The organism is Paenibacillus sp. FSL P4-0127, from assembly GCF_038007325.1.
Lineage (GTDB): Bacteria > Bacillota > Bacilli > Paenibacillales > Paenibacillaceae > Fontibacillus > Fontibacillus macerans.
This window is the reverse complement of sequence record NZ_JBBOWY010000002.1, coordinates 288,356-403,698: the sequence shown is the minus strand read 5'-3', so window position 1 is coordinate 403,698 and position 115,343 is coordinate 288,356. Positions and strand designations below refer to the sequence as shown.

The 115,343-nt window shown below is 54.2% G+C and carries 91 protein-coding genes, 3 rRNA genes and 2 riboswitches (2 of these 96 running past the window's edge); of the genes, 31 read left to right on the top strand and 63 right to left on the bottom strand.

The features are described from left to right. Positions 1-179 carry the 3' end of a thymidine kinase gene (locus NYE74_RS28315; RefSeq protein ID WP_036625929.1) on the top strand. The gene continues 391 nt to the left of window position 1, outside the view, so 179 of the gene's 570 nt are visible here — the last part of the coding sequence; its start codon lies beyond the left edge, outside the window; its stop codon occupies positions 177-179. Positions 180-642: 463 nt separating this feature from the next. On the opposite strand, the gene NYE74_RS28310 is transcribed toward NYE74_RS28315, so the two are convergent. From NYE74_RS28310 to NYE74_RS28290, 5 genes are all read right to left on the bottom strand, one after another. Further along, positions 643-1,557, bottom strand: coding sequence for a transposase (locus tag NYE74_RS28310; RefSeq protein ID WP_115311242.1), 915 nt, complete (start codon positions 1,555-1,557; stop codon positions 643-645). A gap of 566 nt (positions 1,558-2,123) precedes the next feature. Beyond that, positions 2,124-2,846 carry a class I SAM-dependent methyltransferase gene (locus NYE74_RS28305; protein ID WP_051985691.1) on the bottom strand — a complete coding sequence of 241 codons (723 nt, stop codon included), beginning with the start codon at positions 2,844-2,846 and terminating at the stop codon, positions 2,124-2,126. Between the two features lie 14 nt (positions 2,847-2,860). Beyond that, entirely contained in the window at positions 2,861-3,619 is a 759-nt protein-coding gene (locus NYE74_RS28300; protein WP_036625931.1) for a DUF364 domain-containing protein, read from the bottom strand. Between the two features lie 42 nt (positions 3,620-3,661). Next, on the bottom strand, positions 3,662-4,672 hold the full coding sequence (locus NYE74_RS28295; RefSeq protein ID WP_036628780.1) for an ATP-binding cassette domain-containing protein: 1,011 nt from the start codon (positions 4,670-4,672) through the stop codon (positions 3,662-3,664). A gap of 9 nt (positions 4,673-4,681) precedes the next feature. After that, the gene (locus NYE74_RS28290) at positions 4,682-5,365 is read right to left on the bottom strand and encodes a GTP-binding protein (RefSeq protein ID WP_036625932.1); all 684 of its coding nucleotides are present in this window, start codon (positions 5,363-5,365) and stop codon (positions 4,682-4,684) included. 191 nt (positions 5,366-5,556) lie between these two features. Here NYE74_RS28290 and NYE74_RS28285 point away from each other — a divergent pair, with 191 nt between their 5' ends. The 3 genes from NYE74_RS28285 to NYE74_RS28275 all read left to right on the top strand — a co-directional run bounded on the left by NYE74_RS28285 (position 5,557) and on the right by NYE74_RS28275 (position 8,582). Further along, entirely contained in the window at positions 5,557-6,567 is a 1,011-nt protein-coding gene (locus tag NYE74_RS28285; protein WP_341005371.1) for a FecCD family ABC transporter permease, read from the top strand. Further along, positions 6,564-7,349, top strand: coding sequence for an ABC transporter ATP-binding protein (locus tag NYE74_RS28280; RefSeq protein ID WP_036625933.1), 786 nt, complete (start codon positions 6,564-6,566; stop codon positions 7,347-7,349). The genes NYE74_RS28285 and NYE74_RS28280 overlap by 4 nt, the downstream gene beginning before the upstream one ends. A gap of 72 nt (positions 7,350-7,421) precedes the next feature. After that, positions 7,422-8,582, top strand: coding sequence for an ABC transporter substrate-binding protein (locus NYE74_RS28275; RefSeq protein ID WP_036625934.1), 1,161 nt, complete (start codon positions 7,422-7,424; stop codon positions 8,580-8,582). A 5-nt stretch (positions 8,583-8,587) separates the two neighbouring features. Here NYE74_RS28275 and NYE74_RS28270 read toward each other — a convergent pair whose 3' ends face one another. From NYE74_RS28270 to NYE74_RS28260, 3 genes are all read right to left on the bottom strand, one after another. After that, complete coding sequence (locus NYE74_RS28270; protein WP_036625935.1) at positions 8,588-9,997, bottom strand: deoxyguanosinetriphosphate triphosphohydrolase family protein; 1,410 nt, start codon at positions 9,995-9,997, stop codon at positions 8,588-8,590. 84 nt (positions 9,998-10,081) lie between these two features. Then, entirely contained in the window at positions 10,082-10,726 is a 645-nt protein-coding gene (locus tag NYE74_RS28265; protein WP_124333569.1) for a hypothetical protein, read from the bottom strand. Between the two features lie 15 nt (positions 10,727-10,741). After that, complete coding sequence (locus NYE74_RS28260; protein ID WP_036625936.1) at positions 10,742-11,194, bottom strand: flavodoxin; 453 nt, start codon at positions 11,192-11,194, stop codon at positions 10,742-10,744. A 179-nt stretch (positions 11,195-11,373) separates the two neighbouring features. Between NYE74_RS28260 and NYE74_RS28255 the strand changes: the two genes are divergently transcribed. Continuing rightward, positions 11,374-11,595, top strand: a complete 222-nt coding sequence (locus NYE74_RS28255) for a PhzF family phenazine biosynthesis protein (protein WP_051985694.1) — start codon at positions 11,374-11,376, stop codon at positions 11,593-11,595. Between the two features lie 293 nt (positions 11,596-11,888). Continuing rightward, positions 11,889-13,418 (top strand): MFS transporter, encoded by a 1,530-nt coding sequence (locus tag NYE74_RS28250; protein WP_240752391.1) that lies wholly within the window; start codon positions 11,889-11,891, stop codon positions 13,416-13,418. 501 nt (positions 13,419-13,919) lie between these two features. Here NYE74_RS28250 and NYE74_RS28245 read toward each other — a convergent pair. Next, the gene (locus NYE74_RS28245; RefSeq protein ID WP_036625937.1) at positions 13,920-14,684 is read right to left on the bottom strand and encodes an exodeoxyribonuclease III; all 765 of its coding nucleotides are present in this window, start codon (positions 14,682-14,684) and stop codon (positions 13,920-13,922) included. Positions 14,685-14,749: 65 nt separating this feature from the next. Then, the gene (locus NYE74_RS28240; RefSeq protein WP_036625938.1) at positions 14,750-15,085 is read right to left on the bottom strand and encodes an antibiotic biosynthesis monooxygenase; all 336 of its coding nucleotides are present in this window, start codon (positions 15,083-15,085) and stop codon (positions 14,750-14,752) included. 201 nt (positions 15,086-15,286) lie between these two features. Between NYE74_RS28240 and NYE74_RS28235 the strand changes: the two genes are divergently transcribed. Beyond that, a complete protein-coding gene (locus tag NYE74_RS28235; RefSeq protein WP_036625940.1) occupies positions 15,287-15,613 on the top strand; it encodes an ArsR/SmtB family transcription factor in 327 nt (108 codons plus the stop codon). Between the two features lie 112 nt (positions 15,614-15,725). Further along, positions 15,726-17,534, top strand: coding sequence for a SulP family inorganic anion transporter (locus NYE74_RS28230; protein ID WP_036626029.1), 1,809 nt, complete (start codon positions 15,726-15,728; stop codon positions 17,532-17,534). Between the two features lie 91 nt (positions 17,535-17,625). On the opposite strand, the gene NYE74_RS28225 is transcribed toward NYE74_RS28230, so the two are convergent. Beyond that, positions 17,626-17,883 carry a hypothetical protein gene (locus NYE74_RS28225; RefSeq protein ID WP_124333567.1) on the bottom strand — a complete coding sequence of 86 codons (258 nt, stop codon included), beginning with the start codon at positions 17,881-17,883 and terminating at the stop codon, positions 17,626-17,628. 266 nt (positions 17,884-18,149) lie between these two features. Here NYE74_RS28225 and NYE74_RS28220 point away from each other — a divergent pair, with 266 nt between their 5' ends. The 4 genes from NYE74_RS28220 to NYE74_RS28205 all read left to right on the top strand — a co-directional run bounded on the left by NYE74_RS28220 (position 18,150) and on the right by NYE74_RS28205 (position 23,662). Further along, a complete protein-coding gene (locus NYE74_RS28220; protein ID WP_341005370.1) occupies positions 18,150-18,863 on the top strand; it encodes a polyphosphate polymerase domain-containing protein in 714 nt (237 codons plus the stop codon). Positions 18,864-18,866: 3 nt separating this feature from the next. Next, the gene (locus NYE74_RS28215; protein WP_036626036.1) at positions 18,867-19,565 is read left to right on the top strand and encodes a DUF4956 domain-containing protein; all 699 of its coding nucleotides are present in this window, start codon (positions 18,867-18,869) and stop codon (positions 19,563-19,565) included. Between the two features lie 22 nt (positions 19,566-19,587). Further along, the gene (locus NYE74_RS28210; RefSeq protein ID WP_115311244.1) at positions 19,588-21,945 is read left to right on the top strand and encodes a CotH kinase family protein; all 2,358 of its coding nucleotides are present in this window, start codon (positions 19,588-19,590) and stop codon (positions 21,943-21,945) included. 541 nt (positions 21,946-22,486) lie between these two features. Beyond that, on the top strand, positions 22,487-23,662 hold the full coding sequence (locus tag NYE74_RS28205; protein WP_316561863.1) for an IS256 family transposase: 1,176 nt from the start codon (positions 22,487-22,489) through the stop codon (positions 23,660-23,662). 446 nt (positions 23,663-24,108) lie between these two features. Here the strand turns inward: NYE74_RS28205 and NYE74_RS28200 are convergent, their stop codons facing one another. From NYE74_RS28200 to NYE74_RS28170, 7 genes are all read right to left on the bottom strand, one after another. After that, entirely contained in the window at positions 24,109-25,716 is a 1,608-nt protein-coding gene (locus NYE74_RS28200) for a response regulator (RefSeq protein ID WP_227872970.1), read from the bottom strand. Between the two features lie 5 nt (positions 25,717-25,721). Then, a complete protein-coding gene (locus NYE74_RS28195; protein WP_036626038.1) occupies positions 25,722-27,086 on the bottom strand; it encodes an ABC transporter substrate-binding protein in 1,365 nt (454 codons plus the stop codon). Between the two features lie 38 nt (positions 27,087-27,124). Then, complete coding sequence (locus tag NYE74_RS28190; protein ID WP_036626039.1) at positions 27,125-28,846, bottom strand: cache domain-containing sensor histidine kinase; 1,722 nt, start codon at positions 28,844-28,846, stop codon at positions 27,125-27,127. Between the two features lie 86 nt (positions 28,847-28,932). Further along, complete coding sequence (locus NYE74_RS28185) at positions 28,933-29,796, bottom strand: carbohydrate ABC transporter permease (protein ID WP_036626041.1); 864 nt, start codon at positions 29,794-29,796, stop codon at positions 28,933-28,935. Then, positions 29,793-30,755, bottom strand: a complete 963-nt coding sequence (locus NYE74_RS28180) for a carbohydrate ABC transporter permease (RefSeq protein ID WP_036626043.1) — start codon at positions 30,753-30,755, stop codon at positions 29,793-29,795. Before NYE74_RS28180 ends, NYE74_RS28185 begins: the two co-directional genes overlap by 4 nt. Positions 30,756-30,867: 112 nt before the next feature. Continuing rightward, on the bottom strand, positions 30,868-32,223 hold the full coding sequence (locus tag NYE74_RS28175) for an ABC transporter substrate-binding protein (RefSeq protein WP_036626046.1): 1,356 nt from the start codon (positions 32,221-32,223) through the stop codon (positions 30,868-30,870). 184 nt (positions 32,224-32,407) lie between these two features. After that, positions 32,408-33,589 carry a GNAT family N-acetyltransferase gene (locus NYE74_RS28170; RefSeq protein WP_326045691.1) on the bottom strand — a complete coding sequence of 394 codons (1,182 nt, stop codon included), beginning with the start codon at positions 33,587-33,589 and terminating at the stop codon, positions 32,408-32,410. Between the two features lie 227 nt (positions 33,590-33,816). Between NYE74_RS28170 and NYE74_RS28165 the strand changes: the two genes are divergently transcribed. After that, entirely contained in the window at positions 33,817-34,419 is a 603-nt protein-coding gene (locus NYE74_RS28165; RefSeq protein ID WP_155621522.1) for a hypothetical protein, read from the top strand. A gap of 252 nt (positions 34,420-34,671) precedes the next feature. Here NYE74_RS28165 and rrf read toward each other — a convergent pair. The 6 genes from rrf to NYE74_RS28135 all read right to left on the bottom strand — a co-directional run bounded on the left by rrf (position 34,672) and on the right by NYE74_RS28135 (position 43,622). Beyond that, positions 34,672-34,788 (bottom strand): 5S ribosomal RNA (gene rrf, locus NYE74_RS28160). Positions 34,789-34,984: 196 nt separating this feature from the next. Then, positions 34,985-38,043: ribosomal RNA gene (locus NYE74_RS28155) — 23S ribosomal RNA — on the bottom strand. A gap of 305 nt (positions 38,044-38,348) precedes the next feature. After that, positions 38,349-39,914, bottom strand: a 16S ribosomal RNA gene (locus tag NYE74_RS28150). The 16S, 23S and 5S rRNA genes sit together here, the layout of an rRNA operon. Before the next feature lie 484 nt (positions 39,915-40,398). Next, positions 40,399-41,478, bottom strand: a complete 1,080-nt coding sequence (locus NYE74_RS28145; RefSeq protein ID WP_227872935.1) for a glycosyl hydrolase family 18 protein — start codon at positions 41,476-41,478, stop codon at positions 40,399-40,401. A gap of 30 nt (positions 41,479-41,508) precedes the next feature. Beyond that, positions 41,509-42,909 carry a sensor histidine kinase gene (locus NYE74_RS28140; protein ID WP_036626054.1) on the bottom strand — a complete coding sequence of 467 codons (1,401 nt, stop codon included), beginning with the start codon at positions 42,907-42,909 and terminating at the stop codon, positions 41,509-41,511. Continuing rightward, positions 42,909-43,622, bottom strand: coding sequence for a response regulator transcription factor (locus tag NYE74_RS28135; protein WP_036626056.1), 714 nt, complete (start codon positions 43,620-43,622; stop codon positions 42,909-42,911). Before NYE74_RS28135 ends, NYE74_RS28140 begins: the two co-directional genes overlap by 1 nt. A 153-nt stretch (positions 43,623-43,775) precedes the next feature. Here NYE74_RS28135 and NYE74_RS28130 point away from each other — a divergent pair, with 153 nt between their 5' ends. Genes NYE74_RS28130 through NYE74_RS28120 form a run of 3 tightly spaced genes read left to right on the top strand, consistent with a single transcriptional unit; the run spans position 43,776 to position 46,194 of the window. Continuing rightward, positions 43,776-44,693: an ABC transporter ATP-binding protein gene (locus NYE74_RS28130; protein WP_036626057.1), complete on the top strand. Its 918-nt coding sequence runs from the start codon at positions 43,776-43,778 to the stop codon at positions 44,691-44,693. Continuing rightward, complete coding sequence (locus NYE74_RS28125) at positions 44,693-45,448, top strand: ABC transporter permease (protein WP_124333235.1); 756 nt, start codon at positions 44,693-44,695, stop codon at positions 45,446-45,448. Before NYE74_RS28130 ends, NYE74_RS28125 begins: the two co-directional genes overlap by 1 nt. A gap of 11 nt (positions 45,449-45,459) precedes the next feature. Beyond that, the gene (locus NYE74_RS28120) at positions 45,460-46,194 is read left to right on the top strand and encodes an ABC transporter permease (protein ID WP_036626060.1); all 735 of its coding nucleotides are present in this window, start codon (positions 45,460-45,462) and stop codon (positions 46,192-46,194) included. A 43-nt stretch (positions 46,195-46,237) separates the two neighbouring features. Here NYE74_RS28120 and NYE74_RS28115 read toward each other — a convergent pair whose 3' ends face one another. The 15 genes from NYE74_RS28115 to NYE74_RS28045 all read right to left on the bottom strand — a co-directional run bounded on the left by NYE74_RS28115 (position 46,238) and on the right by NYE74_RS28045 (position 66,459). Continuing rightward, the gene (locus NYE74_RS28115; protein WP_341005368.1) at positions 46,238-47,932 is read right to left on the bottom strand and encodes a polysaccharide deacetylase; all 1,695 of its coding nucleotides are present in this window, start codon (positions 47,930-47,932) and stop codon (positions 46,238-46,240) included. 2 nt (positions 47,933-47,934) lie between these two features. Beyond that, entirely contained in the window at positions 47,935-49,890 is a 1,956-nt protein-coding gene (locus NYE74_RS28110; protein ID WP_051985702.1) for a glycosyltransferase family 2 protein, read from the bottom strand. A gap of 27 nt (positions 49,891-49,917) precedes the next feature. Then, on the bottom strand, positions 49,918-51,240 hold the full coding sequence (locus NYE74_RS28105) for a nucleotide sugar dehydrogenase (RefSeq protein ID WP_036626063.1): 1,323 nt from the start codon (positions 51,238-51,240) through the stop codon (positions 49,918-49,920). A gap of 60 nt (positions 51,241-51,300) precedes the next feature. Further along, a complete protein-coding gene (locus NYE74_RS28100) occupies positions 51,301-52,797 on the bottom strand; it encodes a polysaccharide deacetylase family protein (RefSeq protein WP_036626066.1) in 1,497 nt (498 codons plus the stop codon). A gap of 72 nt (positions 52,798-52,869) precedes the next feature. After that, a riboswitch (cyclic di-GMP riboswitch) is annotated at positions 52,870-52,985 on the bottom strand. 513 nt (positions 52,986-53,498) lie between these two features. Then, positions 53,499-54,869, bottom strand: a complete 1,371-nt coding sequence (locus tag NYE74_RS28095) for an NCS2 family permease (RefSeq protein WP_036626068.1) — start codon at positions 54,867-54,869, stop codon at positions 53,499-53,501. 150 nt (positions 54,870-55,019) lie between these two features. Further along, positions 55,020-55,120: riboswitch (purine riboswitch) on the bottom strand. Positions 55,121-55,270: 150 nt separating this feature from the next. Next, complete coding sequence (gene cydC, locus NYE74_RS28090) at positions 55,271-56,926, bottom strand: thiol reductant ABC exporter subunit CydC (protein WP_278737960.1); 1,656 nt, start codon at positions 56,924-56,926, stop codon at positions 55,271-55,273. Continuing rightward, entirely contained in the window at positions 56,919-58,655 is a 1,737-nt protein-coding gene (locus NYE74_RS28085; RefSeq protein WP_124333238.1) for an ABC transporter ATP-binding protein/permease, read from the bottom strand. The genes cydC and NYE74_RS28085 overlap by 8 nt, the downstream gene beginning before the upstream one ends. After that, complete coding sequence (locus NYE74_RS28080; RefSeq protein WP_036626075.1) at positions 58,652-59,038, bottom strand: YbaN family protein; 387 nt, start codon at positions 59,036-59,038, stop codon at positions 58,652-58,654. Before NYE74_RS28080 ends, NYE74_RS28085 begins: the two co-directional genes overlap by 4 nt. Position 59,039: 1 nt before the next feature. Continuing rightward, a complete protein-coding gene (gene srtB / locus NYE74_RS28075; RefSeq protein WP_341005539.1) occupies positions 59,040-59,828 on the bottom strand; it encodes a class B sortase in 789 nt (262 codons plus the stop codon). A gap of 1 nt (position 59,829) precedes the next feature. Then, positions 59,830-60,600: an ABC transporter ATP-binding protein gene (locus NYE74_RS28070; RefSeq protein WP_213510805.1), complete on the bottom strand. Its 771-nt coding sequence runs from the start codon at positions 60,598-60,600 to the stop codon at positions 59,830-59,832. Beyond that, the gene (locus NYE74_RS28065; RefSeq protein WP_341005366.1) at positions 60,590-61,582 is read right to left on the bottom strand and encodes a FecCD family ABC transporter permease; all 993 of its coding nucleotides are present in this window, start codon (positions 61,580-61,582) and stop codon (positions 60,590-60,592) included. The genes NYE74_RS28070 and NYE74_RS28065 overlap by 11 nt, the downstream gene beginning before the upstream one ends. A 44-nt stretch (positions 61,583-61,626) precedes the next feature. Continuing rightward, the gene (isdE, locus tag NYE74_RS28060) at positions 61,627-62,532 is read right to left on the bottom strand and encodes a heme ABC transporter substrate-binding protein IsdE (protein WP_124333242.1); all 906 of its coding nucleotides are present in this window, start codon (positions 62,530-62,532) and stop codon (positions 61,627-61,629) included. A 176-nt stretch (positions 62,533-62,708) separates the two neighbouring features. After that, positions 62,709-65,153: an NEAT domain-containing protein gene (locus NYE74_RS28055; protein ID WP_124333243.1), complete on the bottom strand. Its 2,445-nt coding sequence runs from the start codon at positions 65,151-65,153 to the stop codon at positions 62,709-62,711. A gap of 36 nt (positions 65,154-65,189) precedes the next feature. Then, positions 65,190-65,963, bottom strand: a complete 774-nt coding sequence (gene isdC, locus NYE74_RS28050; RefSeq protein WP_036626090.1) for a heme uptake protein IsdC — start codon at positions 65,961-65,963, stop codon at positions 65,190-65,192. A gap of 34 nt (positions 65,964-65,997) precedes the next feature. Beyond that, complete coding sequence (locus NYE74_RS28045) at positions 65,998-66,459, bottom strand: NEAT domain-containing protein (RefSeq protein WP_051985703.1); 462 nt, start codon at positions 66,457-66,459, stop codon at positions 65,998-66,000. 386 nt (positions 66,460-66,845) lie between these two features. Between NYE74_RS28045 and NYE74_RS28040 the strand changes: the two genes are divergently transcribed. The 5 genes from NYE74_RS28040 (at position 66,846) to NYE74_RS28020 (ending at position 71,303) form a co-directional block, all read left to right on the top strand. Next, positions 66,846-67,802 carry an ABC transporter substrate-binding protein gene (locus NYE74_RS28040; protein WP_124333280.1) on the top strand — a complete coding sequence of 319 codons (957 nt, stop codon included), beginning with the start codon at positions 66,846-66,848 and terminating at the stop codon, positions 67,800-67,802. Beyond that, positions 67,802-68,797, top strand: coding sequence for a FecCD family ABC transporter permease (locus NYE74_RS28035; RefSeq protein ID WP_213510801.1), 996 nt, complete (start codon positions 67,802-67,804; stop codon positions 68,795-68,797). The genes NYE74_RS28040 and NYE74_RS28035 overlap by 1 nt, the downstream gene beginning before the upstream one ends. After that, positions 68,797-69,597, top strand: a complete 801-nt coding sequence (locus tag NYE74_RS28030; RefSeq protein WP_213510799.1) for an ABC transporter ATP-binding protein — start codon at positions 68,797-68,799, stop codon at positions 69,595-69,597. Before NYE74_RS28035 ends, NYE74_RS28030 begins: the two co-directional genes overlap by 1 nt. Further along, positions 69,594-69,914, top strand: coding sequence for a heme oxygenase (gene isdG / locus NYE74_RS28025; RefSeq protein ID WP_036626099.1), 321 nt, complete (start codon positions 69,594-69,596; stop codon positions 69,912-69,914). Before NYE74_RS28030 ends, isdG begins: the two co-directional genes overlap by 4 nt. A 96-nt stretch (positions 69,915-70,010) precedes the next feature. Beyond that, positions 70,011-71,303, top strand: coding sequence for a vWA domain-containing protein (locus NYE74_RS28020; RefSeq protein WP_341005365.1), 1,293 nt, complete (start codon positions 70,011-70,013; stop codon positions 71,301-71,303). Between the two features lie 79 nt (positions 71,304-71,382). Here the strand turns inward: NYE74_RS28020 and NYE74_RS28015 are convergent, their stop codons facing one another. Continuing rightward, a complete protein-coding gene (locus NYE74_RS28015) occupies positions 71,383-72,228 on the bottom strand; it encodes a hypothetical protein (RefSeq protein WP_341005364.1) in 846 nt (281 codons plus the stop codon). Then, the gene (locus NYE74_RS28010; RefSeq protein ID WP_341005363.1) at positions 72,225-72,800 is read right to left on the bottom strand and encodes a sigma-70 family RNA polymerase sigma factor; all 576 of its coding nucleotides are present in this window, start codon (positions 72,798-72,800) and stop codon (positions 72,225-72,227) included. The genes NYE74_RS28015 and NYE74_RS28010 overlap by 4 nt, the downstream gene beginning before the upstream one ends. 239 nt (positions 72,801-73,039) lie before the next feature. Between NYE74_RS28010 and NYE74_RS28005 the strand changes: the two genes are divergently transcribed. The 3 genes from NYE74_RS28005 to NYE74_RS27995 all read left to right on the top strand — a co-directional run bounded on the left by NYE74_RS28005 (position 73,040) and on the right by NYE74_RS27995 (position 74,596). Beyond that, the gene (locus NYE74_RS28005) at positions 73,040-73,435 is read left to right on the top strand and encodes a hypothetical protein (protein ID WP_155620823.1); all 396 of its coding nucleotides are present in this window, start codon (positions 73,040-73,042) and stop codon (positions 73,433-73,435) included. 2 nt (positions 73,436-73,437) lie between these two features. Then, positions 73,438-73,641, top strand: coding sequence for a hypothetical protein (locus tag NYE74_RS28000; protein ID WP_155620824.1), 204 nt, complete (start codon positions 73,438-73,440; stop codon positions 73,639-73,641). Positions 73,642-73,807: 166 nt separating this feature from the next. Further along, positions 73,808-74,596 carry a metallophosphoesterase gene (locus NYE74_RS27995; RefSeq protein ID WP_326045413.1) on the top strand — a complete coding sequence of 263 codons (789 nt, stop codon included), beginning with the start codon at positions 73,808-73,810 and terminating at the stop codon, positions 74,594-74,596. A gap of 91 nt (positions 74,597-74,687) precedes the next feature. Here the strand turns inward: NYE74_RS27995 and guaA are convergent, their stop codons facing one another. From guaA to bcp, 6 genes are all read right to left on the bottom strand, one after another. Continuing rightward, positions 74,688-76,226, bottom strand: coding sequence for a glutamine-hydrolyzing GMP synthase (guaA, locus tag NYE74_RS27990; RefSeq protein WP_036626113.1), 1,539 nt, complete (start codon positions 76,224-76,226; stop codon positions 74,688-74,690). 77 nt (positions 76,227-76,303) lie between these two features. Then, positions 76,304-78,688 carry a DUF4129 domain-containing transglutaminase family protein gene (locus tag NYE74_RS27985; protein ID WP_124333251.1) on the bottom strand — a complete coding sequence of 795 codons (2,385 nt, stop codon included), beginning with the start codon at positions 78,686-78,688 and terminating at the stop codon, positions 76,304-76,306. Further along, a complete protein-coding gene (locus NYE74_RS27980) occupies positions 78,675-79,982 on the bottom strand; it encodes a DUF58 domain-containing protein (RefSeq protein ID WP_036626116.1) in 1,308 nt (435 codons plus the stop codon). Before NYE74_RS27980 ends, NYE74_RS27985 begins: the two co-directional genes overlap by 14 nt. Then, positions 79,979-80,947, bottom strand: coding sequence for an AAA family ATPase (locus tag NYE74_RS27975; protein ID WP_341005362.1), 969 nt, complete (start codon positions 80,945-80,947; stop codon positions 79,979-79,981). Before NYE74_RS27975 ends, NYE74_RS27980 begins: the two co-directional genes overlap by 4 nt. Before the next feature lie 133 nt (positions 80,948-81,080). Next, positions 81,081-82,613 (bottom strand): polysaccharide deacetylase, encoded by a 1,533-nt coding sequence (locus NYE74_RS27970; protein WP_227872937.1) that lies wholly within the window; start codon positions 82,611-82,613, stop codon positions 81,081-81,083. A gap of 700 nt (positions 82,614-83,313) precedes the next feature. Next, on the bottom strand, positions 83,314-83,802 hold the full coding sequence (gene bcp, locus NYE74_RS27965; protein ID WP_036626120.1) for a thioredoxin-dependent thiol peroxidase: 489 nt from the start codon (positions 83,800-83,802) through the stop codon (positions 83,314-83,316). A gap of 130 nt (positions 83,803-83,932) precedes the next feature. Between bcp and NYE74_RS27960 the strand changes: the two genes are divergently transcribed. The 4 genes from NYE74_RS27960 (at position 83,933) to NYE74_RS27945 (ending at position 90,274) form a co-directional block, all read left to right on the top strand. Continuing rightward, positions 83,933-85,057 carry an LCP family protein gene (locus NYE74_RS27960; protein ID WP_155620825.1) on the top strand — a complete coding sequence of 375 codons (1,125 nt, stop codon included), beginning with the start codon at positions 83,933-83,935 and terminating at the stop codon, positions 85,055-85,057. Between the two features lie 594 nt (positions 85,058-85,651). Continuing rightward, positions 85,652-86,965, top strand: coding sequence for a glutamate-1-semialdehyde 2,1-aminomutase (locus tag NYE74_RS27955; RefSeq protein WP_036626126.1), 1,314 nt, complete (start codon positions 85,652-85,654; stop codon positions 86,963-86,965). Between the two features lie 525 nt (positions 86,966-87,490). Further along, positions 87,491-88,459: a bile acid:sodium symporter family protein gene (locus NYE74_RS27950; protein ID WP_036628812.1), complete on the top strand. Its 969-nt coding sequence runs from the start codon at positions 87,491-87,493 to the stop codon at positions 88,457-88,459. A gap of 693 nt (positions 88,460-89,152) precedes the next feature. Then, positions 89,153-90,274, top strand: coding sequence for a 5-methyltetrahydropteroyltriglutamate--homocysteine S-methyltransferase (locus NYE74_RS27945; protein WP_036626128.1), 1,122 nt, complete (start codon positions 89,153-89,155; stop codon positions 90,272-90,274). A 153-nt stretch (positions 90,275-90,427) separates the two neighbouring features. Here NYE74_RS27945 and NYE74_RS27940 read toward each other — a convergent pair whose 3' ends face one another. The 5 genes from NYE74_RS27940 to NYE74_RS27920 form a co-directional block, all read right to left on the bottom strand. Beyond that, positions 90,428-91,885 carry an ABC transporter substrate-binding protein gene (locus tag NYE74_RS27940; RefSeq protein ID WP_124333253.1) on the bottom strand — a complete coding sequence of 486 codons (1,458 nt, stop codon included), beginning with the start codon at positions 91,883-91,885 and terminating at the stop codon, positions 90,428-90,430. A 141-nt stretch (positions 91,886-92,026) separates the two neighbouring features. Further along, the gene (locus NYE74_RS27935; protein ID WP_036626133.1) at positions 92,027-92,893 is read right to left on the bottom strand and encodes a carbohydrate ABC transporter permease; all 867 of its coding nucleotides are present in this window, start codon (positions 92,891-92,893) and stop codon (positions 92,027-92,029) included. A gap of 1 nt (position 92,894) precedes the next feature. Beyond that, entirely contained in the window at positions 92,895-93,734 is an 840-nt protein-coding gene (locus tag NYE74_RS27930) for a carbohydrate ABC transporter permease (RefSeq protein ID WP_227872941.1), read from the bottom strand. 205 nt (positions 93,735-93,939) lie between these two features. Continuing rightward, the gene (locus tag NYE74_RS27925) at positions 93,940-95,265 is read right to left on the bottom strand and encodes a response regulator transcription factor (protein WP_036626138.1); all 1,326 of its coding nucleotides are present in this window, start codon (positions 95,263-95,265) and stop codon (positions 93,940-93,942) included. A gap of 20 nt (positions 95,266-95,285) precedes the next feature. Then, positions 95,286-97,130 carry a sensor histidine kinase gene (locus NYE74_RS27920; protein ID WP_036626141.1) on the bottom strand — a complete coding sequence of 615 codons (1,845 nt, stop codon included), beginning with the start codon at positions 97,128-97,130 and terminating at the stop codon, positions 95,286-95,288. Between the two features lie 918 nt (positions 97,131-98,048). Here NYE74_RS27920 and NYE74_RS27915 point away from each other — a divergent pair. Next, positions 98,049-99,182 (top strand): asparaginase, encoded by a 1,134-nt coding sequence (locus tag NYE74_RS27915; protein WP_341005361.1) that lies wholly within the window; start codon positions 98,049-98,051, stop codon positions 99,180-99,182. Between the two features lie 96 nt (positions 99,183-99,278). Here NYE74_RS27915 and pgmB read toward each other — a convergent pair whose 3' ends face one another. Genes pgmB through NYE74_RS27900 form a run of 3 tightly spaced genes read right to left on the bottom strand, consistent with a single transcriptional unit; the run spans position 99,279 to position 104,757 of the window. Then, positions 99,279-99,914: a beta-phosphoglucomutase gene (gene pgmB, locus NYE74_RS27910; protein WP_341005360.1), complete on the bottom strand. Its 636-nt coding sequence runs from the start codon at positions 99,912-99,914 to the stop codon at positions 99,279-99,281. A 47-nt stretch (positions 99,915-99,961) separates the two neighbouring features. Further along, positions 99,962-102,454 (bottom strand): glycoside hydrolase family 65 protein, encoded by a 2,493-nt coding sequence (locus NYE74_RS27905; protein ID WP_341005359.1) that lies wholly within the window; start codon positions 102,452-102,454, stop codon positions 99,962-99,964. Continuing rightward, on the bottom strand, positions 102,451-104,757 hold the full coding sequence (locus NYE74_RS27900) for a glycoside hydrolase family 65 protein (RefSeq protein WP_341005358.1): 2,307 nt from the start codon (positions 104,755-104,757) through the stop codon (positions 102,451-102,453). Before NYE74_RS27900 ends, NYE74_RS27905 begins: the two co-directional genes overlap by 4 nt. A gap of 217 nt (positions 104,758-104,974) precedes the next feature. Here NYE74_RS27900 and NYE74_RS27895 point away from each other — a divergent pair, with 217 nt between their 5' ends. Continuing rightward, entirely contained in the window at positions 104,975-105,559 is a 585-nt protein-coding gene (locus NYE74_RS27895) for a hypothetical protein (protein ID WP_270619568.1), read from the top strand. Between the two features lie 10 nt (positions 105,560-105,569). Here NYE74_RS27895 and NYE74_RS27890 read toward each other — a convergent pair whose 3' ends face one another. The 8 genes from NYE74_RS27890 to NYE74_RS27855 form a co-directional block, all read right to left on the bottom strand. After that, positions 105,570-107,147, bottom strand: a complete 1,578-nt coding sequence (locus NYE74_RS27890; RefSeq protein WP_341005356.1) for a stalk domain-containing protein — start codon at positions 107,145-107,147, stop codon at positions 105,570-105,572. A 642-nt stretch (positions 107,148-107,789) separates the two neighbouring features. Next, positions 107,790-108,038, bottom strand: a complete 249-nt coding sequence (locus NYE74_RS27885; protein WP_124333255.1) for a hypothetical protein — start codon at positions 108,036-108,038, stop codon at positions 107,790-107,792. A 157-nt stretch (positions 108,039-108,195) separates the two neighbouring features. Further along, a complete protein-coding gene (locus NYE74_RS27880) occupies positions 108,196-109,065 on the bottom strand; it encodes an inositol monophosphatase family protein (protein WP_124333256.1) in 870 nt (289 codons plus the stop codon). A 211-nt stretch (positions 109,066-109,276) separates the two neighbouring features. Then, positions 109,277-110,047 carry an enoyl-ACP reductase FabI gene (gene fabI, locus NYE74_RS27875; protein ID WP_036626160.1) on the bottom strand — a complete coding sequence of 257 codons (771 nt, stop codon included), beginning with the start codon at positions 110,045-110,047 and terminating at the stop codon, positions 109,277-109,279. A gap of 94 nt (positions 110,048-110,141) precedes the next feature. Then, the gene (uvsE, locus tag NYE74_RS27870; protein WP_124333257.1) at positions 110,142-111,143 is read right to left on the bottom strand and encodes a UV DNA damage repair endonuclease UvsE; all 1,002 of its coding nucleotides are present in this window, start codon (positions 111,141-111,143) and stop codon (positions 110,142-110,144) included. Beyond that, positions 111,140-111,463 (bottom strand): hypothetical protein, encoded by a 324-nt coding sequence (locus NYE74_RS27865; protein WP_124333258.1) that lies wholly within the window; start codon positions 111,461-111,463, stop codon positions 111,140-111,142. The genes uvsE and NYE74_RS27865 overlap by 4 nt, the downstream gene beginning before the upstream one ends. 251 nt (positions 111,464-111,714) lie before the next feature. Beyond that, positions 111,715-112,812, bottom strand: a complete 1,098-nt coding sequence (locus tag NYE74_RS27860; protein WP_036626167.1) for a D-alanine--D-alanine ligase — start codon at positions 112,810-112,812, stop codon at positions 111,715-111,717. Positions 112,813-112,882: 70 nt separating this feature from the next. After that, complete coding sequence (locus NYE74_RS27855) at positions 112,883-113,884, bottom strand: amidase domain-containing protein (RefSeq protein ID WP_341005355.1); 1,002 nt, start codon at positions 113,882-113,884, stop codon at positions 112,883-112,885. A 222-nt stretch (positions 113,885-114,106) separates the two neighbouring features. Here NYE74_RS27855 and acnA point away from each other — a divergent pair, with 222 nt between their 5' ends. Then, on the top strand, positions 114,107-115,343 hold the 5' end (the start) of the coding sequence (gene acnA, locus NYE74_RS27850) for an aconitate hydratase AcnA (protein ID WP_213510793.1). 1,481 nt of this gene lie beyond the right edge of the window; only the first 1,237 of its 2,718 coding nucleotides appear in the window; its start codon is at positions 114,107-114,109; its stop codon lies off the right edge, out of view.

Genomic DNA, 115,343 nt, shown 5'->3' with positions numbered 1-115,343 from the left:
TCTACGCCGACAAAATCGAAGAAATGAAGACGATTTGCTGGTTCTGCGCGCGCAAGGCGACGATGAACCTGCGGGTGGAAAACGGCAAACCCGTCTACACGGGCGAGCAGATCCAAATCGGCGGCAATGAATCGTATTATCCGGTCTGCCGCAAATGCCACGCAAATCCGCCGTTGTAATTGTAGGGGATTTTGCAAACCTCTGTTTTTCGAAAATAACGGCTCTGGTGTCCCATAGGCAGCTTGCAAAATAGAAAAACACTGCTTCGTTTGGTTAAGCGAGAGTGACGAGCTTCTACGGCAGATCAACATTCGCTGTCCGTGCGCTTTGCACGATTATCCCGTTTGATCAGGTAGCAGAGAAACAGGCAAGCTCGGGAGAAGAAATTATTTGGTGGAGAAGCAGATAGGTTTGAGATAATTTAGACGGGCTTAGGAAAAGGAACCAGGTTTAGGGGAGGTGAAACAGACCGGACGGGAGATCAAGACAGGGGTTAAGGACAAGACGCGCGGGAAACGAAAAGACCGTGATTTTGCTGTAGCCTGAACCCTTCCATCTGGAGCAACGCTCGCACTCTTCATGCTAACCCACATCAATCAAATTGATCCGCATTAAGCTACCCCTTCCGTTCCAGGTCCACGATCAGGCCGCAGCCGCAAGGGGCTGATTGGGTTGGCGCGCGATCAGCTTGCGGTAAGGGATCGCCGGAATCGCCACACACATCTGCAGCAACTTCTGCCGCATCGTTTCTTCCGCTCCGGGCAGTCCTCCGGGCAGGCGCAACCGGCGGCGTCCGGTGTATTCGTTCAGGTACGCCTGCAGATGTTTCAGTCCCAAGGCTCCATACGTACTCTTCAGCGATTCCCACGCCTCTCTCACCACTTTCCGCAAGGGCGCATACAGCCGAAAGGCCTGAGGGAACAACTGTACCGCCGATGTACGGACATCCACATGCCCGCTAATAAACGCGGTTAGATCGTGACGGTTTGCCCTCTTTTCGCCTCCCCGCTTATTTGGCACCAGGCGGATTTTGACCTGTTCCGGCTCGCCCGAATCCTTGACCGTGCAGCCGGCCACGACCGCCGAGGCGTACGGATGCGAAAGCTGACACTGGGACGGATTACGCCCATACTGATCGCTGTTCACCTTCACGTCTCCAGAGAGCAGCTCCCGGGCATCGAACTCCCCTACGGAATGACGTATTTTGTGCAGCATTGACCAGGCGGTCTTGTAGGTGACCCGGATCACCTTGCTCAGCCGCAGCGCCGAGATGCCGTCAGGGAGCAGGAACAACTCCAGAGCGTGAAACCACTTCACCAGGGGGAGATGCGTTCCTTCAAAAATCGTGCCGACCAAAGGCGATGTTTGATGCTTGCATTTCCCGCACTCGAACAAAGGGATATGCCGGGAGGTCAGACGGCTGCACCGGGTGTGAGCGCAGCGCGGGCAGACAAAGCCGTTTGGCCACTTCATCGCGATTAGCGCTTCCATGCAGTCCTGCTCGCTGTTAAAACGGCTGCTGAATGGCTGATGTTCCGTTCCCGTATTGATCTCCATGTTTACTCGCCCCCGAATCAAGAATATACGAACGTAAGTTCCATTTATTTCATTATACCAAACATGCGTTCCCTTATCAAGCCGAAAATCTCACCTGAACCGCCTCATTTTTTTCCTTATCTTTTTTGTTTGTTTTTTCTTCTCTTTTTTTGGAACCCATGACTTGCTTTAGCCCCACCCCCTGCTCCATGAACGAAAGGGATAATCGTGCAAAGGCAGGCAGCAGGCAGGAACACCAAGACACGAACCCTTTAGACAGTCCCTTTAAACAGCCCCCTCACCTGGCGTCGATTTGTGACACGGCTCGAAACGGCTACGGTGCAAAAGGTAGATACACTGACCCTGCCGGATCGTGACGCCCTCTTCATCGTTGACGCTTCCATGCTTCCTTGTTTAAACGAAATAGCAGCAAAGCGGTCGAGTTGCTTGCCCGATTTAGAGATCATGCCACCGGCACGTTTTACAAGGGATCTCCTATGCTCTTGATCAACGAAGTAGCCCAAAAAGCCGGGAAGACACTGTCCGCCTCAGATTCAGCGAATTCTAAAAGGTAAAAAAGGCGAGGGTTAGTTATCCCCGGCTTTTTGCGTTGATCGCTCCCCCTCAATCACGAATACCCCCATCCTTTTTAGATAAGGCAGATAAAACCGGTAGGGCGGCCGGTTTACGGGGACGATCCGATTCAGGAACGCTTCCGCTCCCGCAGGGAAACGCGAACCGTGCTGCCCGTAGAAGTCGGCCGCGTCCTCGCGGGATACAAAAGGCTGGCCAAATTCCAGCGCCGTCTCTTTCAGGGAATAGCGGACTCCACTTTCGCTTAGACGCTCCTCAAGCTTGCCCGCCGTGAGCCGCACCCGGCCCGCCCCGGCCCCGCTTCGTCCCGTCAAGTTGCTGCCTTCATCCCAATCGGCAATTACAATCAGCTTGCGGCAATACGGCAAAAAGCGTTCGGCCGACAGGCTGCCGAAATAGGACAGCAAGATGACGTCGCACCATGGCTCGCTGTCAAAGGCATCGTTAAGCCGCACTTCGATATTGCCGATTTGCTTGGCGGCTATATCTTCGGTCAGCGAAGCCAAGGCGGCTTCGTTGATATCCACGCACACGATTTTGCCCACGCTGTCACGCCATTGCTGCGACAGGAGCCCGAGGCCGCAGCCGATATCAAACAAAGTTTCGCTGCCCGCAATGACGGGGCGCAGCCGCTCCGCCAGCTTTTCGTGAAATCCGGTGTAGGCGCTGGCCGCCTTAAACCAGCCGACCGTATTCGCATTCCAAGTAAACTGCATCGTTATCCCCCTATTCATGATTGAAACCTCAGGCTGGTTTTCTGAGCCGAGGCGTAAATTTTGCCGCTTTCCTGGCCGCAGCAGATACGCCGGGCCCGCTCGCCGTCCTTGATCGTGATCCCGGACAGATCGGAGACGCCAAACTGCTCAAGCACCGGCGCCATAGGCGTCGAGGGACCGACGATGACTACCTTGGCCCCCCGTGACAACCCCAAAAGCCGCGGCATTGCTTTATTGGTCAGCGCGGCGCTGGTGATGACAACAAATTCGGCCTCCGGCAAAATATATTCGGCGGCGGTATACGGAAAATCGCCCTCCTTCGGCTCGAATTCGAGAACCGACAGGTCGCACACCGGCCGGAACAGCTGATCCAGATAATGAAAATGCCCCACCACCGCCACTTTTTTGTCCCGGATGGCCGCTTGGTAGGAAATGAACGGATCATATATCCGGTCCTCCGTAAAACGGGCGTCGGAAACGGGAACGCCATTGGCCTTGGCGACGGGCAAGGCATTGTAATAGGCGTTGATCGCCGCCTGGCCGACGCCGGCTTCCTGCAGATTCCACGACTTCACGCATGCGGCAAGATCCCGCAGCTTCATGCCCGGATTTTTCTGTCTAAGAACGGTCGGTCTAGTCCTTCCCGCCGGCACTCCGCTAAAGCCGCAGCCCAAATTGCTGCGTACGAAGGCCGTGCCGGGCCCGCACACCAAATCCTCCACCGTGCAGGAATCGTCAATCCCTTCAATTAACGCGTCGTATAATTCCCACATATTCATCTCTCCCCTCAACTAAAGAGGTAGTTCAATCCCCACTTAAAGTGCCGGGGCGATAATCAGCTCTCCCTGGCGCAGCCGGCGGCGCACCTCCATCAGCGCCTCGTCAAGCGCTTCGATCCGAACCTGGCTCTCCCGCTCTTCAGCCGTCTTTTCGATCACTTTATGGATGCCGCCGCCCCGGATCACGATCCGTTTGTCCGCGCTAAGCGCCAGCAGCGGATCATGGGTGGAGATCAGCACGATTTTATCCTTGCTGGCCAGCAGATTCACCGCCTGTTTCCGGTCAATGCCGGCGTTCTCGATCTCATCGATCAAAACGATCGGCGAAGCGCTCATATAAGCCGTATCGGCAATCATCAAAGCGCGCGATTGGCCGCCGGAAAGCTGGGTTACCTTCGTGTTCAGGCCAAACTTCTCTCCCGCCAGCCGGTTGGCGCAGTCGAAGCACTGCTGAATCACCGCTTCTTTGTCCGCGCATAGGCGGCTTTGGGCGTGCATGTCCAGGAACTCCCCGACACTAAGGTCTACCACAAAGTTCATATTCTGCGAAAGCTGGGCCACCAGCTTCCCCTCCATCCCAAACCGCTCCTCGTCCTCCAGCGGCCTGTCATTGACCAGAATTCGCCTCCGCGTAGGCGTATCGCCCTGGGCAACGCATTCGATGTCGGCAAGCAGCCGGCTTTTGCCCGAGCCCGTAGGCCCTACGATACCGATGATCTCCCCGGTGCGGATCGTCAGGCTGATTTGCTCGGGATTGCCGCTTTTATCCCGGCCCCCAAGCAGCGTAATCGAACGGATTTCATTTTCAAGCGTTTCGCTCTCCAGCATCGTCTCCAAAAAAGCGGCAAACTGAAACGGGGCTTCCGCACGAGTGCAGCCAAACTCCAGCAGGCGTTCCTCATTCACCTGTTCCAACGCTGCGAGCAGCGTCCGTTCCCAAGGCAGGTCATCCAGGCCGAAATTAAGCAAAAAATCGCGCGCAATGGGATACAGCTCCACAATTTCAGCGATTGGGCTTGTTTCGATCAGCCGTTGAAATTTCATCATCATCAACCATCACCTGAACTCCATTTTTTTCATCATACCCATCTGGTAGCTCTCGCCAATGCGCATTTCTCCCGTACAGTAAGAGCATACCGAGGCCGGGGTCGTAAACCGCAGCCGCGCGTCCCTTAACGTCGTTGTTTCGGCAGCCTTGGCTACGTGCTTGCCAAGCATAAAAGCGCCCTGGCCGGTAATCCCGTTGACAAACAGAATCGCGGCCCGGCCGTTCACCTGGCGAACATTGAAACGGAACACTTCGCGCTCCGCCTGCGAGACGATGTCTCCCTTCGTGATCACGATCACATCCGCCAGTTTGAGCATGCCGATTTTGCGCGGTGTCTGCACGCCCGACAAACAGTCGATGACGCAAACCGCCAAAACGCCGCGGATATAAGGGGAACAGCGATTGCACAAACCGGCGCTCTCCGTAATCAGCACATCTAGCCCGCTTCCTCTCCCCCACTCCACGCCGTCCTCGATGTTGCTGACGAAAAAATGATCGGGGCAAACTTTGCCGGAGTACCCTACCTGTACGGGCAGTCCCGCTTCCTTGTACCGAAGCTGGTCGAAGGTAGTAAGACAGTCGAATTTAATGACGCCGAGCGTTTGCTGCTGCTCCCGCAGACTTTCGGCCAACTGCAAGATCACGGATGTTTTCCCCGATGAAGGCGGGCCCGCCACAGTAACCAACTTCATGCTTCATCCTCCGCAAAAATTTATTATTTTTAAATTTACTGAAAAAAACAGCGAATCGGCAGTATCATTTATCACTAATTATAACTAAATATATTTATTTATATCTAATTATAATTTTCAATTGACAACTTATGCAGCCGATTGCTACAATGAGCGACAAAAATGAGCGTTAACGGAGGTGGGGAAAACGATTGAATAGTTTACGATATCGATGGACGCTGCCGGCGCTGGTGTTGCTGCTGCTCATCATCATCCTGATTTCCTTGAACCTGGGCCGATATCCGATTACGCCCGGCGAGGTGCTGAAGCTGATATTAGCGGCGGTTCATCCCGCTGAGGGCAACGTCGATGCACAGCAGCAAGCGATATTTTACAATGTCAGACTTCCGCGCATCATCCTGGCCTGCCTCGTCGGCTGCTGCCTTGCCGCGGCGGGAGCCGCCTATCAAGGGATCTTTCAAAACCCGATGGCCGCTCCGGACGTGCTTGGCGCCTCGGCTGGGGCCGCTTTCGGAGCGGCGCTGGCTATTCTGCTCGGAGGCGGCAAGCGGGAGATTACAATTAGCGCGTTTATGTTCAGCATCCTTTGCGTGCTTCTTGTGCTTGCCATAAGCAGAAGGACGAAGAGCAGGCAGGTGCTTGGCCTGATTTTATCCGGCATCATGGTTGGCTCGCTGTTTTCCGCCTGCACCTCCTTTATTAATATGGTAGCGGACCCCAACGAACAGCTTCCGGCTATTACATACTGGCTTATGGGGAGTCTTGCGGGCACGAAAAAAGAGGAGGTCCTCTTCATTGTCATTCCCATGGCTTTGGGACTGGTGCCGCTGTTGCTGCTGCGCTGGCGCGTCAATGTGCTGACCCTGGGGGATGCCGAGGCCCGCACGATGGGCGTTAATGCTGGAGCTGTCCGGCTTGCCGTCATCGTATGCGCCACGCTCCTTACAGCCTCCAGCGTGGCGGTCAGCGGCATGATCGGCTGGGTCGGCCTCGTGATTCCGCACCTCACCCGCTTCCTGGTCGGCAACAACTATCAGCGCCTGCTGCCCGCCTCCATGCTGGCCGGAGCGGTGTTTCTCCTGATCGTGGACAACTTTTCCCGCAATTTGTGGACTAGCGAAGTACCGATCGGCATCCTTACCGCGATTATCGGCGCTCCGTTCTTCATCAGCCTGATTCTGAAGGCGGGTGATTCCGCTTGAGTCTTTGCGTGGAACGGCTTTGCTTCTCCTATAAAAAGGAGCGGGTGCTGGACAATGTCACTTTCACCCAACAGGGGAGCAGCCTCTTATGCCTGCTCGGGCCCAACGGTGTGGGCAAAAGCACGTTATTCCGCTGCATCCTTGGCTTGCTTCCCGGTTATACCGGGGAAATCGTCATCGACGGCAAAAACGCCCGAACCCTGCCGCCGCGTGAACTGGCCCGTCATATCGCCTTTGTCCCCCAATCCCACGCCCCTGTCTTTAACTATTCGGTGATGGATATGGTGCTGATGGGAACGTCGGCCAGTTTTTCGGTATTTTCCGTCCCCGGCAAACAAGAACGGCTGATCGCGGAGCAAGCCCTGGAGCAAGTGGGGATCTCCCGGCTGGGCGGCAGAGCGTTCATGGAGCTAAGCGGCGGAGAACGGCAGCTCGTGCTGATCGCGAGAGCTTTGGCGCAGCAGGCCCGCATCCTGCTGATGGATGAGCCTACGGCCAATCTAGATTACGGCAATCAACTGCGGGTGTTAAGCAAAGTTAAGCAGTTGACGCAAGCGGGTTACACGGTGGTTCAGTCCACCCATAACCCCGATCAGGCCCTGCTGTTTGCCGATACGGTGATGACGCTGCAAGAGGGACGGGTGACCGCCTTTGGTCCCCCGCGCGGCGTGCTGGACGAAGAAAGGCTCCATTCGCTTTACGGCGTGGACATTAACCTGGCCCGCCTGTATGACGGGAAAATCTCCGTTTGCGTCCCCCGGTTTGCGATTTCCGATACATAAAGCCCAGGCGAAAGCGGGATATCGTTCGTTTTGGAAATTTGAAAAATGGTTTGAGAGAGGATGGTGTTTCGCTTGAAAAGAAAATGGTTTAGTTTATCGAAAATCTCAATTGCGTTGTTGGCAACAGTTATGTTGCTGGCTGCCTGCGGGTCCGCAGGGGAGCAGCCATCGCCGCCGGCCGCCCCGGCACAGGCCGCGCCCGGCGCTGCGGAATCGGCGGTAGGCGGGCAAGATGCGAATCCGTCGCCGGATGGTACGGAAACCGTAGTGTTCACCGATTCGGCGGGACGAGAGGTGGAAATTCCGAAAAATATCGAGCGGATCGCCCCTTCGGGTTCACTGGCGCAAATCGTGCTTTTCTCCCTGGCCCCGGATAAGCTCGTGGGCTTGTCCGGCAAATGGAGCGACGAAGCCGGCGCTTACCTCGCTGACAAGTATTTGCAATTGCCCGTATTCGGCCAATTTTACGGTTCGGGCGATTTGAACATGGAGGCGCTGGCCGCCGCCAAGCCGCAGCTGATCATCGATATCGGCGAGAAAAAGGACGGCATCGCGGAAGATCTCGACGCCCTTCAGGAACAGCTTGGCATTCCGGTGATTTTCGTGGAGGCAACGCTTAAAACGATGGCCGGCAGCTACAACACGCTGGGCGAGGTGCTCGGCATGCCGGATGAAGCCAAAGTCCTGGCGGATTATTGCGACGAGGTTTATACCAACACCGTGAAAACGATGGAAAAGATCGGCGATCATAAAGTGAAAGTGCTGTATAGTTTAGGCGACACCGGTACCAATATCATTTCCAAGGGTTCTTTTCACGCCGAAATTCTCGATCTGCTCGGGGACAATGTGGCCGTCCTGGACAACCCGTCCAGCAAAGGCAGCGGCAATGAAGTTTCGCTGGAACAAATTGTCCAATGGGACCCCGACGTGATTTTCTTCGCTCCGCTGAGTATTTACGGCAGTGTGGCCTCCGACGGGACGTGGAAGCAAATGAAGGCGATTCGTGACGGCAATTACTTTGAGGTGCCCGGAGCGCCGTACAGCTGGATGGGCTCTCCGCCTTCCGTTAACCGTTATATCGGGATGATCTGGTTATCCCAAACACTGTATCCGGATGTTTTCAAATACGATCTCCGGGCCGAAGTGAACCGTTTCTACAAGCTGTTCTACCACAGCGGCGATTTGACGGATGAGCAATACAAAGCGTTGACGCAAAATGCGGTAAAATCCTAAATGCGTTAATCCATATCGTAAATCGTGCCGACCTTTAGCCCGTAAAGCTCATTGTAGATTTTCTCCGCGTAAGCGTCCGTCATCCCGGCGATATAATCGATGATCATATGCTCCCAGGTCCAGATTGGCCGCGTCTTTTGCTGATCCCGGTCAAATCGGCGCAGCCAGTCGCCTGGGATGATCGACTTGGACGTCTGCGGATCGACGAAGGCGTCCCACAGCCGTTTGATGACCCAGGCGCTGCGTTTCTGGAGACGCTGTACCCGCAGATCGCGAATCATCGTCACCCAGGCGAAGCTTTTCAGCACGCTCACCGTACGCAGCATGTCTTCGTCTTCCCGGCCCTCCTTGACGAACGTCACCTTTTTCCAGTTTCCGTCGTCGATCACGCCGAGGCTGCCCACGAACAGGCTGACCCAATAGGCCTTGACCTCCCGGCGCGTCCGGGAATAATCGTGATCGCAGACCGGCATCTTCGTATTCCAGATCGTCAGGAACGAACTGAGCACTTCCTTCACCTTGATCAAAATGTTGTCCGGCGTCCAGCCGGCCCAGAAAAAGTCGTCAAGGGTCATGATTTTTTCCACAATCAGCCGCTCGATATGCGAATCTTTCAGAAAATGCTCGTGCACTTCGATTTTGCCGGCCTTGATGCCGTCCTCCAAATCGTGGGCCGAATAGGCGATGTCGTCGCATAGGTCCATCAACTGCGCTTCAAACGTCTTTTTGCCTTCGGGAATCCCCCAGCGGTCCCGGATGTAGGAAATGTACTCCCACTCATGCAGGTACAGCCCTTTTTTGTTCACGGTGCCGGGGTAAGGATATTTGTTCGTACCGAGCAGAACGGCGTCGGATAAATTCAGGCCGTCGATATTTTCGCGTTTCTCCAAAAACATCATCAGCCGGAAATTGTGGGCATTGCCTTCAAAATGCTCATATTTTCGCCGCATCGCCTCCCGCGTATGCTGCTCCTCTTCGGGAGCGGCGTTCCGTTCCCCCAGCGCCTGCTTCACTTTATCCTCCACCAGTTTCTCAAGGATGCCGTCCAGCACCTCTTCTCCCTTATGACCAAACGGCGGATGCCCGAAATCGTGGCAAATCGCGGCGCACTCCACCACCTCGGGATCGATGATCAGCCCCGGATGCTCCGCCTTGTCCGCAGCCACCTCCGGGTACGCCCGCAGCAGCGCGCGCGCCGCTTCCCGGGCGATCTGCGCCACCTCCAGCGAATGCGTCAGCCGCGTGCGGTAATAATCGCCCGTGCCCGCGCCGAACACTTGGGATTTGCCTTGAAGCCGGCGGAAGGTCGGGGAATGAATCAGCCGCGAATAATCGCGTTCAAACGTCGCGCGGCTTGTTTCTTGTCCGATATTATCCGGGTACTGCCGGTGTTCTCTTAACTCCTGGATGTTCATGTTCTCGCACTCCTTAAATCTCTTTTTCGCTTGATGTTATTGTAGCCGCGGAAGTACGGAACTTAAAGTCCATTCGGAAATAATTTATGCTTGGGCGGCAAAAAAAGGCCGCTCCCCGGCCGTTTCCGCCAGCAAATACACGTAGTCGAGCGATTGGTTCAAATCCAGCCTCTCCTTCGTAATCGTATATTTGCGGTCGTCCAGCAGAGCGAATATTTCGATTTGATCCGGCGGCCCGCCAAAAGCGCTGTTCCAAAATACGTTGGCCATGTGCGTAAACGCTTTGACGAGTTCCGGGTGGTCCTCCACCAAAAACTTCTGTACGGTGATCCACGGTTTTTGGTCCTTTGACCGCTGCCAGACGGTTTGAAAAATGACGGATAAATGCAAATCAAGCTCGGCAACCTGGGTATCCCATTTTTCGTATAACGCTATTGGATGCTCGTAAATATCCGGCTCCGAGATCCGGATCAGTTGCCCTACGATGTCGTTGTATACTTTCCAATAATGCAGCGGATCGGGAAAATCGTCCTTGTTCCGCGGCCAACGCCGATTGAGGAGCACCTGAATCGGCGTATGTAAGCGAACTGCGGGTTCCAGCGTATAATAGTCGTTGATCGCGTAACTTACGGCGTATTGAACGCGATTCTGCCAAGTTAATTTGGGGCATTCGGGACAACCCGGCGCCTTTTGCGACCGCAGCCACTCCTCCAGCTCATAATCCAACACGCAGCGGGCCATGGCTTAGGTAACGGCGCTCAGGCTTTTGGCGAAATTGGCGCCAAATTCCCGGCACAACGCCTTCTCCTCTTGACTTGGACCATACTCCACCTTCAGGCTTTCCTGAGGGATAACCGCGCCCCATTCCTTCAGCTTCTCCTCCAGCAGATCCACGGCTCCGCAGTACAGCCGATAGCTCGTATCGCCGCTGCCGAATACCGCCGCGGTGCTCCCCCGAAGGTCCAACTCCTTCATTTCGTCCACGAAATCCTCAAACTCATCCGGCAGTTCCCCGTCTCCCCAAGTATATGCCCCGAGCATATAGCCGTCATATTCCAGCAACTGAACGGCGCTGCAGTCCTCCACCATTTTCAAATCCGCCGCCGCTCCGGCGCTGCGAACCCCTTCGGCGATCAGCTCGGCCATCTCCTCCGTGTTGCCGGTCAAACTGGCATAAACGATGATGATTTTGCTCATGCCTATCCTCCTTAATTCTATGGCTTGATATTACGAAGTATAATTGATAATGATTATCATTGTCAATTGATAAGCGATCTATTGCTGCCTTACGTTGACCGTTAGGAGAATATCAAGTAGCACGGGTAGAAGCATTACTTATGTTGCCGGCACCACTTCTAAAGAAATGAGGAGTCCATTTGGAAATCGAAGTCTCCAACGGAGCGCCGGCATGTTACTTGTATAAGAACGGAAAGCTTCCGGACAATTGGGCAGGGGATTTGATTTTTAAACAGGGTTATACGATGAACCGCCCCTCGGAGATCAAAGCTAAATTGACCGTCAATATGAATCGGGAAATCGAAAAAATTCAAGTTGGCGGTACGGCGGCAAACACCGAACTCAAAAAAGTAAATATCTAAATCGATTTCTCCATCGCTCAGTCCTATGCGTCGTTGAAGTATCCGCGCTCTCCCCCAATTTTCATCAACTCGATCTCATTCCCGAGACCGAGTTTTATTTCATTCCCGGGGACCTTTGGAGGATACCCGAATTTTACTATGATAAGAAGCGACCGAGACAAGGGAACGCTTCGAGCCCCCCTGCCCGGCTTGGCGCCGTTTGACTCGCTGTTTGATTTGCCGTTTAAATTCAGTTTAAAAATCCGTACTACGATAACTGCACAAAGAACTAAGGAATGGAGAGAAAGTTGAAAATGACATTAGTGAAAAACAACAGAAGCCTCGTCCTGCTCGGCCTGCTCATCGGCTTGATCTTCGCCGAGTTGGACGAAACCGTCGTCTCGACGGCGATGCCAACCATTATCCGCGAGCTGCACGGACTGTCGCTCTACGGCTGGGTGGCCGGCGTATACATGCTTGCGGTCACGCTGTTTATGCCCATTCTCGGCAAATTGGCCGACTTATACGGACGCAAGCGCGTCTATCTCAGCTGTATGGGACTGTTCATTCTCGGATCGATCGTCAGCGGGATCGCCCCTTCGATGGCCGTGCTGCTGCTGGGCCGCGGCATCCAGGGCATCGGCGCCGGCGGACTGATGCCGATCGCGCTCGTCATTATCGGCGACGCCTACCCGCTGGAGCAGCGGGCCAAAATCCAGAGCCTGATCGGGCCGCTGATGATCCTGCCCCAACTGCTCGGGCCGACGGTCGGCGGGTATTTGGTGGGGCACGTTAACTGGCACTGGGTATTTTTGATCAACATTCCCGTCGGTTTGCTCGCGGCGGCAGTACTTTCCATCGGCATGCGCGAGTCCCGGGGAACCGAAAGCAAAAAAATCGATTGGGCGGGCGCAGTTACGCTTGTACTTGCCCTGCTGTCGCTGCTGCTCGCTCCGGTGCTGATCGACAATCAAGGTTTGTCGTGGTCGTCGCCGGTCATTATTGGTCTGCTCGTAATGTCCGGGCTGTTGATCGCGCTGCTCATCCGCATCGAATCAAGGGTGAAGGAACCGATCATTCCGCTGCATCTGTTCCGGAACCGCAATATCGTCGTTTTGTCGCTGATCGTCTTTATTTTGATGCTTGGTGTGATGGGCGGAACCTCGGCATTCCCGTTTTTTGCGCAAAATGTGATGGGATTGACCCCGACGGCGGCCGGTTATCTGATGATGGCTTTTATGGCCGGCGCGGTTCCTTCCAGTATCGTCAACGGGTTCCTGATCACCAAGGTGCCTTACCGCTCCTTGTTTATCGTCTGCTTCACGCTGCCGATCATCGGATTTTTCCTGCTGTCGAGAATCGGCATTGACACCACCGTGCTGTACGTGGTCGTTACGTTTTTCATCCTCGGTTTGGGGCTCGGCGCATTGTTTGGCGGCGACAATCTGATCGTGCAGGAATCGGTCGACAAGGAGCACAGCGGCGTGGCCCTCGGGACGGTGCAGCTGTTCCAATCGCTTGGGGCCACGATCGGCCTTAGCGTTTTCGGCAGCCTGCTCGCCCGCCATATCTCGGACGGGGTTTCCGGGCTGGCCGACCAACTCCCGGCCGGCACGGCAAGCCATATCGCCACCGGGGGAATTCCCCAGGGATTAGCTCCCGACCTGCTGGTCAAAGTACAGACCGTGTTTGCCGGCGCTTTTCAGAACATTTTTACGATTTCGCTCGGATTTGTCATCGCCGCCTATTTTATCTGCTGGTTCTTGAAGAAAGAAGTTCTATCGAAAAAAGAACCGGAATCGGCCGCCGCTGCAGCGGAGCCGGTTTTGGAGGCACGGCCTTAAGAGGGAAAGCTGATATCAACAGGGATAGCGATATAATGCGAGAAGGTGCAGGAAAGGTGCAGTTCGCGGCGGCCATGTAAGGGCAGCCATCCGAAGGCAATAGTGCAAGGGCAGGAATACGGGGTAACTGTGTAAGAGGCAGTTTGAAGATAGTAATGTGAGGACAGTAGTGTCATTGTAGTAAAGAGTAGTAATGCGATTGGCAATGTGAAATGCGAAGTGGAGGCGGTGAGAGAGCCCAAAGTGGAGGCGAAGTGAGCTCCAGGACCCCACGAAATGCAAAAGTGCATGCGATTTTCGTCGAACCCTCCCGAATTGGGTGGATCAAATGCAAAAGTGCAGTCCATTTTAGCTCAAAAAACAAATTTTTATAAAATGGGCTCGAATCAACTGCACTTTTGCATGCGAGTGGCCTTGGAGAGGGGGATTAGCGGAAAATTAAATGCGCTTTTGCAGTTGGTCCGCAAAGGAAGCCAACAAGCCCGGCTTGCTAACCCCCGACTACTTCGTTATCTCCGACACTTCCAGCGTTACCGGGCAATGGTCGCTGCCCATGATGTGGCAGTCGATGCCGGCGCCCACCAAATGCGGTTCCAGCCGTGAAGATGCCAGGAAATAGTCGATCCGCCAGCCGATGTTGCGCTCGCGCACCTTCGGCATGTACGACCACCAGCTGTACACCCCTTCGCGGTCGGGATAAAAATAACGGAACGTGTCCGTAAATCCCGCCGCCAGCAGGTCGGTCATTTTGCCGCGTTCTTCGGGGGTAAAACCGGAGTTGCCTTCGTTCGACTTCGCGTTTTTGATGTCGATTTCCTTATGAGCCACGTTCATGTCGCCGCAAACGATGACCGGCTTGACCGCGTCAAGCCGCTTCAGGTATGCGCGGAACCGGTCCTCCCACTCCACCCGGTACCCGAGGCGGGAAAGATCCCTTTTCGCATTCGGCGTATACACCGTAACGAGATAAAAGCCCTCAAATTCCAGCGTAATGATCCGCCCCTCCGGCTCGTAATCCTCCTCCATGCCGTAACGCACCGACAGCGGCTTGATCCGCGTGAACACGGCGGTGCCGGAGTACCCTTTTTTCTCCGCGTAGTTCCAATACTGTTCGTAATCGCCGCCGAGATCAAGCTCGATCTGCCCATCTTGCAGCTTCGTCTCCTGAAGGCAGAAAATATCCGCGTCCGCCTCGTTAAAATAGTCCAAAAACCCTTTATTCACGCAGGCTCTCAAACCGTTGACGTTCCACGATACAAGTTTCATACCCATCTCCTTGATGTATAAACTGTTATAGCAACTCTATTAAACCTTCTATCTTCAGTCTACCATTAACCGTTCAAAAACGCCTTTCCTTTCTTCACCACCTGGGTGTCATAAAGGTTCACCGTCGTGCTGACAATATAGGCCGGCGGCTGCTGGCCTTTGCTGTTCCGGTGCCCCTGAATATGCGCGTCGCTTTTCTCCCAGTTTTTCCAAGCCTCTTCGGACTCCCAGCGGATCACGACCACCACCTCTTCATGCTCCTCCCGGCTTTTCCGGTTGACCATGACGCTGATATCGACCAGGCCGTCCATTTGGTCCATCGGCCCTTCCTTGCTGAAACGCTCCACCACTTTATCGCTGTTCCCTTTCTCAACGACTATCGTTCTTGTCATCACGAACAAATTAACCGCCTCCTTCTATATTGGAAAATCTATTAAATGGTCCCACTTAATGATAATGATTCTCAATTAAATATACCATGTTCCGCTCCAGTTCACAAACGCTTCAACATTGCCCATTGTCAAAATGAATTCCTATGCTATCATAATAAATATGCAAAGATTCAGAGATATGAATATTCAAAATTTAAGGAGTTTATTTCGATGGACGTGAACCTGCAGCAGTTTAAAGCCGAATTTTTCAAAGCTCTCGCCCATCCGATGCGAATCCGTATTTTGGAGGTGCTGAGCGAAGGCGAACGGAACGTCAATGAATTGCAAACGATCCTCGGCTCGGAGGGCTCCGCCGTGTCGCAGCAATTAGCCGTTTTGCGCGCCAAAAATCTGGTCAACACGGTCAAGGAAGGCACGACGGTGATTTATTCGCTGCGCGATCCGCTGATCAAGGATTTGCTCGCGGTCGCCCGGCAAATTTTCGATAACCACTTGGTGGAATCGATCTCCTTGCTGAAAGGAATCCGCAAACAATAATAATACGGCCCCATGCAAGCTTCCCCGCCGGACCGCGGGGGCTCTTTTTTGTGTCCGGGAATGCGCGGGTCTGGGGCAGCAGAAAGATCATCAGAAAAGAAGGGTTATAGGGATGAAGTGGACAGGACGTTTTAAAAATTACGGGATGGCGGCTTTGCGCAAAGATTTGATCTCGGGGTGCATCGTCGGCATTGTGGCGATCCCGCTGGGCATGGCGTTTGCGATCGCTTCGGGGGTGAAGCCGGAATACGGCCTTTACACCACGATTGTGGCGGGGATTCTAATCTCCCTGCTTGGGGGCTCCCGGTTTCAAATCGGCGGACCGACGGGAGCGTTTATCCCGATTTTGCTGGCGATCGTCATGCAATACGGTTACGAAAACCTGCTGATCGCCGGCTTTCTCGCCGGGGTTTTTCTCGTGTTGATGGGGCTGCTGCGGCTCGGAGCGCTGATCAAATTTATTCCGCGGCCGGTGACGATCGGGTTTACGGCCGGCATCGCGGTGACGATTTTTAGCGGCCAAATCGGGAATTTCCTTGGTCTTCGCGGGGTAGAGCGGCATGAATATTTCTATGAAAATATGAAAGAGATCGTCCTGCGGCTGCCTAGCTTAAATATTTACAGCGTGCTGACGGCCGGCATCTGCCTCGCCGCCCTGCTGCTTACGCCCAAGTATTTGCCGAAAGTGCCGGGTTCGCTGGTCGGCATCATCATATCCACGCTGGCGGCGGCCTGGCTGTTCCCCGGCAAGGTGACGACGATCGGCTCCGCCTACGGTCCCATTCCCGGCGGCTTGCCGGGCTTTCACCCGATATCGCTCGCCTGGGACAGCGTCCGGCCGATGCTGCAGCCGGCCTTGATCATCGCCCTGCTCGGCAGCATCGAATCGCTGCTCTCGGCCGTGGTCGCCGACGGCATGACCGGCACCCGCCACAACAGCAATCGCGAGCTGATCGGGCAGGGCATCGCCAACATCGCCGCGCCGCTGTTCGGCGGCATACCGGCAACGGGGGCGATCGCGCGCACGGCGACGAACATCAAAAACGGGGCGGTTTCCCCTTTTTCCGGGGTCATTCACGGCGTGGTCGTCCTGCTGATCGTCGCCTTGTTCGCCCCTTACGCCTCCAACATTCCGCTCGCCAGCATGGCGCCGATCCTGATGCTGGTGGCGTGGAATATGAGCGAGCGCAAAGCTTTTGCCCATATGCTCAAAACGCGGACGGGAGACTCCCTCGTCCTGCTCGTCACCTTCTTGCTGACGGTGTTCACGACGCTGACGACGGCCGTCGAGGTCGGCCTGATCCTCGCGGTCGTGCTGTTCGTCAAAAGAATGAGCGAGCTATTGACCGTGGACAAAGTGCTGCCCGATCCTTCCTCCGCCAACGCAAAGGTCAAAGCGCATGTGGTAACGGAGGATCACGACTGCCCGCAGGTGTCCATATTTACCGTGGACGGGCCGCTGTTTTTTGGCGCATCGCAGGCGTTTGACCGGTTCGCTTCGCAAATCGAGGACGGTCTGCAGCGGGTTGTGCTGATTCGGATGAGCAAGGTTCCGTTTATGGATACGACCGGCGAAGCCAACTTCGCGAGCCTGGTCAAGCGGCTGCGCGGCGCGGAAATCACGGTGCTCGTCTCCGGCCTGCGTTCTCAGCCGCGCAAGCTGCTGGCCAAAACCGGATGCTTGTATAGGATGGGGGAAGAGCACTTTTTTGAAAATACCGGAGATGCACTGAATTACGCGCTAGGCCTAATCAATAACGAAAAATGCCGCGGTTGCAAACACTTCGCTTTCCGGGAATGCGCCGGGCTGTGCGGAACGGCGGAAGGCGCCGGGTCCCAGGCCACGCCGCCGGCGGCTGCGCGGCACGTGCTTCCGGAACGGCCGGGAGCGCTTGTTCGGGAAGGCAAGGCTACGGTTTAGGCGGACTATTTGTCCGCTCCGCGCCGGAAATACTAGCGCGTAAGCACGGCTTCGTCCAGCTTCTTGCCGTCGGCGTCATAAGTTTTGTAGCTCAGCGAACGCTCGCTGACGATGATTCCGGCGAACATCCGTTTATTATTTTGAAAATGAACCGCATGAACTCGTTAAGTTTGGGACCGGCGGTGTTGGCCACGACATACACGGTCCCTTCCCCTGCGGGGACGTTTTTTCCGCTCCGCAATTCCTCGAACACCTTGATCCAAACCTCCGCTTTCGTACTGGTTGCCTCCACAGGCCGGGCCGGGCGGTGCATCGCCACGATTGCCCATGGCTTATCGTTCTTTTGCAAACCGATCGTTGCCTCCGCCAACAGTAAACCCTACGATAAACAGTCCGCGCCACATCTCCACACCTCGCATGCAAATGACTCCTTCCGATTCCCCTAAAGATAAAGCCACCTTCGCCGCTGTCAAAAATGCAATTCCCTAATTTTCACATTTATTAACGCTGTGTAAAAACATTCAGTTGATTTTCAGGTTTCCTTAAGTCAATTATCAGCCACTGCTGGTAGGATAAGTCAAGTAACAAGCGTCACATGAAAACGAGGTGCAGTTTATGAAGCAAAAGCTGATATTCCGCCACGAACTAAAATTCATGGTCAACCGCCACCAATATTTTGTGATTCGCCAAAGGTTAAGGGGTTTGGCGCAGCATGACGAGCATGCGGGCAGAAGCGGCGAATACCATATCCGCAGCCTTTATTTTGACGATATCGACAATTCGGCGCTTCACGAGAAATTGGGCGGCGTCCATGGCCGGCGCAAATACCGGATCCGCATCTACAATGGCCGGGACAACCTGATCCATTTCGAGAAAAAAATCAAGCAAGGCGACTTCATCGCCAAGGTGAAGGAGCCTTTAACCCGGGAGATGTACGACGAGGTCATGGCGGGCCGGATCGAGACGCTGCGCAACCCTGATAAACCGCTGTTGATGGAGCTGTATCATGAGATGAAGGATCGTCTCCTCGCCCCCAAGGTCATCGTCGATTACGTGCGCGAGCCGTTCGTCTGCCGTAACGGCAACGTGCGGATCACGTTTGACAAGGAGCTTAGGACAGGCCTGAGCGCCCTTGATATTTTTGACGCGGACCTGCGGGCCGTACCGGCGATCGACGACAACTTGATCATCCTCGAGGTGAAATACGACGGATACATCCCGGAATACCTCCGGGCGGCCCTGCAGCTGGAAGGGCTGCGTCAGCAATCGGCGTCCAAATACGTCATTTGCCGCAAATATTCGAAAACCAACGCATGGGAGGATTATTGATTTATGAATACAAACAATACGGGAACAACCAATTTTAGCGACATCGTTAAAAAATCGATTCTGGACAATTTCGCTTCGGACATCAGCATCTCCAAAATCATCATTACGCTGGGCGTTTCATTTCTGATCGGCTTGTTCATTTACATTTTGTACAGGCGGGTGTTCAGCGGGGTGTTGTACTCAAAAAGCTTTAACGTCTCGCTGATCGGTATGACGATGGTGACCGCGATGGTGATCATCGCCGTTAACTCCAACCTGGTGCTGTCTCTCGGGATGGTCGGCGCGCTGTCGATCGTTCGTTTCAGAACTCCGATCAAGGACCCGACCGATCTGATTTTCCTGTTCTGGGCCGCTGCGGCCGGGATCGTCGCCGGGGCCGGATTTTACACGCTGGCGGCGCTCGGTTCGGCAATCGTCGGCTTGATCCTGTTCCTGTTTATTAAGAGCAGTTCGCTGGAAACGCCGTATTTGCTGGTGGTCAATTGCGAAAACGACGAAAGCGAGCAGCTCATCCACACGCAGATGGGCAATCTGGTGAAACGGTACAATGTGAAGCAAAAAAACGTGACTCCCGGCAACATCGAAATCACGTTGGAGGTGCGCCTGCGCGACCAGGAAGGGAAGTTCATCAACCGGATCTCCGAGCTTGGCGGGGTCAAAAATGCCGTCTTAATCAGCTATAACGGCGACTACGTGGCGTAGGCGGAAAGCGGAGGTGAAGAGGATGAAGCGCAAAGGGACCCGGCTTCTGGCTTGGATCGGCGCCGCACTTCTGTTCTTCGGCCTGATCGCGGGCGAGGCCGTTTACAACGCCGGTGTATTCGCGAGCGGTTCCGGCGGCCTGGCCGGCAGCGGGAAGACGGCGGTTCCTGTGGTCTCGGTGGAGGAGCAGAAGCTGGATGAAGAAGTGTTTCCGAAAGACAAGGTCGTCGATGTGAAGATTACGATCGATGAGGACGATTTTCAGGATATGCTGGACAACGCCAGCGCCGAAGAGTTCAAAACGGCATCCGTCGACTACAACGGGCTGCATTTCGATAATGTCGGGATTCGCACCAAAGGCAATTTGAGCTTGCGCAGCGTCGTGCAAATGGACGATTCCGACCGGTACAGCTTTAAGCTTTCTTTTGACGAATATGTCAAACAAACGCTGGATGGCATTCAAAAAATCAATCTGAACAACAACTACAGCGACGCCTCCTATATGCGGGAGTTTCTGACCTATGAGCTGGCCGAGGAGATGGGGCTGCCGACGCCAAAGCATTCGTTCGTGAACATCTATATCAACGGCAAGCTGTGGGGATTTTACCTGGCTGTGGAGCAGGTCGGCGACGCTTACCTTGAGCGAAATTTCGGGAACTCTTACGGCGCCCTGTATAAAGGGGTAATGACCGGCAGCGGCAGCGATCTGCTATGGCTCGGCGACGATCCGGACGCCTACACCGGGCTTGAGCGGAAGTCGAAAACGACGAACGGCGACATTCTGATCAAAATGCTGGACGAGCTGAATAACGGCAGCAATTACGAAAAATACATCGATGTGCAGGAAGCTTTGGGCTACATCGCGCTGAATGTGCTGACGAACAATATGGACAGCTATATCGGCGGAAACAAACAAAACTACTATTTGTACGAAGATGACGGCGTCTTCTCCGTTCTGCCTTGGGACTATAACATGGCGTTTGGAGGAATGGGCGGCGGCATGGGCCGCGGTATGGGCCGCCCTGGCGGCAGAGCGGGCGGCGGGGATGACGCTGCAAATGCTCAGGCCGGCGGGGATGGCGCGGCGAATGCGCCGGCGGGTGCAGACGGTGCGAACGGCACAGCTTCCGGCAAGGACGGCGCCGCTGACGCCGAGGGAAGCGGCGGTGCCGGAGGCGCGGCTGCGGCGGGCGATGCTGCCGCAGGCGGCGCGACGGGCGGTGCTGCGCCGGGTGAAACTGCCGCAAGCGGGGCGGCAGATGGAGTTGCCGCAGACGGCGCGGCGGGCAGCAGCGGAGGCACGGCTGCCGAAGGAGGCAAACCAGCCCAAGCAGGGGCCGGGACTAACCGGAGCAGAAGCAGCCTGTTGATCGATGAGCCGACGCAAGGCGCCGTTTCCGAACGGCCCCTGGTAGCAAAGCTTCTTGCGGTCGATGAGTATAAGGCCTATTACCATGAAATTCTCCAGCAGGCGGTAGACGGCTTTTTGGCCAACAAAGCATTTAGCCAGCGCGTAGCGGCACTGTCCGAAATGATTGCGTCATATGTCAAAGCCGATCCTACGGCGTTCTACACATTTGAAGAATTCGGACAGGCCGTCACGCAATTAATCGCCACGAATGCCAGTCAAATAGAGAACATTTCGCAGCAGCTTGCCGGAACGATCCCCTCGTCCGGAGATGGCTCCGGCAGCGGCGGCGGCATGGGCGGTATGGGTGGCATGGGCGGTATGCCCCCTATGGGTGACGGCGGCATGCCCGAGGCGGGCGGTAATCCCGAAGCTGACCAAAATGTGCCGGGCAACAGAAACGCACAGGATGACCAGCAGAGCGATCAGCAGGGTGATCAGCAGGGCCAAACTCAAAGCGGACAAGGTGAACAAAGCAAAACCGGTGCATTCTCAGCCGCTCTGAGCGGCAAATACGGCTCTAACGCTCAGGGCTGGCAAAACGTCGAGCTCGCAGCAGCCAGCACGCAGAGCGGGCAAACCGCCGATACCTCTGCCCCCGATGCGCTGACGGATGGACAACCGGGGCAAAACGCTCAGGTTGGAGCCCCGCAGCAAGGTAACGGCGCCGCCGGCAACCAGGGGCAAGGCGGCCGGAACATGGGCGAAGACCGCGGGCAAAGCCAGGGCGGTTTTTCCGGCGGAGGCGGCCCGACGGGCGATGGTCCGATGGGCGGCGATGGTCCGATGGGGGGCGGCGGCCCCATGGGCGGAGGCGGTCCAAGGGGCGGCGGCCCGGGCGGTTTCGGCCAAGGGGCCGGAAACGGAAACGAAGCCGCCAACCGCATCGAAGCGATCCTCACTGGCGTTTCTCTGCTGGTACTGATCCTGTCCGCCACATTTATCGCCTTCTACCGGAGAAAACGGCTATGAGAAAACGTCGGCCAACGTAGCAGCTTAAAGAATATCGGTACGGGCTAACCCACGCCATAAAATTAAAAGGCAGCCTCATCCTGATCACATTCAGGTAGGGTTGCCTTTTTCACGCGTTAGATTTGCAGGCGTTAGGGGCGCAGCATTCACACTCACATTGGAAATATCCAATCAAGCTGCCGCATCTGCCATTTTATTTCCAATTGAATTGGATATATCCAATGAGAATATCGATATCTAGTAGACGATTCTGGAATTAACATTAGCATGATGGCAAGTGAAGACTTGAGAAAACGGCAAAATAGTCTATTGAAGATCTCGGGTGACAACATAAAGGAAAAAAAGGGCGCTATTTCCGCGACATCCCCTATGCTGCGTAATCATAGAGGAATTTTATGGCGTTATTTTCACGATTTAGTGGCAAAGGTCCGCCTTTCGGATGGCGTAAAATAAGTTGTGTAAGGACGGGTTAGTCTATCAAACGACAAAAAAGTAGGGTATGCTTGGGATTGTCGAAGTCACCAAGGAGGAACCCTACTCAATGACAACTATACAACAAAACTCGTTCGCAGAACAACTCGAAAATACAATGCAAAGTTTTCTAAAAGAAAAAATTGAAACTCTTTTAAAGGAGGAAATTAAAAATTACTTACAAGTAGAGCACCCGGAAGTGGCAAACAGCCGCAACGGATATTACAGCAGGAGCTGGGAAACCCGGCACGGAGTGATTCCGGATCTGCAAGTGCCGCGGGATCGCCAAGGCGACTTTCAGACGGAATTGTTCGCGCCTTACCAGCGGCGGGAAGCTTGGCTAGAGGACACGGTCATTCACATGTACAAGGGTGGGATGAGCACAAGAGACATCGCCACCTTCATCGAAAAAATGTTTGGCGCCCAGTACTCGCCAACGACCGTGAGCAACATCACGAGCACGGTGCTGGAAGACGTTGCGGCCTGGCAGGCTCGACCGCTGGCCAAGCGTTATGCGGTCATCTATCTGGACGGGATGTACGTGAAGCTCAAGCGTCAGTCCGTCGCCAGCGAAGTCATCTATATTGCCATGGGTGTCGATGAGGCCGGACACCGTGAGATCCTTAGCTTCAGCATTGGCGGCAAAGAAAGCGCCAACGGGTGGCGGGATGTCCTGCGAGACCTCTACAAACGTGGCGCGCACGAGGTGCTGCTGGGCGTATTCGATGGCTTAGCGGGACTGGAGGAGGCCTTCCGGGAAACGTATCCGCAGGCCGGCGTCCAGCGTTGCATCACTCATAAAATGCGCAACACGCTACCGAAAATCCGCGATAAGGACAAAGCGGATTTCGTGACGGACATGAAGACGATTTACAACGCCATGGATCGCGATGTCGCCATGGCCAACTTCGACCTCGTGCAAGCCAAGTGGGGCAAGATCTATCCGAAGGAGCTCGCGTCGTGGGAGAACGAGTTACCGGTCCTCCTTCGCTTTTACGATTTCCCAACGATGATCCACTATGCCATTTACACCTCGAACCCCATCGAGCGAACAAACAAGGAAATCCGCAAGCGGCTGCGGCCCATGAACAGTTTGACGAACATGGATGCAGCGGAGAAAATTATTTATCTGGAGGCTCTCTCCTATAACGAACGCTGGAGCAGCCGGGTGTTGCGTGGATTCGCGGATGCAAAAACCCAGCAAGCGCTCAAAAAAATGTTTGACGAAAAATATCCCCAGGCCTGAACCGATGCAGTCGCGTTAGCCAGGCGTGGCACACGAAGCACAGATAACAAGGACACTTTGACAACTGGAAATGAAAGGGAAATTTTTCAGGGGGGATCCCCCCTGAAGCTTGAAAACCAATGATATCCATTGTCCCAATGGATACCCTACTTCAAACCCTAAAAGATATTTACACAAAACTCTTGACGCTACCGCCTTTCGGCCTGTTCATCGAAAAATAAGACCCAAAATGTTCCCCTATGGTGATGAATAGGCTCAAATTCGGAAAATAAGACCCTAAAGTTCCGCTATTTCATGGGGATAATACTGTGCACAAGACTAATATAGTAGCACAACGCGATCCATGGCCCCCGTCCGCAGATAAGCCATATTATTTCCGGATCATTCTACTAGTTTCAGGTGCATTACTCGCAAATCTACTAATTCTGCTAAGTCCCCTAAATCTACTAAGCCCCCGCCTCCCGGAACTCGGTTGGCGTCATGCCGGTGACTTTTTTGAACACTTGCGTGAAATAACGCGGGTCCTGGTAGCCGACCATCGGCGCAACCTGGTACACTTTGACATGGCTGTTCTTGAGGATGAATTTCGCTTTCTCGATACGGCATTGGGTCAAGTATTCCAGGAACGTATATCCGCTCACCTGCTTGAACAGCAGGCAAAAATGGCTGATGCTGAGGCCGGCCAGCTCGGCAACCTCGTCGATGCTGAGGTCCTTGTGGTAGTTGCCGAGAATGTACTCCTGGGTTTTGCCGATCACATTCTGGACATTCTCCTTGGACGGGTTCTCCCGGCTGTCGGTAATCCATTTGCCGAAATTGCTTTTCAGCAGACCGATCATTTCATGCAGGGCGCCCAGGGAGTGCAGCTCCTGCAGCAGCCCTTCCAGGGGCCATTCCATCGATAAATTCAGATGCTCAAACTGGCGGTACAGCACTACCGTCAATTCCACGATCATCCGCTCGGCCATCTCCTTGGTGAACGCCTGATCTTCAATATACCGTTTCGTCTCGTCAAAAGTACCCAGCAGCCGCTCCCTGTCCAGTGTACGAATGCTCTCGAGCAGCGCCGCCTCCAGATGCTTCGGATATTTCGCTTCCCGGACCGCCTCCAGCCCCGAACCCGAACCGGAGTCGAGAAACACGCCTTCCCGGTCGCTGTAAAACCGCCGGTACAGCGCTTTGGCCGCGCTTTGGTAAGCCTCGCTTAACTGCTCCATCCCCGCCGCCAGCTGGCTGAACCCGATGGAACAGGACAATTTCGTGTTCATCTTGATTTGGCGGATGACGTCGCCGCCAAGCTCCTCCTTCTTCGCGCTGAGCGAACCCGGAAACAGCAGCACCCACTCCCCGCCATGAAAAGGAAATACCGTCAGCGCGCCGTTTGCCATCGACCATTCCCCCAAAATGTTGCGGATCGCAAACAGCCACAACCGCCGCTCTTCCGGGGTCCATTGCTCGTTCAATTTCATATAGTGGTCCAATTGGATGACCGCCATAAAATACTCCTGCGCCAGCTCGCTGTTCTCCAGCCAGCGCATATGCTGAATCGGGCTCTGCCCCTGATTGCCCTCGATAAACTCGGCAAACAGGCGCTCGCGCGCCAGCACCGACAAAACCTGGACGGAATGCAGCAGCTTGTCGTTCTCCATCTGCTTTTCCAGGTTTTTTTTGGCCCGCTGGATCATCTCGATCAACTCATCATGGTCGATCGGCTTCAGCAAATAATCGAAGGCACCTTCCCGCAGCGCCTCGCGGGCATATTCAAACTCCCCGTACCCGCTGATGAATATAAACAGCCGCTTGGGGTTTTCGGCCAGCACCTTTTTCATCAAAGCGATCCCGTCGATACCCGGCATGCGGATGTCGCTGATAATCATGTGCGGGGACAGCTCCCGGACGAGCTGCAGCGCTTTTTCCCCGTTCCGCGCTTCCCCGACGATCTCCAGGTTCAGTTCCTCCCAGGGTACGGCCACCTTCAGGCTGCGTAAAATGACCGGCTCGTCATCGACCAAAATAACCCGGTACTTCTCCGCCTTATCCAGCTTTGCTTCCACTTGCTTCACCTCCAAACCGAGTCTTCGGGGGCGGAGCTCCTGCGCAGCCGCCAATACTGTTCCGAAGTTTGTTGAATTTGCTCCAGCGCTTCATCCGGAGAATTTCTCCCGTCGATCATATCCCCCAGCACCTTCAGAAATGTTTTGTTGACCTCCGGAGAGAGGACATTATCGTAAGGCACAAAACTCGGCGGGCTCTGTTCCATCAACCGGGTAACCTGCGCGAATACCGGCCCCGTTTTTTTCGAATCGTAGGAAATCTTCATCGATGGAATCCGCAGCGCTTCGTAAACGATCCGCCGTTGAACCTCCTCCGTGTAAAAACCCCGCAGCAGCTCCTGTGCCGCCTTCAGCTTCGCTTCATCCAGATTGGAGGACAACCCGATCCCGATCGTGTATCCCCCGGCGAGGGATTTCTCCCCGTCCTGCGTCAAGGCGGGGAACGGGAGAACACCGACCTGGTTTTGGAATTCGGCCGGGGCTTTCCCGTTATGAAACAGATTGATGTCCCAGCTCCCGTTGAGATACATCGCCGCTTTCCCGCTGGTAAAAAGCTCGATGGCCTCTTCGGTCGACATATCGTTGGCCGGGATGCTGAACGCGTGCTGGTCAATCCACGCCTCCAAATGCGTAAACGCTTGCATATAGCCGGGATTGACAAAGCTTTGGTTCCCCTCACCCTTCACCAGATCATCGATCAGCTCGGGTCCCGCGTACCGGTCCATTAAATAATGGGCAAAAATCGCGGCCGGCCATCTTTCCTCATTGCCCAGCGCAAACGGCGTAATTCCGCTCGCCGCGATCACCCGGACCGCCCGGTTCAACTGGTCAAGTGTTTGCGGCGGATCCAAATGCAGCTCCCGGAAAATCTCCTTGTTGTAAAACAGCGGCTCCGCGTTCCCCTCGATCGGCAGCCCGTAGATGCGATCGTTAAATGTCCACAGATGCAGATCCTGAAACTCTCCCTGCAGCCCGTTTTCGTTCACGAAACCGGTCAGGTCCATCAACCGGTTGGAGCGAACGTACGGCTCGATTTCGGCGCCCCCAAACAACACGAACATATCCGGCGGCGTTCCCGTCACCATTTCGCTTTTCAGCTTCTGCTCGCGATGGACGGTCTGGTCCATCCCTTCAAAATTCACCTTGACGTTCGGATGCGTCCGCTGGAACTCGTCCACGACATCCTCGACGATGTTCAGCATCTGGCGGTCATGCTCCTTGATCCAAAAATGGCGGAACGTCAGCGTAATTTTGTCCGTCTGGCTCTCCTCGATCGGCTCATGCCCGTCGGCGGCGATGACCAGGACCGATACGGCAAGCACAAACGCGTAAACCACGATCCAACCCCAATTCAAAAACCATTTGCGCATGGCGGCTCCCCCTTCATCGTTAGACTTTCGCATAAAGCTCATTGAAGTATCTTCGGAATGCGGATGCGAATAATCGATCCGAATCCGGGAGAGGAACATATCATGATGCCGTAGTAACCGCCAAACCGGATGCGCAGCCGTTCGTGAACGTTTTTCAGGCCCACGCCGTTTTCCCGGTATTTTTTCAAATTGCCCCAGTCCTTGCTCCATAAATGCATCAGCGTATCCGAGTCAAAGCCCGGACCGTTGTCCATGACGTCGATCAAAATATCCCGCTCGCCTTCCCTGGCGGTAATGGAAATGATCCCGTTCTCTTCCATCTGCTCAATCGCGTGATACAGCGCATTTTCCACGATCGGCTGAACGATCAGCTTCTGGGTTTTGTAATACTTCAGAGACTCGGGGATTTCGATTTGGTAAGCGAATTTGTCCTCAAAGCGGAATTTCTGGATATCCAGATAATGCCGCACATGCTCCATTTCCATCGAAAGCGGGATCAGCTGCTGATTTTCGCTAATGCTGATTCTGAGCAGCTTTCCCAAGGACACGACCATTTTGCTGATATCCCTGTTCCCCTGCAACACCGCCAGCGAATTGATCGATTCGAGCGAATTGTAAATAAAATGCGGATTGATCTGGGCGACCAAGGCCTGCAGCTCGACTTCCTTTTTTCTCGCCTGTTCCGTCTGGACCTGTTCGATCAGCTCGCTGATTTGCGTGCTCATCCGGTTGAAGCCGTCGACCAGCAGATCCGTTTCGTCCCCGGCGCTCACCGTTGAGGTAATCGGTACGAAGATACCCTGCTGCACCCGTTTCATCCCGTTAACCGCGCCGATAATGCTGCGGACGAGCCGGCGCACGAAAAACCGGTCGAACAGAAACGCGGAGATCAAAGAGACGAGCACCAGCACGATGGCGATATTGCGGATGGACAGCGATTCCGAAGCGATTAGCTTGCTGGGGGTGATCGCTACCAGAAACCAATCTTTGTTATGGGAAGGCAAATAAGTGATCAGCGACTTCTCGCCCTGATATTTGTCCGTATAGTAGCCTTTTTCGCCCGAATCCCCCCGGGTCAAAAAAGGAAACTCCGTTTGTTCCCCAATATGTTCGCCGGACTTGTCAAAGACGATATTCCCCTGCTTGTTGACCAGCAGAATATCCCCCTGCTTTAACGTGGCGGCATCCCAAAATACCTGATCCAGAATATCGGGTTTGACGTAAATGACAACCGCGCCGATATCCTCCAGCGAATAGTAATCTTTAATCAAACGCGCTTGAATCAGAACCCGTTTCCCTGCGGAAGCCGAGCCGTTCTCGCCGGGGCCGACCCATACCGGACGGCCTTCGGCCGCTATCATCGCCGCATACCAGCTTTGTTTTGTTAATTCTTCAAAGGACATCGCTTCATTTAATTGATATTTAAGCTTGTCTTTCGAATACAGGCCGAAGGAGGTGATCATCGGATGGTTGATCAAATTGTTGATATCCTGTTTCTGCTCGTACGTCACGGCAAAGTCCGGCTGTTTCAGCAGCTTTTGAATGACCGGCTGCGTGATCGCCGAATTGGACACGGTCGCAACCTCGTTCAGCGCAAACTTCAATTTGCGGTCGGTCTCCAGCAGCGAAACCCAGTAAAAATTGCTGGATTTGTTCTCCATCGCTTTTGAAAAGTTGTAATACGATATCGACCCCATCAGGATTACGGGAATAAACACAAGAAGAATAATAGCCAGCAAGATTTTTCGACGGAGCTTCATGTTTGGTGTCCCCCTAAGCCTCTCCTTACTCTATTATTCTTCATCGTGTTATATATTCCTTGCCAAGTTAGCAAACTCTCGGCCCATTAACTTTTAATCGCCCCCGAGGTCAGTCCGGCGATGACCCAGCGGCTGAACAGCAGGAACACGATCAATAACGGCAGCGTCGCGGTAAAGGTCGCGGACATGATCATCCCGAAATCGAGCCCGTCCTTGTTTGTAAAGAGCTGCTGCAGCGCCAGCTGGAGCGTATAGTTTTCTTTATTTTTCAGCACGACCAGCGGCCAGAAAAAGTCGTTCCACACGTTCATGAAGTTCAAAATCCCCAGCGTGGCCATAGCGGGAGTGACGACCGGCATGGCGATGCTCCAGAAGATGCGGAAATGCCCGCCTCCGTCGATCCGTCCCGCTTCGATCAATTCGGAATGGACGGCGGAAGAGATGTATTGCCGCATCCAGAATATCCCAAAGGCGTTGACCATGGCCGGAACGATCAGCGCTTTGTAGCTGTCGATCCAATGCAGCTTGGCCATAATGACGTACTGCGGCAGCACGCTGAGCTGCGCGGGGACGAGCATCGTGGCGATGACGAACACGAACAGCGTTTTTTTCAGCGGAAACTCGTATTTAGCGAAAGCATACCCCGCCAAAGTGCTCAAAAAGACGACGGATACCGTGACCGCGGTCGAGACGACAATCGAGTTGAACATCGCCCGGAAAAATTCCGTGCGCTCCAGCACGCGGTCGAAGTTGTTGAAAAATTCCAGCCCCGGCGTCATCAGCGGAGGAATATGGAAAGCCGCATCCTTCTCATTGGTGGCGACGACAAACATCCAGTAGAAAGGGAACACGGACAAGACGGCCCCGATGACCATGACGATATAAAACAAAGTTTTGGCCAGAACGCCCGGATCATCAGGTTTTCGTTTTTTGATGGCAGTCGCACTCATGCCTTTTCCCCTCCCGTATCTCCGCCCATGCGGCTTGACACCATCATGTTAAGGAGCGAAAAAATAATCGTGGCGATAAACAGCAGCACCGCCGTGGCGGCCGCCGTTCCGAAGAACCCGTTTTTGAACGCCTCGCTGTACAAATACGTAACCATCGTGACGCCTTCCTGGCGCGTGGAGCCGGTGCCGCCTTGGCCGAGGAACACATACGGTTCGGTAAAAAGCTGCAGCGCTCCGATCGTGGATACCAGCGTGACGAAAAGGATAAACGGACGAAGAAGCGGCAGCGTAATGTTGATCAACTGCTGCCAGCGGCTCGCTCCGTCAATCCGCGCGGCCTCGTAAATGTCGGTCGGAATGCTTTGCAGCCCGGACAGGAAAATAATCGCGTTATAACCCATCCAGCGCCACATGACCATCGTGGAGATGGCGATTTTAACGCCCCACCAGCCCGAGTTGAACGGGACGCTTTCCAGGCCAAAGCTGTTCAATAACCAGTTGACCATCCCGTTGTTGCCGAACATCGTGCTGAACACCAGCGTAACGGCGACGATCGAAGTGATGTTGGGCATGAAATACAAAACGCGGAACGTGTTTTTGTATTTGTTGAGCGCCGAGTTGAGCATCACGGCAACCAGCAGCGCAACGATTAACTGCGGCACCGTCCCCATGAGGCCCATGAGGATCGTATTGCTGAAGGAGATCCAAAACGTCGGATCGGACGTAATCAGCTGATAGTTTTTGAAGCCGACATATTTCATCGGGCCCAGGGCGTCCCATTTAAAGAAGGACAAATAGATGGTGAAAAAAATCGGATAAAGGCCGAAAATCGCGAACAAAATAAAAAACGGCGATATAAATCCGTATGCCGTAAGCCGGCTCCGCCTCGTTTCGTTCCAGAACGTTTTTTTTCCGGGAGCGGGCTGGACCGGGCTTGCGGTAGCTGCTGTGTCAGCCATGGACGCACCTCCAAGGTGTGAATTAAGGGTAAATCCAAATTCGCAAGAGGGTATGTTCCCCCCTTGCGAATCGAGATGAGTGAATGGATTTCGTTACTGCTAATTGTTCGTATTAGCTGCGGTCAACCAGCGTTTTCGCTTGCTTCATCGCTTCGTCCCATTCTTTTTGCGGGTCCGCTTTTTTCTCCAGCACGTTTTTGAGCGCGTTTTTGATGATCGTGTCGACCTGGTCATGCAGCGGACCGTAGTAGACCGGTTTTACGCGTTCCGCCGATTTGGCGTACGCCTCGGCAATGACTTGGCCGCTGAAGAATTCGTCCTTGTCTTCACTGAATGCCGGTTCTTGATATACGGCCGGAATCGAAGGGAACAAGCCGCTTTCTTTAAACGATTTCAATTGATTGTCTTTGTTGACGAGCCAGGAAATGAATTCATAAGCTTCCTTCGGATGTTTGCCTTCTTTCGGCAGCGTCAGGAAGGAACCGCCCCAGTTGCCCGCGCCCTCCGGAAGTTGAGCGATTTGCCATTTGCCCGCGGAGTCTTTGGCGTTGCGGATCGTGCCTGCGATCCAAGCCGGGCCGAGCATAACGCCGAAATCGCCTTTGTTGATCGCGTTCTGCCATTCCGGCGACCACAGAATCCAGTTGCCGATCCAGCCTTCTTGAATGCCCTTTACTGTGAAGTCGTATGCTTTCTTCACTTGAGGATTCGTATCGCCGATGAAAGCGCCGTCCTCTTTGTTGAAATAAATTTGGTCCGGCGATTGGTCGCGCAAACCGTTGTAGACGAGGTCCGTCAAATCGGCAAACGGTTTGCCGGTTTTTTCCTTGAACTGCTTCGCCACCGTAGCGAATTTATCCCATGTATCGATGGCAGCACTGAAGCCGTCTGGATCGGTAGGAAGTCCGGCTTGTTCCGCCAAGTCCGTACGATAGTAAACGACCGTCGGCCCGATGTCCGTAGGCAATCCAAGTTGGAAGGAACCGTCGACCGAAGTCGCTTGTTTCCATTTCCAGTCGAGGTAGTTGCTTTCGATGTCTTTGGCGCCCAGATCATATAAGTTGTGGAACTTGTCTTTGGCGCTGATGAAACGTTCCATGAAGGCGATTTCCAACATAAAGATGTCAGGCGCGCCCGATCCGGCGGACAACGCCGTCGTCAGGTTGTTGTGGTGCGCCGTTTGGTCGGACGTGTTTTGGAACTTGATCGTAATGTTCGGATGCTCTGCCGTATACTCCTTGGCCAGTTCCTCGTAGTTGGTCGTCCCCAGCGACCAGAAGGTCAGCTCGATTTTTTCGCCGGTGCCGGTGCCGGAGTTCTCCGTTCCTCCGCCTTCATTCGTGGTCGCCGGAGGGTTGGCGCTGCCGTTGCTTGTCTTACTGTTGCCGCCCCCGCCGCCGCATGCGGCCAACAAGGACACCATCATGACCACAGCGAGCAGGATGGCCCACGGTTTCGATCTTTTCATTTCTTGTACCCCTTTCAATGGTTTTGCGGATTTTTCATTTTCAGTCTAACGAAAACGGATACATTTTTTGAGGAGGCAATATTGCGATTTGAGGTTTGAATTTTTCTGATTGCGGGAAAATTGCAGAAAAAAGACCGAAGGACGTGGGTTGTCCTCGGTCTTTGTCTTTTTTCTATATTACTTGTCAAAAAAAGTCCATTAAAGCCGTCGCGCTAACCGGGATTAGCTGCTCCAGCGTCTCCACATCCCGTTCCGGGCCGGTCAGGCGGCCGTAAGCATACATTTCGCGCGGTCTTTTATAACCGAGCAGCATGGCCGTCAAAGTTTGGATATCGCAAGTTAGACCGTCATCCACGGCGGTCTGTTCTGCCTTCACTAGCTGCCCGTGCCCCTCGCCATCCACTTCAAGCTTCCACGAACCGTCATTCCAAGGGGCAACCGCGTCGATGATCCGAAGATTGAGCCGAGCCGTTTGGGTTTGCGGGGCCGGGGCAACAAACGAATACTGACCGGCAAAAGCGCCGGCGTTGACGATCCGGGCCATAAAATACGGTACGATTTCCTGTTTGCAGCGGGGATCGTGCAGCATAAACGGCAGCAAATCGTCCGCAGGGACATGATCGACCACGGCCTGGGTCACCATCGAATCGTGATTGGCCAAATACGTCCACAGACCTTTTCGCGCCGTATCGTTTAGAAATACAAACTCGTCAACCAGCAGTTCCCTATTTTTTACCTGGTATATCGTATAACCTTCCGGTTCGCCCGTTTCGGAAAAATATACGGCCGTATGATCTTCGCTGCCGATCACCATTCTCTCCCACCAGTCGGTATCGCGAACGAGGGTACCGTTATATTTTTGGGCAAACTTATGGTAAATCCGGTTCAGCAGCTCGATGTCTTTAATGTCGCGTTTTACCGTCCCCTCAACTTGCGTTTTTGCCGGAAAATTGCCTGTGCTGATCGTATATTTTTTATAGTCTGTGTACAATTCCCAGCCGAATTTGCGGTAAAAAGGAACGGAAAAGGGATGCAGGCAGGACAACACCTGACCTTCTTCATTCATTCGGGCCAGCGCCTTGGACAGCAGCTTGCTGACGAGCCCGCCCCGGCGATTCTCCGGCCAGGTGGCGACGCCGGCGATGCCTCCCATCGGCAAAGCTCTCCCCTGTATGTAAATTTGCAGCGGAAGCAAAGTAAGTTTGGCCAGCAATTCGCCCCCCTCAAAAGCCCCCCAGGTCTGCTCGGGGTTAAACCGGGCCTTTTGTTTCTCCCGATCCTCCGGCGGCAATTTATACTGGAAGGCATATTCGGATAAAGTCAAACTGTCATCAAACTCGTCTGCGTTTAACTGTCTGATTTCCACAAACCCACCTCTTTTCCTTAAATTTGATTTTGCCGGTTTAGCGGCAATCCTATGATGAGTTTGTCAGAAATATCTATAAGTGTCAATCGCTCTAAAGCCGTGATCTGTCCATCGGTCATTTTTTATGATAACGCTTACAAAATGGTGAGTTAGATCATAGGCGCCGTTCTTTAGAACATGATATGAATAAAAGGCACATATTTAATTCTCATGGGGGGATATCAAACATGTTTGTGAAAAAAATCTCATTATTGCTGCTTAGTCTGGGGCTAGTCGCCGTTTTTGCAGGATGCTCCAGCAACGGTCAATCTGGGAGCAGCTCCGGCGCAGCAGCCGAGGCCTCGACAACGGCGGCCGCCGCAACCACCGCTGCGGACTCGGCGCCGGTCAAAATGGGACGTGTCGAATACGCCGCGCACGGTACCAAATGCTTCACGGTTGCCGTTGTGGCCATGCAGGGCGACAAAATCATCGGCGCATCCTTGGACGATTACCAGTTCATGAGCACCGATGTAGCCAAAGGCGTTCCTAATTCGGACCAAGATTTCGGGCAAAACTACAAAGACCCGAAAATGGTGCTTGCCTCCAAGAAAGCCAATGCCGAGTATTATAGCGAGCACATGAAAGAGGAAGCCGGCGCAACGACACCAGTCGACGAGTCGCTGGCTGCCATTGAGCAATACGTAACCGGCAAAACCGTCGCCGAGCTCGAAGACGAACTGTCCAGCAAAAGTGCGGAACAATGGGTTGATGCTGTCAGCGGAGCGACTTTGGTGGATACCCAAGGATACGTCAAAGCGCTGGTTGAAGCGGCCAAGAGTGTGAAATAATTCACTATGGTTTAGCGAATTGCCCTTGAACCGGAGAGACTCCCCTTATCGGAAGCCTCCCGGTTTTTCCCGAATATTTCCCGTCCTAATAGACTCAGACGACGCTACCGAGCTAAAAATAACGCCACAAGTGAATATCGTAAGTGACCATCCCCCGGTGTCCGCTGTAAAAAGCACTATCCATTTCATTCCGCTGCAGCATTCCGAAAATATCAAAAACACCGCCGAGTGATCAGCGGTGCTCTTCTTCATGCTTGGCGGCGTCCTACTCTCCCAGGACCCTTCGGTCCAAGTACCATCGGCGCTGGAGGGCTTAACGGTCGTGTTCGGGATGGGTACGCGTGGAACCCCTCCGCCATCGCCACCAAACGATTCAAGGTTAATCCTTGAAAACTGGATACGAAACTTGATTTGCGTGTTAGCCCCTATTCAGTTCCCGGGGTCCCCGAAAAGTAATCGGAATTACCTACGAAGCCTCGCGTCACTTTTTGGGGTATATTTTTGGGCCCCGCCAAAGTACTCGGACTCAGCTTCGAAGCTTCACGTCACTTTGGTGGGTAGAGTTTTGGATAAGCCCTCGACCGATTAGTACCTGTCAGCTCCATGCATTGCTGCACTTCCACCTCAGGCCTATCAACCTCGTCGTCTTCAAGGGGTCTTACTAATTGGGAAATCTCATCTTGAGGGGGGCTTCACGCTTAGATGCTTTCAGCGCTTATCCCGTCCGCACTTAGCTACCCAGCTGTGCTCCTGGCGGAACAACTGGTACACCAGCGGTGCGTCCATCCCGGTCCTCTCGTACTAAGGACAGCTCCTCTCAAATTTCCTGCGCCCACGACAGATAGGGACCGAACTGTCTCACGACGTTCTGAACCCAGCTCGCGTACCGCTTTAATGGGCGAACAGCCCAACCCTTGGGACCTACTTCAGCCCCAGGATGCGATGAGCCGACATCGAGGTGCCAAACCTCCCCGTCGATGTGGACTCTTGGGGGAGATAAGCCTGTTATCCCCAGGGTAGCTTTTATCCGTTGAGCGATGGCCCTTCCATGCGGTACCACCGGATCACTAAGCCCGACTTTCGTCCCTGCTCGACTTGTCAGTCTCGCAGTCAAGCTCCCTTTTGCCTTTGCACTCTGCGAATGATTTCCAACCATTCTGAGGGAACCTTGGGGCGCCTCCGTTACTCTTTAGGAGGCGACCGCCCCAGTCAAACTGCCCGCCTGACACGGTCCCCGTACCGGATCACGGTACCGGGTTAGAACTCCGATACGATCAGGGTGGTATCCCAACGGCGCCTCCATGGAAGCTTGCGCTCCCACTTCTTAGGCTCCCACCTATCCTGTACAAATCGTATCAAAGTCCAATATCAAGCTGCAGTAAAGCTCCATGGGGTCTTTCCGTCTTGTCGCGGGTAACCTGCATCTTCACAGGTATTAAAATTTCACCGGATCTCTCGTTGAGACAGCGCCCAAGTCGTTACGCCATTCGTGCGGGTCAGAATTTACCTGACAAGGAATTTCGCTACCTTAGGACCGTTATAGTTACGGCCGCCGTTTACTGGGGCTTCGGTTCACAGCTTCGGATTACTCCTAACCGCTCCCCTTAACCTTCCAGCACCGGGCAGGCGTCAGCCCGTATACTTCGCCTTGCGGCTTCGCACAGACCTGTGTTTTTGCTAAACAGTCGCTTGGGCCTTTTCACTGCGGCCCCCTCGGGCTATAAACCCTACCGGGGCACCCCTTCTCCCGAAGTTACGGGGTCATTTTGCCGAGTTCCTTAACGAGAGTTCTTCCGCGCGCCTTAGAATTCTCTTCTCGCCTACCTGTGTCGGTTTGCGGTACGGGCACCTTCTCCTGGCTAGAGGCTTTTCTCGGCAGTGTGAGATCATGACCTTCGGTACTGTAAATTTTCCCTCCCCATCACAGCCCAGCCTTACGGTGTGCGGATTTGCCTACACACCAGCCTCACTGCTTGGACGGGGCATTCCATCGCCCCGCGTCACTACCCTCCTGCGTCACCCCATCGCTCATAGCGGATTACGGTGGTACAGGAATTTCAACCTGTTGTCCTTCGACTACGCCTTTCGGCCTCGCCTTAGGTCCCGACTTACCCTGAGCGGACGAACCTTCCTCAGGAACCCTTAGGCTTTCGGCGGATCAGATTCTCACTGATCTTTTCGTTACTCATACCGGCATTCTCACTTGTGTACTCTCCAGCGCTCCTTACGGTACACCTTCAACGCATACACAACGCTCCCCTACCCCTGAATCGACTTCACTCCTGCTTCGAAGTCCTGTGTTTAACCCCGAGGTGCATTTGGCCGAAACCTTTGAACAATATTCATCGGTTGCTTTCGGCAAAAATGTACCTGGTTATCACCGCCTCAAAGAAGCAGTGAAGTCGATTCAAGCCATAGCTTCGGTGGTGTGTTTAGCCCCGTTACATTTTCGGCGCAGAGTCACTCGACCAGTGAGCTATTACGCACTCTTTAAATGGTGGCTGCTTCTAAGCCAACATCCTGGTTGTCTGTGCAACTCCACATCCTTTCCCACTTAACACACACTTGGGGACCTTAGCTGATGGTCTGGGCTGTTTCCCTTTTGACAATGGATCTTAGCACTCACTGTCTGACTCCCGGTGAATCAGTCTATGGCATTCGGAGTTTGACTGAGCTTGGTAACCCTTGCGGGCCCCGCACCCAATCAGTGCTCTACCTCCACGACTGTCACACCGAGGCTAGCCCTAAAGCTATTTCGGGGAGAACCAGCTATCTCCGAGTTCGATTGGAATTTCTCCGCTACCCCCACCTCATCCCCGCACTTTTCAACGTACGTGGGTTCGGGCCTCCAGTGCGTGTTACCGCACCTTCACCCTGGACAGGGGTAGATCACACGGTTTCGGGTCTACGCCTGCAAACTAAATTCGCCCTATTCAGACTCGCTTTCGCTGCGGCTCCGCTTTCTCAGCTTAACCTTGCTTGCAAACGTAACTCGCCGGTTCATTCTACAAAAGGCACGCCATCACCCATATAGAGGGCTCTGACTTCTTGTAAGCACACGGTTTCAGGTTCTCTTTCACTCCCCTTCCGGGGTGCTTTTCACCTTTCCCTCACGGTACTGCTTCACTATCGGTCGCTAGGGAGTATTTAGCCTTACCAGATGGTCCTGGCGGATTCATACGGGGTTTCACGTGCCCCGCACTACTCGGGATCCGTCTCGGAGGGCGGAGACTTTCGATTACAGGGCTTTTACCTTCTCTGGCCGGCCTTTCCAGACCTGTTCGTCTAACCTCCGCTTTTGTAACTCCATATGAGACGTCCCACAACCCCGAAGAGCAAGCTCTTCGGTTTAGGCTAATCCGCGTTCGCTCGCCGCTACTGACGGAATCACTATTGTTTTCTCTTCCTCAGGGTACTTAGATGTTTCAGTTCCCCTGGTATGCCTCTTCACCACCTATGGATTCAGTGATGAGTGACTAGGTATTACCCCAGCCGGGTTTCCCCATTCGGACATCCCCGGATCGATGCTTGCTTACAGCTCCCCGAGGCAGTTTCGTTGTTCGCCACGTCCTTCTTCGGCTCCTAGCGCCTAGGCATCCTCCGTGTGCTCTTAGTAGCTTAACCATGATTTTTCCCGAAGGGAAAATATCAAACCACTAATATCTTCACTTGTGTTGACACAAGTTCAGCTAAAAGGATTGTTCTAAAACGCAAATTTCGTTTCGTTATCCAGTTTTCAAGGATCAAGTTTCTTCGCCGTTTTACCGGCGGAAGAATATCTTATCATTTCCTGCCTTACCGTTCAACCGGTAAGTGTTGGGAAGATAAGCTTGAGAGTTGAACTCTCAAAACTGACCAACGAGTGAGTAAGTTCGCTAACCTAAGTTAGCTATTTGAATGCTTCCATCGCGGGAAGCGATTCTCCATAGAAAGGAGGTGATCCAGCCGCACCTTCCGATACGGCTACCTTGTTACGACTTCACCCCAATCATCTACCCCACCTTCGGCGGCTGGCCCCTTGCGGTTACCTCACCGACTTCGGGTGTTGTAAACTCTCGTGGTGTGACGGGCGGTGTGTACAAGACCCGGGAACGTATTCACCGCGGCATGCTGATCCGCGATTACTAGCAATTCCGACTTCATGCAGGCGAGTTGCAGCCTGCAATCCGAACTGAGACCGGCTTTTCTAGGATTCGCTCCAGATCGCTCCTTCGCTTCCCGTTGTACCGGCCATTGTAGTACGTGTGTAGCCCAGGTCATAAGGGGCATGATGATTTGACGTCATCCCCACCTTCCTCCGGTTTGTCACCGGCAGTCACTCTAGAGTGCCCAACTTTACTTGCTGGCAACTAAAGTCAAGGGTTGCGCTCGTTGCGGGACTTAACCCAACATCTCACGACACGAGCTGACGACAACCATGCACCACCTGTCTCCTCTGTCCCGAAGGAAAGCCATATCTCTACAGCGGTCAGAGGGATGTCAAGACCTGGTAAGGTTCTTCGCGTTGCTTCGAATTAAACCACATACTCCACTGCTTGTGCGGGTCCCCGTCAATTCCTTTGAGTTTCAGCCTTGCGGCCGTACTCCCCAGGCGGAGTGCTTAATGTGTTTACTTCGGCACCAAGGGTATCGAAACCCCTAACACCTAGCACTCATCGTTTACGGCGTGGACTACCAGGGTATCTAATCCTGTTTGCTCCCCACGCTTTCGCGCCTCAGCGTCAGTTACAGCCCAGAGAGTCGCCTTCGCCACTGGTGTTCCTCCACATCTCTACGCATTTCACCGCTACACGTGGAATTCCACTCTCCTCTTCTGCACTCAAGCCGTCCAGTTTCCAGTGCGACCCGGAGTTGAGCCCCAGGATTATACACCAGACTTAAACAGCCGCCTGCGCGCGCTTTACGCCCAATAATTCCGGACAACGCTTGCCCCCTACGTATTACCGCGGCTGCTGGCACGTAGTTAGCCGGGGCTTTCTTCTCAGGTACCGTCACTCCTGTAGCAGTTACTCTACAGGACGTTCTTCCCTGGCAACAGAGCTTTACGATCCGAAAACCTTCATCACTCACGCGGCGTTGCTCCGTCAGACTTTCGTCCATTGCGGAAGATTCCCTACTGCTGCCTCCCGTAGGAGTCTGGGCCGTGTCTCAGTCCCAGTGTGGCCGTTCACCCTCTCAGGTCGGCTACGCATCGTCGCCTTGGTGAGCCGTTACCCCACCAACTAGCTAATGCGCCGCAGGCCCATCCGTAAGTGACAGCCCTGAATAAATTCAGAACCGCCTTTCCCAAGTCTCCCATGCGGAAGACTTGATTATCCGGTATTAGCTACCGTTTCCGGTAGTTATCCCGGTCTTACGGGCAGGTTGCCTACGTGTTACTCACCCGTCCGCCGCTAACCGTCAGGAGTGCAAGCACTCCATCAGGTCCGCTCGACTTGCATGTATTAGGCACGCCGCCAGCGTTCGTCCTGAGCCAGGATCAAACTCTCCAATAAAGGTTGAATGAACGAATCATCCAAGTTTATTCGAAAGAGCGATTAGCTCAATCAGTTACTGACGAGAATTTTAATTCTCATTTATACTCACTCGTTGTTCAGTTTTCAAAGATCAACTTCTTTTTCATTGCCGCCTCAATATCTCGTTCGCAGCAGCAACTCTTATAATATATCACGTTTAATTCATCAATGCAAGAGTTTTTTTAAATCAAATATTTCCAAGCGAATTGCGGCCTCCTTATTAGGAAAACCTCTCTTGCAGCGACGTTTATTAATATACCGCATCCAGCAGCCAAAGACAACCGGGAAATCGTTCCTAAGGAACCGAAATACCCTGGGGATGCCAGAGTCAACCAAACGGAGAAGATTAAACATCTTGAGCCGGTTTGGTAAAACTAGTTTGGCAAAGCCGGTTTGGCGGCGCATCGGAAACGTATCGTTTTGCCCCGTCCGTTGCCGAATGCGCTGTCCGGCTGCTCCAGCTTCAATCGATTTCCGCCAACATCTTTAAAGTTCGTTGACTCAATCCGCCCAACCTCCAAATGGCGATACGATGGCACCCGGCTTCGCGCGCCGTCACAATCCAACTGCGCAAAGTTACGCCGTCAGCATACCAAACGGTCGTCTCGCCTCCGTCAGCGTCCGTATATTTAAAATGAAGGCTTCCGCTGGCTTTGTCGCGCTCCACTCCGTCTTTACTCAATTCGGAAAGCCCGTCGGCTTCCTTCTCGGTGACCGCCGCAACCTCTCCTTTTTCATTCCAGGCAAATCCCCCCGTAGCTAGGGCCAGACGCTTGTTTCCCGGGATAGACGCCGTTTTGCCGACAAGCTCTTTAATGAACTTTTTGTCCGCTTTAGGTCCGGGACCGCTGTGCGAGCCATACAAATTGTAAGCCATCACCACATATTCGGGCCCCTTCGGCAGCTTCAACCTTTTTAGCGGCGCACCCGGCTCCAGTACAACCCGCAATTTACGTCCGTTCTGAAGCAGTTCCTGATACAATTCGTTGTAAAAAGCGACCACACCGTTCCAATCGCCGTCCTTGATTTTCTCGTAATCAATTTCCACGCCATCCAGATCAAGCTGATCGACCAGGTTCAAAATTTCCCGGATATGCTCCCGGCGGGCTTCCCCGCTTTGGGTTAAACGTTTCGTCAGATCGGAGTCCTTTTGCACGACCGAGCCATCTTCGCTCCTCAGGTCATTGACGATCGTCAAAAACAGCCCGCCATCGGCTTGGCGAAGGGAGGCGTCATTCGCCAAGCTATCCCGAAACGTATCCGCTAAATAAAGATGCCCCGACGCATCGAAATAAGCCGCAAACATCTGCAGTTCTGATAAGCGGGAACCTAACACGCCGTAGTCTTCCTCTCCGGAATCCTGCTGCCAATCTACGATCCAAGCAGACAAATCGGCGGGCCGGCCAACGTTCTCCTGAATGGCATTTACCCGGCCTTCCGCTCTGTTTATATAGATGTAATAGATCCCCCCGCATACAATGACGATCATAGCGACGGCCACAATGAATAATGACGATTTTCGTATAAACAGGCTCTTAAACAAAAGGCGCGACTCCTCTTCTTTTAATTAAAATCAGTCCGCTTGTCCCCCTAGTACGAAATACGGAAGCTCTAGCGTTGCCTGAAATCCTTCGTTTAGATCGCTTGCAAGCAGAAGTCTGCCGCCATGCGCCGTTGCAATCCGCGCAACCATCGGCAAGCCTAGCCCATGGCCGTGTTTCCTTGAACGCTTGCGGGTTGACGAATACGGCAGCTTCAGCAAGTCCGGCAGTTCGGAACGCTCCGTCCCTTGGCCATCATCCGATACGATCAAGAGGCACCTGGAGCGTTCCGGATCACTTGCCGTACGTAAGACGATCCGGCAGCCTTGCGGATTATGGATGATACTATTTTGTACTAAATTCGATACGGCGCGCAACAGCAGCTTTTCATCCGCCCGCACCTTTATTTTCTCGTCATTCAATTGCAGCTCAATAGCATACCTGTCCGTATCCAACCCCTGATTGAGAAAGTCGGAAGCTGCCTGTCTGACGACCGCGGACACACGTAGCTCTTTGATGCTCAAAGGCTGCATTTCATATTCCAGCATGGAGACCAGGTTCAAGTCATGGATCAGGGAACGCAGCTTCTCGCCTTGCCGGCGAATGATTCCCGCTTGCTGCCGCTGTTCCAAGGGCAAATCCGGGTGCTCCTCCAAATCGCTGGCATAACCCAGGATCATCGACAACGGGGTACGGACATCGTGCGAAATCCCGGCGATCCAATTGGAACGCGCTTCATCCTTCGCTTTAAGCGCCCTGTTCTGTTCCCGCAGCATTCTGGATGCGGCATTGATACTGTCCGCCAAATCTCGGAAAATACTTTTGGCTTTAACCTGGATCGGCTCTTGCTTTGTCAGTCCGTAGATCCCGTTGACCAGCGGCTTTATGCTTCGCATGCACCACGCGCCCAAGCAGACCGACAACACGATAAACAAAACCAGATTACATACCAGCAAAAGGACAAGCCGGAGCGGCAGCGATTGAATCCAATCTTTGAAATAGCTGACTTGGTATTTTGCATAGGTATTTTGCGGATACCCCACTACAAGCAGCCCGGCGCCTTTCTCCCAGACGAATACCGGGTAATCCAGCAGATAATGGCGCGAAAACTTGGCTACATCCACGATGCTGTACGTGCGCGGAAGCTGTTTAGGCAACCGGTATTCCCAGACGACTTCCCCTTTTGAATCGAGCAGCATGGCCCAAGCTTCATGTTCATCCAGCAGCTTCGCCGCCGGGGCGGCAAGCCGATAACGATCCGGGTGAACCTCCAGTTGTTCCGCTACTTCCTTAACCACCGACTCCGGGTTCCGCTGTTTATTTTCGCTAAATACGATCGTGCTTAGCAGCACCAGATTAAAGGCCATAAGCAAGAGGGAAAGCAGCATGGTAGCGCCGATAAACCGCCTAAGCATCGTCATGACTCCCTGCATTACGGCGCCTCCTTCACCTGTAGCTTATACCCCAATCCCCTGACCGTGAGCAGATGCCGCGGACGCGACGGATCGGCTTCAATTTTTTCCCGGATGCGGCGAATGTGCACCATCAGCGTGTTTTCGTAACTAAAGCTGTCATCTCCCCATACCGCCTGGCAAATGGCATCCGACGTGACGATCCGGCCTTCGTTCTCGTAAAGCTTCAATAGAAGCATGCGCTCCTTGGCCGTTAACGGCAATTCCTCTTGATTGCGCCTTACAGCAGCACTTTCCAGATCAATCTCAATATCCCCCAGACAAAACGCGGGCAAACGTTCCGGCGCAGCGGAAGCAAAAGTCCGTTTCAAAATGGCCTGCAAACGCAAAAGCAACTCGCGCGGCAAAAACGGTTTAACCAAATAATCGTCCGCTCCGAGCCCCAGCCCCAGCAGCCGATCCTCGTCTTCCCCCCGGGCGGACAACATCAATACGGGCATCTCGGAAAACGTACGGATTGCGCTTAACAGACCAAAGCCGTCCCCATCAGGAAGCATCACGTCCAGGATGGCGATATCCGGCTTGTCCGTCCGGCATATGGCTAGCGCCGCAGCGCAGCTCTCCGCCCGGTATATGCGAAAATAACCTTCCTTGCGCAAAAAACGTTCGATCATCACGCGTATTTCCGGCTCATCGTCCACAATGAGTATTTTTTTGTCTTTTAAATTTTCCATGCATTCTCACCCGTTCTCATTATACATGGTAGACGGGCTTCGCCCCCCCGGAATCGCGCGATTTAAGGTTGTCGTAAGGTTGCCGTAAGCCCCGCGAAAGGTACGGACTATAAAGTGAAAAGAAAACAACATAAAAACGGAGTTGAATGAACAATGAATTCCCGGGCGCTGATCGCAACGCATAACTTGTCCAAAATGTACAATGGGGTCTATCGGGTAAACAAAGTTAATCTTGCCGTTCCGGAAGGGGAAATTTTCGGTTTCCTCGGGCCGAACGGTGCGGGAAAATCAACCTCTCTCAAAATGCTGCTTGGCCTGATCAAGCCGACGGAAGGCGAGGTGAGAGTTTTCGGCCGCGAACTGGCCAAAGATCGCAGGTCCATCCTCAAACAGATCGGCTCATTGATTGAATCGCCATCTTATTACGGTCATTTGACGGGCTGGGAGAACCTGAAAATCATGCAGCGTCTGCACGATGCGCCGGCCAAAAATTTATACGAGGTTTTGCGTATCGTCCGGCTGGAAAAACAAAAAGACAAGCGGGTCGACCATTACTCGCTCGGCATGAAGCAGCGGCTGGGAATCGCCATGGCGCTGCTTGCCTTTCCAAGGCTGCTCATCCTCGACGAGCCTACCAATGGACTCGATCCTGCGGGAATTTTGGAAATCAGGGAACTGATCAAATCGCTGCCCGCGCGTTATGGAATGACCATAATGTTATCCAGCCACCTGCTTTCGGAAATCGAGCAAATCGCCAGCTCGGTGGGAATTATCAGCAACGGCCAACTGCTGTTCCAAGGGACCATGGGGCAGCTCCAGGCCAAAACGAAAGTCTCCATCTCCTTAAAAACTTCCGACAACCAAGCGGCGGAACGCTTGCTCTTAAAACACGGCTTTCAAGCCTCTTCCAGGGGTCCGCGCCTGCTGTTCGACCATCTTGACGATACTTTAACCGCGCAGGTCAACCGCTTGTTGGTCGACAGCGGACTCGACGTGTTCAGAATCGAGGAGCGAAAAAAAAGCCTGGAAGATATTTTTCTGGAGCTGACGGGAAAGGAGCGCAGTCTGTAATGAAGGAACTGACTTTAGAGTTTTTTAAGCTGCGCCGCAAAAAAATCGGATGGATGATTGCGATCTTTTTGGCCGCCGAAGTACTGTGGATCTTCATGATCACCAGCTACACGCTTGCCCGCCATCCCGAAAACGTCGGATGGGAATACGTCCTATTGATGCTTTCCACGCTGAACGGACTTTTTCTTCCCATCATTTCGGCCGTGGTCGTTTCCCGCCTCTGCGATATGGAACATAAGGGAACGACGTGGAAGATGCTGATGGCAACCAACGTCAGCCGCAGCCGCATCTACTTGGCCAAGTGGATTTGCGCCAATACGCTGCTGCTCTGCGGAGCCGCTTTCCAGATAGGCGCCTTATCGGCTTTCGGGGTACTTAAAAATTTCTCAGATCCGCTGCCGCTCGCGCTGTTGGTCCGCCTTCTGGCCGGCACGCTCCTGATAAACCTTGCCGTCACCGCGCTGCAGCAATGGATTTCCCTCACGTTCAAAAACCAGACCTTTGCGCTGACGCTCGGCATGGCCGGCGGCTTTTTAGGCGTTACGGCCAGTTTCTTTCCCGCGTCCATTCGCAAGTTATTCGTCTGGTCCTACTATACGGAAATGTCTCCTATCGGCATGTCTTATAACGCCTTGGCGGAAACCAGCCGCTATTTCGTGTTGCCTGCGCAAGCCGGAAACTGGGTGGCCGCTCTGCTGATGATTGCGATATTCTATACGGCCGGATGCCTTCACGCATCCCGCCAAGAAATATAAGGAGGTTTCCCATGATCCGAAGCATTGGCGCCGAATGGCTCAAACTGCGCCGTGGACGTATCTGGATAACGATGACCGTGTTGCCCGTACTCAGCTTGTCCATCGGTTGCTTCAACTACTATTCCAATCAGGAGATTCTAAACCAAGCATGGTATAGCTTGTGGACTCAAGTCAGCCTGTTTTACGGCGAATTTTTCTTTCCCGTTCTCATCGCCATTTGCTGCGCGTATATGTGCAGGCTGGAGCATGTCAACCGGAATTGGAACCTAGTGCATACCGCCCCTGTCTCCGCCGCCAGCATTTACTTCGGCAAACTGTCCGCCGTTGCGGTTTTGATTTTTGGCGTTCAAACTTTGTTTACCGCCTTATATATACTCGCGGGCCTCCTTCTCTCGCTGCCGCTTGCGGATCTGCCCGCGGAACTGGCCGGATGGGCTTTGCGCGGCTGGATCGCCGCGATTTCGATCGCGTCCATGCAGCTTTTCTTCTCCTTCAGGATACGCAGCTTCGCCCTTCCCGTCGGCATCAGCATATGCTGCTCCATGCTCGGTCTCGGTCTGTATATCCTAAACATGAGGTTCTTCTTCCCGTTTAGCTTGTTGACAACCGGCATGGGCGTATTGGACCAAAATGGGCTAACAGGGCCAGAAAACGGACTGTTCGTGTTCATCAACGCGGTTTATATTTCCGTATTTTCAGCCATGGCGATACACCGGCTGCGGACAGCGGATGTCGTCACCGCATAGAAACGGGGGCCTTTCGATAAGAAAGGCCCGCTTGTTTCTTCATTTAAAAGGTTTCAACCGCCCAATCAACCAGTGCGTCAAACATCCACTTAACGCCGTTGATCACTTTTTGCAGCGGGGTGTATCCGATCGAGAACAGCACTTTGCCCGGCGGCTCATCCGTGCTGCTATGCCCCGCCTCGGAAACAATCACGTCGTCAAACACGCCGTCGTACACCGGGTCTTGGCTACGCTCCTCGCTAGCCGAAGCTTCCAAAGCCAAACCGCCTGCGGCAAGCGCAGACGCGATTTGGATTTCCGGCGCGGCGGCCGCCCCGTCGACCTGCAGGGTCAACCCGCTGCCGGCGACCGCCACCTCCAGCTTGCGCCCAATCGCCGTCTGCTCCGATACGCCTTTTAAACTGCCGAGGTCCCGGGAAATCAACGTCTTTTCCTCCGTTTGCCCGGGCTCTTTTTGCACGACGCGAAGCAGATTGTCTTCCACGACAACCTTTACGTAAGCATCGGCCTTGCGGTCGTACCGTAAATATACCGATTGCGAGCCGATAATGTTCCCCGCAATCTGCAGCGATACCTTCACATTTTGATAGCCATCGCTCCCTTTAAGATAAAGCAGGCCTTTACCGCTTTCCGGAGAGGTCAGGATGATGCGGTTGCCCCTGAATTCAGCGGCCCCGCCAAGCAATTGCCAATGATCGGCCCGCTTCTTGTCGCCTTCAAAGAAATCGTAAGATTCCCCGGTGTCTCCCGCGATTCTCATCAACAAATGGTTGCGATACCAGCCGGGGGAAGGCTGCAGCCGCGTCAAATCGTACAAATCGCCGCCGCTGTCATTAAAGGCTTGCCCTTCGCGGTTAAAGTGCATTTTAAACAGCCGTTCGATGTTATCGGAATTCACGTTTTCCACCAAAGGATTCATTCCGTTGTGCAGCGAATTGGCGTGCATGATCATGTACACGCTCGGAACGAAACCCAGCTTATCCCGATAAATCTGCTCCATAAGCCGGTAGTCTTGGTTAATGCGCGCTTCCATTTCCCGGCGGTTCTTCAAAGGCACCTTATCGGCGTCGCGGATGAAGTCCATCAAATAGTGCGTATAGTAACGCGCCTCGTCTTTATTCTTAAACTGCTGCTCGGTTTGCGTTCCAACGTACCGCCCGTCCTTGTCAAAAATATTGATATAGGTCAAACGGTAACCGTTGCTCCCCAATTCCCAATACCCTTTGCGCGTCAGCTTAAGCAGCTCCGGTCCCGCCAGAAATTTCGGGTCCACGACGTCCAGCCGGTCGGCGTAGGAAAGCATCGTCGCTTTATAATTGTATTTTTCCAGCAGGGGCTGGGCGAACAAGGCGGAATCGCTGCGTCCGTCCTCAAAGCTTAGATACACTGCCCTTTGGGGCAGCGGCTTGCCGTGCTCGTAAAAATCAAGAATATCCTGCTGCGAAACCGTGACATACCCGTTTTGCCGCAAAATTTGCAGTTGCTCGTCCAGACGGCTTTTGGCGATCAGACCGCGCGTTCCGGTTCGATCCACTCCATAATAGGACAAGGCGATAAATCCCCGCGTTTGCTGCCAAGCCGCTTTGTCCGGCTCCCGGTAACGGTGGATTCCCGCCACGGCATGCACCAACAGCACCAGCACCATAGCCAGCACCACAAATTGAACGGCCGATTTGACCGCTTTGTTCCGCTCTTTGCGTCCGACATCAAGCGCCTTGCGCGGCTTGTTTTTTCCCATAGTCAGTCAACCTCACTGTATGAACCCTTGTCCTTGTGGGAATCATTAAAAAGATTTTTAAAAAGTGATCTTCTCCGTTTGTTCGCTTTGCGGCTTTCTTTTTTGGCTCTGGCCTCAACATCCTGCGGCGTTTCCCGCGTACCCCAGGTGGATTTCCAGAACGTGACCCAGGCGACCGGCATTTGCCAAAGCAGCACCAGTTCGTAAAAAACACAGAATACCAAGCCGAAAATCCAAAGTTTGCTTTTACGGAACAACAGATGCGCAAAGCTCATCAATAAAGCCATCAATATAAGTCCCATCAAAAATGTGCCCGGAAAAACGCCGTAAACGAGCGGCACATACACGAGATTGTACAACACAACGATCGGAGCGGCGATCGGAACGATCAGGCCTATGTAAAAAAACAGCGCCATGAACGGTTCTTTACGCCAGATGAACGTCCCGGCGCGCAGCGACTCCCGCAGCCAGGAGCGCTTCCAGCGCATCTGCTGCTTCAGGAAGACGTCCAGCTTGGACGGCACGATAGTGGAACAAATCGCGTTGTCCTGGTACCCCGTCCGATGGGAGCGAAGTATGAAGTTGGTCATGCTGCGGTCATCGCCGAACGTGGCCGGCTGGCCAAGAAATTTCTGATTCAACCAGGCGTCCGCGTATTTGAGCACCAGCTCTTTCCGATAACATGACAGCGGACCGGATAGACAGGTAACGCTGTCGAACCAGGATTCCGCCGCTTTCATGATGCGAAACGCGATATAATAGCGAACCGTCTGCAGCTTGGTAATCGAATTCGTATATTTGTTTTCCACGTCCGTCCGGCCGGCCACCCCGCCCATTTTCGGATCTTGAAACGGCTGCACGAGGTGAAGGATGGCGTCCGGCTCCAAAAAGCTGTCCGAATCCACGAACACGACCAAATCATGTTTGGCCATCTCCACGCCTTTGACCAAAGCGACCCGCTTGCCTCCGTTCTCCGGCAAGACAACCAGTCTGAGGCGATTCCGAATGTCAAACCGCTCCGCTTCCTTATGCAGGCGCTCGACGATCTCGTTGATCCGCTCCACCGATCCGTCGGTTGAACGGTCGTCCACAACGATCACTTCCAGCTTGTCGATCGGATACTCCTGATTGATGCAGCTGAGCACGGTGCGCTGAATCCATTGCTCTTCGTTAAAACAAGGGATAATGATCGTCACGCCCGGCGTATAATCCGGATTGACCGGCACGTTGCGGTACAAAGCCCCGAAAAAATACCGCGTCAGCAAAAATATGGCCGCCGTTAGACTGTATAAATAAAGCAGAATGTTGTATTTGAAATAGATGATGCTTTCGGCGCGCATCAGCAAAATAATCGTCATAGCGACAAACAGCAAGCCGCTGGCCGTATACACGGAATAGCCCCAACGCCGTTTCTGAAAGTAATTGTAAAGGTTGCTTTCAAAAGCAAGCGCCGCCATCGGCTTCTCCCCGTCCGGCGTGTCACGGGTAAACCTGCGAACGACCGATGCTTTTATTTTTACCTTCGACTCAAAACCCTCCGGCATCGTCCCCGGCGGAATGTTAAAGCGCAGCTCGAACACATCGCCTTCACGGCATGTTTCGGCCCTCTCCGATTCCAGCTCCACCAGAATCCCCGTTGAAGAAATGTCCGCGGCCATGCCGCTTATTTGGGACTTTGCGTCCGCCTTTTTCCCTTTCTTATCGGCTCCCACGGGCAGCAGCGAGACGGGAAAATCAGCCTCATAGCGCAAGCTGAGCAGACGGGGCATCTTATTGTCGCCATGATCGGCGGATTCACCGGGCCCATCGTCCTTTGAGCGCAACATGCCTCTGCGGTCCGACGCTTTGCGGATGTTCTCCGGATCGGGGACATGGGCAAGCAGCCGCCGATCCGCCTTGGGCGTGGAGAGAACTTCAACCGGCTTTTGTTGTGCTTTGTTCTTTTTCCTCAAGTTCATTGCCCCTTAACCTTTAAGATGGGCCCTTTACAGGCTCCAGTAATGATAACCCGAAGCTTCGAATTCGGATTTATCGAACACGGCTTTAATATCGAAAAACACCTTGCTCTTGTCCGCCCCGAACAACCGGTCGTAATCCTCACGAGCCATGTTTAGAAATTCCCTGTGAGGGACGGCCAGCACCACCACGTTCAAATCACGCAAATCGGGCAGCTGCGCCAGCTCCAATCCATGCTCTTCATACACGAGCCGCGGGTCCACCAGCGGATCGCAGACAAGCGGCTGGATATCATATTCCTTCAGCTCTGCGATAATATCCGTGACCTTCGTGTTGCGAAAATCGGGGCAATCCTCCTTGTAGGCCAGGCCGAGGATACCGACTTTCACATCCGACAAATCTTTCCGCAGGCGCATCAGCAGCTTTACGATGCTGCGGGCGACATATTTGCCCATCCCGTCGTTGATGCGCCGCCCCGCGGAAATGATTTTCGAATGGTACCCCGCATCTTCCGCTTTATAAGTTAAATAGTAAGGATCGATGCCAATGCAATGGCCGCCGACCAGCCCTGGGGTGAATTTGAGAAAATTCCATTTGGTTCCCGCCGCGGCCAGCACCGCTTTCGTGTCGATTCCCATCCGGTGAAACAGCATGGATAGTTCGTTCATAAAAGCGATATTGATGTCGCGTTGGGCGTTTTCGATCACCTTGGCCGCCTCGGCCACACGGATACTTTCGGCCCGGTAAACCCCCGCCTCGATCACCAGCTCGTAAACCTGCGCCACAAGACCAAGCGTCTGCTCATCCATGCCGGAAACGATTTTCACGATGTTCTCGAGCCGGTGAACCTGATCGCCCGGATTGATTCGTTCGGGGGAATAGCCGACTTTAAAGTCGACCCCGCATGTAAGCCCCGACTCCGCCTCCAGGATCGGAACGCACACTTCCTCGGTGACGCCGGGATAAACCGTCGACTCGTAGACAACGACCGAACCGGGGCGCAAATGTTTCCCGACCATCGCGCTGGCGTTCTTGACATAAGTAAGGTCGGGCACTTTATCGTTTTGAACCGGCGTAGGCACGGCCAGGATGTAAAAGGAAGCCTCCCCCAGCCTCGCCTCATCCGAGGTAAAGTCAATCGAGCTCGCCTTGATCGCCGCGTCCCCGACATCGCCGGTCGGATCTTTCCCCGCAAGGTAATCGGCGATTTTCCGGGGACTCACGTCAAACCCGATGACGTCAGCCTTGCGGGCAAACGCGACCGCTAGCGGCAAACCTACGTACCCTAGTCCGACGACAGCCAGTTTGGCCGTCCGCTTTACAATGTTCTCATATAGTTGATTCAAATCCATAAGTTCAACCCCATTCATTTCCCGATGAGTATCCAAAGATGCCGAGCAAGCGTTCGTTCCTTATTTCATCCCGTACAGCTCGTCCAGAAGCACAAAGGAATAACCCCGCTGCTTCAACTGGTCGATTACCTTCGGCAAGGCTTCCAGCGTATGGAGGCCGTCAAGCATATGCAGCAAAATAACGCTGCCGTTAGTCGTCTGCTTCAGCACCCCGTTTAAAATGTACTGAGCGTCATGGTCGGAATTCCAATCCAGGGTGGTCACATCGTACAAAGCGAGCGTCTTATACCCCGTGGCCGCGATCACCTTGGCCGTCTCCTTGTTGATCTCCCCGGTCGGAGGCCTGAACAGCATCGCCGGCTGCTGCTGAATCGCTTCGGTGATGATGCGGTGCGCCTTGACCACTTCTTCCTGCAGCTCGTCGGGCGGGATTTGCGTAATCACGGGATGGCTGTAGGTATGATTCGCCACAAGGTGACCCTCTTCGACGATAGCTCTGGCCAGGTTCGGATTGTTCTCTACGCCGTTGGCCCGCAGAAAAAAGGTCGCTTTGACGTCATGATCCTCTAGGATCTTCAACAGACGGGTGACGGTCAAATCGCTGCCCCAATCGTCAAAGGTCAGGGCGACGACCTTCTTGCCGTGCGGGTTCCATTTGGCGATATCGCTGGCGTTATAGATCAGATTATAGTCCGCCTGCTCGTAATCGGGATTGATCCGGGCGGCATCGTATCCCGGGATTTGCTCCAGCGGCTTCCGCTCGCCGCCGTCACGCACCAGCTTTGCGAGCGGCACCAACTTATAGCCTACTTCTTTCGCCGCATCCGCAATATAGGAAATGGAGGAAACCACCTCGGGATTCACGTCCGTATTTAGCGCGATAATGCCGCCGCGGCTAATGTACCTCCGTATGTAATCGCCGATTTCCTTGGCGCTTTGCATGTCGCTGTCCTTCGGATTGATGTTGTAGGAAACGACGGCTTTTAGTCCGGTTTGCGCCGCCACCAGGCGAACGTCTTCGCTCATACGGGCCCCCCGGGTCCGGACGAACTGCGGCTGCTTGCCTGTCGCGTCGGCAATCAAGCCGTTGGTACGGTTGATTTCTTTATAGATTTCTTCATAGCTTAAGGTCGTCAAGTCGGCGCGCGTCAACGTATTGTTCTCCACCTCGTGGCCGCGGCTGGTTAGTTCCTTGACCAAATCCGGCTCTTCGGCCGCCCGCATGCCCGGGACAAAAAACGTCGCTTTGATATGATGCTTGTCCAGTTCATCCAATAAACGCTCGATCGTCTCGCGATCGCCCAAACCGTCGAACGTTAGGGAAAGCTCCTTTTTGGCCGTATAGACAAAAGACAATGTTTTGCTCGGTTCCCCCGTATAACGGGCAATCGGCTGCTGCTGCAATGAAGCGGTCTGCGCCCCGGACATGGGGGAGGCCCCATTCCCGTTGTCCGCCTGCGGACTGGCCCCGCTGCAGCCGGCCGCCCAAAACGCAAGCAGAGCTGTGGCTAATCCGATTCGAATCGACCGGGCGCCGTTTCCTGCCATCGAAATCATTAGTTCACCTTCTTTTGTAAAAGTAATTTTTTTCCAATCAAAATCTTCAAAATAAAAAGACCGCCATACTTACATGGCGGCCGGACAATCATAGCGCAGCTTGCACCGCAATTCCCACCACGGCTTGCGAACGCTTTAGACTCCAAACTTTGCGTCCTATCCTTTCGAATAGTTTGCCTTTGGTTTAGAATTTTAATTATTTAAATTTATTATAATCGACTCCGGCTGGAAATCAATCCATAGTTTATGAAAAAAAGCGGATTCACAAAAAAATATTCAGGAGTGGGGGCCCATTTCTTTCCATGTCAAATAGCCTAGAAATGGAGCTTAAAGAAGCGCGCCGATAAGCCTGCGGTGCTCTTTTGTATTGCTCCGGGATAATCCAGCAGAAAAATAAGGGCAAAAAATGTTGCTATTCCGGCGATATCCGTTCATTTGGGAGAAATAGAGGTAATTTATGTCGTTATTTTCCCCCGTCGCAAAGAAATGCCCATGTTCTGGACCATTCATAGGAAAATAAGTACATAAAATGCCGCTAATGGAGACGAACACGTTGGGGCTCGGATAATAAGTACATAAAGTGCGTTATTTTGAAGGGTAGGCGGTTTATCGTTCCAGTCGGCGGCGGTTAGAACTAAAACAAGGGCGCTTGCTCCTAACGGAGAGGGACACCCTTGTTGGTCGATCCGGTTTTCATTAAATTATTCGGTGCCAAGGAAAATATAGCGGGCCAATACGAGCACGGCCAGCACCCACATCAGCCAATGAATTTTGACTTTGTTTTTGGTGAACAGGTTGTTGAAGCCCCCCAGAATGACGTAAGAGACCAAACCGGCGGCGATCCCGTTGGCGATGCTTCCGGTGAAAGGCATCAATACGATCGTCAAGAACGCCGGGAAGGCATGCAGGAAGTCATCCCATTCGATCGATTTGACCTGGCCGATCATCAGCACGCCGACGATAATCAGCGCCGGAGCCGTTGCCGCGCTCGGCACAACACCGGCCAGCGGCGCGATGAACAGCGCCAGGAGGAACAAGATCCCCGTCGTTACCGAAGTGAGCCCGGTGCGTCCGCCTTCGGCCACACCAGCGGTGCTCTCTACATAGGAAGTGATCGTGCTGGTGCCAAGAAATGCGCCCGCGCTGACGCCAACCGCATCCACCAGCATCGCCTTGCCGATTTTTTTCTCGCCTTCTTCTTTGTTTTTCATCAAGCCGGCGCGGGTAGCCGTACCGACCAAAGTGCCGAACGTATCAAACAATTCAACGAACGTGAATACAAAAACAATTTCAAACAGACCCAGATGCAAAGCCGCACCCAGATCGAGCTTGCCCACCGCAAGATTGTCAAAAGCGGGCAGCCAGCTGGCGCCGGAAAGTCCGGAAACGTTAGTAACGCCCATCGGAATACCGATAATGGTGGTGGCGATAATCCCGATCAACAGCGCTCCTTTAACCCGCAGCGACATCAAAATGGCAATCAGGATCAAGCCGATCAACGTTAATTGAACATCGGGGCTATGGACGAAATCGCCCAGCGTGAAGTTGATGCTGCTGCCGGGAACCGTGGCGGACGTATCCGTTACCCCCGACAGATTAGCGCCGATCAGGTTGCTCATCTTCAAACCAAGGCTGGCCACAAACAGGCCGATGCCGACCGTGATGGCCGCTTTAATGCTCTGCGGCACGGCAACCAGCAGCAGTTGGCGAACCTTCGTCACCGTCAGAATCAGAAAAATGATACCGGAAATAAATACCGCGCCGAGCGCCGCCTGCCAAGTAATAGCTCCACCCGAACTAAGCACCACGGTCATGAAGTAAGCGTTCAGCCCCATGCCCGGTGCCAGCGCGATCGGAATGTTGACGAACAATCCCATAAGAATCGTGATCAGCCCGGCGCCAATCGTGGTGGCGAAAAATACCCCTTCCACCGGAATGCCCGCTCCGCCGGGTCCCAAAAAGATCGTGTTCACGAACAAAATGTAAGCCATCGTCATGAACGTGGTGATCCCCGCTATAATCTCCGTTCTTACATTCGTGCCGTGTTCCTTAAGCTTAAAGAACCGATCCATGTAAAAATTCTCCCCCTTAAAATGAGTCGGAAAACGACAAAAAGCCCGAGGTCAATAAATGTTCCCCGGGTCCCGTAAGCCAGAAGAAGCATGAGAACCGCATAGGCCTTCCGGAAAAAACTTAATACCCGATCTTCCGCGTTTAAGCCCTGCGCCGCTTCTTCTCTTCGTAGCAAGATCATTTACGGTGACCTCGTAGAGACTTCCGGGCCGATTCCCGGAATTATACGAAAAGATTTAACTGTTGTTGTCGCTTTTCCCAATGAGAGATCCGCAATTTAATATCGCGCTCTACTCCGCTATTTTAGGGCTAGCTGCAGGGCTTGTCAATAGAAATACGAATAATATATGCACCATCTTCTATTATTGTTCGGAATATCTCCAAATCTATACCTATAGTTTTAAGAAATCCTCCCGTCCGCCATATGATAAAACTCGTCGGCAATTCTCAGGGTGGAGCTTCGGTGGGAGACCAGCACAATCGTCCTATGTTTACTTTCCTCCTTCAACGATTTCAAAATGAGGGCTTCATTCAAAGCGTCCAAATTGCTGGTGGGCTCATCCAGCAGCACCAGCAGGGCATCATGGAGGAAAGCCCGGGCAAGCCCGATTCTTTGCCGCTCTCCGCCCGATAGCCTGTCCCCCAATTCTCCAACCGCCGTTTCGAAGCCTTGGGGCAGCGATTGGATAAACTCATAAACGGACGCCTTCTTGGCTGCCTCCGCTACCTGCTCCCTTGTCGCATCCGGCCTGCCTATCTTGATATTGGCCTCTATGGTGTCGTTAAACAAAAATGTATCCTGGGTGACATAGCTTTGCAGGCTCCGCAGGTTTTCCGTATTTAACTTTCGGATATCTTCATTAGAGATGCAAATCCGCCCCTCGTCCACGTCCCAGAAACGCATCAGCAGCTTCAACAGGGTCGATTTGCCGGATCCGCTTTTTCCGGTGATGCCGACGATTTGGCCGGGAGCGACCGTCAAATTGACGTCTTCCACAACAGGTTCCTTTCCATAGCCAAAGGTTACCTCCCGGCAGCTGGCCCCGGCAAAGGAGACATCCGTCCCTTCCGTAACCTCGGCCGTTTGCTCCGGTTCATCCAGCAAATCCAGAACTCTTCCGGCGCTGGCAAAGGTCAGTAAAAGACTGTTGGACAAATTGCTGAGGCTTACGACAGGACCAAAAGAACTGAATAAAACCATCGTGGAAATGACCACTCCGTCTATGCCGATTCGGCCGGCGGAAAGCAAACTAAGACCGGCCAGCAGAATGGAAAACGAAAATCCGATCACAGCCGTGTCCGTTGCCGCTTTGACCGCCCCTTCATGCCTCTTTAACCCCTTGAACTCGGCATCAAGTTCATCCGACATGCGATCTACAACATCGAGGCGTTTTTCCCCGCAACCATATTGAATGCTCTCTTTCATCCCTCTCAGGCTGTCCAAAAAATAGCTGCTCAATTCACCGAACCGGCGTTTGTAAACTTTTCCGTGCCCTCTATCCAACCGCGAAGCCGCGGCGGGAATGAGCAATCCTACCGTCAAGTAAGCGAGTGCGGCGATCGCCGCAAGCTCATAACTATATTGTCCAATAAATACTATCATGACCGAAGATATCACTACCGCAATGACAACGGGAGCTATGGTATGAGCATAAAAAACCTCAAGCAGCTCAATATCGCTTGTAATGATAGAAATCAGGTGTCCCTTATCCCGGCTTTCCAGCTTGGCGGGCGCAAGTCTGCGCAACGCTCCAAAAACCTTATCCCGGATCACGGCCAGGAGCTTAAAAGCAATATAATGTCCGCATAACTGCTCTCCATAACGAAATGCTCCCCTTAATACTGCGCATCCGGCGATAACGGCAAAACACGTTTTTATGCCGGGGACGTCCACCATATCCGCCGCATTTAATACTGCATAACCGCCGAATACGACAATGCCGATAGCCGCCAGAAAACCAAGAACCCCCAGGATAATGGCAAGCAGCAAGAAAGGAACAAGCGGTCCCGTCAGAGCCAGCAGCTTCAACGCAATGGCAACCCTGCCTCTATGCATAGACACTCTCCCTCCTTCCAAAGTTTTCAATGGCATGCTGGCTGCTGAACAGCCGGGCGTATTGTCCGTTTTTCTCCAAAAGTTGCTTGTGGGTGCCGCATTCCACGATTTTACCTGCATGAACCACTATGATTTGATCCGCTTCGACTACGTTCGCGAGCCTGTGGGAAATCACAATCACCGTTTTGCTCCCCGCTAATGAGCGGATGACCTCCATGATAATCTCTTCGCTCTCCGCATCGATATTGGAGGTTGCTTCATCAAAGACATATATAGAGCTGTCATGCAGCAGCCCTCTGGCCAACGCCAAACGTTGGCGCTGGCCCCCCGAAAGGTTTGAACCCTGCTCCTCCAGGTTCCAGGACAATCCCCCTTGCCGGAGTATAAATTCATCCAGCTTCACGCTGCGCAGTGCAGCGAACATCTCACCTTCCGAGGCATCAGGAGCTCCCATCCTGAGATTGTCTTCGACACTCCCTTTGAAAATATAGCTGTTATAGCTGACCAAAGTCACCGCCTGCATCAGACTTTCCTCGCCGGCTTTACGAACCTCCGTGCCTCCAATGGTCAGGGAACCGCCATAGCCCTTGCGGGCCCCTTGCAGCAAAGCAGCCAAGGTGCTTTTGCCGGAGCCGGATTCTCCAACGATAGCGGCAAAGCCGCCTTGCGGGATGTCCAATGTAATGTCTTGAAGGGCAGGCTCGTTCCCGCCGTACAAAAAGCCAACCTTGTGAAACCGTATATCCGCCCCTTGCAAGTTCCCGTTCTTCCGCTCTTCCTCCGGCAAATCCAGCAATTTGAAGATTTTGCCGCTGGCGGCCATGCCGTTCATCGCAATATGGAAATAAGACCCGAGCAGTCTCATGGGGAGAAAAAACTCGGCGGACAGCAAGATGATGAGACAAGCCGCTCCCGGCTGTATATTACCTGCGGCCAGCTCGAGACCGGCAATGATGATGCCTGCGGCACTGCCTCCATAGGCTATCAAATCCATGACCGCAACCGAATTCAGCTGCATCGTCAGCACGCTCATGGTCATCCTGCGAAAGCGCTCCGCCGCCGCGTTCATTTCCTCATGTTTGCTTTTGTCCGCCCCATAGACTTTAAGCGTGGTAAGCCCCTGCAAGTTTTCCAAAAAAGCGTTGCCAAGATTGGAATAACTTCTCCAATATTTGCTGAATAACTTCTTGGCGATCTTAACTACGGCGATAATCGAAAGCGGGATAAGAGGAACGCAGATCAGCAGAATCACCGCGGCTTTAAGACTGATCCAGGACAGCAGCGCAAACAACGTAACCGGAGCCAATAAACTGTAAAATAATTGCGGGAGGTATCTGCCGAAATACGTTTCCAACTGCTCCACCCCTTCCACCGCCAGTTGGATTACCTCCGCCGTGGAAGCTTTTTCGGTATATGTGGAACCCAGCCTCAGCAGCTTCCGGTAAATTCGCGACCGCAATTCCTTTTTGGCGTTGACGGAAACCCGGTATGACAGCATCGCCGCTCCATAATGGCAGGCAAAACGAATCGCAATCGCGATGAGAACGATGGAGGCGGCCCAGGTTAAGGCCGACCCGGTCAGCGTATTTTCCCAGGCCTGCTGCAGCAAATAACCTATTGCTCCCACAGCCGCAACGCTGCACAGCAGACTGATCCAGTTGATCAATACGATCAACCCGATATAATAGTCTGATTTGCGGACTAAAGCCAACAATCTGCCGTTGATCACTTCGCAGCTCCTCCTCTAAGCGGCCTTGGAGCCGTTTTGATGCGGAAAAGAAAGTAATACGTTTTGATGATCCACACCAGCCCAATCAACAACCGGACATGCAAATTTTGCGCAAAAATAAAGACAATGGCAAGCAGCAAAGAGGCCAATGCCATGATACTTAGCTTGGTCCTTAGCGGCATGGAACGGGATTCTGCGAAATCCCGCAAATATTTCTTATACAGCCGGCTCGACAGAAACCAGTCGTTGAACTTCTTCGAACCTTTGGAAAAAAAGAACGCCGCGATGAGCAGGAAAGGCGTGGTCGGCAGTACGGGCAAAAAAATGCCCAATACCCCGAAGCCAACAAATAAAAAGCCTAATCCGACAAATACATATTTCATATCAATCTCCCTTTCGTGCGGTCAGTTTCCCTTGCAGCACAAGCCTGCCTTCTTCCGCGTCGAGCAGATAATCGCAGGTGGACAAAGTCAAAATAACGTCATTTGCCCCGATAGTGGTGTCCGTTTTATAAATGGAACGTTCCTTGATTTCATCAACAAAGTTCAAAAATTCACGATTATCCGCAAAAGAAGTCCGGATATAATCGAAACTCGTCGTTGTCCGGTAGACCGCAAACACTTCCGCCTCATATTCCTCATAGAGCGTTTCAAACCGGAAAACTCGGTGTTCGTCAAAAAAATCCCGCTCCAGGTAATCGCGCAAACCGGCGAACATCGTGCCGTCCTTCATGCGGTGGCCGTAAAGCACGATGTTCTTGTCAGGCGCCTCTCCGAGTTGATTGCGGAAATCCATAAAAATGCTTCCCGCTTTGGAACGCTCTCCCTTAAAATCATGCTTCAGGTAGTAGTCGTTGTCCTCCCCCTGCACCACCGGATACGAAATGTTCGTGTCCTTGATCTCGATCCAGCCGGCCGTATCGGCATTAAGCGCCAGCAGGCCGTGAAACTTTGAGCGAACAACAGGCTCCGGGGAATCCTGGGGGGCGGCGGCAGCGTCCGATCCGCCGGCTCCGCCGATGCCGGGACCTGCTTCCGTATACAGCCAGTGAGTTTCGCTGCGGAGCTGGCTGCTGTGGACGCTGTCGAGCGTTAGGTGCGCCAATTCGTATCCGGAATACAAAAATACGCTCCAGCATAACACCGAAAAAAATGTTTTCCGAATCTCCTTCACCTCAAATTCCGATGGGAACGATGTATAATCCCGCTTCGGGATCGGTCCGCAGCGCAACGTCCACGCCGTAAACCGCATGGACGGTTTCTTTGGTAATCACCTGTTCCGGCGGCCCCGAGGCCACGATTTCCCCGTTTCTCATGACGATGATTTTATCGCTGTACCGGATCGCCTGATTGATGTCGTGCAAGACCATCAAAATCGTCAACCCGTGCCGGACGTTAAGCTGCCGGATCAATTCCAGAACTTCCATCTGGTAATAAATGTCCAGATAGGTCGTAGGCTCATCCAGGCACAAAAACGGTGACTTCTGGGCCAGCGCCAGCGCAATCCAAACCCGTTGCCGCTCTCCGCCGGAAAGCTCCCCGACCAGGAACTGCCGCTTATCTTCCAAATTCGTGCATGATAACGCCCAGTTTACGGCCGCCTCATCCGCTTCGCGATCCGATTTCAGCAACCCTTGGTAAGGTAACCTGCCGTATCGCACCAGCCGCTCCACCGTCAGATCGTCCGGCGCTTCGTTATGCTGATGGACAATCGCCAGCCTGCGCGCCAGTTCCTTTGGTCTGTAGCTGTTCAGCCTTTTTCCGTCCAGCACGATTTCTCCCCGGTTTGCCACATAATTGGTGGAAATGACGCCAAGCAGCGTTGACTTTCCGCAGCCGTTCGGACCGATAATCGTCGTGATTTTCCCTTGTTCGATGTTCTCGCTAATCCCGCGCAGGTGGTCGTGTATCCGATTGTACGAAAAAGTAACCTCTTTAATTTCCACGGACTCGCCCGCCCTTCCTCAACAAAAATATTAAAACAGGCCCGCCGATCACCGACATGATGATCGAGGACGGCAATTCGTTGGGCGGCACCAGCGTTCTTCCGAGCGTATCGGCGGACAAAATCAGCAGCGCTCCGGCAAGCGCGGAAAACGGAATCAGCGCCCGGTGATCGGAGCCGACCAATCTGCGCGCAATATGGGGAATCAGCAGCCCCACAAAGGCGATGACTCCGGCCACGGCCGTTGTCACGGCGGCAAGGAATACGGCGACGGCCGAGATGATCAGACGGGCGTTTGTGACGTTCAGGCCGAGATTGTGCACCGTTTTATCTTGAAGCGACAAAAGATTGCACCAGGTGCTGAGGCACAGCGAGGCCAAAAGCCCCAAGCTTCCGTAAAGCAGCATGATGCGGACATCGTCCCAGGTTTTGAGAGAAATATATGCGGTATAGGAAGCGGCTTCGGCGCTCAGTCCGGTTTGCAGATAGCTGCAAATCGCCAGAAAAGCTTCGTTTAAACCGCTGAACATCGCATTCACCGCAACGCCGACCAGAATGATCCGAATGGGACTGAGCCCGGACTTCCATGAAAGCAGGAACACCAGCGCGCAGGCGACAACGCCCCCCAAAAAAGCAAACAACGGGGACCAGAAAAACCACTGGGGCAATAAAGTCACCAAAATGAGGGATGAAAACCCCGCGCCTGAGGAAATGCCGATCACGCCCGCATCCGCCAGCGGATTGCGCATCACCGCCTGAAACAGAACGCCTGCGACCGCCAGAGCCGCTCCCGAAAAAACGGCGATAATGATCCGGGGCAGCCGCAGATCGCGGATAATCTCAACCTTTTCGTTCGTTCCCGTAAACAGGCCCTGCACGAGTTCCCATGGTCCCGCCTGCAAACTCTCTGTAACGGCAGAATATACCGCCATCGCAAGCAGAAGCACGGTCACGGTTATGAAACTCCAAGTTATTTTGTTCATGATGGAAATTTTTCTCCTTATTAGTACAACCTCTTTTATATCGCTCATGGGTACATCATCGCCTTCAGTTCCTCCAGCGCCTCGGCGGCGGCGAGGTTGCCCGTCGTCCCGAACAATCTTTCCTCCAGATCGTAGACTCTGCCGTTTTGGACAGCGCTGAAATGTTTCCAAACCGTATTGGTTTGAAATTCTTCATTGAACATTTCCACCACTTCATCCGGCATCCCGTGCGCCGCCCGCAAGATGATGTCCGGATTGGCCTGCTGCAAATACTCCGTATTGGAGGCCAAATACTCCACTTCTTCGCCTTGAACGATATTTTTTCCGCCGAGCCGGGCGACCAGATCGCCGATGTAAGAGTGCTCGGTGGCTACCAAGTAACTGCCGGGAACACCAAGCAAAATCAGCACCGTCGGAGCAGGCCGATCCGCCACTTCCGCCTGGATTTCCTTCAGTTTATCGTCCACGGATGCAACCAGCCCCCCGGCGGCTTTCTGGCGATCATATTGCTCGCCAAGATCAAGAATGGCCTGCTCCATCCGCTCCAGACTGGTTAAATCAATAAACTTCGCTTCTATGCCGGCGTTCGCGAATACAGGTTTCAGGTCATATTGCAGTGTAGTCACCGACAGCACCTCCGTTGGAGCAAGTCCTTTAATGATCTCCATATTCGGATTCATCGGGTTCCCAACCTCTGTGACCCCTGCATACCGTTCGGGCAGTTCCTTCGAACTCGTCGGAATCCCGATCAGTTCCACTCCAAGCGCGTCCATAATTTCCGTGATCGCAACCGTCGTCGCGACAATGCGGTGGTCGGCAGCCTTAGGTTCGGCGGAAGCCGTTTCGGCCGATCCCGTTTGGTTCTTCTGCTCCGTCGCTTGCCCGGATGAGCATCCCCAGAGCAGGCACAGTAAAGCCAGGCTGCAAATGACGCCAACGGCCGTGCGCATGTTTTCTCACAGCTCCTTTTCGCCTTATGTAAATGCTAAGGTATCGTCATCAAAAAAAGGCTGGAAGGACACCTGTTGTCCGGCGCCCTTCCAGCTAGAGGACAAACTTGCCCCGCGTTTCTTCAAGCTCTATCGCTTTTTCAATAGGATTTCGGTAATATAAACCTGAGTAATGCTCAGCTCTGATTTTGCGTATCCAGCATGTTAAGAATCAGAGTAACCGCTTCAGCGCGCGTTATTTGAGCGTTCGGCGCAAACAACTGTTGCGGTCCTCCTTGCACCAAACCTAGCCGGGCGGCAGCGGAGACTTGCGGAAGTGCCCATTCCGGTATCTCGCTGACGTCTTTAAAGCCGGGTTTGCCAGCGTTGCCTTCGGCGCCATTTATGGCGCGGACGATCATGACGGTCGTTTCCGTACGGGTTACTCTTGCTTGCGGGCGAAACGTTCCGTCTTCATAACCGGAAATGATCCCCGCGCTAACGGCCCGGCCTATTCCTTCCTGGCTCCACCCAGGAAAGTTGTCCTTATCGGCAAACGGCAAGGAGGGTTCCCTGCTATCCAGCTGCAACGCCCGGCTGAGCATTACCGCCAATTCCGATCTGCTTGCACTGATATCAGGGCGGAAAGAACCGTCGGCATAACCCGTAACGATGCCTAAAGCGGCGGCCCGGGCAATATTTTCCTTGGCCCAATGCCCTTCCGTGTCCGTAAAGTTCCTGGACTGCGGGGAGGCAGCCGGTGCATTTGCTGTTTCTTCCTCGGTATGATCCGTAATATCGGGATTAGTGGCATTCACTGCGGCGGATAGCGGAGCAATGCTGTCCACATCAAACTTGACTTGCAGATCATACTCGTTAAAGTAGCCTTCGGGCCGCTTGATTTTCACCCAGGCATCGAGCGCGCTCGATAAATTCGCGGCTTCAAACCCGACAACTCTCGTATTGTTCGCTTTATCCTCGCTTAACGTCTTAGTCTCGGCTAAAGTTCCGTTTTGTTTCGTTTTAAAGCTGACGATTTCCTTGCTCTGCTTCATCTCAAAAGAGACCTGCTGCTTGCCGTCCTGCACCGCAAGCATACCGGGATGTACAACGTATTCGTCGATCTCTGCGGTTTCCAGAGTACCTTTCTTCAAGATGGTATAACCGATAGAATATTTTCCGTCCTTCAGCACGAAATCTTGTTTGGCAACGGGTGTTACCATGTTCCCGTTTAAAAGGGTAAAGTCGTCAGCTGCGTCAAGCTCGCCGATCGAATCCGGATAAAATTGAATCTGCACATCATACGAATTGAAGTAATTGTACTCCGGCCATTCGATCTTAACCCAGGCATCCGCGATTTCTTTCAGGTTATCCACTCTGAATTTCACGACCCGCGTATTCGCCGTTTCATCGGTGCCGACCGTATCAACTTCCTCGTCCCCGACTTTAAAATCGGTAATTTCTTCGCTTTGCTTAAAAGTCATGTAGATATAATAATTACTTCCGCTTACTTCCAAAATCGCGGGATGTTGCACGTACCCGTCCATCACGGATGGACTACTCGTTCCGTATTTCAAAAACTTGAACATGATGGTGTATTTTCCGTTTGCCAAATTGTCTGGATCGATGGGACCCTCCGGCGGATTGACAACCGGTGGATTAACAACCGGTGGATTCCCGGTCGACGGATTGCCGCCCGGATTTCCGCCATTATCGATCGGCGTAATGTTGTCCGTGTCAAACTTCAGGTCGACATCATAGGAGTTGAAATAGTTGAATTCCGGCCATTCAATGGTGACGTACCCGTTTAACGCCGCCGATAGATCATCCACTTTAAACTGGATGTCCCGCGTGTTCTCCGCTTCATACGTGCTAAGCGTGACCGTCTCTTGGAGTTGACCGTCCTGCTCCACCTTGAAGCTCGTAATTTCCTTGCTTTGCTTGAGCGTAAACGATACATACTGCACGCCGTCCTTCACCGTCAGCGTCCCCGGCTTCACCGTATACCCGTCCATGACCGAAGTTTCAGCCGTGCCATCCTTCAAGATCGTATAGCCGATGCTATACTTTCCGTCCGCTAATCCGCCATCCGATGGAGTGTCGTCCGGCGGGGTACCCGTTGATGGATCGTCATCCGGGTTGCCGGTGGATGGATTGTCATCCGGATCGCCGCCCGAAATGAGCGTAATGCTGTCCGTGTCAAACGCCAGATCAACGTCATAGGAGTTGAAATAGTTGAATTCCGGCCATTCGATGGTGACGAAACCGTTTAGCGTCGCGGACAGATCATCGACTTTAAACTGGATGTCCCGCGTATTCCCCTCTTCATAAGTACTGAGTGTAACGGTTTCCTGCAACGCGCCGTCCTGCTCAACCTGAAAGCTCGTAATTTCCTTGCTTTGCTTGAGCGTAAACGACATATACTGCACCCCGTTCTCCACGGTCAGCGTCCCTGGCTTCTCCACATATGTTTCCATGACCGAGGCTTGGGTCGTACCATCCTTCAAAATCGAGTAATCGATGCTGTACACTCCGTCAGCCAGGTCGGACGCCGCACGAGCCGGGGCTTGAGGGAATAAGGATAACAATAAAACTGCAATCGCAAAAACGGCTGCCGCCGATTTACTAAACAACTTGTTCAAATTCTGGCCTCCTGCTCATACTGATTTTCGAACGTACTATTTTTTGTTCCTCTCGGCTGTTAACACCTGCCGGAAAACAAATACCGACGAAACGATAAACAACAAAATAAGCGCCAAAACCGGAGTCCTGTCTCCTGTTTTCGGATTCGGAATTTCCCGGTCGCCCGAGCCCGTTTCGCTCGCGGAATCCCCCGTCTCGTCACCTGCGTTGTTCAAAGCCGCCGATTTGCCGGTCCGTTCGCTCGCGGGCTTCTCCGGGACGGCAGCTGCCGAGCCTGGAGATGGAGAATTTCCTTTGTCCACGGAAGCTTCCGCTTTTGAACTCGCCGCGCTTTCGCTTTCCTTCAGGCTGTCTTCGTCAAAGCTTAATCGAATCGTATAGTCATGGTCGTAATCGACGGATTCGACCGTCACATGAATCTTTGATTCCAACGGAACGGTTAAATCGGCCACCGGAAAACGCACCAACCGTGTGTCCGCGGCCGGGTCTTCTTTCACGACCTCCACATCCGCAAACCCGCTGCCTGAAGGCGCCTTATATTCCGTAATCCATGCGCTGTGGTTCAGCGTTACTTCGACCTGCATTTTCCCGTCCTTGACATGCACCGTTGCCGGCTTCTCCCAATAATCGTTTGCCATCGACACCGAATCATTTTCCGCTTTCAACACCGTGTAATCGATCGTGTATGTACCGTCCCGGAGGACGGATGCGGCCTGAGCCCTGCTTGTGAACAGCAAAATTGCCAGCAAAAACGCGCAGGTAAGAAACGCAGCAACTCGAAGCGGCGAAATAGTGCTTTGATGCTTCATGACTTCCTCCTCTTAAGCTGCAACACTCCACAAATTATTGGGCTGCAGCCGAACTTTCGTCAAAAGCCAAGCGAATGTCATAATAGCCGGAATATCCGATCGCCGGAATGGAAACGGTAATTTTGGCATTCGTCGGGCTCGTTAATCCTTCGAGCGGGAATTGAACGACTCTTGTGTTGGCGGCGCTGTTTGAGCTGACGGTTTGCGCTTCCACAAACGTTCCTCCTTGTTCCACCTCAAGCTTTGTAATCCAACTGCTAGAGTTCAATTGAACCTGCGCATAAACCTCTCCGTTCTCCACAACAACAGTAGCGGGTTTGGCGAAATAGGTATCGGCCATCGATGCCGTATCGCTGTCCGCTTTAAGTACTGTATAATTTACCGAATAAGTCCCGTCTGCCAAGTTGACGGCAGCCAATGCCGCCGGGATAACCAGCAGTGACAAAATACCGGCAAGCACCAATGCGGAGAACCGTTTACCCAACCCTTTTATCATGAGAAAAACCTCCCTAATTCAATAATTAATTCAGTTAATAATGATAATCATTCTCAATAGATGTTCAAAAAAAAACCGCCCTATTCACTTCGATTTTCAGCCTCTCCGACAACGAACGACAACCAAACAAACTCATATGCGCTTACCCATTTAATCCCTCCAATCCCTTGCAATTAGCCACACCGACAAAACTAACCGTGTGCTGTCTCAAATGCTATCTCAACCATTTCGAATTTGTCAATATTAAAATTTTTAATTTAAATCCTGTCTTTTTCCAAAAGTAATTATTAAAATTTTATTGACAGTGAGAATGATATTCATTATCATTTGTCTTGAAAAATTCACATGTCAGTTTCTAGGAGGTATACGTGAAAAGCCGTTGGTTTATGCTTGCCGCCATTTGGCTAAGCTTATCCGGATGTCAAGCGCCGGGGTCCATCCCCCCCTCCGAGTCGGGCGAACACAGCCCGGCCGGGGCCGCGGTAGTGATCGAGGATTTTGCGGGAAGACGGATTACATTCGACCGGGTGCCGCAAAAGATTGTCGCCCTAAGCGGCGGGGATTTGAATATCGCCTATGCGTTGGGCGGGATGATCGTGGGGCGGCCGACGGTCAGCGAAACTAGCGGAATTTCAGAGCCTTTGCCGGGTTCTCTGAAAAAGGTGGAACAGATCGGGACATCGCATGAGATCGATTTTGAAAAAATCGCCATGCTGGCCCCCGATGCCGTGCTTGGCAACGCCGCGCTCAACGCTCAGGACGCCGCGGTTATCGAGAACCTGGGCTCCCAAATGGTGCTGACCTCTGCCAACTCGATTGCGGACATCAAAGAGCAGATTCGGCTGTTCGGACAAATGCTGCGGCAGACCGAACGGGCAGAGCAACTGGTCGCGGACCTTGATGAACAGTTGGCCGCCTATCAAGCCGCCGCGGAGGAAACAGATAAGCCGAAAGCGCTCCTGGTCTACGGCGCTCCCGGCACATACATGGCCGCGCTGCCGAACTCGCTCGGCGGGGATATTTTGGCTTACGCGGGCGGCGCCAACATCGCCGGGGATTTTCCCGGACTCGACAAATTCCCGCAGTACGCCCAATTAAACGTCGAGCGGATTGCCCAAGCCAACCCGCAATATATTTTTATCATGACCCATGGCGACGCCGGCAAAGTCAAGCAGGGTCTGCTTAAAGAACTGCAGCAAAACGAAGCTTGGAGCGGAATCGACGCCGTCAAGCATAACCGGGTTGAAGTGCTTCCGGCGGATCTGTTCGGCACCAATCCAGGTATCCGGGTGACCGAATCGGTCGAGTTGCTCCACAGTTTGCTGAAAGGCGGAACCTCTTGATGGGCCGGCTGAAACAAGCAAAACGGAAATATGTCCTGCTCATTCTTGCCCCGGCGGCCCTCCTGATGCTTATTGCTTACGGTTTGTCTTACGGCTCGGTCCCGGTTCCCCTCTCGTCCGTTTGGCAGGCGCTGACCTCCGAAAGCACGGCGCAATACGAGACGATTATCGTGAACCTCAGGCTTCCCCGCGTGTTGATTGCCATGCTGGTCGGCGCATGCCTTGCGGCATCGGGGAGCCTTTTGCAGGGGGTGATGAAAAATCCGCTGGCCGACCCGGGCATTATCGGCGTGACGTCGGGCGGCGGGATCGCGGCCATTGCCGGCATGCTGATTTTTCCCGAATGGAGCTATATGCTGCCGCTCATTGCGTTTGCCGGAGCGCTAATAACCTCCCTGGCTGTTTATCTGCTGTCCTGGGATAACGGCACCTCCCCGTTCAAGATCGTCCTGGCCGGGGTTGCCGTCAACGCCCTGCTCGGCGCCGCCATGAACGCGGTGATGGTGATGTACAGCGACCGGGTTCAGGCCGTGCTCCCCTGGCTGGCGGGAGGGCTGAACGGGCGAAGCTGGGCGCATTTGCTATTCATGCTGCCCTACGCGGCCGCAGGCCTTTTGCTCAGCATCCTGGCGATCAAGCCGGCCAATTTGCTGCTGCTCGGCGACGACGCAAGCCGTCTGCTGGGGCAACGGGTCGAATTGCACCGGTTTGCGCTCATTGCGCTTTCGTCGCTCCTGGCCGGCGCAGCCGTCAGTGTCGCCGGTCTGGTCGGCTTCGTCGGTCTCGTCGTGCCGCATGCCGTTCGCATGCTGGCCGGGGAGGATTACCGCTTTCTGCTGCCGTTATCGATCCTTTGGGGAGCGGCGCTGGTCCTGTTCGCCGATATCGCGGCCCGCTCCTGGTTCGATCCGATTCAGCTGCCGGTCGGCGTGCTGCTTGCCGGATTGGGAGCGCCCTTTTTCCTGTTCCTGCTAAAAAAACGGAGGATGATGTAATGACGGCCTTAGAGACACTGGAAATTTCCGCGAGTCACGGCATCTTTTCGCTGCGCGAAGTTTCCGTTGTTTTTCCGAAAGGAAAGATGACGGCGATCGTCGGGCCCAACGGTTCGGGCAAATCGACGCTGTTGAAAACACTGTCCCGTCTGCTCAGGATTCACGGCGGGGATATCCGGATGGACGGCAAACCGATCCGTCAATACGGGACCGCCGAATTCGCGCGAAAATTAACGATGCTTCCGCAAAGCGGCGCGTTTCTTCCGAACTTGACCGTGCGCGAGCTTGTCGCTTACGGCCGGTATCCTTACAAACGCTTATTCCGGCACCACATGAACGATGAGGACCGGCGGATCATCGACTGGGCAATGACCGTTACGGGTACCAGTGGGCACGCGGATCAGCTTTTCCATACTTTATCGGGAGGTGAACAGCAAAAGGTACGCATCGCCATGGCGTTGGCCCAAAAAACGGATATGCTCCTGCTTGACGAGCCGACCACCTACCTGGATATCGCCCGTCAGTTGGAGATCCTGGAACATTTAAAGCAAATCAACGAAACCTTTGGGATTACGATGGTTATGGTGCTGCACGATTTGCAGCAGGCCGCCAGATATTGCGATTACCTGGTCGCTATGAAACAGGGGGCGGTTGTGGCCGAGGGGGCCCCGCAGGAGATGCTGACCGCAGCTTTTTTCCGGGGCGTTTATGAGATTGAAGCCAGAGTCAAATTTGAGGAAAACGAACTGGTCGTTATTCCTTTGTATTCCATTTCCGATAAGGAGGAGAACTCGAGATGATCATCGTGACGAACACAAGCCAAATTAAAAAGGGAGAAGCCGGCAAACTCATCGAGCGTTTCAACAAAACCGGCAAGGTGGAATTGATGTCAGGTTTTCTCGGCTTGGAAGTGATGCTGACCGAAAACACGAAAGAATATGATGAAGTAACGGTCAGCACCCGTTGGAACACGAAGGATGATTTCCACCGGTGGACGCAAAGCGACGCCTTCCGCGAATCCCACTCCGGACGAAACAGCATGCCGGATTATATTTTGAACAATAAAATTACGTTTTACGAAGTTAAAATCGTCCGCGACCCGATCGCCGTTTCCTGAAGACAGATCCGGCCGTACAATTGACTTGTGGAAACATTTCCCTCAGAATCTATATAGCTACTAATAATCACCAGTAGAGGAAGAGGCGAAATCACAATGGAAAATCCTATCGTTAGCCTAAATACGGGACAAAACACCGGCCTTCATGAATCGGATCAACTGCAAATCACCATTCAATGCGCTTCGGCTCCGTCAGCGCTCGATGTCAGCTGTTTTATGGTGAACGAGAGCGGCAAGGTGCCTTCGGACGACTATTTTGTTTTCTATAATCAAACTGCCGATCCGCAGCGGAGTGCGGTTTTGCAGCAGATCGAAAATTTGAAAAGTTCTTTTGCGGTCGATACGCACAAGCTTCGTCAGGCTCCCGTGGAAAAATGCGTATTTACCGCTACCCTTGAGGCGGGAACCTTCGCGCAGGTGCAGAAATGCCAAGCCATTGTTCGCGCCGGCTCCCAGCAAGTTGTTTATGAGATTACCCAGGCTACGCAAGAAACGGCCCTTATTTTCATCGAACTCTACAAATACCAGGGCGGCTTCAAAGTCCGGGCCATCGGACGAGGATTTTTCGGAGGACTGAAGCCGCTCGCCGAGTCGTTTGGCGTGGAGGTGGAGGATAACGCTGCAGCCGAAACGGCCGCGGCCGCGGCACCATCGGCGCCACCGGCGCCGGCCGCTCCTGCCCCCGCTCCAAGCCCGAATCCCGCGCCCGTACCTCTGAATCTGTCCAAAATCGATCTGCTCAAACGAAAAGTAACGCTGACTCTCGAGAAAAAGAAGGTCGAACCGATCAGGGCGCGCGTGGCCGTTGTTTTTGACGCGTCGGGCTCCATGTATCACCTGTACCGCAAAGGTATCGTGCAGGAAGCCTTTGAACGCATACTGGCGATTGCCGCGGCGTTTGACGATAACGGCGAGCTGGATGTGTGGTTTTTCGCCAAAGATTATTTGCGGGCGCCGAGCGTTACGGCCAGAGACTATGAAAATTACATTGCCCGTACATATACTTTAGGCAGCAAAGGCGGCACGAACAATGAGCCTCCGGTGATGGAGGATATTATCCGCAAGTACACGGTGGAGGAGCCTAATGTAAGTTTACCGACTTACATTATCTTCTTTAGCGACGGCGGAGTTGGCCAAAAAAATAAAATTTCCCGGCTTATTACCGAAAGTTCCACCAAAAATTTGTTTTGGCAATTTGTCGGCTTGGGACGGGCCAATTACGGGGTGCTGCAGAAACTGGACGAAATGCCCGGGCGCTATATCGATAACGCTAATTTCTTTGCGCTGGACGATATTTCGAGCATCAGCGACGAAGAGCTGTATGACCGGCTCCTCAACGAGTTCCCGGCATGGATCAAGGAAGCCCGGGCCAAAGGCATATTGGCCTAGTTCGTAAGAAAAACGGAAAGACGCTGCCCAAATTGCTGGCATCGTCTTTCCGTTTTTTGGCTTCACTTCAGTTTGCGCCTTAATCTACGGCCGGGGCCGAGGCAGCTACTGCACCTTTGCTCTTCTCCACATTCTTATTCACCACGTCAGCCTCTAAGGGCTCAACCGGAGCGCCAACGCTAAAGCTGCCGATGATTTTCCCGAGTGTGGTCTTGTCAAAATCGGTTTGGGAATACAGTTCAACTGTAAAGCCTTCCTCTTCCCAAATCACAATTCCATTGGCAAAATAGACCGTAGTCCCGTTAATGTCCTCTACTTTCACATCTTCGGTAGTGCCGATTCCGTTTTCTCCACCCTTGGAAATCAGAAAGTTGACAGCTTTATCCCCTGAATTGTATTGCAATTCGACCATGCTGGTGCCCTGAAGAACACTGTTCACAAACTTATAGTCTGCCACCCAATCCGGGGCCGGAAAGTTCATTCCAAGCGCTGCACGGGCTTCGTCTATCGTCAGTTTAGCCGCAGCCGGCAATTCAATGACGCCGTCTCGCCCGCTTTTTCCACCTTCAGATGGAGTGAAAGACGTAGAAGCAGGAGGAATTTCCTTATCGTATTGCGTTATTTCAAGATTCCCCACCTTAAACTTTGCCATGATGGACTGGAACATTTCCTGTGCATAGCTGGTTGTAGAAAATGCCCCGCCCAAACAAATTACCGCACCGCCAATCACCGCCGCTGTTCTCCAACTGCTTTTTTTCATCGTTATCCCGTCCTTTTCCCTTGATTGGGTGTTAATAGCTCCATGATCCAGCCGGTATATCAAGCGGTTATAAATCCTTTCTTTGGAGGTGTCATTCCCCTGTTCTGCACTCTCAAGCAGTTCTATGGTCTTGCTGAATTCTGTGAGATTATTTTTTTTGTTCATATTTTGAATCCCCCCGCCTGTAAGGAAAGATGCAGTTTTTTTAGACTTCTGTACAGTACAACGCCAATGTTGGACTCACTGACACCCATGATCTGTGCAATTTCCGAATTTTTCAGTCCAGCCCCGTATTTCATTGCAATGATGTTGCGCTCCTTCTCCCGCAGCTTAGCGAGAGCCTTGAACAGCGCCTGATTATTATCCTCGCGAATCGCCAATTCTTCAGGAGACGGCTTGGGAAAAATCAGTTCCAGCAAAGAATCCAGCGAGGAGTGGTTTCTTTTCTTCTGAGCCCTGAAGTAGTCTGTTACAGCGTTTCTTACAATAGCAAACAACCACACCTCAAAATTGGATTTTTCCTGTGAAAAGCTGTAATACTTGCATATAACGGTCTCAAACACCTGACTGCAAATATCCTCCGCCGCATGGTGGTTATTAATGCGATAATAGATATACTTGTAAACGCGTTTGAAATACGTATTGTATATCTGTGTGAATTCCTCTTTCGACATGATCGCTGCATGTGATTCTTCTGTATTTGGGTAACGTTCCATTTTACTCTGGATAATTTCCATCCACGCCCTCCTTCCACCTCGCCTCCACCGGGCAGCTCTACAAATTGCGCAATTTGTAATGAAGGAACTCACATATGTTAATACGTAAAATGAACAAAAGCATTAACAATCTTTCCTAGCGATAAAAAAAATAGGTTGCCAACTGTCTTACCTTTTGTTATATTACAAATAGTAAGACATTTGATTACCGTAAACTTTAGCCTGTGTTAAATATTAAAAGAAAGCGAGGGTATTATTTTGTGAGAATCCAAATGCGATTAAGCAGACCTACCGTAGTAGCAATGCAAGAGTACAAGAGAATTAAATTTGCCGATCCCGAAGCAAAGGTGACGAATGGGTATTTAATAGGTATGGCATTAAAATCTATCAAAAATGAATTACCACAAATTGACTGGATACAAATTAACTCAGTCGCAATACCCAATGTTACAGAAAATAATGATAAATCTTTGGATAGTTTACAGACGGCTTTAAATATTGAAGCTGCAATTTTACAGGACATTGAAGAATTACAAAGGATTTTCATGGATGTTTTTAAAACAAAAAAAATGTTCAAGCCTTTTGTAATAAAACTAATTTTGTTTGCCGCGATTCTTAAAGAGAACAATGCTCTTCTATTAAAGGAGGAAAACTAATCATGAATAGTAATGATATTTTAGCAGTTGTATTAAATCACAAAATTTTAAACAAAAAATTTTGTGATATTACTACAAAAAATTCAATTGAAAAATTACCTACCACAATAGACATAGATAATATTAAAAGAGAATTTTATAAAACAAATTTATCACGTATGAACTCTGATTACGCTTGGCGAATTGCTGTTTCATACTTAAATTGATAACAAAAAAATTCAGGAGAAATAATGCTTCTTGCTGATATTCAGCCTAGTTACGAGTATAAGAGCGAACTCAAAAATTAGAGGGTTGCCGCAATTTTAGATTGTATCTCTGCAACTGTTACATTCATTGCATCAGGACAAGAAACGATGATGCGGAGGAATTCAATTGGCTTATATTTATGCACTCAGTGATATACATGGTCATTTAGATATATTTCGAGAAACTTTGAAGAATGTTGACTTAGAATCAAAGAACAACAAATTGATATTGTTGGGAGATTACATTGATAGAGGGGATAAAAGTTGTGAAACACTTTATTTTATTAAGCAGCTCTGCGAAAAGTACCCTGGAAAAGTTATTCCTTTATTAGGCAACCACGAAGTTATGTTTTTAGAAGATTTAAATAGTCTTTATCCAGATGGTGAATTTTCTGAAATCATAAAATATATCTCGGAAGACGAATATAATGCTATTTCAAAAAAATGCGAGAATGTTTCGAATGAACTCACAAAAATGTGCATGATATATAAATATGTAACAGATTTAATAAAATCGAAGCATAAGACTCTTATTGCTTGGCTTAGAAAACTTCCCCTTTATTACGAGACAGAAGATCAAATTTTCGTACATGCTGGTATAGACGAAGAAGCTGAGGAATACTGGAAAGTCGGTACATCAGAAGAATACTTCACATGGAAGTATCCGCCTGTATTCGGCACTTTTTATAAAGACATAATTGCTGGACATACTCATACATCAGATATAGCAAATGACAAAGATTTTCATTCGGTATACTGGGATAGGCAAAGTCACTTTTATATTGATGGTGCAACGGTAATAAGCAAATTCATACCACTCTTAAAGTACGACATCATCGCAAAAGAGTATTCAAGTTTTGAAAAAGTTACACAAGATGATGGTAGCTTTGTGTGGCGGGAATACGCAATAAAATAAGGTTAAATTGAGATTGGTTGCAAAATGGTTGCTGATAGACAAGAACAGAGCGTGAAAGCCTTATAAATAAAGACCTTCACGCTCTTGCTATCTATTCCCACTCGATCGTCGCCGGCGGCTTAGACGTAATGTCGTACACGACCCGGTTGACGTTATCGACTTCATTTACGATCCGTACCGAAATTTTCTCCAGCACGTCCCACGGGATGCGGGCCCAGTCGGCGGTCATGCCGTCGATGGACGTTACCGCGCGAATCCCTACGGTGTAGGAGTAAGTCCGGGCGTCGCCCATAACCCCTACGCTTTTCATGTTAGGCAGGGCGGTAAAATACTGCCAAATCTCGCGATCCAGTCCCGCTTTGGCGATTTCCTCGCGCAAAATGTAGTCGGAATCGCGGACGATTTTCAGCTTGTCCTCCGTGACTTCGCCGAGGACACGAATCGCCAGGCCCGGGCCCGGGAACGGCTGTCTCCACACGATCTCCTTCGGCAAGCCGCACTCTTCGCCGACTTTGCGGACCTCGTCCTTGAACAGCGTCTTTAGCGGTTCAACGAGCTCGAATTTCATGTCCTCCGGCAAACCGCCCACATTGTGATGGGATTTGATCGTCTGCGCCGTGGCGGTGCCGCTTTCTACGATATCCGTATACAACGTGCCCTGCGCCAAAAATTTAAAATCGTCAAACCGGCGCGACTCTTCTTCAAACACGTAAATAAACTCGTTGCCGATGATTTTCCGCTTTTGTTCCGGATCGTCGACACCGGCCAGCTTGGACAAAAACCGCTCGCGCGCGTCAATCTTGACGACCTTCATGTCGAACTTGCCGACAAACGTCTCCATTACGCTTTCGGCTTCGCCTTTGCGCAGCAGGCCGTGGTCGATGAACATACAGGTCAGCTGATCGCCGACCGCTTTGTGGATCAGCATCGCCACGACCGAAGAATCGACACCGCCGCTTAACGCGCACAGCACCTTGCTGTCGCCGACCTGGGCGCGGATGTCGCGAACCGCGTCCTCGATCCATGTCTCCATGCTCCATTTGCCTTCGCAGCCGCAGATTTCGTACAAGAAATTGCGGATCATTTCATTGCCGTGGATCGAATGCCGGACCTCCGGATGGAACTGCACGCCGTACATTTTGCGCTCGGCATTGGCAAAGCCGGCGATCGGCGCATGCTCCGTGGAGGCTTCCACCACGAAACCTTCGGGAAGTTTCGTCACATGATCCCCATGGCTCATCCACACCGTTTGCTTGGCCTGAAGCCCGCGGGTCAGCACCGAATTTTCGGCAAAATCGACATCCGCTTTCCCGTATTCTCTTTTTGCCGCACGTTCCACTTTCCCGCCAAGCTGATGCGCCATCAGCTGCATGCCGTAGCAGATGCCCAGGATCGGCACGCCCACATCGTACACGGCCGGATCGATATGCGGCGCGTTTTCGGCATAAACGCTCGACGGTCCGCCGGAAAACACGATCCCTTTCGGCGCCAGCTCCCGAAGGCGCTCCACCGGCGTATTAAATGGCAGTAGTTCGCTGTAAACGCCCAAGTCGCGGATCCGTCTGGCAATCAGCTGGTTGTATTGCCCTCCGAAATCCAGGACGACAATCATTTCATTTGGCTTATTCATGACCGAGCCTCCCTCAAATTATGACACCTATTATACGAAACGACGAAAGAGGTCGTCAAGGAAGCCAGGGCCGGGAATCAGCGGCGCCGAAAGGCCAAATTCCGGCAATGCTTCAGAAACTTCATGCTTTCCCTGCGCTCAGGCTGCCGCCCTCCGTAATAGAGGTTCTCCCAAATCGCCACAAACTCTTCTGCCGCGCCGGTTAAGCCCGGTCTGCCCTGTAGAGCGGACCGCAAATATTCCCTGGCCGTCATCGCCGGCGGTTTGGGCCCGTAACACTGGCCAAGCTCCCGCCACACCCGGTCGGCGGCCGTCAGCAATTCGCTTCGTCCCGGGAAGCTGCGGCGCGGCCGGCGCAGGTACAGCCACAGCTGCAGCCGATTTCCGCGCCAAGCGATCTCCCGGGCGATTAAAACCGCAAAGCCGGCGCCTAGCAGCGAGGCCGTCCAAACGAATAGATTCGGCACAGGCTGCAGCTTTTCCCGCCAGCCGGCGGCGATTTCGGCAGCGGCCGCTGTCCATTCGGCGGCCAGCTTTTGCACGCTGGCCGCCGCCTGGTTCAGCCATTCGAGGAGCCTCGTGCCGGTGTTCCCGCCGGCCGCGCCGCCGGGGCTGCCTGCGCCTGCCGCAAGCGCCTCGCCGAATCCGGGCGTCGGATCAAAAGGCACCCAGCCGGCCTGCGGAAAATAAACCTCGACCCAGGCATGGGCGTCCGCGTAAGTCACGGTAATCCGCCGCATCGTCTCGTCCTGGCCAGCGCGGCCTGCCGCTTCGGGTTCGCCCGGCGCAAAGCCCTTCACCCATCTCGCCGGAACGCCGCCGCTGCGGAGCAGCACCACCATTGCGCTGGAAAAATGGTCGCAGTAGCCGATTTTGTCCTCGAACAAGAAACGGTCGACAAAGTCGGCGTCCGCCGGCGGGCGCCGGGTATCCAGGTTGTAGGCATAGTTCTTCTTCAAATAGCTCTGCACGGCCAAAGCCGCATCATAGCGGCTGCTTGTTCCGGCTGCGAGCTCTTTTCCCAAATTCCGCACCCGTTCCGGTAAGGAATCGGGAAGCTGCAGATAACGGTCGGCGATGCCCTCTTCGTCGGGGCCGTGATCGTCTCGCAAGGCGGAGCCCGGGTGCGTTTGCAGCAGCGCGGTCACTTCGTAGCCGTAGATTTGCTCGGCCGCGGCAGCGTAATCGATCACCAGTGCATCGGCGAGCCGGTCGAAACGGGGCTCCACCTGAACCCGGGGAGTTTGTTCGCCGCCAAAAACAAATCCGGAACGTACGGGAATGCCGCCGGAAAGAAGCGCTACCCGCCCGGTCAGCGGTTCTTTAAACATCACCGTCTGGCGGATTTCTTCCGCGACCGGGGCGGTGCCGGGATTGGCAGGCCCGAAGGCCGGCGCTGCGGAGGCCGCGGCGTTCTTCGTTTCCCGCGTCTCCGCACTTTTCGCGCCATCCCCCGCAGCAGGCTGAATCCAGCCCCGTCCCGTGTAGACGCTTTTGCTTTCCCCGCGCCAATACGTATTCCGCGGCGACAGCGCCGTGAAATACACATCGTGCCGAAGCTGCAAAGGAGCCCCCAGCTCGGCGTCGCTGCGGCTGTACCCGGAAACGCTAAAGACCGCCGCCGTTTCCTGCGCTGCAGTCAGCTCGGCGCCGCTCCACTCGGACAAACTCCGGGCAATCTGCTGCCAGGATACCGGGCGGATCGGCTGCACCGGAAGCTGCGAGCTCAACAGCGCGGCACCGGCTACGCAAACCAAGACAATCCCCGAGCCGAGCAGGCCTCCCCGGCCGAAGGCGCAACCCGGCCCCCGCTTGCCGAACACCAATGCCTGCAAAATCAGGCCGAGCACCGCGGTTCGAATCAGTCCCAAGTACAGTTCGACGCCCCCGGCTGTCTCCAGTACGATCAAGTAAAGCAGCGTCACCGCCAGGAACAGCAGAATGTTTTGTCTGCCGAGCGTCAGCATTTGCACGGACACGACCAGCAGCGTCCAGCCGATCAGCAGCAGCAATGTGCGGAATTCCATGCTGACGCCGCTCAGCCGTCCGGCTTGCATAAATTCGGCCAAATCGGCGCCAAACTGTTTTCCCAAGTCGATAAACCAGATCCATCCATCCGCCTGCCCATGGAGATAAAATAAAGAACAGACGACCAGAAGCGAAGGGATCATGGCATATAAAAAAGACGGCAAACGCAAACATCCGGCGCATAACAGCAGTCCCGTCAGCACGAAAAAAAGCGTAACCGTGTCCGCTTGGTCATTGGCGACAAAAGCGTACAGCGGATACAGCCATTCCCCAAACAGTCCGAACAAAAACGCCGATAAAACGAGCCGCAGTCCGAAGGCCGGGGCATCGTCTTTGGGGACGGCTCCGAAAGATGCCTCCGGACGCGAAATCCCTCCCTCCGCAGGGGCGACGGCCAAGGCTGCCGCTTCTTCCTTTGAACTAGGCGCTGGCATGTTCCGCTCCCTCCTTTCGCGGGAGTCCAAGATGCCGGGGCGTCAGGCCAAAAACGGCTACGCCATGTTGCCGCAGGCGGGAGGCGAGCGCGCCATCAAGCTCCGCCCCGGCCGGCGGGCACGCGCACCACAGCTCGGCGGAGACCCCCGCTTCCGCTAGCCGCAAAGCTGCTTCCGTCAAACCGGGTCTGAGCTGTCCGGTAATGACCGTGACAGACCGTCCCTGCGCGGACAACTCCGGCCAGTCCCGCTCAAGCACCGCCTCCGCGGACATCCCTTTGCCGAGATCAACCCCGGCCAGCAGTTCCATACCGTGGGCTAGTCCTTCATACCCGGATAACGCGGCGATACCATCCATGCCGCCATGGCTAAGCAGCAGTTCCCCCGGTTTCCCGTACCGGGCTTCCCGCTGCAGCCAGGACGCGGCGGCGGATACCGCCAGCTCAAAACGATCAGCCTCCGCGGCCCAGGCCGCCGGTGCAGCAGCGGACCGTTCCTTGCCGGCGGAGCGCCGCTGACCGTCAACCTGGTCTCGCGGCACGGCGTAATCCGCTTCATCCGTTCCCAGCAGCAAATAACGCGGCACGTTCCCCTGCTCCTCCGGAATACGAGTCAGCAGCGTTCCCGTCTTCGCTGAATGTTTCCAGTGAATGCGGCGCAGCGGATCCCCGGTCATGTACGGCCTCAGGCGGCCGGGCGCGGACGGCGCTGCCGCCTGCTGGCGGTACGGGCCGCCGCCGCTTTCATGATCGCCGTACGCCTCGGGCGTTTGCGAAGGATAGGAACTTAACGGCCGCGGGGGGACGATCAAAATGTCTTCCGTTTCCACCCGCAAGCTGCGCTTAAACCAGCCGAGCGCATCGCCCCACGTCAGCCTTACTGCAATGTTTTCGTAAATCCCCCGGTTGATTTCTTCCATATGATAAGTCCCGCTGTAAACCCTGCTAAACCCGGAGAAATACAATTTGCCTGCTCTGCCGCTGTTACGTACCAGCGAAACTTCTGCTGCCAGCTCATCTTCCACATGCAGCCACAGCGGCGGCAATCCGCTTAGACAAGTCACGGTCAATTTCATGGCGAGCCCATCCCCGTCCGCCGGACGGTCCGGCTCCCAGGACCGCACCACTTTCATCCGCTTCGGACCGCACCATAATGCCAACGCGCCTTGCAGCATTACGAACCAAGGCAGCAGCGCCAAAAAGAAAGAAGACGCGCCTCCGCGCCATAAATACCATGCCGTGAGCAGCCCCGTTGCCGTCAGGGCCGCCGCCCATCTCCAAATCCCGCTTCTCATGACGGCACACCTGAGACCCTTGCAAAAATCGGCACGTCCACTTTGGCGAGCAATTCCCTAAGCACCCTTTCGCCGCTGATTCCGGCGATTTTGGCTTCGGTTTTCAACACGATCCGGTGAACCAGCACCGCTTCCGCAACCGCTTTGACATCATCGGGCGTAACAAACGAGCGGCCCTTGAAATAAGCCATCGCCTGCGAAGCCCACATCCAGGCCAGCGTGCCGCGCGGGCTGATGCCGAGGGAAACTTGCGGGTGACGGCGCGACGCGTCCGCCAGGCTGACCATATAACGTTTGACGACATCATCCACCAATACGCCCCGCACCTGCCGCTGCATCGCGGCGATTTCGTCGGGCAGCAGCACCGGCTTCAGCTCGGCGAGGGGATGCTGCTCCTGCAGCCGGCCAAGCATCTCAAGCTCCTGCTCCGGATTCGGGTACCCCAAAGTCAGCCGCATCAAAAAGCGGTCCAGCTGTGCCTCAGGCAGGCGGTAGGTCCCCTCGTATTCCAGCGGATTTTGCGTGGCCAGCAGCAAAAAAGGTTTCGGCAAAGCCCGGGTGACTCCGTCCACGGTCACCTTCCGCTCCTCCATCGCCTCCAGCAAAGCCGACTGCGTTCTTGGAGCCGCACGGTTGATTTCGTCGGCCAGCACGATATGGGAAAATACCGGGCCGGGCCGAAATTCAAACTGTCCGCTTTGCGCATGATAAACCGTGACTCCGGTAACATCGGAAGGCATCAAATCGGACGTGAACTGGATGCGGCCAAACGACCCGCCGAGGCAAGCCGCCAGCGTCCGCACCAGCATCGTTTTGCCGACGCCGGGAACATCCTCCAGCAAAATATGGCCTCCGTACAGCATGGCGACAACCGCCAGCTCGATTTCCCTTTTTTTTCCGACAATGACACGATCCACCCGGCTGACCAGCCGCTGCAGCAGATCATGTACCTGTTCCTGATTCATCGTATCTCCTCCGTTTCTAGGCAGGCGGAAAACTTCCAGCCAATCTATCTACCAGTTTCCCCAGAAACTAGCGGAAATAGACGTGAATGAGAGATACGGGCAAAACAGTCCTGTCCCGGTCAAGCCGTGCCGGTTACAGTGCGGTCACCCGGCGTTCATCCTCGCGCAACGTGAGCGAAGCGATCGGATGACCCGCCGCTTCCATAAGAATCCGCAGCGGCACCCATAACGATTCGTTTTTGCGTTCGAAAATCAGGTCATATTTGACCTGGAGTTTTCCTGTAAGCTCCGAGGTCGCCGTTCCGGTGTTCGGATCGAAGGTCGCTTTCGCATTCCCCCATACGACGACGGCGCGTTGGTTGTCCCCGTCCCAATGGACTTTGGCCCCAAGCCGTTCCATCGTTGTCCGCAGCGGGACAATATATTGCCCATCCTGCAGCCGGTACTCCCCGCTGTCCAGCCGGGTTTGCACGCCTCCCGCTTCTACCGTTAACGGCAAATCCGGACCGAACAAAGCGGCGTTGGGCACAACATTGGCTTTCACCCAGGCATCGGACGGGATGGTTCTATGTTTCTTTTTCATGGAAGGATCAAGATGAAATTGCACAGGCGGCTGATCGGGGGAAATCGCACGAAACTCGTACCCCTGCTTCTTATAATATTGAATGATTTTCGGCAGCGCCTTGACGGATTCCCCATGTCCCGCGCCATCGTGCATGAGCACAATGACCTCGTTTTGCCGGTTCGCCGATACGACGTTGTCTATGATTTCAGAAGCCGGAACTCCCTTCCTTTTGGAATCCCCGCTGTCCACGTTCCAGTCGAATACCTTATAGCCCCCGAGCTCAAGGAGGTTGAAATACGTTTCGTCAAAATGGCCGTACGTCCCGCCCGGAGCGCGCACCAGCGGCGTGCGTTTACCGGTGATTCCGCGCAGCACCTCTTCGGTGGCTTTGACCTGCTTCCAAAAATGGCCGAAGCTGTCGTAAAGCTCCTTGTATTCATGGTTATAGGTATGGTTGCCGAGCTTATGCCCGGCATCCTCGATCCGCCGGATCATCTCGGGGTAGCGTTTCGCCTGCTCGCCAAGCACAAAGAAAGTTCCCGGAACGTCCTCTTTTTTCAAAATAGCCAGCACTTCATCCGTAAGCGAACTAGGCCCGTCGTCAAAGGTAAGATACACCACTTTGCCGTCGGTATTATCGTTGGCCTTATTGGCGGCTTTATCAGCGGCTTTAACAGTCGCTTTACCGTCCGCCGGTTTGGCCTTGGCCGTCTCATTTGCTGCAGCCTGCGCCGGCGTTTCCGATGCCGCTGCGGCTGCCGTTCCCCCCGCCGCCATGACAGTCCACGCAGCAGTTGCTGCCCCTCCCTCCAGCCGTTCGGGAGCCGCCTCGTTCGCCGCGACTTGTTCGGCCGCCGCCGCAAGCGGCACAGCATTCGCTCCCAGCGCCCCCGTCTCTTTTTCCCCGGTATGTTCCCCCGCTTTTGCCGTGCCCTTATTTGTTGCCGACGCATCTGCCGGCGGCTGGGCCAGCGCATGCGCCGCGATTTCCGGCCACCCCTGCGGCTCGGCGCCAAGCGGGACACTAACGACCCAAACCAGCGCCGTTAAAAGCAATACCGTACGAATGACCATTAGACCGGATTTCCATTTTTTGTTCATCGTTTTTTCTACCTCCGCCGCTATAAGTAAAATGAAATTATATGAATCGTTTGGCTTTCTGGTAGATTGTATGAAGCTAGAAACGGAAATAGACTTGCAACGGACCGTAATGAACCGTAATGACCTTTTTTGCTCCTTTCCCGCCCACTAGCGTTGCATTAAATCCGACCTACAATTTCTCGCCACCACATTCTAACGGTTGCCACAGCCGCTATTTGCTCCAATATCGCCGTTTTCAAATTCTAACGGTTGCCATAGCGCTTATTTAGCTAAAACCCGGCGATTTTGGCTCAGATTTGAGCAGATAACCGCGCTCACAACCGTTAAAATTTAGAAAGGGTCTTTTTTGGCAAAATAGCCACTAATACAACCGTTAGATTTTTGGCGTGATCTCAAATGGAATTGCGGGCAAGGTGTACCAGAGATTTTGTGTGGGCGTTAATGCAACGCCAGTGGATTTCCCGAGTATTTCCCATTCTAAAGGACGCAGATGCCGCTATTCGGCTCCACAAGGCAAGTTTTTAAAGAATTACTGTAAATAAAGGCTTCTGAGTCCGTTACAAAAAGAAAAAACCGCCGGGGAAATGGCGGTTTTTTGATGGTCCCCCATCGGGAAGGTGACCTGAGCCTTAGGCGGGGCGGCAGTTTTGATTGGAAAAATCCAATCAAGCGGCGTTTTTCCCATTCAAGAAGTTTATCATCATCCCCGCCCACCGGCCGCCTCTTTAACGGCCTCCAGCACCTCGTCGGCATGGCCTTTGACCCTGATGCCGCGCCAAGCCTTCAGCAGCTTCCCTTCTTCATCGATCAAAAAAGTGGAACGGACGATACCTTCGAATTCGCGGCCGTACATTTTTTTGAGCTGCCAAACGCCGTACTGCCGGCAAACTTCATGATCCTCGTCCGCGAGCAGCGGAAAGGTGATTCCCTGCTTTTGGCTAAAGCGGTCGTGCGACTTAACCGAATCCCCGCTGATCCCCAGCACGGCCGTACCGTATTCGGCAAACAACGCGCCGAGATCGCGAAAATCGCAGGCTTCCTGGGTGCAGGCCGGCGTGGAATCTTTTGGATAAAAATAAAGGACGACCTTGCGTCCGCGAAACTGCTTCAGCGATACCTCTTCTCCCCCGCTCGCGGGAAGCCGGAAATCCGGAACGGGCTTGCCCGCCTCCAGTTGATGCTCCGTCATATGCGTATCCTCCTTAAAGCTCCTAAACCTAAAATTGATTGTATTTGTAAAAAAAATTATAATGTAATGATATTAGGATATCTATATATGAAATTCGAACTTATCGTTTTTTCTGAAAGGAACGAACATAATGACGAAACGCACAAAACGCGCGATCCTCTGGTCGGTGATCGGAGTCGTGGTCGCAATCGCCGCATTCGTGGCCTATTATTTTATCGCGATATATAATCAGGTGGACAATTTTAAGAAAGAAGGAGAAGACTCCCCTTTCTATAATGTTCAGCCTACCGAAACCAAAGCCGAGGAGCCTCCGAAATGGGAAGGAACGGAACGGGTCAATATTCTGCTGATGGGCGTGGATGCCCGCGGCCTGAAAAAAGGGGAGATCCCCCGCTCCGACACGATGCTGGTCGCTTCCCTGGATCCTGTCACCAAAAAGGCCTATCTCTTCTCTATTTTGCGCGATACCTATACGAATATTCCGGACTACGGCAAGGAACGGATTAATACGGCGATCACCCACGGCCCCAATACGGCGATGAAGGCGGTGTCCGATTTGCTCGGCATCCCGATCCAGTATTATGTTTACACCGATTTCCAAGGCTTTATCGAGCTGGTGGACGCGGTCGGCGGCGTCGATTTTTACGTGGAAAAAGACATGCGTTACACCAGTAAAGCGGATAACCATGAATACGACATCGATCTGAAAAAAGGCCAACAGCATCTGGACGGCAAAACGGCGCTGCAATACGTGCGCTTCCGCCATGACGCCATGTCCGACTATACCCGGACGGAGCGGCAGCGCAACTTCCTGAAAGCCGTCGCGGATAAGCTGAAGTCGACGACTTCGATCATGATGCTGCCTTCGATTTTGGAGAAAGTGAATCCTTATATCGACACGAACCTGTCAGTGCAGGATATGTGGAAGCTGGCCACCGTCGGCTACGACAGCCAGCTGGCAGCAAGCGAACAGATTCCCCCGATGGAGTTATTGAAGGAAGAAACCGTCGGCGGATCGGACGTACTGGGCATTCGCAGCGAAGACGAACTGAAGCAGTACGTTCAGGATGTGTTCAACAAGGCGGAAGAATCCAAACCGGAGGACGGCAGTCAAAATTTCACGGAGGACAGCGGCGGCTCCGATAGCGGCAGCGATAAAAGCAGCGCCGGAAATAGCGGCAATACAAGCGCCGGAAACAGAACGGGGAGCAGCGCTGACGGCGGCGGAACGGCGGCGGTAAAGCCGGCGTCTTAGGCTTAAGCTTAAACTTAAGCCGAGGATCACGCGCCGAAACACATCCGGCGGGAGCCAGAGGATCAAGGCTCCGCCGGATGCGATCCTCCCGGAACCCCCGGATTCTGCGAAACTGAGTTGTTTCAGGGACGCGGCTCCGGGGTTTTTCAAATTTTTTTGAACAAAATTAGGCTCAACCTAATAATCAGCGCTTTACAGGGAAGGCCGGTGGGTTGGGCGGCAGATCAACATCCGCTGTCCGGACGCTTTGCACGATTATCCCGTTTGATCCGGAAGCTCAGAGGAAGATAAATTTAGAGAAGAAAATAGGTTTGGGAGAAGTAGACATGTTTGAGATCGTTAGTTCGAGATCGTTAGTTCGAGATCGTCAGACAGGTTTGTGAGAAGGAGGTTTAGGGAGAAGTGAAGCAGACCTGACAGGAGGAATGGGGCAAAACACCGAAAAAAATGAAAGTGCCGAGAACAGCCCCCACCCTCTACCCCCTGAACAAGAGGGATAATTGTGCAAAGCAGCATGCAGGGATACCAAGGCACGAAAAGCTATAGACAGCCACCTCAGAGCCAAAAATTATCTTTGAAAGGAAGTTTTGCTTTATGAACCGATCGCAATCCGAACATCTATATGAGGAAGCGCTCAAACATATCGTCGGCGGCGTCAACAGCCCCTCCCGGTCTTTTAAAGCGGTGGGCGGCGGGGCGCCCGTTTTTATGAAAAAAGCCGAAGGCGCGTATTTTTGGGACGTGGACGGCAACCGCTACGTCGATTATTTGGCCGCCTACGGGCCGATCATTACCGGACACGCCCATCCGCATGTGACGCGGGCCATTCAGGAGGCGGCGGCGAACGGGACGCTTTACGGCACGCCTACCGAGCTGGAAATCCGGCTTGCCAAAATGCTGAAAGAAGCGATCCCTTCGATGGACAAGGTCCGCTTCGTCAACTCCGGCACGGAAGCCGTCATGACGACGATCCGCGTCGCCCGCGCCTATACGAAGCGCAACAAAATCATCAAATTCGCCGGCTGCTACCACGGCCATTCCGATCTCGTGCTGGTCGCGGCAGGCTCCGGCCCGTCCACGCTCGGCATTCCCGACAGCGCCGGCATTCCGACGAGCATCGCGCACGAGGTGATCACCGTGCCGTTTAACGATGCGGCGGCGCTGAAGGATGCGCTGGACCGGTGGGGCGACGACGTTGCCGCGGTCATGGTCGAGCCGATCGTCGGCAATTTCGGCATGGTGATGCCGAAGCCCGGCTTCCTGGAAGACCTCTGCCGGCTAGCGCGGCAGTACGGCGCCCTCGTCATTTACGACGAGGTCATTACGGCCTTCCGCTTCCATTACGGCTCGGCGCAAACTTACGCCGGGCTTGAGAACCACGAGGCGATCCGGCCGGACCTGACCGCGCTCGGCAAAATCATCGGCGGCGGCCTGCCGATCGGCGCGTACGGCGGCAGCAAGGAGATCATGGAGCAGGTGGCGCCGCTCGGTCCGGCCTATCAGGCCGGGACGATGGCCGGCAACCCGGCCTCCATCTCCGCGGGCATCGCCTGCCTGGAGGTGCTGCAGGGGGCCGGCGTCTACGCAGAGATGGACCGCCTCGCCGCGAAGCTGACGGACGGCCTGGCCGGCTCGGCCCGCCGGCACGGGGTGCCGCTGACGATCAACCGCATCCGCGGATCGTTTTCGACGCACTTCTGCGATCACCCCGTCACCAATTATGACGAGGCCCAGGACACCGACAGCGAAGCGTTCGCCGCTTTTTTCCGGGCGATGCTAAACCGCGGCGTCAATCTCGCGCCGTCGAAATTCGAAGCCTGGTTCCTGACGACCGCGCATACGGAAAGCGACATCGATTTTACGCTCGAAGCCGCCGAAGCGGCGTTTAAGGAAATCGCCGGCAAGTAAAAGAATCGCGCTTTCGGCGTAAAAACCGCGCCTTTTTGTGGCTCAAAACCAAAAAAGGCGCTTGGCAGCGCAATCAGGCATAAAAATCAGGTTATCCAAGAAACTCCGGGGAAAATATAGAGGCAAAAAATGTCCCTATTCCAGCGCTATCCGTTCATTCGAGAGAAATAGAGGCGATTTATGTCGCTATTTTCCCCGGTCGCAAGGAAATGCCGGCGTTCTGGACCGTTCACAGGAAAATAAGTACATAAAATGCCGCTAAAGGGGATGAACAAGTTAGGTTTCGGATAATAGGTACCTAAAGTGCCGCTATTTTGACGGTTCCGTTGACGACGTGACGACGACGGTTGGCCGATCCAATAGCCGGCTGTCAAACACCGATTTCTAGGTTGAGCGCCCTTTTGTTTCCTTTTTTCGGTTTGGTTTTCACCGGGCGGTCACAAATGGCGGGCGCTGTCCCATTTACGATTCTCTCAGGGCGGGTCTATACTAGAAGAAGCAGAAGTATAAAGGATGTTGCTGGAAATGCTGCAAACCGTAAACCGACAACTGAACCGGATGATGCCTTTGATTACCCCGACCAGTATCTTGATCGGGGTGTTGTGCGGCGGCAGCTTGGCCGCTTATACGTACTTGTCCCCGTGGCTGTTCGCTTTTATGACCTTTGCCGGGAGCATCAGCCTGAGCTTCAGGGACTTTTTGAATGTGCTCAAAAAGCCCCTCCCCTTGATCCTCTGCCTGTTCATCCTCCATTTGGCGATGCCTTTGATCGCCATGGGCTTGGGGCATCTCGCGTTCCCCGGGGATTTTTACACGATTACCGGATTTATTCTCGCCGCCGCCATTCCGACCGGAGTCAGCAGCTTCGTATGGGTCGGCATCTACAAGGGCAACATCGCCCTTACCTTGTCGATTATCCTGATCGACACGATTCTGGCGCCTTTCGTCGTTCCCGGCATCCTGTCGCTGCTGGTCGGCACGAACGTCCATCTCGACGCCGCCGCGATGATGGGCAGCCTGTTCTGGATGATCGTCGTCCCCTCGCTGCTCGGCATGCTGCTGAACCAGTGGAGCAAAGGGGCGGTCATCGCGGCTTGGAGCCCGTGGCTGAACCCGTTTTCCAAGCTGGCCATGGCTATCGTCGTGGCGATCAACGGCGCGGTCGTCGCCCCTTATTTGATGAATTTCAGCTTGCGGCTGTTGGGTCTTGCGGCCATTATCGTTTTGCTGGCCACGATCGGCTACCTGCTGGGCTTTGGCTTTTCGGGGGCGATGCGCTTGAACGAAGCCGACAAGGTTGCGCTCGTCTTCAACGGCGGCATGCGCAACATCAGCGCCGGCGCGGTGTTGGCCGTCACCTATTTCCCGGCCCCGGTTGCCGTTCCGGTCGTGCTTGGCATGGTGTTCCAGCAGATGATGGCCTCTCTGGTCGGCTATGTGCTCGGCCGTCAATCCCGTACGCAGGAGCGGACCGACACAGCCTCCGCTGCCTGACGCTGGGCCTTCCGCAATCTGTACAACTGCAGAATCCGCCTAAACTCTGCTGCATAAGAAGTTCACGCCGGCCCTGCGTTTTTTTGCTAATCCGTTTTTCGTCCCACAGCTTTTCCTTCTCACGGAATGTCAGACTTCCGGTTTATCGGCCCTCCAGTGTTTCTGCCCTTCCCGTTTCCCGGCTCTCATTCCGTCCCCTTCCGTCTCATTCCGTTCTCTTCCGAACCTTGCCACACTAGCGTTGCATTTAAATCTGGCAAAATACATTTTCTGGACACATCAGTATTCTAACGGTTGCCATGGAGCTTATTTCATTGAAACCGGTAATTTTTGCTCGGATCCAGGCTAATAACGGCGTTCGCAACCGTTAGAATTTAGAAAAGGCCTTTTTTCGGCAAATAACCACTGCTGCAACCGTTAGATTTCCGGCGAGCGGACAGTATCGATTCGAAAGCCAACGCTTATAAAGAAACCTTGAGCAAAAGTTAATGCAACGCCAGCGACCTTGCCAGTTACTTTCTTCTGCTTTGCTGCTGTTCTTCATCAGCGCTTTTCCGTATAATAGAATACAAACTATATAAGTTGATGCATTCACCCGCCCTCTCAATAGTTCAACAAGAAACTAATAAAGGGCACTGTACACGGCCTTCGGGCAAAAAAACAGCGAAATCTTAGATAAAGGATGGGAGTACTTTGAATCAATCCGCAGCAAAATCCCTTAAACGCAGCATTCCTCCGTTTCGGGCCGATCAGGTCGGCAGCCTGCTTCGGACCACAGCGATCAAAACAGCCCGCGAGCAGCGCGCAGCCGGCAGCATTTCGGCCGAGCAGCTGCGGGAAATCGAAAACGAAGAGATCCGGCGCATCGTGGACAAGCAGAAGGAAATCGGCCTGCAGGCCGTCACCGACGGCGAATTCCGCCGGGCGTGGTGGCATTTTGATTTTCTCGAAAATCTCGACGGCGTGGAAGGTTATGAACCGGAAAACGGCATTCAGTTCCACGGGGTGCAAACGAAAGCGCACAGCATCAAAGTGACGGGCAAAGTCGATTTCAGCAACCACCCGATGCTGGAAGACTACAAATTCCTGCACGGCCTGGCCGGTTCGCATACGGCGAAAATGACCATTCCGAGCCCTAACATGCTCTATTACCGGGGTAAAATCGAAACGCCGCTTTACGAGGATAAAGAAGTCTTTTTCCATGATCTGGCCGAGGCCTACAAAAAAGCGATCCGCGCTTTCTACGACGCGGGCTGCCGTTACCTGCAACTGGACGATACCTCTTGGGCCGCCTTCTTCACCGAGGAGTCCCGGGACAAGCTGCGCGCGGAAGGCAAAGATCCGGAAGCAATGCTGGAGCTGTCGGCCAAAATGGTCAACGAAGCGATCGCAGGCCGCCCGGCGGACATGGCGATCACCATGCACATCTGCCGCGGCAATTTCCGCTCCACCTGGACGTCCTCCGGCGGTTACGACGCGGCGGCGGAAACGATTTTCGGCGGCCTGAACCTGGACGGATTGTTCCTGGAATTCGACGACGAACGCTCCGGCGGATTCGAACCGCTGCGTTATGTCAATAGACCGGATTTACAGGTTGTGCTGGGCCTGATCACCTCCAAATTCGGCGAGCTCGAAAATCCGGACACGATCAAGCGCCGCATTGACGAAGCCTCCCGCTACGCGGGCCTCGAACAGTTGTGCCTCAGCCCGCAGTGCGGCTTTGCTTCCACCGAGGAAGGCAACCTGGTCGCCGAGGAACAGCAGTGGGCCAAGCTGCGCCACGTCGTGGAAATCGCCGCCGACGTGTGGAAGTAACATCATCATCCGCACCGTCTTTTGGCGGGCCATCTAAATTAAAAAAGCCGTCCCCGGTCTTTCAGGACCGCCCCTGTCTTCACAGACAAGGGCCAGTCCCTTCAAGCTAAGACCGATGGGACGGCTTTTTATTACAAGGTCAATCCCGCCCGCTTACTGCTGCGGAGCTTTGTCGAAGAAATTCTCCTGCACGTATTTGGCCGCGATATCAAGCTGCTGTTTGGAGTCGGTGTCCTTCTTCGAGAACGATTCCTGCACAACGTTGGACATGGTTGCATAGTAGTCCTGCGTGCCGAATTGCGCTTCCGGCTTGCCTTCCAGCAGGCTGAACAGCTGCGGATCGTATTTGTACACGTTGTCGTATTTGTCGTAGATAGCTTTGACTTTTGCGGCGTATTCCGAATCGTCGCTGAAATATTCGAGCGGCGTCGGGATGTAGTATTTGCCTTCGTCCTTGCGGGCTTTGATCGTATCCTCCACCGATTTCAACGCATCGTCCGTGAAATAATCAAACGTAATATAGCGGAAGGCCATTTCCTGCTCGTCTTTCGTCGCGTTCGGGTTGATGACGAGGTAGTTGCCGCCCAAAATTCCGTAATGCTTGCCGCCCTTCTCCGCCGCCGGCATCGGATAAGCGATCACATCCTCCGGCTTCATGCCGCCTTCGTTCAGCGCCGCCTGGATCACGTCAAACGCCCCGGCGATCACCATCCCCGTCCGTCCTTGCTTAAACGAACTGATCGCATCGCCCCAGCCAAGCGCCCAGTCCTGCGGAATCGCGTTTGCTTCCCAGCGCAGTTTTTTGTAGAAGTCCAGCGCTTTGACCCCGGCTTCGGAGTTGAACACCGCCGTCAGCTTCCCGCCTTCGCTCGTTTGGATGTCGCCGCCGGCTTCAAACAAGAAATTCGTCCAGTTCCAGCCCGCTTCGTTGCCTTTCCCCATCGGGGCGATGCCGGAGATGCCTTTTTTCGGATCGGCCACGCCTTTGGCCGTGTTGTACATGTCATCCCACGTCCAGTCGAGCGCCGGTATCGCCACGCCTTTTTCATCGAGCAGCTTTTTGTTGATGACCGTCGAGGTCACGTAGCCATTTTGCGTGATGCCGTACACCTTGCCGTCGACGATAAACTGGTTCTGCAGCACGGGATTGATCTCGTCTTTGTACTCCCAGTTGTTCCAAAGCTCCGTGATATCGGCTACCCAGCCGCGTTCCACGAGCAGCTGCGCTTCGGTCGCCCAGGTATTGTAAAACGTCGGCGCTTCGTTAGAGGCCATTTTTGCGCCAATTTCGTTTACATTATACGCCCAATCGTCCTTGATGATCGTCACGTTGGGATATTTCGCCTGAAAGCGGGCGATTTTATCGTCCTCCTGCTTGCGCAGCGTCGTTTCGTCCGGCAGTGGATAGTGGATTTTCAGCGTGACCTTGCGCTGCGTAATATCGCCCGCTTCCCCCGCGGTCCCGGCATCGCTGCCGCTATTGCCGCTTGGGCCGGCGGCTTCGCCATTTCCGGCGCCCTCCGCATTTTTATTGCCTCCGCCTCCGCCGCAGGCCGCCAGCAACGAGCCAAACAGCACGAGACACATCAAAACTGCTGAAAACTTTCGCATTGAAACTCCCCTTTTCGCAAAATTGTTTGTAGAGGTTGTTCACTTGCATTTGAATGACATCTTCATCTTAAAAGAGAACTCTTGAGCAATCGATGTGCAATCGTATTCCTTTCGTGTGCAGGCCTACGATCATTGAAAACGCTATCCTTTCACCGCGGACAAGCTGACGCTGCGCATGATGAATTTTTGGAAGAACAGGAAGATGAAGATCGGCGGAATCATCGCCATGAACAGGATCGTAAATTTGACGTTGGTGTCCAGGCTGCGCGCGCCTACTACATACTTGTATATGGCTGTCGCCAGCGTGTATTTATCTTCGGTCTGCATGACGAGCGACGGCCAAAACCAGTCGTTCCAGGCGGTGGAGAAAATAAAGATCGCCAGCGTGGCGAAAATCGGCACCGACAGCGGCACGGCGATCCGGATGAAGCCGGTCCATTCCGAAGCCCCGTCGATGCGGGCCGCCTCGAAAATTTCCGGGTGGATACCGTCGAAGAAGTTTTTGATCAGCAGAAAATAGTAGGCGCTCGCTCCCGCCGGAAGCCAGAAAGCCCAGTAAGAGTTCAGCAATCCAAGCTCCTTCAGGTTGACGAAGTTCGGAATCATGTAGCTCGAAGCCGGGATGAACAACGTCATCAGAATGAAAAAATAAATTCCCCGGCCAAAAGGCACGCCGATCCGCGAAATACTGAACGCAGCCAACCCCAGCACCAAAACGGTCATAAGCAGATTCCCGGCGAAAATCAGCAGCGTGTTCTTTAGGTAAGTCGGCAAATCGATAAACGTCCAGCCTCTGGCGTAATTTTCCCAATGCCACTCCTGCGGGAAAAACCGCGGCGGAAACGAATTGACCTCCGGGTTGCTTTTGAGCCCGTTAAACAGCGTCATGGCGATCGGATACAGCATCGTAACGACCATCACGGCGATGCATAACACCATCAATCCATAGACGGCTTTGTTCAACGGCTTCCGCAGATCGGACGGCGACAAAATCCCTCTTTCTTTCATGCTAGTACTCCTCCCTGTTCAGCTTGAATTGCGCGATCCCCAGCACGGCCAACACCAGGAACATCAACACGCCGAGCGCCGTCCCCGCCCCGTAATCCAATTGGGTGAACGCGTATTTCACCGTCAAGAGAGCATAGGTGAGCGTCGCTTTGTTGGGCCCGCCGTCCAGCATGGCCAGTTGCGACTGGTAGGCCTGGGAGGTTCCGATCAGCTGCAGGATCAGCATCAGCACGATCAAATTCCGCAGCGAAGGCAGCGTAATGTATCTGATCCGGCTCCAGACGCCGGCGCCGTCGATTTCCGCCGCTTCGTACCAGTCCCGCGGGATGCTCAGCACCCCGGCCAAATAGATCAGCATGGCCGAGCCGAATTGCTGCCATGTTTCCATGAACACCAGCGAAACCATCGACCACTTCGGGTCGGAGACAAACGCGATCGGATCGGCACCGAAAACACCGAGCAGCGCGTTGATCGGCCCCACCGGGTCGTACATCCAGCGCCACAGCCCGTACAACACGACGCCGGGCACGACATAAGGCAGATAGGCCGCAATCCGCGCGAATCCCTGGAAAAATTTCAGCTCCGAAATGGCGATGGAAGCCGCAATCGGCACCCAGAACCCGATCACCAAACAGAGCAGCATGTAGTAGAGCGTATTCCGGATCGAAAGAAGCACATCGGGATTGTTCAGCACCTTGATATAGTTGTCCAAACCTACGAACGTATTCCCGTTGACAAAATCGATATGGTAAAAGCTATAAATCATCCCTTTAACGATCGGAACCCATAAAAACACAATAAAAATGGCGATCGCCGGTACGAGGAACAAATACCCCATCATGTATTTTTTCCAATTCGAACCCCGCCGCGGAGCGGTTTGCACCCCCGGTGCCGGCGCAGGCTTCACGTTCCGCCGCTCTCCGCTTTCCGGCGAATAAGCCGTTTCCCCCATCGGTCTCCCTCTTTTCTTCGCAATGTCTAATCCTTATTGTAGAAAAGAGGGCCATCCGCGAACATGTCTAAAACTATGTGAACTATAACCGATCTTACTTCTTCAGTTCACTGGGGCTGACGCCAAAATATTTTTTGAAAATTTTACTAAAATGCTCCGGGGACTCGTATCCCACCCGCTCGGCGATCTCGTACCGGCGCAAATCGGTGTTCAGAATCAGCGCTTTGCTTTCTTCCATCCGCAGCTTGATGACGTACTCCCACAGGTTGTACCCGGTGTTTTTCTTAAACAGGTAGCTTAAATAGTTGGGACTGACGTGGTTTTTCTTGGCCACCTCGTGAATCGTCAGCCCTTTTTGGCTGTAGTTTTGCTCGATATACTCCTTGGCGCTTTCGACGATCCGGTTGTTTTGCGTGTTGAGCTCCTCCCGGGAAGGGTCCCGGGCATAATTGTGCCAGTTGAAATCGCCATAATAAAACACATGGTAGTCGCCGTGCTCTCCGCTCCACAGCATCGCCTTGTCCGCCTGACGGCTTAACAGGCCAAGAAAACCGGCGCCTTGCATAATTTGGCTGATCCCGACGGTGCACAAAACGCCGAGATATTTATGGACGTGATGATGCAGGCTGCGGCCGATCATTTCGAGCTGGTTGATTTTGTTGACGCTGGGCTCGGCATATTCCACTTCACTCCACTGTACGATGACCGCAATCTCCAGGTCCCGCGTATAAAACGTCAGGGCATTCCATTCCCCGTGCAGCAGCTCCTTGACGATGTTCAGCGCGGCATATTGAAACAGCCGGACGTCCCGCTCATTCTGGTTCTTTTCTCCGGGAAGCGCCAGCTTCATTTTGATCACGGAAAAATAAGGCCCGCTAAGCCCCAACTTCCGCAGGTCTTCCGTTTCCTCGTCCGGGTTTGCGGCGGCAGGTTCGTTCGCTTCCGTCAATAGGCGGTTCAGCTTTTCGGTTTTCCCGGGTCCCAGCTCCTCCATCCGGAAATGCTCCCGCTCGCGTGACAGCCATTCCTCCATCTGCGGCGCCGGCTTATCCATTTTCAGCAGCGCATTGCGCACGGAATCGAGAAACTGCTCGCTGTTCAGCGGCTTGACCAGATAATCCTTGGCCCCGAGCCGGATGGCCATCTGGGCGTACTGAAACGTCTCGTGGGCCGAAATGATGATCGTCTGCACCCACGGCTTGAGAATTTTCGCCTGATGCATCAGCTCGATCCCGTCCATCTCGCCCATCCGGATGTCCGTCACGATCAGGTCGATATCCTCCATCCGGACGTAATCCAACGCCTCATGACCGCCCTGGGCGGTGATGATTTGGCCGATCGCCAGACCCGAAGACGTCAATAGCCCGGCCAATCCTTTGCAAATGAGCGGTTCATCGTCTACGACCAAGATGTTGTACATGCCTGAATTCCCCCTTTTCGTTATTCACCGGAAATTTCCGCGATGGGCAGCGTGATCGTCACAACGGTCCCGCCATCCGGACGGGCCGCATAGCTCAGGCCGTAATCGGCCCCGAAATGCAGCCGGATCCGCTGATGGATGTTGCGGATGCCGTAGCCGACGGACGGGCTGGGATTCTCCCCGTTCAGCAACCGGTCGATGGCCGCGAAATCCACCGCTTTGTAGCCGTTGTCCGCGATGGTAATGTGCACCCGGTTACCGTTTTGGCTGGCCCGGACGATGATCTCGCCGTCTTCTCCCATATTTTTCACGCCGTGAATGATAGCGTTCTCAATCAGCGGCTGGAGCGTGATTTTCGGAATCGCGCACCCATTTAGCGACGCGGGAATGTCCCAGGTCACCCGAAAGCCGTACTCGTACCGGTGCTCCTGCAGCTTGATGTAGGCGGAAGCGTGCTGCAGCTCCTCCTCCAGCGTAATCAGCTCCCGGCCGCGGCTTAAGCTGATTTTCATCAGCTTGGACAGCTCCTTGATCATTTCCGCGGACGACGTGCCTCCCTCCATCGTACTTTTCCAATAAATGCTTTCCAGCGTGTTGTACAGCAAATGCGGGTTGATCTGCTGGTATAAAATTTGCAGTTGCGCCTCTTTTTGCTTGATATCCATCTGATATTTGTAATGCACCAGCCCGTTCAAACGGCGCGCCATCCCGTAAATGCTGGAGACGAGCACGCTGATTTCGTCGTTCCTCCGCCATTTCGGCGTTTCCGGCACCGATTTGCCCGGTTCATATCGGCGCACAAAATAAACCAGCTTCTGCAGCGGGGTCATCAGCCCTCGCCAAAAGTACAGAATCATGATCAGCCCCACCGCAAAATAGGCCATCGAGATCAGCAAAATAATCCGCTTGATTTCGTTTTGCTGCTGAAGCAGGGCTTTCAGCGGAACTTTGTAGACCAGCTTCTGCTGAAGCACGGCGTTATAATGGATGACATAAATAAAATCACGAGTGATGACATCCTTGGCCCCGATCATCGCGTTCTCCACCGCCGCTTCCGGCGGCAGATCAAGCACCCGGCCCGCCTCGGGCGGCAAAGGCGGCAAGGCGAGTCCTCCGGCTGACCCCGGCAGCGCCGCCGTCAAAATCCGATCGCTCCAATCGGTGAAGTAGAGCTCGCCTTCCGGAATCGATACGGTTTGCAGCGATTCCCCGATCCGTCCCTCCACGTTCGAGACGACCAGCACGCCGATCGTTCCGCCCTTGTCGATGTTGTTGATCGCCCGGACGTAGGCAAGGGTCCGCTGATTTTTTTGCCCTTGGGCCGGGGGCGATAAATGCTCAATTAAGCGCAAATAGCCGTTCCCTTTCTTGGCGACGGCTTCATCAAACCATTCCGGCTTCTCCCGTTCAAGAAAAAAATAAACCCCGGCTTTCTTGGACTCCGGATAATATGGCGCAAAAGAATACGAGTTCGACGGGTCGTACACGAACAGCGAATAATAAAGCGGCTCATGCTGGCCGGTCTCATCGGAATAACTGTTCAGCAGATTTTCCAGCTTCTCGTAGTTTTTCACCCGCTCCGGCACCGCAATGTTCTCGGCCGGATTTAACTGCTGAACCAGCGGATGCTGAAACACCGTCGACGCCACCTTGTTGATCGATTCGATATCCCGGCTGATCAGCCGGAAATTCTGATTGTTCAGCTCGATGTAGGCGTTGGTGACATTCCGTTTCAAAATTTGATCCGCCCGATAATTTCCGTACGAATTCAAAATAAACAGAGGGACGACCAGTACCAGAAAGACCAGGATTAACTGCTGCTTCAAACCGATCTGCGTCAACGGATTCTTGAATCCCGAATTCATCTGTCATGCACCTCCGGTCACTTTAAGTACGAGTTCCAAAAAGCCGGCTTTTTGAACGACCCATTTAACTATAGCAAGCTTGAAAACCCGCAAGGTATGCGCATTTCTACGGATATCGTGGCATTTCCCAAGATTCGCGGATGCGCGCGGGTCTCCAACGCGTTCATTCTCTTCCGAACATGCGGTAGATTCAAACAGGGGATTTCTCAAAGAGAGATACGGGGCCAATGTCGACCTTTTTTCAGAGCTCGCGCTGATTCAGCGGCAACTATGGCTTGTCTACTGCCACTGCTCATAGTTTAGAGCATTTTCCGCGTTTTGCCAGCTACAAATTTGGACTCTCGTTGAAATTATCCAAGAGAATCGGAAAGTCTCTTCCAATGTCGCCGGATTGATTGGATTTTTCCAATAGATTCAGTCGAAAACCAGATATACAGCCTGATCGAAGCAAATCTATTGGATATTTCCAATGAACAAGCGGAATTGCCGTTACTCAGACCGATCTATTGGATATTTCCAATCAGAGATGATGTGAAATCCGACACCCTAAAGCCGGATTCATCAATAAGCGAATTTCTCCAGCAGACGACAACTTGTTAAGCGGTAGGAGCGATTTGGGCGGATGGTAATTTGCTATGGCGGTAAGAGCTGCTTCGGTGATTCGTAACTTGTTATTCCGGTTAAGTCCAAGCTGTGTATTGATAAAGGGCGATTGAAGGCGGCCAATTCAGGGCAACACCAGAACATTACCTAAAATGTTATATATAATAACAAAGTAACTATATAAATTTCTTTTTTTTAGAAAAATATATTAAATATAGATTCTTGCGAAATAATATATGACATAAATATTGCTCTATTTCATTTTATACTATACTATTGTGTTAATTTATATAACATAACGATAGGGAGGCAGCTATGAAAATTAAAAGGTGGTTTACGTTGTGTTTGCTTGTCGGGGTGTTGTTCTTTACGAGCGTTCCAAGCACATTTTCAGAGTCGGCATCCGGCTCCGCCGAGAGTTCCGTGCCGAACGTAACGATTGTCGCAATGGGAGGCACGATTACCAGCACGGCGGTCGGGCGGGAAATGTTTCAATCTTACGGCTCCGAAAAAGTTTCAATCCAAAATATTCTCGACCGTCTTAAGCCCGAAATTTCCAAGGTTGCGAACGTCAGCATCAAAGAGCTTGAAAACATCGGGTCCGCCCAAACGACAACGGAACACCTTTACAATCTAAGCTTGGCTATTGACGAGGTACTGGCCGACCAAAAGACCGATGCGGTTGTCGTGACCGCGGGCACCAACATTATGGAGGAGCTGGCTTACTTCGCGGATCTGACCGTACGCAGTCCCAAGCCCGTTGTGTTTACCGGCTCCATGAGGCAATCCAACACCTTCTCGTTTGACGGGGAGGCGAACCTGTTCAACGCAATCCGTTTGGCGGCCAGCCAAGAGACGACTTGTTACGGTACGGTTCTAATGATGAACGATGAGTTTTTCGCCGCCCGTGAAGTCACGAAAACGGACGCCGTCCGTATGGATACATTCGATGGAGGACGTTACGGAGCACTGGGTACCGTTGATGAGGGCCGCATTCGCTCCGTTAGAGCACCAGCAAGAGTGATGGAATGCGGACAGAGCGGCTGGAAAACACCGTTTGATCTATCCACCATCAAGCCAGAGGATTTAGCCAAGGTAGAAATCGTATACAGCTATACCGAAGCCAGCGGTTTACCGATAAAAGCATTGGTAGACGCAGGTGTGGACGGAACCGTCACCGCCGGGCACGGGGCAGGAGGAATTTCGACGGAGCAGCAGGCGGCTCGTGCGGAAGGCGTTGAGAAAGGCGTTGTTTTTGTTACCACTACCCGGACCGGCTCGGGAGCCGTCTATGACGCGAAAACGCCCGGAATTATCGGCGGAGCCGACCTCTTGCCGCAAAAAGCGCGCATTCTGCTGCAGCTCGGACTCACTTTCTCCGACGATCCCGAGCAGGTTCGCCAATGGTTTACCTCCATTGGATTACCCGAGTTCAACATGTCCCACTAGCATAATTAATTGCCGGGGCGTCTCCTATTTAGTTTTCGGACTAAAATAGAAGACGCCTTGCTTGGCCATAAGGCGATGTATCTGGGCGGTTGTCTGTTAAACCATCAGTTCATGCAATCCGCTGACGACTAGATCGGCGGCGGCGAGGATCGCCGGGCTGCCGATGCCGACAACGCCGCAGCCGGCGGCTTTGCCCGCCTGCACGCCCGCCGCCGCGTCCTCGAACACGACGCATTCGGACGGCGGGAATCCCAAGGCTGCGCTGGCTGCCAGGAACACCTCCGGGTCCGGCTTCGCCTTGGACACTTTGGTACCGTCGATCACCGCATCGAACAAATCCGCGATACCGAGCCGGGACAAAATAAGCCCAGCGTTTTTACTGGCCGAACCCAAAGCGATTTTCACGCCTTGGCTGCGCAGCTGCCGCAAATACGCGTCCGCTCCCGGCAATATTTCCGACGGCTCCAGCCTGGAAATGTAGTCGACATACTCCCGGTTTTTGCTCGCCGCCATTTCCTCGCGTTCTTCTTCCGTGGCCTCTACGCCGCCAATCTCAAGCAGAATGCGCAGCGACTCCATCCGGCTGACGCCTTTCAGCCGCTCATTATCCGCTTCGGTGAACTCGAAACCAAGCCGGCGCGCCAGCGACCGCCAGGCCAGATAATGGTACTTGGCCGTATCGACGATCACGCCGTCGAGGTCGAAAATCGCGCCTTTCATCGTTTCCAGCATGTTGTGTATTCTCCTTTGGTCAATGATGTGTTCTAGTTCAACTTTGCTCAGAAGCGCCCGGGATTCCCGCCAGCCCCATACGTAACGCGAATCTCCTGTCCCGGAGCGACGCCAAACTCCTGCCCGCCGATAACAAACAGCAGAGGCTGCGGATTTCCCGCTTCCGCCGAAATCACGATCGCTTCCCGCTCGACGCGGATCTGATACGATCCTTGGCGGAGGCGGATCGGGAACTCCACGGCCTGCCAGGAGGAAGGCAGGGCCGGCGCCAGCGTCACCTTGCCGTCATCGTAACGCAGCCCCGCAAAGCCCAGCACCGCGGCCATCCAGGCCCCGCCGTTAGCCGCCGGATGCGTGCCGCCGATGTAAAGGTCGCCGACGTATTGTTTGGAATCCCCGGTCAAGTCGATCGTGGCCGTCCGCATAAAGTATGGGTACGCCCAGTCCGGCGAGCCGATATCCGCCGCCACCAGCGCGTAGATGCAGGAGCTTAAGCTTGAACCGTGCTCGGTCCGCGGCTCGTAGTACTCCCAGTTGGCTTGTTTGACGTTCTGATCAAAACGCTCTCTGAACAGATGCAACAGCAGCACGACGTCGGCCTGCTTCAAAATTTGCGTCGTCGTCGCCAGGCCGTTCCCCCCGCCCAGGTACTCGTGGGGATTCAGCATCCTCGCCTTCAACTCCGCCAGCGGGACGTTCTCCAACGCGTAATACCGGTCAAACTGCTCGATCAGCCCGCTCGCCGCATCCGGCTCCGGTACATACAGGCGGTCGCGCATGTCGCGGATGTGCTCCGGACGGATGGCGCTGCCCGCAAGCAACTTCTCATACCGCCGAGGGTCGCGGCTCCGCAGCACCTCTAGCGCTTCCAGGGCAATGCCGAGGCACTCTTTTACCATCATATTGGTGAAGGCGTTATTGTTCACCCGCTCATGGTATTCATCAGGCCCGGTGACATCGAGAATCTCATACCGCTGCTTGCCCGGGTTGAAATAACCGTACGAGTAAAAAAAACGCGCGCACTCCCAAACGGCCTCGGCCCCGCCGTCCAGCAAAATGCTTTCATCGCCGGTAAACATGTAGTACTGCCAGATGCCGTACGCCACGTCCGCGCTGATATGCACCTGCTTGTCGCGGAAATAGGTGCGCATCGGGCGGCCGGTAAACACGTCGTTCACATTGAACAGCGTGCAGGCGTCATCCCCCGTCTCCTGGCTTTCCCAAGCGTAAAACGCACCTTCATAGCCGTATTCCGCCGCTTTGCGCCGGGCTCCGTCCAGCGTATGCACGCGGTACATCATCAGATTCCGGGCCACCTCCGGCTGGGTGTACAGGAAAAACGGCAGCATAAACATTTCCGTGTCCCAGAACACCGCTCCTTTATAGACCTGCCCGGATAACCCGCGGGCCGGGATTGACACTTTCTCCGAACGGTCCGGCGCAATGATGTGCAGTTGATACATGCTGTACCGCAGCGCAAGCTGGGCTTCTTCATCGCCTTCGATGACGATGTCCGTTTCGTCCCATTTGCGCTCCCATCGCTTGGCATGTTCGCCCAGCAGCCGCTCATAGCCAAGCTCCCGCGCTTCCCGGCTCGACCGGGCCGCCGCCAAATCGATGTCCAAGGCCTCATCCAACCCGGTAAATACGGAGACGTATTTTACCAAGGTATAGGCCGCTCCGGCCTTGCAAATCAACCGGATTTTCCGGCGGATCGAGGTTTCCCCGCGCAGCAGCTCCTGCTCCCCAAACCCGCATTCCACCGCCTCCGCCACGGATACCGGGACGTTCAATTCATGCGTCCAGCCAGTGAGCGTCAGCACCTCGCCGGCCTCGTCCACGCCGCTGGCCAACCGCTCCAAATGCGGGCCGTTGATGTCCCAGACATCCCCGTCAATGCCCGTCAAGATCTCCAGTTCACCTTCCCGGCTGCTCTCCACCGTAAACCGGCCCACGATCAGATGCGGCCGCGCCGCGCTGCAAAACCGTTCGGACGTAACCGTCACTTGCGCTCCGTCCGCCGTGCGGAATACCGAACGGCGGCGATGGACCGCGTGGCGGAGGTCCAGCGCCTGCTCGTGCTCGAGCAGCTCAGCGCCGGCGGCAGCCCCGGAGCTCGCCGCAAGCGAATGCTCGCGGCTTTCCCCGCCGCGTTCCCGTCCGCCGCCAGCCTGCGGCGCTTTTTGCTCCCCGCCTCCGCCGTGTCCGCCGTCCGCTAGGTGCGCCTGCCCGTCGCCCCTGAGGTGCATCTGCCCGCCGCCGCGACCGGCGGCAGCCCCGGACCCCGCTTCCAGCACGCTGAGCGGCGCCCCGTCAAAATACACCGCCGTCGCCAACCCGTTCGGCGCGTTCACCGGCTCGCGCCACTTGTCCCCGACCTTGTCGTACAGTCCGGCGACGATCGTGGCCGTCAGCTCGCTTTTTCCAAACTCCTCCAGCGTTCCCCGGTACCCCAAAACTCCGTTGCCGATCATAAACTTGTTGCCGTTTACCGTGATCCTTCCCGGGTCAAACCCGCTTTCCCGCACGATCCAGCTCATTGAGCTACCGCCTTTCGCAGCGGCACCCGGATGCCCGCTTCGCCCACGCGGCAGGTCTCCCCGTACACCGTGATTTCCGCTTCTCCGCCGGACACCGCCCGGATCGACACCTGCTCCCGGTCAACCTCCACGAGCAGCTTCGTGCCGCGATAGGAGACCGGAAAGCGGTAGCTGTTCCAGCGCTGCGGCAAGCTGGGCTGAAACACAAGCGTGTCTCCGTCCGAGCGCATCCCGCCGAACCCGTACACGATATTCATCCAGGCCGCGGCGATCGACGTCGTATGCAGGCCTTCCCGCGTATTGCGGTTGTAGTTGTCCAAATCGAGCCGGGTGGCGAATTCGAAAAACTTGTACGCCTCCGCTTCCCGCCCGATTTCCGCGGCCAAAATCGAGTGGATCGACGGCGACAGCGATGACTCGTGGATGCAGCGCGGCTCGTAGTAATCGTAGTTCGCCCGCTTCTCCTCCGGCGTGAACTCGCCGCTGTACAGGAACATGAACATCAGCACGTCCGGCTGCTTGATCATATCGTACCGGTACAGGCGATCGTACGACCAATGCGAATACAGCGGAAATTCGCTGACTGGAATCGCATGGATATCGAGATGCGGCAGATCGAAAAAGCCGTCATGCTCCTCGTACACGCCCGTTCGCGCATCCCGCGGGATTTTCATATGCTCCGATTTGTTCCGCCAGTCGGCCTGCTCCGCCTCCGTCAGAGCAAGCCGTCCCGCCAGGACGTCATAAGCCGCAGGAGCTTCGCTTTGCATGTCGGCGAGCACCTCCAGCGTGTATTCGAACAGCTTTTTGGCCATAAAATTGATATAGGAGTTGTTATTGACCATCAATTGGAACTCGTCCGGCCCCATCACGCCGAAATATCCGTATAATCCCGACTGCTGTCCCCACTGCCCCCGGGTTGCGTAGAAACGGCTGATCTGAATCAGCATTTCCGCCCCTTTTTCAAACAAAAACGCCTTATCCCCAGTGATGCTCACATAATGCCGCAGCCCGTAGGCCACCGCCGTGCCGACATGCAGCTGCAGGTTGGAATGCTGCCACAGGTCGCAGCTTTCCGTGCCGTCGATCGTGGCGATTGGATAAAACGCCCCTTCACAGTCCAGCTCCCGCGCCCGCTTCAGCGCCTCGGGGAGCGATTTGTAGCGGAATTCGAGCAAGCTTTTGGCCGCCTTCGGGTTGTTGAAAATGTAGAACGGCAAACAATACGACTCCGTATCCCAAAAAGCCAGCCCCCGGTACGCCTCGCCGGTCAGCCCCTTCGCGCCGATGTTGAAGCCGGGATTGTCCCCGTGATAGGTCTGGTACAGCTGAAAAATACAGAAGCGGATGCCCTGCTGGTTCTCCGGGTCCCCTTCGATGGCGATATCCGAATCCGCCCAAACCTGCGACCAGTAGGCCCGCTGCCCTGCGGCCGCCTCTTCGTAGCCCGCCGGCGTGTGCCGCGCCGCCAACTCCATTCCCCGTTGCCAAACCGTTTCGTCTTGCAGTGAGCGGTCTTTTTCCGCGTAATTGACGACCTGTTTGTCCAGCACCGTCCGCCCCCCTTGCTCCAGCTTCAGCACCAGGTCCCGGCCGATAAACCGGTCGCCCTCCACGAGCTTGTTCTCCAGCGCCTCCTGCGCCTCGATGCGGAAAGCGGAAAACAGCCGGTTGCCCGTGTTCTCCGTTTGCCCCAGGATGCCCGCGATCCCGCCGCTCGCTTCCCCTTGCTTGAGCGCCTGCCAGTAGCGGCGTTGCTGATCCTCGTGGATGATGGAAAAATCCAGCCCCGTCCGCACGTTCACCGTACCCGAAAAATTAAGCGGCTCAAACGTAATCCGCTGGCAGCCGAGATTAGGCACCTTCATGCTGACCAGACGCTCGAAGGTGAGCTTCATGTCTTTTCCGCCGGATAGGTGCCACACCAGTTCCCGGGTATAGATACCAGTCCTAAAATCCAGCTCCCTGCGAAAACCGCTAAACCGGCTGACCGCCAAATCCAGCGTTTCCCCGTCCAGCGTAATCCGCGTATACAGCCAATCCACCGCGTTCACCATAAAGCGCAGCGATTTGATGATGCCTTTGTAATGGGCCGTCACCGGGCTTTCCTCGAACAGTCCGTTGAAATAGCTACCCAGCAGCGAGTCCCCGCCGTATCCTTCCTCCGGGTAACCCCTCACCCCCATATATTCATTGCCCAGCGAAAAAATAGACTCGGACACCCGGTTCCGCCCCGGGTCAAATCCTTCCTCCACAACCTTCCAAGGATCGACCTGCAAATATCTGTCCGCGATTTTCGGCATGATCCGCCCTCTCCTTCTGTATCATCGCTTGTTTTCGGCCGCTTTGCCGCCGGCAACCCGTGCCGCATGGCTGCTTCGGCCATTCTCCTCCAGCTTAGCGAAACAACCGCCGCGGCCAAATGCCCATGTCTAATGAGCTTATGTGCGATTATACGGAGTTGGGCCGGTAGTGGTGATTTAAGTCCGGAATGCCGAGATGCGGTGGGGCGGCCTGGCTTTGGTTTGGAGCAGCATAAGGCAATGTGGTCACTGCGGTGTGATATACTTTAGTGCTTTAGGGGATGTGACTGGCGGCGATGTGGTTTACTTTGGTGCGACAGGTGGTGGAGTGACTTGTGATGGTGTGACTGGTGGTGGCGCGGCTTGTGATGGTGAGACTGGCGGTAGCGTGACTTGTGGTGGCGCGGCTGGCGGTGGTGTGACTGGCGGTGGTGCGGCTGGCGGTGGTGCGACTGGCGGTGGTGTGACTGGTGGTGGCGCGGCTGGCGGTGGTGTGACTGGTGGTGGCGCGGCTGGCGGTGGTGTGACTTCAAGTACTTGGGAGGCGAAATTTCACCAAATGCAAAAGTGCATGCGATATTCGTCGAAATTCCTCGAAACGGGTGGTTCAAATGCAAATGTGCAGTTCATTTCCAGTCATAAGCTACTTTTTTATCCAATAGCCCCAAATGAGATGCACTTTTGCATTTCAATCGCTCTAAAGCAGAAATTTGCGGAAAATCAAATGCACTTTTGCAGTTCATTCAAATGCGAAAAACGCCGAAGCTCCTTTGCCCCGGCGTTCCGTCTTTCCAGCTGCTAACACCCTTTATTTATTCGTTCACAAACACCGTTTTCATTTTCGCGCTATACTGTACGTCCAACCCTAAGCCTTGCGCCAGTAAGGTGAGTGGCACATAGGTCTTGTGCTCCCCGCCGATGGTTTGCAAAAAAGCAGGCGACGCCGTCGACGCCGAAGTTCCGTTTACCGTAATTTGCCCTGAGCCGATGGGGATGACAGCCGTTCTGCTTCCGTAGACGACGCTGGCGGTTTGCGTCCGGGAATCCCATTTGCTCTCCGCACCAATCGCCTCGGTAATGTCCTTGATCGCCACAAAAGTCTGACCATTTTTAAGCACCGGCGGATACGGCGTTTTCAGCTCCTGCCCTTTAACGACGATAGAAATTGGCGCCGCGCCGCTTCTCGCCGCCGTTTCCCGGTAGATTCCCCAAACGGCCTGCGCGAACACTTTAGCGATCTCCTCATATCCCGCCTGATTCGGGTGGATGTCGGACTCCGCAAAAATATGGGTCAACGACAGCTCGCGGCCTTGGAACGCCGCGGCCACGTGCGCGGCTTGAACCGACTTCGCATCGGCGGCAAACCCGGCGGCGATCCCGTCAACGATCGCGGTGAACTTCCCCGCCATGGCCGTAAGCTCGCCGTAAACGGCGGAGCCGGCCAATTCCGGAACGGGATGATATTGATCGGCGAGTACGATTTGCGCCGGTGGATTAAGCTCCGTCAGCATGCCGATCACCACGCGGACATTTTCTGCATAGGCGTTCAGTATCTCGTCCGCCCCGGAGCGCAGCTCGTCCAGCGAAATATGCTGAACGTCCGGCAGCAGCCTAAGCAGATCGTTACCGCCGATCGTAATCGTGATCAGATCCGCCTGCTGCAACTGGCGTTTGGCCTCGGCCGTCCCCGCTGCCAACGCCGCCATCCGCGGGTCCGCCAGCTTCGGCTGAATCGCGTCGGCCGTGACCGGCGCGCCCGCCCGGACCGCCGCCACGTAGTTTTTGAGGCCTTCGCTGGTCAAACCGAGAATGCCGTAATTGACCGCCCGTGTCCGGCCATGGAACAGCCCTTGCTCCTTGAGCCGTTCCACGAAACCGTACGGAATACCGCTTGCATCCATCCCCGGCTCGTACCCGGCGGTAATGGAGTCTCCGAGCGCGACGATCAGGTAATCATCAGCCTGCGCTTTCACCTGTGTCTGACCATTTACTTGTACATGCGTCGGCTCCTGTACTTGTGGATGTGCCGGCTGCTGTACTTGCACCAGCTTCTGCTCCTGCGCTTGCGTCTGCTGCTGTGCTTGCACCGGCTTCTGCTCCTGCGTTTGCGTCTGCTCCTGTGCTTGCATCGGCTTCTGCTCCTGCGTTTGCGTCTGCTCCTGTGCTTGCATCGGCTTCTGCTCCTGCGTTTGCGTCTGCTCCTGTGCTTGCATCGGCTTCTGCACTTGTACCACCGGCTTCCCCTCCGCACGATCCTGCATACGCCCCTGTTCCGCCCCGGCCACCGCGGAGCCGCCGCTGGACAGCAGTAAAATAAGCGCCGCAACTCCCGCCGGCAACAATCTTCTCCAAAGGACTCCCGCGAGTCTTTTCCCAATTCGGATTTGCACCAATCCCACTCCTTCCCTTGTCCTGACGTTCTGAAAAAACGCCCGCCAGCTTGTCCAACTGGTGTACTCCGGCCAACGAATATGCCAGGCAAAGCCCTTGTTCGAAGCCGGCCGTGTCCGAAAATTCAACGGACGGTAATGACGTTATTCGCTCATTTCCCGGGTATTTCCCAACGTAACGGATAGAGCAGACGCTATCGTGCTATAAATGCAGTCGATTGGGCTGGTATGAGCAAAATAAGGGCGGCCCAGTCCGTTACAATTTTTTTCTCCTCTATTTTGGACAAATAACGCTCCTCAGGTCCCTTAGAATCTCCGAACCCCCAACTTGCGAATTCTCTTGCGCAGCTTGAGCTTGCCTTATCCCGGGGGCGATAATTCAAAAAGCCCGGGACGTTTGCCGCCCCAGGCTAAAGATGCTCTTGCGCCGACCGTTTTGTCGCTTTCCGGCAGTTTGATGAGCCGGCAACCCGTCTTCTCCGGGACACCTTGGCAGTGCCTTGTACGACATCTTGCACAACGCCTTCACCGACATCTTGCACAACGCCTTCCGGACACCTTGCACGACGCCGACATCATGTACAATGCTTACCAGACGCCTTGCACAGCCGCCCTTCCCGCAGCCGGGCCGATCCGCCGGGGTTATTCCTTCTTCCCGTCGGCACGCTTGGCTTTTTTCAAGTAGTCGTCGTACCTTCCGTCGAGCTCCTTGGCCATTTTCCGGTAAGCAAGCGTCTCCTCTACGATCGGATCCAGCGTCGTCTGGACCCGGATTTCGTATCTTGGAGACAACCGTCTCCGCTCCTCCTTCCGGCGCTCCTCCTCGCTGCCGTATTCCCCTTCCGTCAGCATCTCGCTGAGCTCACGTTCCAACTCTTTATGATCGCTCATTCCTGGACACTCCTTCCGGTTAAATTGGCTGTATCGGTTAACCTCTTGCAGCTATGGGGATGACGAGCCACCGTATCCACCGTACCCACCGTGCCGCTGCCCACCGGCGCTATGACTCGCCAGCCCCCGGCAAATCGGCCTTATGAGCCGGTAAGCTCTACATCCCCGTGGCGTCCGCGTTCTTCAAAACCCCCAGCAGTTCGTTGTGGATTTTGCCGTTGCTGGCCGCCAGGTGCCGTACGCCGATGTGATAAGGGTTGCCTACGGTATCGGTGACTATTCCTCCCGATTCCGCGACGATCAGCGCGCCCGCAGCAACATCCCAGGCATTCAGCCCTACTTCATAATATCCGCTCAGCCGGCCGGCCGCGACATAGGCCAGGTGCAGGGCGGCCGAGCCGGCGGCGCGCAGGCTGCGAACCTCCCCGGACAAGGCGTTCAGGCCGCGCATATTCGCCGGCAGCGCAAACTCCCGATCGGGGTTGAAGCCGACCGCCACCACGCTGTCCGCAAGCATCGGCTCCGCCGAGACCTTGCATCTTTGACCGTGCATATAAGCGCCCTTTCCTTTTTCCGCCAAAAACAACTCGTCGCGCATCGGGTCATAAATGACGCCGACGGTAACTTCCCCGCGGTAAGCGAGCGCGATCGATACGCAAAAAAACGGAAAGCCGTGCACAAAATTGGTCGTGCCGTCGATCGGATCGACGATCCACAAATATTCCGCTTCGCTGGCCGCGGCGAGCGCGGCCTCCGAAGCCGCCGCCCCGGGAGCGACTCCCTCTTCGCCAAGAATGCTGTGATCCGGGAAGTGCGTCAAAATCAGCTTGCGGATCATCGCTTCGGCGCCTTTGTCCACATCCGTCACCAAATCGCGCGAAGAAAGCTTCGTGCCGAGCTCGCCGTAACCGCCGAGCTTGCTCTTGATCCATTCCCCCGCCTTGGATGCGCAGTTGATCGCCACGGCCGTCGGGCTTTTACTGCCCACCACATATGGTACTTTCGGATTTGATTCCAATGGTTTCACTCTACCTTCATCTTAAACTTGTAATGCTTCACCCGTAAATCTATACGTCCCGCAAAGGGCAAAGTTGCGTCCTTTTTCCCTTTTTCGCACCGTTTACGCATCAGGCGTGCAGGGCACGCCCGGGCCGCCCATATGCAAAAAGTTCGCATCCGGAGCGGGCCTCTTCAAGGCCCCGCCGGAAACGAACTTCTTCTTCATGAAATGCGGCGGTTTAAGCGCCGACGATATTGTAGCCGCCATCCACGAAAATAACTTCCCCGGTAATGCCCCGGGAGAGATGGCTGAGCAGGAACATCGCCGTATCGCCTACTTCCGCGGTTTCGGTCGTTTTGCGCAGCGGCGCCTTTTCCTCCACCTGCTTCAGGATGGAGTTGAAGTCGCTGATGCCCTTCGCCGCCAAAGTGCGGATCGGACCGGCGGAAATCGCGTTGACGCGGATGTTTTTCGGGCCGAGATCGTTCGCCAAATAGCGCACCGATGCCTCCAGCCCCGCTTTGGCCACGCCCATCACGTTGTAGTTGCGCATCACGCGCTCCGAACCCATGTACGTCATCGTCATGATGCTGCCGCCTTCGGTCATCAGCGGCGCAAGCCGCTGCGACACGGCCACGAGCGAGTACACGCTGATATCGTTGGCCAGGGCAAAGCCTTCGCGGGAGGTGTCCACAAAATCGCCGGCCAAATCTTCGGCTTTGGCAAACGCGATGCTGTGCACGAGCCCGTGCAGCACGCCGAACTCGCTGCGCAGCGCTTCCGCCAGCGTGTCGATCTCCGCGTCCACCGTTACGTTGCACGGCAGAATCAGCGAATTCGGAATCGTTTCGGCCAGCTTGCGCACGCGGCCTTCCACGCGTTCGCTTTCGTATGTAAACGCCAGGCGCGCGCCCTGCTCCGCAAGGCTTTGGGCGATCGCCCAAGCGATGCTGCGCTCGTTGGCAACCCCCATCACGATAATATTTTTACCTGCCAATAAATCACCCATCATGATCCTCCTCAATAAAGACACTTCATTTTGTACAACTTACCTTATTTGCCGGCTTTTTTCAAGGGATGCGCCGCCGGAGCTTGTCCCATCTTTAAGGCCGAATCCGCACGGTAGCCCCGTCCAGCACCTCCACGCCTTCTCCGCTGTAATCTTTAAGCTCCTCCATCAGCGCGAACAAGGCGCCGTCCTTCAGTTTTGCTTCCAGCATGACGTCCACCCGCTCGGAGTAAGGCGCGATGCTGCGCAGAAAATCGAGCAGCGGCCCGGCGGCGACATGGTCGGCATGCCCGCGCGGGTCGCCGGCGCTTTTCGGGCTGGACGCGTGAATCTTCGGCGGCAGCGGGTCGTCCGCCGGAGAATCCGCCTGGGCGTACGGCGCAGACCACGTCGCCATTACCCGCGGCCACAGCTCGGCCAGGGTCTCGCCGGCGTTGTTCACCCATTGGTGATGGATATCAAGCACCATCGGGACCCCAAGCGCTTCGCACAGCTCCAGCGTCTCGGGGGCATTAAACGTCTTGTCGTCGTTTTCCAACGTCAGCCGCCGCTTGATGCGGTCCGGCAGCGCCGCGACATTGGCCTGGAAGCGTTCGGCCGCCGCCGGCTTGTCCCCGTAAGCTCCGCCCACGTGGATGTTGTTTTTGGCCCGCGCGTTCAGCCCCATCGCTTCAAACATAGCGACATGGTATTCCAGATCGCGGATGGAGGATTCAAGCACTTCGGGCCGCGGCGTGCTGAACACCGTAAAATGATCGGGATGAAAAGACACCCGAAGCCCCTGTTCCTTTACGTAGTTCCCCACGGCGGCAAACGGTTCCCGCAGCGCTTCGTAAGGATTCCAGTCCGACAGCGCTTCATGCGTTGCCAGCGGAATCAGCTTCGAGGAGAAGCGGTAGACCCGGATGTCGCTCGCTACGTTATGCCGCAGAAGCCGCAGCGTATTGTGCAGATTTTCCGCGGCGATCCGCTCGAGGCGCCGGATGGCGGCGTCCCGGTCGGCCAGGCTTTGGAACGTTTTGAACGTCATCGTTTTCGACGGCGAAGCGTCCTTGATGACGGTCGACATGGCCACATAGCCAAAGCGCACGATCATGAAGCGGACGTTTCTCCGAAAAACATCTCGTAAGCCAGAGCCGTCTGTACCTTGGACTCTTCTTCCGTCAGCTGGCGCACCAGCTCCAGCTCCACCGATGTAACTTCCTCTCCATTGAAATTGATTTCGGCGACGCAGGCGGTGATTTTGACGATGGCCACCGCCTTGTTGCCGGGCGTATAGGCGATCACCTTTTGCCCGGTCGGAAACACCCGCAGCCCCTGCTTCAGCATTTTGCCGCGGCCATATTCCAGCAGTTCATACAGTTCCTGCTCATTTTTGAATTTGCAGACGGAGTTGAATTCCGTTTGAAAACCCATCGGCTCACTTCCTTCCTTAGATTGGTTAAGGTTAAAGCGGTTGTTCAAAAAGTCATCTTTCCATGACGAAGCCGTTCATGAAGAGGGTTCGGCGTCGAATCTTGAATTCAGCCGGGCCTTCCGTTGCTCACGTAGGCTCACCTACGCTCCGCTACTCAGTCCCTAGCTTCATCCGACCTACAGTGTTTTGAAAAAACGCACATCGTAAGCATACGCTTCGGTCCTGAAAACCCGACTTTTTGAACTCGAACTTAAAGCACGCCGCTCTCGAACTCCAGGTTTTGCCGGGCTTCGTAGCGCTCAAGCGCCAGCCCGATCAAGCGGTCCAGCAGCGTTTCATAGGACACCCCCGTCTCACGCCACAGCAGCGGGTACATGCTGAACGGGGTAAAACCCGGCATCGTGTTGACTTCGTTGATCCATATCGCCTGATCCGCTTTCCGCACAAAAAAATCGGCGCGGCAAAGCCCGCTCCCCGAAATCGCTTTGAACGCCTTGACGGCCAGGTCCCGGATCCGTTCGGCCAATTCCGGGTCCAGCGGTGCCGGGATAAGCATTTGCGATTTGCCGTCCAAATATTTGGCCTGGTAATCGTAGTATTCACCGGAAGAGACGATTTCCCCCGGGACGGACGGCAAAGGTTCGTCATTGCCGAGCACCCCGACCTCCACCTCGCGGGCGTCGACGAACTCCTCGACGATCACCTTCACGTCATAACGAAGCGCGATCGCGATCGAATTCATCAACTCGTCCCGCGTTCTCGCTTTGGAAATGCCCACACTGGAGCCGAGATTGGCGGGCTTCACGAAGCATGGGTAGCCAAGCTTATCCTCGATGCCCTGGACCAGCGTATGGCTTGCCCGCTCCCATTCCGAAGCGGTGAAGTAGCAATACTTGCACTGCGCAAGGCCAGCTTCGGCGAACAGCTTTTTCATGATGACCTTATCCATCCCCGCGGCCGAAGCGAGCACGCCGGCCCCCACATAAGGCAGGTCGGCCATTTCGAACAGCCCCTGAATCGTCCCGTCCTCGCCGTTCGTCCCGTGCAGCAGCGGAAACGCTACGTCGATGGCCGACTCGCCGGTCGAGAGCTTTCCGAACAGCAGGCTCATCGCCGCCGCCGTATCGCCCGCGCCGCTTTCCAGCTTCAGCTCCTCGAGCGCCGAGAACGGAGCCGACAGCTTGCCGCCCACGCTCCATTTTCCCTGTTTGTCGATATAAAAAGGAAGCAACTCGTATTTATCGTAATTAAACGCCTGCGAAACGGCGAAGGCCGTCTGCAGCGATACTTCATGTTCTCCCGATTTGCCCCCGTAGATAAGCCCTACGGTCAATTTGTCCTGTCCCATGGGTAAACCTCTTTTCTTTTGTTATGCAACCTTCTTGGTGCTGAAAAGCCGACTTTTTAAACCCTCACTTTCAAAACCGGTCCGCGATATGAAAAAAACGATACACCGTATTTTCGCCCCAGGCGTAGGAATCCCGGTAGTCCCAATAGCGGTGTTTGCTTGGCGTCGTATGGGCGTTGACCAGCGGCATCCCGCCGGCGTCGAAGGCGGTGACGATCGTACTGTGCTGGAACCTGCCGTTGCCGTCCCAGTCGTAGATGATCACATCCCCCAGCTCCAGCTGCTCCGGACGTTCGCGGATTTCGGCGCGCAGCCCGGCGTCGCTGCGGGCGAGATGGCCGTGCAGCGCATGCGCCACGGACCAGCTGTAACTCCAGGCTTCCCGTCCGCCGACGTAACCTTTGTACCACCAGCCCGATTCTCTTTTTCCAGTATAGTTTATTGGGGCTCCGCCTGCAAAGAGGCATTGCGAGATATAATTGGTGCAGTCGACTTCAAAAGCGGCGAATTCCGGGTTGAACCCGTCCCACCACCGGTCGGCGTACAGCACCGCATCTTCGCGCCGGTAAGCAATCCCCCTTGGCGGGCTCCCCCCAAGCAGCTCGCGGTTTAAGAACGGGCGCGGCGCCGCCGGCCTGCGGCCTTCCCCGGCTTCGTCCGGCGCCGGAAAAGGCAGCGACGGATGGCGCTCCGGCACCGGCAGCTCCACGCGCGAGACGACCCAGCCCGCCCCGTCGCGCTGCAGCGTCAGCCGCTGCTTTTCGATCCGCTCCTCCTGGTGCCGCGCCCCGCCTTTTTCGTAATATATTTTTTTCAACAGCTGCAGATCGACTTCGATCTCGTCTTCCCGTTTTTCGATTTCCCGCACCAGCTTGGCCCGCGTTTCACAGCGCAGCGGCGCCGCTCCCCGGCTGCGATACCACATGTCCAGCTTCCGTTTGCGCTCTCCGCGCCGCAGCAGGTAATCCAGGTCGGTTACGACCGTTCCTGCGCTCGGCGTCCGGTAATCCACTTCATCCTGGTTCTGTTCGTTCACATATATGGACAACGTCTTTCTCCATTCTTCCGCCACTGTTCACGCCTCCTTTTCCATTAGTTCCAAGTATATGAACGCCCGTACGGGAGTATGTTCCCCGAAGGCGGCCATGAAAGCCCATTCAACCGCGTCAATTCGGCAAAATCAGGCGGGGGCGGCCGCAAAAAGTTCTTTACTCTCCAGGTCAGGGACGGTATACTAAATGAAGCGGTTATTTTTGAAATTATGTTTCACCTAATGAAACAAGGAGGTACATTTATGTCAGCGAACGATTTTAACTCCGCAGCCCGTACGCTTGAAGTCGGCGGCAAAAGCTACCGTTACTTCAACCTGCAGTCCTTGGAAGAACAGGGACTCGGCAAAATTTCCAAACTGCCGTTTTCCATTAAAGTGTTGCTTGAAGCGGCTGTCCGCCAGTTTGACGGCAGAGCCATTACCCAGGAGCATGTGAAGCAAATCGCCGGCTGGAGCGAGGGCCGCGATGACAACAAAGAGATCCCTTTTATCCCCGCTCGCATCGTGTTGCAGGACTTTACCGGCGTTCCGGTCGTCGTCGACCTGGCCGCCATGCGCGACACCGTAAAGAAAGCCGGCGGCGATCCGAAACGGATCAACCCGCTCGTGCCGGTCGATCTCGTTATCGACCACTCCGTCATGGTCGACGCCTTCGGTTCCCCGGAAGCGCTCGAATACAACATGAAGGTTGAATTCGAACGCAACGAGGAGCGCTACCGCTTCCTGCGCTGGGCGCAGACGGCGTTCGACAACTTCCGCGCCGTGCCGCCGGCCACGGGGATCGTGCACCAGGTCAACCTGGAGTACCTGGCATCCGTAGCGGCGACCAAAACGGTGAACGGCGAAACGTTCGTCTTCCCGGATTCCCTCGTCGGCACGGACTCCCATACGACGATGATCAACGGCCTTGGCGTCGTCGGCTGGGGCGTTGGCGGGATCGAAGCGGAAGCCGGCATGCTCGGCCAGCCGCTGTATTTCGTGGCTCCGGAAGTCATCGGCTTTAAACTGACCGGCAGTCTGGCCGAAGGCGCAACGGCGACCGACCTTGCGCTGACGGTTACGCAGATGCTGCGCAAAAAAGGCGTCGTCGGCAAATTCGTCGAGTTCTACGGCCCGGGCCTGTCGAACATCAGCCTGGCCGACCGCGCTACCGTAGCGAATATGGCTCCGGAATACGGTGCGACGATCGGCTACTTCCCGGTAGACCAGGAAACGCTGTCCTACCTGCGCAGCACCGGACGCTCCGAGGAGCAAATCGCGCTCGTTGAAGATTATTACAAAGCGCAAGGCATGTTCCGCACGGACGACACGGAAGATCCGGTGTTCACCGACCTGATCGAGCTCGACCTCAGCACGGTCGTACCAAGCTTGGCCGGACCGAAACGCCCGCAGGACCGCATCGAATTGACGGCGATGAAGGAGAGCTTTAACAGCATCATCCGCACGCCGATCGATAAAGGCGGATACGGCCTCAGCGAGG

What these genes read in the sequence shown, in the direction of transcription:
- NYE74_RS28310 (WP_115311242.1), bottom strand. Translation starts at nt 1,557, where the DNA reads ATGGAGATCAATACGGGAACGGAACATCAGCCATTCAGCAGCCGTTTT.
- NYE74_RS28305 (WP_051985691.1), bottom strand. Translation starts at nt 2,846, where the DNA reads ATGCAGTTTACTTGGAATGCGAATACGGTCGGCTGGTTTAAGGCGGCC.
- NYE74_RS28300 (WP_036625931.1), bottom strand. Translation starts at nt 3,619, where the DNA reads ATGTGGGAATTATACGACGCGTTAATTGAAGGGATTGACGATTCCTGC.
- NYE74_RS28295 (WP_036628780.1), bottom strand. Translation starts at nt 4,672, where the DNA reads ATGATGAAATTTCAACGGCTGATCGAAACAAGCCCAATCGCTGAAATT.
- NYE74_RS28290 (WP_036625932.1), bottom strand. Translation starts at nt 5,365, where the DNA reads ATGAAGTTGGTTACTGTGGCGGGCCCGCCTTCATCGGGGAAAACATCC.
- NYE74_RS28270 (WP_036625935.1), bottom strand. Translation starts at nt 9,997, where the DNA reads ATGAACATCCAGGAGTTAAGAGAACACCGGCAGTACCCGGATAATATC.
- NYE74_RS28260 (WP_036625936.1), bottom strand. Translation starts at nt 11,194, where the DNA reads ATGAGCAAAATCATCATCGTTTATGCCAGTTTGACCGGCAACACGGAG.
- NYE74_RS28250 (WP_240752391.1), top strand. Translation starts at nt 11,889, where the DNA reads ATGACATTAGTGAAAAACAACAGAAGCCTCGTCCTGCTCGGCCTGCTC.
- NYE74_RS28245 (WP_036625937.1), bottom strand. Translation starts at nt 14,684, where the DNA reads ATGAAACTTGTATCGTGGAACGTCAACGGTTTGAGAGCCTGCGTGAAT.
- NYE74_RS28235 (WP_036625940.1), top strand. Translation starts at nt 15,287, where the DNA reads ATGGACGTGAACCTGCAGCAGTTTAAAGCCGAATTTTTCAAAGCTCTC.
- NYE74_RS28230 (WP_036626029.1), top strand. Translation starts at nt 15,726, where the DNA reads ATGAAGTGGACAGGACGTTTTAAAAATTACGGGATGGCGGCTTTGCGC.
- NYE74_RS28220 (WP_341005370.1), top strand. Translation starts at nt 18,150, where the DNA reads ATGAAGCAAAAGCTGATATTCCGCCACGAACTAAAATTCATGGTCAAC.
- NYE74_RS28215 (WP_036626036.1), top strand. Translation starts at nt 18,867, where the DNA reads ATGAATACAAACAATACGGGAACAACCAATTTTAGCGACATCGTTAAA.
- NYE74_RS28210 (WP_115311244.1), top strand. Translation starts at nt 19,588, where the DNA reads ATGAAGCGCAAAGGGACCCGGCTTCTGGCTTGGATCGGCGCCGCACTT.
- NYE74_RS28205 (WP_316561863.1), top strand. Translation starts at nt 22,487, where the DNA reads ATGACAACTATACAACAAAACTCGTTCGCAGAACAACTCGAAAATACA.
- NYE74_RS28195 (WP_036626038.1), bottom strand. Translation starts at nt 27,086, where the DNA reads ATGCGCAAATGGTTTTTGAATTGGGGTTGGATCGTGGTTTACGCGTTT.
- NYE74_RS28190 (WP_036626039.1), bottom strand. Translation starts at nt 28,846, where the DNA reads ATGAAGCTCCGTCGAAAAATCTTGCTGGCTATTATTCTTCTTGTGTTT.
- NYE74_RS28185 (WP_036626041.1), bottom strand. Translation starts at nt 29,796, where the DNA reads ATGAGTGCGACTGCCATCAAAAAACGAAAACCTGATGATCCGGGCGTT.
- NYE74_RS28180 (WP_036626043.1), bottom strand. Translation starts at nt 30,755, where the DNA reads ATGGCTGACACAGCAGCTACCGCAAGCCCGGTCCAGCCCGCTCCCGGA.
- NYE74_RS28175 (WP_036626046.1), bottom strand. Translation starts at nt 32,223, where the DNA reads ATGAAAAGATCGAAACCGTGGGCCATCCTGCTCGCTGTGGTCATGATG.
- NYE74_RS28165 (WP_155621522.1), top strand. Translation starts at nt 33,817, where the DNA reads ATGTTTGTGAAAAAAATCTCATTATTGCTGCTTAGTCTGGGGCTAGTC.
- NYE74_RS28140 (WP_036626054.1), bottom strand. Translation starts at nt 42,909, where the DNA reads ATGCAGGGAGTCATGACGATGCTTAGGCGGTTTATCGGCGCTACCATG.
- NYE74_RS28135 (WP_036626056.1), bottom strand. Translation starts at nt 43,622, where the DNA reads ATGGAAAATTTAAAAGACAAAAAAATACTCATTGTGGACGATGAGCCG.
- NYE74_RS28130 (WP_036626057.1), top strand. Translation starts at nt 43,776, where the DNA reads ATGAATTCCCGGGCGCTGATCGCAACGCATAACTTGTCCAAAATGTAC.
- NYE74_RS28125 (WP_124333235.1), top strand. Translation starts at nt 44,693, where the DNA reads ATGAAGGAACTGACTTTAGAGTTTTTTAAGCTGCGCCGCAAAAAAATC.
- NYE74_RS28120 (WP_036626060.1), top strand. Translation starts at nt 45,460, where the DNA reads ATGATCCGAAGCATTGGCGCCGAATGGCTCAAACTGCGCCGTGGACGT.
- NYE74_RS28115 (WP_341005368.1), bottom strand. Translation starts at nt 47,932, where the DNA reads ATGGGAAAAAACAAGCCGCGCAAGGCGCTTGATGTCGGACGCAAAGAG.
- NYE74_RS28110 (WP_051985702.1), bottom strand. Translation starts at nt 49,890, where the DNA reads ATGAACTTGAGGAAAAAGAACAAAGCACAACAAAAGCCGGTTGAAGTT.
- NYE74_RS28105 (WP_036626063.1), bottom strand. Translation starts at nt 51,240, where the DNA reads ATGGATTTGAATCAACTATATGAGAACATTGTAAAGCGGACGGCCAAA.
- NYE74_RS28100 (WP_036626066.1), bottom strand. Translation starts at nt 52,797, where the DNA reads ATGATTTCGATGGCAGGAAACGGCGCCCGGTCGATTCGAATCGGATTA.
- NYE74_RS28095 (WP_036626068.1), bottom strand. Translation starts at nt 54,869, where the DNA reads ATGGATCGGTTCTTTAAGCTTAAGGAACACGGCACGAATGTAAGAACG.
- cydC (WP_278737960.1), bottom strand. Translation starts at nt 56,926, where the DNA reads ATGCATAGAGGCAGGGTTGCCATTGCGTTGAAGCTGCTGGCTCTGACG.
- NYE74_RS28080 (WP_036626075.1), bottom strand. Translation starts at nt 59,038, where the DNA reads ATGAAATATGTATTTGTCGGATTAGGCTTTTTATTTGTTGGCTTCGGG.
- NYE74_RS28065 (WP_341005366.1), bottom strand. Translation starts at nt 61,582, where the DNA reads ATGAACAAAATAACTTGGAGTTTCATAACCGTGACCGTGCTTCTGCTT.
- isdE (WP_124333242.1), bottom strand. Translation starts at nt 62,532, where the DNA reads ATGCGCACGGCCGTTGGCGTCATTTGCAGCCTGGCTTTACTGTGCCTG.
- isdC (WP_036626090.1), bottom strand. Translation starts at nt 65,963, where the DNA reads ATGAAGCATCAAAGCACTATTTCGCCGCTTCGAGTTGCTGCGTTTCTT.
- NYE74_RS28045 (WP_051985703.1), bottom strand. Translation starts at nt 66,459, where the DNA reads ATGATAAAAGGGTTGGGTAAACGGTTCTCCGCATTGGTGCTTGCCGGT.
- NYE74_RS28040 (WP_124333280.1), top strand. Translation starts at nt 66,846, where the DNA reads ATGCTTGCCGCCATTTGGCTAAGCTTATCCGGATGTCAAGCGCCGGGG.
- NYE74_RS28035 (WP_213510801.1), top strand. Translation starts at nt 67,802, where the DNA reads ATGGGCCGGCTGAAACAAGCAAAACGGAAATATGTCCTGCTCATTCTT.
- NYE74_RS28030 (WP_213510799.1), top strand. Translation starts at nt 68,797, where the DNA reads ATGACGGCCTTAGAGACACTGGAAATTTCCGCGAGTCACGGCATCTTT.
- isdG (WP_036626099.1), top strand. Translation starts at nt 69,594, where the DNA reads ATGATCATCGTGACGAACACAAGCCAAATTAAAAAGGGAGAAGCCGGC.
- NYE74_RS28020 (WP_341005365.1), top strand. Translation starts at nt 70,011, where the DNA reads ATGGAAAATCCTATCGTTAGCCTAAATACGGGACAAAACACCGGCCTT.
- NYE74_RS28015 (WP_341005364.1), bottom strand. Translation starts at nt 72,228, where the DNA reads ATGAACAAAAAAAATAATCTCACAGAATTCAGCAAGACCATAGAACTG.
- NYE74_RS28010 (WP_341005363.1), bottom strand. Translation starts at nt 72,800, where the DNA reads ATGGAAATTATCCAGAGTAAAATGGAACGTTACCCAAATACAGAAGAA.
- NYE74_RS28000 (WP_155620824.1), top strand. Translation starts at nt 73,438, where the DNA reads ATGAATAGTAATGATATTTTAGCAGTTGTATTAAATCACAAAATTTTA.
- guaA (WP_036626113.1), bottom strand. Translation starts at nt 76,226, where the DNA reads ATGAATAAGCCAAATGAAATGATTGTCGTCCTGGATTTCGGAGGGCAA.
- NYE74_RS27985 (WP_124333251.1), bottom strand. Translation starts at nt 78,688, where the DNA reads ATGCCAGCGCCTAGTTCAAAGGAAGAAGCGGCAGCCTTGGCCGTCGCC.
- NYE74_RS27980 (WP_036626116.1), bottom strand. Translation starts at nt 79,982, where the DNA reads ATGAGAAGCGGGATTTGGAGATGGGCGGCGGCCCTGACGGCAACGGGG.
- NYE74_RS27975 (WP_341005362.1), bottom strand. Translation starts at nt 80,947, where the DNA reads ATGAATCAGGAACAGGTACATGATCTGCTGCAGCGGCTGGTCAGCCGG.
- NYE74_RS27970 (WP_227872937.1), bottom strand. Translation starts at nt 82,613, where the DNA reads ATGAACAAAAAATGGAAATCCGGTCTAATGGTCATTCGTACGGTATTG.
- bcp (WP_036626120.1), bottom strand. Translation starts at nt 83,802, where the DNA reads ATGACGGAGCATCAACTGGAGGCGGGCAAGCCCGTTCCGGATTTCCGG.
- NYE74_RS27960 (WP_155620825.1), top strand. Translation starts at nt 83,933, where the DNA reads ATGACGAAACGCACAAAACGCGCGATCCTCTGGTCGGTGATCGGAGTC.
- NYE74_RS27955 (WP_036626126.1), top strand. Translation starts at nt 85,652, where the DNA reads ATGAACCGATCGCAATCCGAACATCTATATGAGGAAGCGCTCAAACAT.
- NYE74_RS27950 (WP_036628812.1), top strand. Translation starts at nt 87,491, where the DNA reads ATGCTGCAAACCGTAAACCGACAACTGAACCGGATGATGCCTTTGATT.
- NYE74_RS27940 (WP_124333253.1), bottom strand. Translation starts at nt 91,885, where the DNA reads ATGCGAAAGTTTTCAGCAGTTTTGATGTGTCTCGTGCTGTTTGGCTCG.
- NYE74_RS27935 (WP_036626133.1), bottom strand. Translation starts at nt 92,893, where the DNA reads ATGAAAGAAAGAGGGATTTTGTCGCCGTCCGATCTGCGGAAGCCGTTG.
- NYE74_RS27930 (WP_227872941.1), bottom strand. Translation starts at nt 93,734, where the DNA reads ATGATGGGGTATTTGTTCCTCGTACCGGCGATCGCCATTTTTATTGTG.
- NYE74_RS27925 (WP_036626138.1), bottom strand. Translation starts at nt 95,265, where the DNA reads ATGTACAACATCTTGGTCGTAGACGATGAACCGCTCATTTGCAAAGGA.
- NYE74_RS27920 (WP_036626141.1), bottom strand. Translation starts at nt 97,130, where the DNA reads ATGAATTCGGGATTCAAGAATCCGTTGACGCAGATCGGTTTGAAGCAG.
- NYE74_RS27915 (WP_341005361.1), top strand. Translation starts at nt 98,049, where the DNA reads ATGAAAATTAAAAGGTGGTTTACGTTGTGTTTGCTTGTCGGGGTGTTG.
- pgmB (WP_341005360.1), bottom strand. Translation starts at nt 99,914, where the DNA reads ATGCTGGAAACGATGAAAGGCGCGATTTTCGACCTCGACGGCGTGATC.
- NYE74_RS27905 (WP_341005359.1), bottom strand. Translation starts at nt 102,454, where the DNA reads ATGAGCTGGATCGTGCGGGAAAGCGGGTTTGACCCGGGAAGGATCACG.
- NYE74_RS27900 (WP_341005358.1), bottom strand. Translation starts at nt 104,757, where the DNA reads ATGCCGAAAATCGCGGACAGATATTTGCAGGTCGATCCTTGGAAGGTT.
- NYE74_RS27885 (WP_124333255.1), bottom strand. Translation starts at nt 108,038, where the DNA reads ATGAGCGATCATAAAGAGTTGGAACGTGAGCTCAGCGAGATGCTGACG.
- fabI (WP_036626160.1), bottom strand. Translation starts at nt 110,047, where the DNA reads ATGGGTGATTTATTGGCAGGTAAAAATATTATCGTGATGGGGGTTGCC.
- uvsE (WP_124333257.1), bottom strand. Translation starts at nt 111,143, where the DNA reads ATGATCGTGCGCTTTGGCTATGTGGCCATGTCGACCGTCATCAAGGAC.
- NYE74_RS27865 (WP_124333258.1), bottom strand. Translation starts at nt 111,463, where the DNA reads ATGGGTTTTCAAACGGAATTCAACTCCGTCTGCAAATTCAAAAATGAG.
- NYE74_RS27860 (WP_036626167.1), bottom strand. Translation starts at nt 112,812, where the DNA reads ATGGGACAGGACAAATTGACCGTAGGGCTTATCTACGGGGGCAAATCG.